Here is a 113,875-nt window from a genome sequence, read left to right on the forward strand (position 1 = left end):
CATGTAAGCTCGGTCGCCGCATCCATGCGGCTCACGCCCCCGCAACCGGACCCACCCCGCCTTCGACAGTTTCCTGCGAACTGTCGGATTGCTCATGGGGTCAGATCCGTTTTCCTGCGGAAAACGGATCTGACCCCGGATTCAATTCGATAGCTGACAGATCTGATCCACGCATGGCGTGGACGGTCCAACCGTCACCAGAAAACTCTCGGGGGTGGGGCGGTGTGGGTGGGCAGGACCGTTGGCGCCATGGATGGCGCCATCGAGCCCCCAAGGACGGGTTTACGGCGTGTCCTGACCAACCACACCGCCCCGCCCAACCAACAGAAATCCAGAGCCGTTTGGCTGTTGCTGTTGCTCTGGCTTGTAGCAGGTGCAGGGCGCAGCCCTGCCGAAACCCTACTTCACCCGGCGGCCCGAGCGGTCGATGCGGAACCGCTCTCCGCCTTCCATCGGCGTGTGGCCATCGGCATCCGGCGTGCCGCGACGGCAGCCGTTGCAGACCTCGGCCACGCCGTCCTGGAACGGCCACCCGAAATCGAAGGTGCCGGGCACCACCTGGCGGAACTTCAGGTCGAAGTAGCCCACGCGGTGGCCGACGCGTGCGCGCAGCAGGCCTTCCTGCGGAGTTTCCGGGCCGTTGTCCCAGGTAAGCACCGGCAGGCTGTGGCCCGTGCGGTCGACGTAGTGGAAGCCCTGGTCGGCATACACCACGGCCAGGCCGTGGTCGTCGTAGTTCAGGTCCTTCAGCGTATCGGCGCTGATCTTCAGCCGGTGATCGACCACCTCGCAGTTGGGGAGCGGCCACAACCCGTGTTCGTCGGTCAGCAGCTTGCATGCCGGTGCCTGTGCCTGTGCATTGGCACTGACCAGCACGCCAAGCATTGCCAGCGACCGCGCAAAGCGGCCGCTGGCAGGGGCAGGGCGGGCCTGCCGCGCGATCACTTGGCCTCGGCCTTGCGTTCGAAGGCCGTCGGTGCCGGCAACTGCACAGGGACGCCCTTGTCATCGCAGGTGCCGGCCTGGCACAGGCGCTCGCGCAGGGCTGGGGTGGCCTGCACGATCATGTGGTAGATCGCGTTCTGTTCCAGCGTGCCGCGGATCGCCTTGCTGCCCGGGCCACGTGCCCAGATGCCGACGTCCTCACCACCATGCGATTCGGACTTCATCGGCACCAGCGCTTCCTGCATGTAGTCCGGATGCTCGGTGTCGACCTCGCGCAGGTTCGGGCGACCGTTGGCCGGTTCGAAGCTGCTTGGGTTGTGCGGGTAGCGCTTCGGCCCGGCCGGCTGCTGGTTGCTGCTGCCGGTGTGGCCTGGGCCGTTGGCGTAGCTCAGCGTGGTGTACGGCTGGCCGGTGCCGTCCAGGGCGTAGTCCAGCTTGCCGGCGCCGTCTTCGCCGCCCTTGTCCTTCACCTTGCCCAGGATCGGGTTGCCGCGTGCCGGGTAGCCGACGAAGTTCAGCGTGTGCGAGTGGTCGGCGGTGACGATGATCAGGGTGTCGTCGGCCGAGGTCAGCTCGTTGGCCACGCGCACCGCATCGGACAGCGCCACGGTCTCGGTCAGTGCACGGTAGGCATTGCCGCTGTGGTTGGCGTGGTCGATACGCGCGCCTTCGATCATCAGCACGTAGCCTTCCGGGTGCCTGGAAAGGTTCTTGATCGCTGCAGCCGTCAGTTCGGCCAGGCTCGGCTCACCGCCCGGATCCTGCGGGCGCTCGTACTCGTAGCGCATGTGGTCCGGTTCGAACAGGCCAAGGATGGACGGCGCATTGGCGGCCGCGGCCAGCTGCTTGCTGTTCCAGACATAGGCACCCTGCGGATGCGCCTCCTGCCATTCCTGGACCAGGCTGCGGCCGTCCAGGCGCTGGCCGACCTTGTCGTCGTATTCCGGGTCGCGCTCTTCCACGGTGGTGAACTCACCACGGCCGCCACCAAGGGCGACAAGCGGGCCGCGCCCATAGCGCGAGGTCGACAGCAGCTGCTGGGCGATGTCCTTGCAGCCGGCCGCCTTGGCCGCTTCAGTCAGGTCGGTGTCGTTTTCCCAGTTGCGCTCGGGCGAGTGCGCGTAGGTGGCAGCCGGGGTGGCATGGGTCAGGCGTGCGGTGGAGACCACGCCGGTGGCCAGGCCGGCGCTGTCGGCCAGCTGCAGCCAGGTCAGCAGGCCCTTGGACAGGCTGTCGGCACAGTCGGTGCGGCTTCCGGCACTGACGCCGATCGCGCCCATGTGGGTCTTCACGCCGGTGGTGATGGCGGTCATGGTGCCGGCCGAATCAGGCGTCTGCGAATCGGTGTTGTAGGTCTTGCTGAACGCCGTGGCCGGGAAGCGTTCCCAAGACAGCAGGTTCTCCTCGCCGGAGCCGCCCTTGCGCTGGCCCTCGTAGATGCGCGAGGCGGCCACAGTGGTCAGGCTCATGCCGTCACCGAGGAACAGGATGACGTTCTTGGCCTTGCCGGACATCGCACCATTGGCCGCAGCCTGGGCGGCCCCGCTGCGGTACCACCACTGCGGGGTCTCGCCGGCCGGATGGGCGACGGGATCGACGGCGACCTTCAGGCCGGCCGGGGCGGACGCGGGGGCGGAGCTGGCGCAGGCGCCCAGCAGAAGGGTGGTGGCGCAGGCGGCCAACAGGGAGACGGAACGACGCATGGACGCTGGGATCTCACAAACTGTAACGGGACATTCATTATGCCCGCCCCAGCAAGGCACGCCGATGACACACTGATTTGCCGGCCGGGCGGTCGTTCTGCGGGCTGCCTTGGGCTATCGTGCCAGCATCCCTTCCTTCCCCTCTGGATTGCCTATGAAGCTGGTCTCTGCCTGGCTGCGGATTCCGTTCTGGCAGCGCGTGGTCGGTGGCTTCGTGCTCGGCGCGCTGGCCGGCTGGGCGCTCGGCCCGGCCGCGGAAACGTGGTTTGGCCCGCTCGGTGAGCTGTACGTCACCCTGATCAAGATGATCGCCGTGCCGCTGGTGTTCTTCGCGGTCATCAACGCGATCTCGTCGCTGCACGGGCAGAAGTCCGTGGCCGCGCTCAGTGGGCGCACCTTCCTGTGGTTCGTGATTACCGCTGCGCTGGCAGTGTGTGTCGGCCTGGCCGTGGGTACGGTGCTGCAGCCCGGCGCGGGTGGCCTGCAGTTGTCGATGGCCAGCAACTACGTGCCGCGCGAAGTGCCCAGCGTGGTGCAGGTGCTGCTGGACGTGGTGCCTGCCAATGTCTTCTATGCGCTGTCCGGCATCGGCACCAAGGTCAACGCGGCCGGTGAGACCGTGCTGGCTGCGGGTCGCGGCTCGATCCTGCCGGTGATCTTCTTCGCCGGCCTGGTGGGCTTTGCCATCGTCAAGCTGGGCGAGAAGGTGACCGAGGCGCGCAAGCTGGTCGGCCAGATGAGCGACATCATGATCCAGGTGACCCGCTTCGTGCTGGAAGTCACCCCGATCGGCACCTTCGGCCTGATCGCAGGCCTGGTCGGCAGCTATGGGTTCGAGAAGCTGCTGCCGCTGGGCCATTTCGTGCTGGCGTTGTACGTGGCCTGTGCGCTGCACATCGTGGTGGTCTACAGCGCGCTGCTGCTGGCGCACGGCCTGAACCCGCTGAAGTTCTTCCGTGGCGCCGCACCGGGCATGCAGGTTGCGTTCGTCAGCTCGTCCAGCTTTGCTGCGATGCCGGTGGCGCTGCGTTCGATCACCCACAACCTGGGCGTGAACAAGGACTACGGTTCGTTCGCGGTGCCGCTGGGCGCCAGCATCAAGATGGACGGCTGCGGCGCGATCTATCCGGCGCTGTGCGCGGTGTTCATTTCGCAGTACAGCGGCGTGCCGCTGACCCCGGAGCAGTACGTGGTGGTGCTGATCGCCTCGGTGCTGGGCAGCTTCGGCACCGCCGGCGTGCCGGGTACTGCGGTGATCATGGCCACGGTGGTGCTGAGCGCAGCCAATCTGCCGCTGGAGACCATCGGCTACCTGTATGCCATCGACCGCATCCTGGACATGATGCGCACGATGACGAATGTGACCGGCCAGATGCTGGTGCCGGTGCTCGTGGCCAAGGAGACCGGGTTGCTCGACCAGGCGGTGTATGACAATCCGTCCAGCAATGTGGGCGTGGACGATCCTGACCCGACACCGCCACGCGCCTAAGGTCGCGTGGAGATGAAAGGCCCGCCCTGACCCGGCGGGCCTTTTGTTTGGGAGCTGGTTGGCGCGGTGGCGGCCAAGGCGGGTCCTGGTAGATCCACGCCATGCGTGGATGGAGGCAGTGCCGACCAACGGTCGGCACCCACCAGGGCAGGCGGCGCGATGCCGACCAAGGTCGGCACCTACCGGGGGCGCAAACAAAAAAGCCGCTGCAGGGCAGCGGCTTCTCGCATCAGGCGGCGCCGTAGCGCCAGCGGGTCAGAGGTCGACCCGGCGGGCCTGCATGAACTTGTTGCCCCAGTAGCCACTGAGCAGGGTGTCCACGCGCACGTCCTTGCCGGAGCTCGGTGCGTGCAGGAAGCGGCCGTCGCCGACATAGATGCCGACGTGGTCGACGCGGCCCTTGCGGCCGAAGAACACCAGGTCACCTGCGGCCAGCGCGGTGCGGTCGTTGATCAGTTCGGCGTTGTCATCGTGGGCCATCTCGCGCGAGACGCGCGGCAGCTCGATGCCCAGGGCCGAACGGAACACATAACCGACCAGGCCGCTGCAGTCGAAACCGCTGTCCGGGTTGCTGCCACCCCAACGGTACGGGGTGCCCAGCAGGGTCATCGCGCGGCGCAGCAGCGACTGCACCTTGCCGTTGTCGGCGGCGGTACCGACAACGCTGCCATTGGCGGCGCTGCTGGTGTCGTAATTGGCGAGCAGGCGGCTGAGGTCGCCGGCCACCACGGCCGAGCGGTCCATCAGCGGAATGGTGTCGTTGGCGGCCAGGTGCGGCAGCAGGGCGGCCAGCGTGGCGCTGGCGGCGGCATCGACGCGGCTGCGCTGCGGAGCGGCAGCCTCGGCCTTGGCGGCCGGTCGAGCGACGCTCTCGGCCACCGGGGCCGGGGGCACATCGGAACGGTTCGGAGCGGTCTGCGACCAGGCCGGAAGGCTGGTCAGGCACAGTGCCAGGCCAAGCAACAACGGGCGGGCACTGCGTGAAGATACGGAAGTCTGGCCTTCGCTTTTCAGGTCGTCAGTCGTCACGCGTCGGTCACAGGAAAAAAACGATGGGGCATCATGCCCTGTAAAAGCGCCGATAAGTTAAAAATTCCGTTAGTAAAGCGTTATTGCGGTAGTGATTTTCGTCACAGTTTTGAACATATCGCCTGTTCATTTTAGCGAAGGACGCGTTTCGCCCCCGTGTAGTGGTCTTTCCAGTAGGGGCCGCTGAGCGAGTCGAGGCGTACCGTTCCGCCGGTACTCGGCGCGTGCACGAAACGCCCCTCACCTACATAGATGCCGACATGGGTGACGCTGCCTCGGCTGCCAAAGAACACCAGATCGCCGGTGGCCAGGCGCTGCGGATCGATCTTCGGGCCCTGTACCGCGGCCAGGTCGCGCGAGGTGCGCGGCAGTCGCAGGTCCAGCATTTCCCGATAGACATAGGCGACCAGGCCGCTGCAGTCGAAGCCCGAATCCGGGGTATTGCCGCCATAGCGGTAGGGCGTGCCGACCAGGCTGATGGCCCGCATCAGCACCGAGTTGGCGGCCTCGGGGTTGTCCGGCATGGTCTTCGGCCAGTTCGCCGTCGGCGGCGGCGGCGCCGGGCGGGTGGCCTTGCCGCCTCCACAGGCGGTCATCAACACGGGCAGGGCCAGCAACAGGGCCGGGGCGAGGAACCGGCGCGGGCCGGACGAAACTGGCGTGATGTGCATGATCTCCGGATAATGCGCCACCTTGGATTGGCCGTCATGATGGCGGCGTCCCCGCCGGGCGACAACCCGCCCCAACCCGCCTGCCTCCGGCAGATCCAGACAGAGTTGCGCATGAAGATCGAAAAAGACCGCGTTGTCCGCTTCCACTACACCGTTTCCGAAGTCGGCCAGGAGCCGATCGAGTCGTCCAAGGACCGCGGCGAGCCGCTGGCGATCCTGATCGGCCACGGCAACATCATCCCGGGCCTGGAAAACGCCATGATGGACAAGGAAGCCGGCGCGACCTTCAACGTCGACGTCAAGGCGGCCGATGCCTACGGCGAGCGTCGTGAAGGCCTGTCCCAGCGCGTGCCGAAGAAGCACTTCGGCAACACCAAGCTGGCCCCGGGCCAGCAGGTCGTGCTGCAGACCAACTTCGGCCCGCGTGCGGTGACCGTGCAGAAGGTCGGCATGAGCGTCGTCGACGTCGACCTGAACCACCCGATGGCCGGCAAGGACCTGCACTTCGACGTCGAGATCGTCGACGTGCGCGAAGCCGGCAAGGAAGAGATCGACCACGGCCACGTCCACGGCGACGGTGGTCACCAGCACTGATCGCAGCGCGATCGTGATGGATGCAGCGGCCCGCTTCGGCGGGCCGTTGCGCTTCTGGAACACGGCGCGGCCATCCATGGCGTACGGGCCGGCGGCATAATGGCGGACCTGCCTGACGGACGCCCCGTGAACGCCGCTTCTCCTTCCCTGCAGCCGGTCGCTTCCGGCGAACGCATCGCCGTGCTGGACGTGCTGCGCGGTGCCGCGCTGCTGGGCATCCTGCTGATGAACATCGAGGCCTTCAGCGGACCGCTGGACCTGGCCTTCACCGGCATCGACGTGCATTGGCACGGCATCGACTACTGGGCCGATGCCTTTGTGTACGTGTTCGTGCAGGGCAAGTTCTTCACCCTGTTCTCGCTGCTGTTCGGCGCCGGCTTCGCGGTGATGGCGCAGCGCGCTGAGGCCGCCGGGCGCGACTTCACCCCGTTCTATCTGCGCCGCAGCGCTGGCTTGCTGCTGATCGGCCTGTGCCACGCGCTGCTGGTCTGGTCCGGCGACATCCTGGTGATGTACGCGTTGGTCTCGTTGCCGTTGCTGGCCTGCCGGGAGGCGCCGCGCAGCTGGCTGCCGTGGATGGGCGTGACCGTCTATCTGGGCGGCGTTGCGCTGATGCTGCTGGTGGGCGCGATGGTGTCGATGGCTTCGACCGAAGAGGTGCGGGGCATGCTTGCCGAGGCGCAGCAGAGCATCGACCTGCAGCGGCAGGTGTACGGGCAGGGCAGCTGGGCGCAGGCCACTGTGCAGCGCCTGAGCGAGTTCGGCACCTCGATGGGCGCGCTGCTGATCACCGGCCCGGAAGTGCTGGGCATGTTCCTGATCGGCAGCTGGTTCGCCGGCAGCGGCGCGTTGGCGACGCCGGAGCGCTTTCCGCGGCTGTACGCGGTGCTGCGTTGGGGGGCACTGCCGCTGGGCCTTGTGGTCACGCTGCTGGGTGTTGCCTGGAAGCCCTATCTGGCGCCGGGTGCCTACGGCCTGCCGGCGACGGCGGCGATGGCGCTGGTGACGATCGGTGGCCTGCCGATGTGCCTGGGTTACCTCGCGTGGATCGCGCATTGGCGTGCGCGGTTGGCCTGGCTGGCACCGGTCGGGCGCATGGCGCTGACCCACTATCTTGGCCAGTCGCTGCTGTGTACCTGGACCTTCTACCAGTATGGCCTGGGCAGGTTCGAGACGATGCCGCGCAGCGTGCAGCTGTTGTTCGCGCTGCTGCTGTTTGCCGCGCAGGTGGTCTTCTCGCACCTGTGGCTGCGCCATTTCCGCTTCGGCCCGATCGAGTGGATATGGCGTGCGATGACCTATCGGCAGTGGCCATCGATGCGGCGCAGCACGGAGCAGGGGTGAGCGATGGGCACGCATGCGCTGTGCCGATCGGCCGCGCGCCCGCGCATCCTCACGTCTGGCTTGCAGCGGGGCATGGCATGCTCGGCATCAGCATGAGCGCCGGCACCGGCCAGCTGATCGCCGATCTCGTCTGCGGCCGCACGCCAGCGATCGATCCTGCCCCTTACCGACCCGAGCGATTCCGATGAGCACTGCACCTTATGATTACGACCTGATCGTCCTTGGCGGCGGCTCCGCCGGCCTGGCCGGCGCCATCCGCGCAGCACAGCATGGCAAGCGCGTGGCGATGCTGGAACCGGGCGAACTGGGCGGAACCTGTGTCAATGTTGGCTGCGTGCCGAAGAAGGCGATGTGGCTGGCGGCCGACCTGCACGAGCGCATCGGCCTGGCCAATGCGATGGGCTTCGATGTCGAGGCACGCCCGGCGCTGTCGTGGAAGGAGCTGGTGATCCATCGCCAGGCCTACATCACCAACATCCACACCAGCTACCGCAAGCGCCTGGATGAAACCGGCGTGGTGCGCATCCCTGCGCGCGGCCGTCTGCTCGATGCGCATACCGTGGCCTGCAGTGACGGCGTGCATTACAGCGCCGAGCACATCCTGATCGCCACCGGCGCGCATCCGCTGCGCCCGGATATTCCCGGCGCTGAACTGGGCCTGGTTTCCGATGACTTCTTCGATCTGCGTGCGGCACCGGCCGAGGTGGCGATCATCGGTGGCGGTTACATCGCGGTGGAGCTGGCCGGCCTGCTGCAGGCACTGGGCAGCAAGGTCAGCCTGCTGGTGCGCGGCCAGCGGCTGCTGGATCGCTTCGATTACGAGCTGACCGATCAGCTGGCCGAGAACCTGAAGCAGCAGGGCGTGCGCATCCATTTCGGCTATCGCCTGCGCGAACTGCAGCGCGATGGCGAACGCGTACGTGCGTTCGGTCATGATGGCCCGCTCGACAGCGTGTTCGATGCAGTGTTCTTCGCCACCGGCCGGCGCGGCAACAGCCGTGATCTGGGCCTGGAAGCGCTGGGCATCGGCATCGGCGAGCACCAGCAGGTGGAGGTGGACGAATGGCAGACCACCTCTGTGCCGAGCGTGCACGCGGTGGGCGACATCGCTGGCAAGGTCGGCCTGACGCCGGTGGCGGTGGCCGCTTCACGGCGGCTGATGGACCGCCTGTTCGGTGGACGGCCGCAATCGAAGATGGATTACGAGAACGTGGCCAGCGTGGTGTTCTCGCACCCGCCGCTGGGTGCTGTGGGCATGAGCGAAGAAGAAGCGCGCGCGCGTTTTGACCAGGTGAGCGTTTACCACAGCCGTTTCCGCCCGATGCTGCAGGCGCTGGCCAACGGCACCCAGCGCAGCCTGTTCAAGATGGTGTGCGCGGGCCCGGAGGAGCGCGTGGTGGGTATCCACCTGCTGGGCGAAGCGGCCGACGAGATCCTGCAGGGCTTCGCGGTGGCGGTGAAGATGGGCGCGACCAAGGCCCAGTTCGACGACACCGTGGCGATCCACCCGACCTCGGCCGAGGAAGTGGTGCTGATGCGCTGACCTGGGCGGTTGTAGCGCCGAGCCTATGCTCGGCTGCTTTTCGCCCCGCCTTGGCGGAGTCTGGCGCGGGCTCGACGCTACAGGACAGCAGGCGCCCCCATGCGACAATGGGCGCCCCCACGTCTTACCGGGCCGCTCTGCGCGGCCCGCCGTCGTCCTGATGTCCACTCCCGCTTCCCGCATCGCTACGGCTTCCCCGCGCATTGCGCTGGGGGGTATCGGCCTGGCCGCGATCGGCGCCATCGCCGCCTCCGGCAAGGCCATCATCGTCAAGCTCGGCCTGCGTCATGGCGTCGATGCCACCTCGCTGCTCGCCCTGCGCATGCTGATGGCGCTGCCGCTGTTCGTGCTGATGGCACTGTGGGCTGCGCGCCGGGCAGAGCCGCTGTCCTGGGCCGACCGCGCACGCGTGCTGTGGCTGGGCTTCACCGGCTACTACCTGTCCAGCCTGCTCGATTTCCAGGGCCTGCAGTACATCAGCGTGACCCTGGAGCGGCTGATTCTTTACTTGAACCCGACCCTGGTGTTGCTGATCAACGTGCTGCTGGCACGGCAGCGGCCGGGCCGCTGGCAGATCGGCGCGCTGGTGCTGAGCTATCTGGGCGTGCTGCTGGCCTTTGGCCACGATCTGCAGCGCGAAGGTGGGCAGATCATCGTCGGCAGCCTGCTGGTGCTGGGCAGTGCGCTCAGCTACGCGCTGTACCTGTTCGGCAGCGGGCAGGTGGTGGCACGCATCGGCGCGGTGCGGTTGACCGCCTACGCCAGCTGCGTGGCCAGCGTGCTGGTGCTGCTGCACTTCGCGGTGACCCATCCGCTGCCGCTGCTGTGGCAGGCACCGGCGCCGGTGCAGTGGCTGTCGTTGGTCAATGCCACCGTGTGCACGGTGCTGCCGGTGCTGGCGATCATGCTGGCGGTGCAGCGCGTGGGTTCGTCGCTGGCCGCGCAGGTCGGTATGCTGGGCCCTGTTTCCACCATCGTGATGAGCCTATGGCTGCTCGACGAACCGATGGGGCCGGCACAGATCGCCGGCACCGTGCTGGTGCTGATCGGCGTTCTGCTGGTGACCCGCCTGCGGCGCTGACGCCGGAGCAGGCGCGTGCGCGCATCCTGGCGGTGATCCGCGCGATCCCGGCGGGGCAGGTGATGGGCTACGGCCAGGTGGCGATGCGCGCGGGCCTGCCCGGGCGTGCGCGCCTGACCGCGCGCATCCTGGGCCAGAACGACGACCCGGACCTGCCCTGGCACCGCGTGCTGCGCTCGGATGGGCGCATCGCCATGGAAGAAGGGTCGGCGGGCTGGCGCGAGCAGTCGCAGCGGCTGCGTGCCGAGGGCGTGGTGGTTGAGAACGGCCGGGTGCGGATGCCCACGACCGATCCGGCGGTTGTGCTGGATGCTGCCGTTTGGGGCCCGGGCTGAGCATCGCTGGCGACTGAACAGGCCGGACCTGCCGGTCGCCAACAAGGCGCGGTGCTGCGGCTATGATGGAGGCCGTTCCATGCCGGTGCTCCCATGTTCCCGCGTCTGCCAACCGTCACCAAGGCCCTGCTGATCGCCAACGCGATCCTGTTCCTGCTGCAGCAGCCGTTCCTGCTTGGCATGCAGACCTTCGAGCCGTTCATGCTGCAACCGCTGCAGCAAGGCTTCGATGCGTTCTCGCCGGGCGGCAACTTCCAGCCGTGGCAGCTGCTGACCTATGGCTTCCTGCATGGCAGCTTCGGCCACCTGTTCTTCAACATGCTGGCGGTCTTCATGTTCGGTGCGCCACTGGAGCAGACCTGGGGCGAGAAGCGCTTCCTGCTGTACTACCTGGTCTGCGTGGCCGGTGCCGGTGTCTGCCAGCTGCTGGTGGGTACGCTGCTGGAGAACCCGGCCACGGTGCTGGGTGCCTCTGGCGGCGTGTTCGGCCTGCTGCTGGCCTACGGCATGCTGTTCCCGAACCAGCGGGTGATGCTGCTGTTCCCACCGATCCCGATGAAGGCGCGCACCTTCGTGATCCTGTTCGGCGTGGGCGAACTGGTGCTGGGCATGACCGGCTGGCAGCCGGGCGTGGCCCACTTCGCGCACCTCGGCGGCATGCTGTTCGGCTGGTTGCTGATCCGCTACTGGCGAGGGCAGCCGCCGTTCAACAAGCGCCGACCGCCCGGCCCACCGAAGCGCCCGAACCATCTGCGCAGCGTCAAATGATCCGAAGGATCATTTGACGCTGTAGGTGCCGACCGTTGGTCGGCACGCCTTCTCCCACGCGGGTAGGTGCCAACCTTGGGTGGCACGCCTTCAGAGATCCTGCAACACCACCTGCGCCGCATTGTGACCTGGCGCGCCGGTCACGCCGCCCCCGGGATGTGTTCCCGACCCGCACAGATACAGGCCGGGCAGGGCACCACGATAGCCAGCCTGGCCAACCATCGGCCGTGCCGAGAACAACTGGTTGGCACTGAGCGCTCCGTGGAAGATGTCGCCGCCGATCAAGCCGAAGGTGCGCTCCAGATCCAGCGGTGACAGCACCTGGCGGCCCAGTACGCTGCCAGCGAAACCCGGCGCATACCGTTCAACGGTGGCGATCATCAGATCGGCCACCGTTTCACGATGATCATCCCAGTGACGCCCACCGGGCAGCACGGGCGCCACGTGCTGGCAGAACAGGCTGGCCACATGCTGCCCGGGCGGCGCCAGCGAATCGTCCAGCGTGCTGGGAATGAGCATTTCCACGATCGGTTCGCGTGACCAGCCATTGCGACGCGCATCCAGCCAGGCACGGTCCATGTAATCCAGGCTGGGGGCCATGATGATCCCGGCGCTGAGGTGATCGCCGGGACCGGGCAGAGCGCGGAAGTCCGGCAGCTGCGACAGCGCGACATTCATCCGGAACGTGCCCGAACCGCAGCGCCAGTTCGCCATGCGTTCGCGCGTTGCGTCCGGTACCTGCTCCGGTGCCAGCATCTGCTCATACAGCAGCTTTGGATTGACGTTGGCGATCATCGCGCGTGCGCGCAGGATTTCGCCGTTGGCCAGCGCCACGCCCACGACACGACCCTGCTCGATCAGCAGGCGTTGCACACCGGCATCCACGCGCAGCTCAGCCCCGGCCTCCCGCGCGGCAGTGGCGATGGCCTGGCTGATCGCGCCCATGCCACCGATCGCATGGCCCCACGCACCTTTCATGCCATTGCACTGGCCGAACACGTGGTGCAGCAGTACGTAGGCACTGCCCGGTGTATACGGGCTTGCGTAGTTGCCGACGATGCCATCGAAGCCGAACAGCGCCTTGATCGGCTCGCTTTCGAACCAGCGGTCCAGGTACTCGGCGGCCGACAGCGTGAACAGGTCCAGCAGTTCCTGGCGAAGCGGCGCGTCCAGCGTTGCCAGTTCGCGGCCGAGCTTCCCCATCTGCCATAGTTCGGGCAGCGCACGCCAACCACCCGCCACGCCCAAGTCCGGGGGCGCGCGCAGGGCCCAGGCGCGCAGCACATCAGCGAAGATCTCCAGGCGCGCTTCGTATTCGGGTAGCCGCTGTGCATCCCGCTCGGAAAACTTCGCGACCTCGGCCTGGGTGTGGCCCGGTGCGGACAGCAGGTAGCGGCCGTCCGGCAATGGCAGGAAGTTGTTGGCCGGGCGATTGATGATGCGCAGCCCATGCGCATGCAGCTGCAGGTCGTCGATCACCTTCGGCTGCAGCAATGACACCGTGTAGGACGCCACCGAGTTGCGGAACCCGGGGTGGAATTCCTCGGTGACCGCCGCGCCGCCGAGAACGCCACGACGTTCCAGCACCAGCACCTTCTTGCCAGCGCGTGCGAGATAGGCCGCGCAGACCAGGCCGTTGTGGCCGCCACCGATGATGATCGCATCCCAGGACATCAGCACCTCGGAAAAAAGGGGACGGAGGGAATTAAGTCGCAATCCGCATCTGCGCACAGGGGGGAAGAAACGACTTAATCCCCTCCGTCCCCTTTTTTGATTGCCGCTTCGATGGTGGCGATGTCGATCTTCTTCATCGGCATCATCGCATTGAAGGCGCGCTTGGCCAGTGCCTTGTCCTGGCTGGTCACCGCTTCGATCAACATGCGTGGGCTGATCTGCCAGGAAATGCCCCATCGGTCCTTGCACCAACCGCACTGGCTCTCCTGTCCGCCGTTGCTGACGATGGCGTCCCACAAGCGGTCAGTCTCGGCCTGGTCCTCGGTCTGGATCTGGAAGGAGAAGGCTTCGCTGTGCTTGAACGCGGTGCCGCCGTTGAGGCCGACGCAGGGGATGCCGCAGACCGTGAATTCGACCGTCAGTACGTTGCCTTCCTTGCCGTCGGGGTAGTCGCCGGGTGCGTGATGCACCGCAGTCACCGCACTGTCGGGCAGGAGGCTGGCATAGAAGGTGGCGGCCTCGAGCGCGCCGTTGTCGTACCAGATACAGATCGTGTTCTTGTGTGCCATGTCCGGCTCCACGTTGGACGAAGCCGCAGCGATAGCACGCCCGGTGTTAACCCCGGATCGTGCTGCACCCGCAAAAAAAGGGCGCCCGAAGGCGCCCTTTGCACTACCAGTGCGGCAGCGGGCTCAGCGCCAGACCTTGATCTGGTCGGCTTCGCTGCGCTGCATCGGCTGCCCGGCCTTGCAACTGAAGGTGGCACCGAACGCCGGCAGGTTGGCCAGCGTGCCGTTGCTGCGCCACAGGCCCGGTGCGCGGATGTCGGCGGTCAGGCGGCGTGCGGCCTCGTTCGGCGACAGCTGCTGTGCCCACAGCGTCGACCAGGCGCGGAAGAAGCCCTGCTGCTGTGCCTGCTTGGCCTTGGGCTCCTGCGCGGCATACGCCGCCCATGCCAGTTCCAGGCCGGCGATGTCGGCCAGGTTTTCTTCCTGGGTGAGCGTGCCGTTGACCTTGGCACCCTTTACGCCCGGGAAGTCGTAGGCACTGTACTGCGCGGCCACGCGATTGCCGAGCAGGGTCCAGGCGGTCTTGTCGGCCGGTGTCCACCAGCTGCGCAGCTCACCCTTGGCATCGACCAGCGCGCCCTTGGCATCGATCGCACGGGTCAGCTCATGGCCGACCAGGCCACCGAAGCTGCCGAACTTGTCGGCGGCGTCGGCCTTGGCGTTGAACACCGGGCCCTGCAGGATCGCGGCGGTGACGATCAGGCGGTTCTGCGCCAGGTCGTAGGCCAGCGACGGCTGCTGCGGCAGCACGTCCCAGCGGCGGTCGGCATTGCCCTTGCCGATGCGCTTCATTTCCTCGCGGTGGCGCCAGGTCGAAGCAATCAGCATGTTGCCACCAAACGAGCCGCGCCCCATCGGCTGCACGCTGTAGTCCAGGTCGCGCAGCGGCGTGCCGATCTCGATCTTCAGCGCAGCCAGCTTGGCTTGCGCTTCAGCCTTGGCTTCGGCGCTCATCCAGCTGTTGTTCTTGACCGCTTCGATCTGCACTTCGCGCAGCTTGTCGACGATCCACGCCGCCTGGCGACGATCTTCGGCGGACAGGTAGCGCGCGGCATATTCGCGGCCGACCATCGGGCCGGCGGCCACGTTGATCGCATCGAGCACGCTTTCCCAGCGCTGCGGTGGCAGGGTTTCGCCGCGCAGCACGCGGCCACGGAACTCGAACTCGGCGTCGCGGTAGGCCTTGGACAGGTACGGCGCCATCGAATCGCCCACGCGCCAGCGCAGGTAGGCCTTCCACTGGTCCGGCTTGAGCTTGGTGACCATGCCATCGAGCTGCTTGAACAGCCCCGGATCGGCCAGCGAGACCAGGTCGTCATCCACGCCCTGTGCCTTCAGGAAAGCGTCCAGCTGCAGATTGCGGTAGCGGCTGTTGAGCTCCTTGGTGGAGATCGGCGCGTAGTTGTTGAACGGGTTGTTGATGCCGGCCAGCGACTGCGCGTTGCGCGCCAGCTCGGTCTCCAGCGCGATTACCGCCTGCGATTCGGCATCCAGCTTGGCCGCCGGGGTGCCGGTCAGCGCCAGGATCTGCTTGACGTAGTTGCGGTAGCGGCCCATCAGCGCCACGGTGTCGGCGTCGGTGCGGGTATAGAACGCAGGATCCGGCAGGCCCATGCCGCCCTGCATGAAGTAACCGATGTGGCGGTCCAGTGCCTTCAGGTCGACGTCGGGGCCGAAGTTGAAGGCGACCGGGATGCCCACCTGGTGCAGCGCGGCGATCGACGCCGGCACATCCTTGGCCTTCTTGATGGCGTTGATGCGGGTCAGCAGCGGGGCGATCGGATTGGAACCGTCCGCCTCCACGGCGGCTTCGTCAAGGCCACTGGCCCAGAAGTCACCCAGCAGCTTCTGCACATTGCCCTGCGGCGACTTCATCGCGGCGTCGAGCAGGTCGCGCTGCTGCTGGCGGCTGCGGTCGACCAGCTGGCCGAGCGCGGTAGTGGCACCGGTCTGCGGCACCGGGTTGGCCTTCAGCCAGCCTGCATTGGTGGCGTCGTAGAAGTCGCTGCACTGGGCGCTGACGGCCGGGGCGCGTGCGGCCTTCTTCTTGGCGGCGGCAAACGCATCGTGGGTCGGGACCAGAGTCGCCAGGCTGATGCCCAGGGCGATGGCAAGCGGACGGAAGTTGGGCATGTGGAACGAATCCGTGATGGATTGAGGGCGCGCGCACTATAGCAAGCCGGGCATGGGCGCGGCATGCACGCATCACGGTGGCTCCGCCGAGCCGTGCGCCGACCAAGGTCGGCATCTACCAACGGCGTGGGCCATGCGTGGATGACGGGCGCTGTGAACAACAAAGGCCCGGGAATTCCCGGGCCTCTGCAGGTACGCCGCAACGTCAGCCGTGGGTTACCAGATCACCACCTGCTGCTCGCCGCTGCGGGCCATCGGCGAACCGGCCTTGCACTGGAACGCGGCGGCGAAGGTCGGCAGGTTCGACGGCGCACCCATGGCGCGGAACTGCGCCGGGGCGTGCGGGTCGGTGGCCAGGCGGACCTTGGCGTTTTCCGGGGTGTACTTGGTGCGCCACACGGTGGCCCAGTTGAAGAAGAAGCGCTGGTCTCGGGTGAAGCCATCGACCTTCGCATCTTCCTTGCCGGCGGTGGCCTTCTGCAGCGCGTCGTAGGCGGTGGCCAGGCCGCCCAGGTCGGCGATGTTCTCGCCCAGGGTCAGGTGGCCGTTCACCGCCTGGCCGTCGACCTTGTACTGGTCGAACTGCTTGACCAGCTTGCCGGTGAGGCCTTCGAAGTTCTTCTTGTCGGCCGGGGTCCACCAGTCTTCCATGTTGCCGGTCGGCCCGAAGCGTGCACCCTGGTCGTCGTAACCGTGGGTCATTTCATGGCCGATCACCGCACCGATGCCGCCGTAGTTCAGCGCATCGTCGGCCTTCGGATCGAAGAACGGCGGCTGCAGGATGGCGGCCGGGAACACGATCTCGTTCTGCAGCGGGTTGTAGTAGGCGTTGACGGTCTGCGGGGTCATGCCCCACTCGGTCTTGTCCACCGGCTTGCCGATCTTGGACAGGTTGAACTTGTAGTTGAACTCGTTGGCCGCGCGCACGTTGCCCAGGAAGCTGTCGCGCTGGGTCTGCAGGCCCGACCAGTCGCGCCACTTGTCCGGGTAACCGATCTTCGGGGTGAAGGTCTCCCACTTGGCGATGGCCTTGGCCTTGGTTTCCTCGCTCATCCAGCTCAGGCCCTGGATGCGTTCCTTCAGCGCGGCGGCCAGGTTCTTCACCAGCTCTTCCATCTTCGCCTTGGCTTCCGGCGAGAAGGCAACCTTCACGTACAGCTGGCCGAAGGCTTCACCGGCATCGTTCTCGATGGTGCCCAGCACGCGCTTCCAGCGCGGCTTCTGTTCCTTCTGGCCGTTGAGGGTCTTGCCGTAGAACTCGTAGTTCTCCTGCACGAAGGCGTCAGCCAGGTACGGCGAGGCGCTGTCCACGGTGTGGAAGCGCAGGTAGGCGCGCCACACCGACGGGTCGGTATCGCCCAGCGCCTTGCTCACTTCTTCATGGAAGGCCGGCATGGCCAGCGAGAACTTCTCCGGCGCGGCCACGCCCTGCGACTTGAAGAACTCGGTCCAGCTGAAGTTCGGAGTCAGCTTGTCGGCGTCGGCCAGGGTGACCGGGTTGTAGTACAGCTCGACGTTGCGCGACAGCTCGACGCGCGACTTGGAGGCCTTGGCCAGGCGGGTTTCGAACTTGACCACGTCTTCGGCCTGCTTGGCCGCGTCGGCCGCGGCGACGCCGGACAGCTCCAGCACCTTGGCCACGTGCGCCTGGTAGGCCTTCAGCTTGTCGGCGTTCTTGGCATCGGTGTAATAGGTGGTATCCGGCAGGCCCAGGCCGCCCTGGCTGGCGTAGGCCATGTTCATGGCCGAGTTCTTGAAGTCGGCTTCGGCACCGAAGCCGAACAGGACGTTGTCACCCTTGGCGGCGCTGGTGCGCAGGTAGTTGGCGATCGCCGCCTTGTCCTGCAGGCCGTCGATCGCCGCCAGGTCGGCCTTCAGCGGCTCGATGCCCTGTGCGTTGATCTTGGCTTCGTCCATGCCGGTCGCCCACAGGTCGCCGACGATCTTCTCGATGTGGTTCGGATTCTTGACCTGCGCGACCTGTTCGGCCAGCTGGTGCTGCACGGCCACCGAACGCTCGTCGAGGATGGTGAACGCGCCCCAGCTGGTGCGGTCGCCCGGGATTTCGTTGGCGGCCAGCCACTTGCTGTTGACGTAGTCGCCAAAGGCGGTGCAGGCGTCCTTGGTAGTGTCCAGGTCGCTCGGCTGGAAGGCGTTGTAGGCCGGCAGCTTGCTCTCGTCCAGCTTATAGGTGGTGGCTTCGGCGGTGGCCGGGGCGGAGGCGGCGGCATCCTTGGCCGGGGTTTCAGTCTTGCCGCAGCCAACCAGCGCGGCCGAAACGGCCAGGGTCAGCAGCACGATCTTGGGAGTACGGGTCACTTGAATGGCCTCCGGGCCGAGTGAGTCAGGGAGTGGCCGCAGGTGCGACCGTGGGCCGAACGATACGCCGCCGGCCAGACCTGCAAGGGTGTCGAAGGTCATGTCCCCGCGCAAGGGGCGTGCACGCGCCAGGAGGCGTCCCAGGAAGGCACATCGGGCGTCGCCGCAGCGCCGAGCGAGGGCTGTCCGTATGCCTGCCCTGCGGGTGAATTGATGATGAACGCGTGCTCGCGGTTGCCCGCAGGTACGGGTTGCGCGCCTGCCGGGACATGACGTGTCCAGGGCCCTGGACACGAGCGCCATGGCCGCGACAGACGGGGCGTAATGTCGGCTCAAGCCTTTGATTTGAAATGATTCTTTGAACAATGCCGGCGTAGGTTTACGCGCTCATGCTCCATTTCTCTACGTGTCATATCAAATTGAACTTTTGCTGAATGTTGCCGTTTCGTGTCTTTATGTGTATGAATCCCGTTATCGGCACGTGAACAGTTGCTGACTACATTTCCTCTGCCTTGCCGATGCAGAGCTTTTTGTGCCCTCACTTTTTCAGAGAGAGAGACATGCAGAAGACTCGCCCACTACCCCGTAATCCGTTGAGTCTCGCGCTCACCTCGGCCATTCTGCTTGCCGTCGCCCTGCCTGCCTTCGCGCAGGAGGGAGAAACTGCAAAGGACACCGCTGAGAGCGCGAAGAAGGCTTCCAATGAAGCCGCGGCCACCCAGCTGGACCGCATCACGGTAACGGGCTCGCACATCTACCGCGCCGGCTATGACACCCTGGAACCAGCCGCTGTGGTGTCCCGCCAGGATATCGATGCGTACGGACACACCAACCTGATCGATGCGTTGACCAAGATTCCCGGTGTGTCTGCCGGCGTGTCCTCACGCGGTGACCAGGCCGGCTTCGGTGCGGGCGTGAACTTCGCCAGTCGCTTCGGCCTGGGCAGCAACCGCCTGCTGACCCTGGTCAACGGTCGCCGCTTCGTGACCTCGGCTCCGCCAACCGTATTCGGCGCCGGCGGCGGCTCGGGCATCCAGGTCGACATGAACGCGATTCCGACCGTGATGGTCGAGCGCGTGGAAAGCCTGAGCATCGGTGGTGCGCCCACGTATGGTTCCGACGCCATCTCAGGCGTGAACAACATCATCCTGCGTGACAAGTTCGAGGGCGCCGAGGTCGAGCTGGGTTTTGGCAGGACCACCAAGAACGACAACGACCGCTACTCCTGGTCTGCCATCTTCGGCAGCGGTTTCGCCGACGGACGTGGCCACTTCACCATTGCTGCCGAACTGGACAACAGCGAAGGCGTGAACGCGCTCCAGCGCGACTTCTACCGCAACGGCTACAGCCTGCAGACCAATCCGACGGCAGCCAACGTGGCGCGCTTCCAGCCGTGGCGCACGCCGGGCAACGACGGTCGCATCGACCCCAGCATCCCGTTCAACACCGGGCCGGCCGACGGCATCTCCGACCAGGTCTGGATCCGCAACCGGCGCATCTCCAGCATGACCTTCGGTGGCCTGATCATGCCGTCGGACATCCAGGTGCGGCGCAGCTACCAGCGCAATGCCACGGGTGAACTGAACGGCTTTGGTCCGAACAACAAGCTCTGGCACTTCAACGACAAGGGCGATCTGGTTGCCTACGATCCGGGCATCTCCTATCCCAGCGGCAACGCGTCCGGTGGCGATGGCCTCAACCTCAACGAGACCGTCCCACTGATCGCCGACCTCGAACGCCGTACGGTCTATTCGACCGGCAGCTTCGACTTCAACGACAACGTGCGCGGCTTCTTCGAACTGTCGCACTACAGCGCCACCGCGCGCGAGACGCTGGACCAGAACGTCTACAACGCTGCCGGTTTCGGTGCCGCAAACCCCGATGGCAGTGGCGACCAGAGTGGCGCGATGCTGTTCAGCGCGAACAATCCGTTCCTCAGCGCGGAGTCCCGTCGCATCCTGGCCGAGAACGGCATCACCTCGTTCCGCCTGTCGCGCTCTTCGCGCGACCTGAGCATGAACAACGCCAGTACCGATACGCGCCTCAGCCGCATCGTGCTCGGCCTGGACGGCTTCTTCGATATCGGCGAGCGCCGCTTCAACTGGGAAACCAGTGTGACCCACGGCCGGGGCGACTTCGACTACAAGGGCACCGGCCTGATCCAGCAGAACTTCATCAATGCGCTCAACGTGAAGCGCGATGCCAGCGGCAACATTGTCTGTGATGCATCCGCCCGCGGCACCACTGCGGATCCGAACTGCCGTCCACTGAATCTGTTCGGCGAGAACCAGGCATCGCCTGAAGCACTGGCCTATGTGTCGACGCCGACCCTGGCCAAGGCGCGCACGCGCCAGACCGTGTTCAACGCGTCGGTGACCGGTGGCCTGTTCGACCTGCCGGGCGGCGAGTTCTCCTTCGCCGCAGGCGTGGAGCATCGCCGCGAAGAAGGCTCGTTCACCCCGAGCGAGTACCAGCGCCTGGGGCAGGGCCGTTCGGTGCCGATCCAGGGCGCCAAGGGCGACTATCACACCAATGAAATCTTCGCCGAGTTCCTGGCACCGCTGTTCAACCCCGACTGGGATCTGCCTGGCCTGCATCGCCTGGACGTGACCCTGAAGGGCCGCCGCGTGGTCAACTCGGTGGCTGGTGGCTTCAACGCGTACACCTATGGCATCCAGTACGAGCCGTTCGCGGGAATCCAGCTGCGCGGCAGCAAGACCCAGTCGCTGCGTGCCCCGTCGATTGCCGAGCTCTATACCTCGCTGCAGCCGGCGTACTACAACATCCCGGAAGTCTGCTCGGTGTCGGCCATCAACGGCGGCACCAATCCCGCGATTCGCCGCCGCAACTGCGAGGCCTTCTTCCAGGCCTACCCGGGCGCGGACCCGGCGACCTTCCAGGCGTCGCCGACCAACACCCTCGGCTCGGTCAACGGCTATACCGGCCTGAAGAACGAGAAGGCCAAATCCTGGACAGCAGGCATCGTGTTCGCACCGGACTGGGCGAAGGGCCTGCGCGTCGCCGCCGATTGGTATGACATCAAGATCACCGATGTGATCACCAGCCTGAGCCCGACCGACATCATCACCGGCTGCTTCGACAACCCGGATTTCAATGCGTCCGACGTGCCCAACGCCAACCGCTTCTGCAGCCTGGTCACGCGCAATCCGTTGACGGGTGCGGCCACCGATATCCGCACCGAGTACGGCAATGGCCCGGTGCTGATGTTCCGCGGCTGGACGGCCGAGGTGGACTACAACTGGGACATGGGCCGGTTCGGCCAGGTGGCACTGGGCTTCTACGGCTACATGCCGAAGAACCGTGGCCAGGCCGCCAACGCGGATGTGCCGTTCGTGGAGCGCGTGGGTACGTTCGATGAGCCCAAGCGCCAGTTCCGCTGGACGGCGCAGCATGCCATCGGCAAGTGGAGCTATGGCGTGACGTCCAACTACACGAGCGGCTCGCAGTTCAGCCTGACCGCAACCCCGGAAAGCCGGCAGTACTTCAAGCGCGACAGCTGGACGACCTGGGATGCCAATGTCAGCTACCACCTGACCGACAATGCGCGCCTGAACCTGTCGGTGCTGAACCTGTCCGACGACATCGGTCCGTTCCCGTACGTACTGGACGCGCTGGGTCGCCGCTACATGGCCAGCCTCCGCTACAGCTTCCGCTGAGCGGGCGGACCGGACGGCAGGCCCTGTTCCACCAGGGCCTGTTCTTCCATCCGCTCAGGCCGGACACGAAAAAGCCCCGCCATGGCGGGGCTTTTCCGTTGCTGCGGTTGCGGGATTACTTCACGCCGAACGCGTACTTGGCCTGCACGTAGATCGCGCGCCCGTAGGCGTTGTACAGGTAGTTGTTGTACGGCTGGCCGCTGGTGCCGGCGAAGCTGTAGCGCTGGTTGTCCGGCATCTTGTTGAACACGTTGTTGACCATCAGCGACAGGGTCAGGTTCTCCATCGCGCGGTAGTTCACGCTCAGGTTGTAGGTGGTGTAGGAACCCCACTTGCCTGCCTTGTAGCCGGAGCTGTGGACGTAGTCATAGCCGTTGCCCACGTAAGCCATGTAGTTCGGCGTCTTGCCGATGTAGTTGGCATACAGGGTGGTGGTCCAGTTGTCCTTGGCCCAGCCGATCGAGCCGTCCGCGCGTACCTTGGCGTACGAGTCATACACCCACATCGCATACGGGTCGTGCAGCAGGTCCAGGAACTCGTCACCCGGCTGCGGCTGCAGCTTGCGCTTGAGCATGTCGGTGTAGTTGGCCGAGAACTGCAGCGAACCGAAGCGACCGATGTCCTGCACGTACTTGAAGCTGGCGGTCAGTGCTTCCAGGTTCTGGCGGGCGACGTTCATCTTCGGCGTGTAGATCTCGTCGAGCACGCCCGATGCATCACGGGTGATCCAGTCATTGACGTTCTGGCAGCTGGCCGAGGTGTTGTTGGACTGGCCGTTGCGGCAGTAGTACTCGGCCAGCAGCAGCTGGTCGGAGCTGAGCGTATCGACCTCGTTCTTGATCTTCCAGTTGTAGTAGTCGACCGACAGCGACAGGTTGTTGATCGGTGCCCACACGACGCCTGCATTCCAGACGTCGGCGGTGATCGGCTCCAGGTCGGGGTTGCCCGAGCGGGTGCCGAACACCGAGACGCTGTCGTACGGGCAGCCAGTGGTGTTGGCCGGGTCGTAGCCCAGCTGGCCGCAGCGATAGTAGTCGGTGGAGCCGTTGGCGTAGTAACCACTGCGGCCCTGGAAGGCATCGGACAGGGTCGGTGCGCGGAACGCCGTACCGTACTTGCCACGGAACAACAGGCTTTCGATCGGGCGGAACTCGATGCCGACGCTGTAGGTGGCCTTGTCCACGGTGTTGCTGCCGATCTTGAAGGCGTCATAGCGGCCGGAGCCGGTGACGGTCAGCGTTTCCAGCAGCGGCATGCGCAGTTCGGTGGTCACCGCGTAGTTGCTGCGATGGCCGGCACCGGATACGGCGGTGGTCCCCCACACGCTGCCGTCCATCAGGCCCGGGTCGGGCGTGTAATCCCAGCCTTCACTGCCGCCTTCCAGAACCACGGCGAAGCCGGCATCGCCACCCGGCAGCTTGAACAGCGAGCCATTGGTGACCTGGGCGCGGGCCAGGTTCTGCCAGGTGCGGCTTTCGCTGTAGCTGTAGCCGGTGAAGCTCTGGAAGTCACCAGCGGGCAGCGGTGCGTAGAACGCTTCCCAGTTCGGGCTGTAGATGTTGTAGCCGGTGCTGGTGGTACCCAGCACCGGGCCCAGCACGCGCTGCTCGAAGTAGTCGTTGATCGGGTCGTTCCAGCGCACGAAATTGCGCTCGGTCAGCTTGTACTCGCCACGGGTGAAGCTGAGGCTGTAGTCCCAGTTGCCTGCGGTGCCGCGGCCGCCAAGGGTGACCTGGTAGGCCTTGTTGCGGTCGGTGTTCATGATGTCGCGGTAACCGCCGCCGCCGATGTCCTCCGGCGCAAACACGCGCTGCAGGTTCATGTACTGGCCGCTGGCCTGGTCGTAGAAGCGGCCCCAGCCCGAGGAGGTGCCCCACCAGGTGTAGCCGGAACCGGTGGCGTACTTGACTTCCTCCAGGCTGTACAGCGCGTCGCCGAACAGCTGGAAATTGTCGTTCACGTCGAAGGTGGCCGAGCTGTAGATCTGCCCGCTTTCCTTGCCGTTCTTGATGGTCTTGTAACCGGTGCCGTAGACCGAGCCGCAGGCCTGGCCGGTCGGACGGGTACCGAGCACGGTGGTGCCGTCGAACTGGCCCGCCACATTGGCGCATCGGTTCGGGTCCATCATCGCGTAACGGTTGTTGGCGGCCGGCAGCAGCACCAGGAAATCGTTGGAGACGTACTGCGGGCTGTAACCGTCGGGGTTGTTGACCTTGGTCAGGTCGCGCTGGTAACCCCAGATCGGGCTGGTCTTCTCGTACTGCACGTTGACCAGTGCATGGAAGCGGTCATCCTTGGAGTTGAAACCGCGTGCGCCGCTGAAGCGGAAGCTGTTGCCGCCACCTTCGCTGTAGGCACCGCCGCGCACATTGAGCACACCGCCATCCATGCGCTCCTTGAGGATGATGTTGACCACGCCGGCGATCGCGTCCGAGCCGTACAGCGACGACTGGCCACCCGGAAGGATCTCGATGCGCTCGACGATGTCGATCGGGATGCCGCTGATGTTGTTGAAGGTATCGCCGCCGTTGTACAGCGCCGGATACGAGAGCATCGGGCGGCCGTTGATCAGGTACTTGGTATAGCCGGGGCTGAGGCCGAACATGCCCGCCGCTTCGGCGCCCTGGGTGAAGGATGCGGAGGTCTGGCCACCCTGCAGGCCGCCCGTGGACAGCGAGGACTGCTGCAGGACATCGGCGACGCTGGTGAAACCGCGGGTCTGGATATCCTCGGCGGTGACGGTCAGGACGGGCGTGTGGTTCTCGATCTCGGTCTGCGGAATCAGCGACCCGGTGACGGTCACACGATCAAGCTGGGTCGGCGCGTTGCCGTCCTGGGCCAGGGCGGTGCCGGAGGCCAGGAGGGTGCCGAGCAGGGCGAGGGTCAAAGGGTGGCGCGAGAGCGTGGAACGTTGGCGAGACATGGTGGATCCCCGTAGTGAGCAATGTCTTGGCGGCGCATTCCCTGCGCATTAACAATTCGTTCAGTGTGACTCCATTCAGGTCGACCGTAACACGTCCTTAACGCTGCCAACACAGGTCTGTCACATCAAGGTGCCGTTGGGAGATGAAAAAAAGCTTCAGAATCAATGGATAAGGCGATTTGTTTTGGCATGTTTCAAAAGTTGGCGGCGTGCAAGGGAACATGTCGGCATTGCGGATATGCCTTGTAGATCAATGCGTTGCCTTGGATCAGCGCTGCCGGGAACCCGGATGTTTGTGCGTTGTGGATCACACTTTCTGCTACAGGCCGGACAGGGGGCGGGGCTCAGTGCTGAAAAAAAAAGGCCCCGCCGAAGCGGGGCCTGGTCCAGACACGCGGTCCGGAATACGACGGGATTAGAAGTCGTACTTGACCTGGGCCGAGATCTGACGGCCGTAGACGCTGTAGAAGCCGTCGTTGAACGGGGTCGATTCGTTGCCCGGGTAGTTGTAGCGCTGGCCTTCCGGCAGCTTGTTGAACACGTTGTTGACCATCAGCGACAGGGTCAGATCGTCCTGTGCCTGGTAGTTCAGGCTCATGTTGTACGTGGTGTACGAGCCCCACTTGCCGGCCTTGGCGCCGGAGGAGTGGACGTAGTCGTAGCTGCGGCCGGTGTAGGCCAGGTAGTTCGGGGTGCTGCCGACGTAGTTGGCGTACACGGTGGTGGTGAACTTGGAGATGGCCCAGCCCACCGACACGTCGCCGCGTACCTTGGCGAAGTTGTCGTAGTACCACATGTTGTACGGATCGCTCAGCAGGTCCAGCTTCTGCGCACCCGGCAGGGCCACCACTTCACGCTTGAGCATGTTGGTGTAGTTGCCGGAGAACATCAGCGAACCGAAGCGGCCCAGGTCCTGCTGGTACTTGGCACCGACGGTCACCGCTTCCAGGTTCTGGCTGGCCACGTTGAGCTTCGGGGTGTAAACGCGGGTCAGGTTGCCACCGGCGTCGCGGGTCACCCAGTCGGTCACGTTCTGGCAGCTGGCCGAGGTGTTGTTCGGCAGGCCGTTGTGGCACTGGTACTCGGCCAGCAGCAGCTGGTCGGTGCTCAGGGTCTTGACCTCGTTCTTGATCTTCCAGTTGTAGTAGTCGACCGACAGCGAGAAGTTGCTCACCGGGGCCCACACCACGCCTGCGCTCCACACGTCGGCGGTGATCGGCTTCAGGTCCGGGTTGCCGGACTTTTCGCTGTACACCGAGGTGGTCTTGTAGAACGAGCAGGCTTCGTCACGCAGCGCGTAACCCATCTGGCTGCAGCGGTAGTAGTCGTTCTGGCCGGAGGCGAACGAGCCGCTCATGCCCTGGAAGGCATCGGACAGGGTCGGCGCGCGGAACGCCGTGCCGTACTTGCCGCGCAGCAGCAGGCTTTCCACCGGACGGTATTCCAGGCCGATGCTGTAGGTGGCCTTGTCGACGGTCTTGTCGGCGATCTTGAAGGCGTCATAGCGGCCCGAGGCGCTGATGGTCAGCGACTCGAACACCGGCATGCGCAGTTCGCTGGTCACCGCGTAGTTGCTGCGGTGGCCGGCACCGGCCACGGCGCTGGCGCCCCACGCGTTGCCATCGACGAAGGCCTGGTCGGGCGAGTAGTCCCAGCCCTCGCTGCCGCCTTCCAGCACGACGGCCAGGCCGGCGTCGCCGCCCGGCAGGGAGAACAGCGAACCGTTGGTCACCTGCACGCGACCCAGGTTCTGCCAGGTCTTGCTGCGGTGGGTGCCATAGCCGGTGAAGCTGGCGAACTGGTCCGGGGTGATCGGCGAGTAGAACGCGGTGTAGTTCGGGTTGTAGATGCCGAAGCCATCAGCGGTGGTGCCCAGGCGCGGGCCCAGCACGGTGTCGCCGAAGAAGCCTTCGATCTTGTCCTTCCAGCGCGCGAAGCGGTTCTGGTCCAGACGGTATTCGCCGCGGGTGAAGCTGGCGCTGTAGTCCCAGTCGCCGACCATGCCCTTGCCGCCCAGGGTGACCTGGTAGGAACGGCTCTCATCGGAGTTCAGGATGTTGTTGTAGTGGCCCGGGCCGATTTCTTCCGGTGCGAAGGCGCGCTGCAGGTTCACGACCTTGCCCAGGCCCTGGTCGTAGAAGCCGCCCATCACCGACTTGGTGCCCCACCACAGGGCGCTGGAGCCGGAGGTGAACTCGGTCTTCTCCTTGCTGTACAGCACATCGGCGAACAGCTGGAAGTTGTCGTTCACGTCGAAGGTCATCGACGAGTAGAACTGGCCGCTGTTCTTGCCGTTCTTCAGGGTCTTGTAGCCGGCGCTGTACACCGAGCCGCAGGATTCGCCCGATGCACGCTTGCCGACGGTGGTGGTGCCGTCGTACAGGCCTGCCACGTTGCCGCAGCGGGTCGGGTCCATCATGTACAGCTTGTTGTCGGCGTTGCCGATGACGGCAAAGTCGTTCGACGGCAGCTGCGCGGTGTAACCGACCGGGTTGTTCTGCTTGGTGATGTCACGCTGGTAGCCCCAGATCGGGCTGCCGTTTTCGATCTGCACGTTGACCAGCGCGTGGAAGCGGTCGTCGAACGCGTTGAAGCCCTTGGCGGCGCTGAAGCGGATGTTGCTGCCACCACCTTCGGTGTAGGTGCCGCCACGGATCGACATCGTGCCGCCGTCCATGCGTTCCTTCAGGATGATGTTGACCACGCCGGCGATCGCGTCCGAGCCGTACAGCGACGACTGGCCGCCCGGCAGGACTTCGATGCGCTCGACGATGTCGATCGGAATGCCGCTGATGTTGTTGAACGACTCGCTGCCGTTGTACAGCGCCGGATACGAGAGCATCGGGCGGCCGTTGATCAGGTACTTGGTGTAGCCCGGATTCAGGCCGAACATGCCGGCGGCTTCGGCGCCCTGGGTGAACGCACCCGAGGTCTGGCCACCCTGCAGGCCGCCGGTGGTCAGCGATGACTGCTGCAGCACTTCAGCCACACTGCTGAAGCCGCGGGTCTGGATGTCTTCGGCGGTGATGGACATCACCGGGGTCTGGGTTTCGACCTGGGTCTGCGGGATCAGCGAACCGGTGACGGTGATCTTGTCCAGGTTGGTCGCCTTGTCCTGGGCCATTGCCGGGGCGGCGGCCATCAGAGCGGAAATCAGGGCGACGGCGAGCGTGTTGCGACGTGCGGTATTGCTGACGTGTTTCATGTAGTTCCAATGGAGAGCAAAAAACAAAAACGGCACTGCGCATGCGCCATCGCGCGGGCCGGAACAGCGGGCTCCGCAGCTCAAAACAGTGCTGATCGAACGTAACATGAACTTAACAATCTGTGCACGAATCCGTCGCAATCCTGAATTTCAGTCAGGTTACGTCCAGCTTGTATGATGTTGGGTTATCCCCCTGACTCCGCCGGTGCTCGTTGTGAACAGTTCTCCCCGCCGTCCCCATGCCAGCCAGGTCCAGAAGGGACTTACGCCGCATGCCCGCATCCGCAATGTCATCGCGGTCGGTTCCGGCAAGGGCGGCGTCGGCAAGTCCACCACCTCGGTGAACCTGGCCGTGGCGCTGCAGCAGCTCGGTGCGCGGGTGGGCGTGCTCGACGCCGACATCTACGGCCCCAGCGTGCCGGCCATGCTGGGGCTGTCCGGCCGCCCGGAAAGCCCGGACAACAAGAGCATCGAGCCGCTGCGTGCGTTCGGCGTGGACACCATGTCGATCGGCTACCTGATCGAAGAAGACACCCCGATGATCTGGCGCGGCCCGATGGCCACCTCGGCGATGACCCAGCTGTTCAACGATACCCTGTGGGACGACCTGGATTTCCTGCTGATCGACCTGCCGCCCGGCACGGGTGACATCCAGCTGACCCTGACCCAGAAGATTCCGCTGGCCGGTGCAGTGATCGTCACCACGCCGCAGGACATCGCCACGCTGGATGCGAAGAAGGCGCTGAAGATGTTCGAGAAGGTCGAGGTGCCGGTGCTGGGCATCGTCGAGAACATGGCGGTGCACACGTGCAGCAGCTGCGGGCACATCGAGCACCTGTTCGGCGAGGGTGGCGGCGAGCGCATGGCCGCGCAGTACGGCGTGCCGCTGCTGGGGTCGCTGCCGCTGCAGATCGGCATCCGCGAGCAGGGCGATGCAGGCACGCCGATCACCGTGGCCCAGCCGGAATCGGCACCGGCCCAGGCCTACCGCCATGCCGCGCAGCGCCTGATCGAGGAAGTCGGCAAGCGCCCGCGGGCCTCGATCCCGATCCTGTCCTCGCTGCTGTAAGTGCCGGGGCAGGGGCCGCCGGCGCAGGCCGGCCCCCTGCTAGAATCCTCGCGCCCCCTCGTACCCCCAGGACAAAGCATGAGCATCAAGAGTGACCGTTGGATCCGCCGCATGTCCGAGCAGCACGGCATGATCGAGCCGTTCGAGGCCGGGCAGGTCAAGCAGGCCAACGGCCAGCGCATCGTCAGCTATGGCACGTCCAGCTATGGCTATGACGTGCGCTGCTCGCGCGAGTTCAAGGTGTTCACCAACATCAACTCGACGATCGTCGATCCCAAGCACTTCGACTCGGGCAGCTTCGTGGATATCGTCGGCGATGAGTGCATCATCCCGCCCAACAGCTTCGCGCTGGCGCGTACCGTGGAGTATTTCCGCATTCCGCGCGATACCCTGGTGGTGTGCCTGGGCAAGAGCACCTACGCGCGCTGCGGCATCATCGTCAACGTGACGCCGCTGGAGCCGGAATGGGAAGGCCACGTCACCCTGGAATTCAGCAACACCACGCCGCTGCCGGCGCGCATCTACGCCAACGAAGGCGTGGCGCAGATGCTGTTCTTCCAGGCGGCCGCCGATGACATCTGCGAGACGTCGTACCGCGACCGTGGCGGCAAGTACCAGGGCCAGACCGGCGTGACCCTGCCGCGGACCTGAAGATTGCAGGCGATCTGTAGCGCCGAGCCATGCTCGGCTTCAAGGCAGGGCAGCCGAGCATGGCCCGGCTCCACATGAAGGAAGGCGGCGCAATGCGCCGCCTTTCTTATTTGCCGCGACCGAACAGCATCGCGATGCCGACACCCACCAGGGCCACCGGCCACCAGGTCAGCAGCAGCTTGGACAGGTTCAGGTGCGTCCAGCCGAGATTGCTGGCGAGCATGAACAGGCCGATCAGGATCAGCAGGACGGCGGCAACGAGGTTGAATCGCATCGGGTCGGCGAAGGCTCAGGACAGGGCCGGATATCCTAGCCGTTCCTTCCAGTAGGCGACATGCTGGTCCAGCGCCGCCGGCTCGTAGCGGTGCGCCGGGCCGCTGCCCCAGACCGGGCCCGGCCAGGCCGGATCACCGTCATGGCGGCCGATCACATGGAAGTGCAGCTGGCGCACGATATTGCCCAGCGCCCCGATGTTGATCTTTTCCACCCCGTCGGAGCCCTTCAGGGCCTTGCAGGCGCGGTTGAGCTCGGTGCGCAGCTTGTCCTGCTGCTCGCCGTCCAGCTCGATCCACTCGGTGACCCCGGCCAGGCGCGGTACCAGCACCAGCCAGGGGAATCGTTCGTCGTTCATCAGCCGCACTTGCGACAACGGTCCTTCCGCCACCAGCACGCTATCGGTGGCCAGGCGTGAATCGAGTTCGAATTCGCTCATCCAAGATGCTCCGAGAAGAAGTCCAGGGTGCGTTGCAGCGCCAGGGCGGCGCTGTCTGGATCATACGCATGTCCGACCTCCCGGTTGAAGGCATGATCGGCCGGATAGACGTAGGTGGCCATCTGCGGCAGCTTCTCGCGGTGGGCCTGCACGGCTTCCGGTGGGATGCTGCGGTCCTGGGCGCCGAAATGGAAGATCACCGGCGCCTTGGGTGTCTCATCGAGGAACTGGACGTTGCGGGCGCCGTAGTAGCTGACCGACGGCAGCCCCAGGCGCACTGCGGCCAGCATCGCCACCGTACCGCCCCAGCAGTAGCCGACGGTGCCGACCTTGCCGTAGGGGGCCAGCCGGGTCGCCGCCGCGCGGACCACTTCCAGCGCACGCTCCATGCCCAGCGCGCCGACCCGTTCCAGGCCCTGCTTCACGCCTTCGGCGTCGTAGGGCAGCGCGTCCGGATCGGCGTCGGGGCCATCGAGCAGGTCAAAGAACGAGGGCGCCAGCACCGCGTAGCCTTCCGCCGCGAAGCGTTCGGCCACGCTGCGGATATGCGGATTGGCGCCGAAGATTTCCTGCACCACCACCAGGCCGCCGCGCGCGGTACCCTCCGGCAGGGCCTGCCAGGCCCGTACCGGGCCGTGATGCGTATCCAGGGTGATCCACTCGGCCATCGTTTCCATCTCGTTGTGGGGAACAGAACGGCATTGTCGGTGCTGCATGGGTTAGCGCGATGTCAGCGGCTGTGCGGGATCGGGCGGCTGGCCATACAGAGCGCGGCCGCCAACCCCGGTATACTGGCGCCCTTTCAGGCCCCGGCCCCCAGGAACCCCTGCCACGACGGCAGGGGCCCAGGCCCCCAGAGTCCCGCGATTTCCATGTCCCAGCTGAACCCCAAAGTCGGCTTCGTCAGCCTTGGCTGCCCGAAGGCCCTCGTCGATTCCGAGCGCATCCTCACCCAGCTCCGCTCGGAAGGCTACGACATCGTCCCGTCCTACGATTCGGCCGACGTGGTGGTGGTCAACACCTGTGGCTTCATCGATTCTGCGGTGACCGAGTCGCTGGACGCGATTGGCGAAGCGATGAACCAGAACGGCAAGGTCATCGTCACCGGCTGCCTGGGCAAGCGCCCGGAGCAGATCCGCGAGGCGTACCCCAACGTGCTGGCGGTGTCCGGCCCGCAGGATTACCAGAGCGTGATGGAAGCGGTGCATGAAGCACTGCCGCCCAAGCACGATCCGTTCGTGGACCTGGTGCCCGACTACGGTATCAAGCTGACCCCGCGCCACTACGCGTACCTGAAGATTTCCGAAGGCTGCAACCACAAATGCAGCTTCTGCATCATTCCGTCGATGCGCGGCAAGCTGGTTTCGCGCCCGGTCGACGAGGTGCTGCGTGAAGCCGAGCGCCTGGTGCGTGGCGGCGTGCGCGAGCTGCTGGTGGTTTCGCAGGACACCTCGGCCTACGGCGTGGACGTGAAGTACGCCGAAAAGATGTGGCGCGACAAGGCCTACCAGACCCGTTTGAAGGCGCTGTGCGAAGGCCTGTCGGAGCTGGATGCATGGGTGCGCATGCACTACGTGTACCCGTATCCGCACGTGGACGAAGTGGTGCCGTTGATGGCCGAGAATCGCATCCTGCCGTACCTGGATATCCCGTTCCAGCACGCCAGCCCGCGCATCCTGCGCCTGATGAAGCGCCCCGGCGCGGTGGAGAAGACCCTGGAGCGCGTGCAGAACTGGCGCCGTATCGCGCCGGACATCACTGTGCGTTCGACCTTCATCGTCGGCTTCCCGGGCGAGACCGAAGCCGAGTTCGAGGAACTGCTGTCGTTCCTTGACGAAGCGCAGCTGGATCGCGTGGGTGCGTTCGCCTATTCGCCGGTTGAAGGGGCGACCGCCAACGATCTGCCCGATGCTGTGCCGGAGGAAGTGAAGCAGGAGCGTCTGGCCCGCTTCATGGAGAAGCAGGCGCAGATTTCCGCTGCACGCCTTGAGGCCAAGATCGGCACCGTGCAGCAGTGCCTGGTCGACGCCATCGAAGGCGACATCGCCGTGGCCCGTTCCAAGGCCGATGCCCCGGAGATCGACGGCCTGGTGCACATCCAGAATGCCGACCAGGTGCCGCTGCGCGTGGGCGAATTCGTCGAGGTGGAGATCACCGAGAGCGACGAGCACGACCTGTATGGTGACGCGCTGACGGCCGCCCCCCGTCCGGCGTTCGACCTCAAGGTGCTGTGACCGCAGCGACGGCCGCCACCGGCAACGGCGGCGGTTCACGACGCTTCGTACCGCCGCCACGTGCGGCGGTAGCTGCACGGCAGTTCGAGCATCCGCTGTTTGCCGGACTTCAGGACTTCCGTGACCTGCTGGACGGCACCGCGTGGCCGTCCATCGCGGCGCTCGATGCACGTCTGGCCGTGCCTGGCAAGCGCCTGGTTGAACAGGACGCCGCGTTGCTGGCCGATGGCCTGCATTATGAGGCGCGTATCGCGCAGGGACGCATCGCCACCCGTGCCGGCAACTGGCACGACCTGTTCAATGCGCTGGTGTGGGCCTCACAGCCGCAGCTGAAGCGCGCGCTCAACGTGCGGCAGTGCCTGCATATCGAGGCGATGCCACCCGGCCAGCGCAACCGCGCGCAGGCCGCCTTGACCCAGTTCGACGAAACCGGCGTGATCGTGCGTGTGCGCGATGACTCACTGCGGGCTGCCTGGGATGCACACGACTGGCCCGCGTTGTTTGACCCGGTGAACTGGCAGAGCGGTGACATCGCCATCACTGTGGTATTCGGGCATGCGCTGATGGAACAGGCACTGCTGCCGGGGCGATTGCTGGTCGGCAAGTGCGTGGTGGTGCAGGGCGATGCCGATGGTGCCTGTGTCGACGTGGTGAGCGCTGCCATTGCCGAGGGCAGGGCGGTGACCGATCCGCTGCAGCTGCGTCCGCTGCCGTTGGCTGGAATCCCAGGCTGGCACGACGTGCAGGATTCTACCTTCTACCGCAATGCCGACTATTTCCGCCCGCTGCGTGCAGGGCGCACGTACCCGCCACCGTTGTAGAGCCGAGCCCATGCTCGGCTCTACATGGACAGCGAGGTCGGGCATGGCTCGACGCTACACAGGCTCGTACTCCACGCCGATCACTGCAAAGGTGAACTGCCCGCCGGGCAGCTCCACCGAGAACTCATCATCCAGCCGCTTCTTCAGCAGCGCACGCGCCAGGGGGGAATCGATGCTGATCCAGCCCAGGCCCGCATCGGTCTCATCCGGGCCGACAATGCGATAGCGGCTGGTGTCGCCGCTGTCCACGTTCTCCAGTTCCACCCACGCGCCGAAGAACACTGCGAGCGGATCGGTTGGCGTCGTATCGACCACGCGCAGCGATTCCAGCCGCTTGGTCAGGTAGCGCACGCGGCGGTCGATCTCGCCCAGTTGCTTCTTGCGGTAGGTGTACTCGGCGTTTTCGGAACGGTCGCCTTCTGCTGCAGCGGCGGCGAGCGCTTTCACCACTTCCGGGCGGCGCACGCGCCATAGCTCATCCAGTTCGGCCTTCAGTCGCGCATGCCCGGAAGCGGTGATCAGGGCGGTGCTTTTTTCTGCGGGGGGACGCCAACGGGACATGCAATACGACTTCTTTTCTGGATGACGAATGAGAGAGCAGGGTCAGATCCCTTTCCAGCGGAAAGGGCTCTGACCCCAGCAGGGGCAGCTAGCGCTTGCCGCCGAAGATGCCACCGAGGATGCCGCGCACGATCTGGTTGCCCAGCTTGGTGCCGACGGTGCGCGTGGTCTGCTTGGCCATGGTCTCGATCATGCCCTGGCGGCGCTTGGTGCCGAAGATCGCATCCTTGATGGCCTGGCCGAAACCACCTTCCTGAGCTTCGTCCTGCTCGCGGCTGCGCGCGGCCGGCGCCTGTGCCTGCTCGATGCTCTTCTGCGCGCGCTGGGCCAGCAGTTCGGCGGCCGATTCGCGGTTGATCGCGGTGTCGTAGCGGCTGCCGACCGGGCTGCCGGCGCGTACCTGTGCACGCTCGGCCTCGGTGATCGGTCCCATCCGGCAGCGCGGCGGCGCGATCAACGTCTGCTGCACGGGCATCGGCACGCCCTTGTCCTGCAGCGTGGATACCAGTGCCTCGCCGGTGCCGAGCTGGCTCAGCACCTTGGCCACGTCCAGCTTCGGATTCGGCACGAACGTCTCGGCCGCGGTTTTCACCGCCTTCTGGTCGCGCGGGGTGAACGCACGCAGTGCGTGCTGAACGCGATTGCCCAGCTGGCCGAGAATGTTGCCCGGCACGTCGTCGGGGAACTGCGAGCAGAAGTACACGCCCACGCCCTTGGAACGGATCAGGCGCACCACCTGCTCGATGCGCTGCACCAGCGACGGCGGTGCATCATCGAACAGCAGGTGCGCCTCGTCGAAGATGAAGACCAGCTTCGGCTTGTCCAGGTCGCCCACTTCCGGCAGCTGCTCGAACAGTTCCGACAGCAGCCACAGCAGGAAGGTGGAATAGAGCTTGGGCTTGAGCACCAGCTGGTCGGCGGCGAGGATGCCGATCATGCCGCGGCCGTCGTGGTTGACCCGCATGATGTCGGCCAGTTCAAGCGCCGGTTCGCCGAAGAAATTCTCGCCACCGTCCTGCGCCAGGCGCAGCACCGAACGCTGGATCGCCGCGATCGACTGCGCACTGACCAGGCCGTACTCGGTGGAAATGTCCTTGCGCTCCTCGGCAACCAGGCCGAGCAGGGCGCGCAGGTCGTCCATGTCCAGCAGCAGCAGGCCGCGGTCGTCGGCCAGCTTGAATACGATGTCGAGTACCCCGGCCTGGGTGTCGTTCAATTCGAGGATGCGCGACAGCAGGGTCGGGCCCATCTCGCTGACCGTGGTGCGCACCGGGTGGCCCAGCTTGCCGTACAGGTCCCAGAAGATGGTGGGGCTGGCGGCCGGCGCATAGTCGGCCACGCCGATCTCGGCGGCACGCTGGAGCAGGTTTTCTGCGCCGGTGCCGGGCACGGCCAGGCCGGAGACATCGCCCTTCACATCGGCCAGGAACACCGGCACGCCCCGTCGCGAGAAGCCCTCGGCCAAGGTCATCAGGGTCACGGTCTTGCCGGTACCGGTGGCGCCGGCCACCAGGCCGTGGCGGTTGCCGAGTTTCGGCAGCAGGGTGACGGCAACATCGTCGGTAATGCCTTTGCCGAGCAGAATCGGATCCATGGTCCAGCCCTTGTGATGAATAGCCCAATGTTAACCGCCGGCAGTGACGGTCCGAAGGTCGGCTTGCCCGGACCTTGGCGGCGCCGCTACTCTGCCTGCCTGTTTCGCACACAGTGCCATCAATGCCCGTTCCTGTCCTGATTTCCCGCGGTTGGCCGCTGCTGGCCCTGGCCGGCCTGGTTTCCCTGGCGCCCGACGCCCACGCACAGCGGGTTTCGGCCCGGGACAAGGTGAAGGTGGATGCGCTGCAGCAGCGCATGACCGCCGCCGAAAAGCGCTACGGCGATGCCCTGCTGCTGGTCGCCAACGCCGATCCCAAGGGCAGCAACGAAGCCGATGCCGCGCTGGAGGACATGGAAGATGTCCTCAACGACTGCGTCAAGCAGAAGGGCTGCCAGATGGGGACCCTGCTGGCCAGCTACAAGCGCCTGCTCAAGCACGACGCCGATGCCGCCGCCAGCGATGACGTGGCCGATGAGGGCGGTGACCGTCTGGAAGCCGACCCGGACCACATCGGCCCCCTCACCGCCGACGTGCCCGAGGCCGCGCGCGCTGCCGCGCTGTTAAACGACAAACGGCACGCCTTCGACAGCATGGTCGAGTACAACCCGGCGGTGCAGGCCGGCATCCGCCGCTGGCTGACCGACATGCGCCCGGCCCTGCTGACCAGCTACGAGAACTACCAGAACCTGCGCGCGGTGATGTGGCCGGAGTGGGAAAAGCGCGGGCTGCCCGAGGCGCTGCTGTTCGGGATCATGGCCAAGGAATCCAACGGCCGTGTGCATGCCTCCTCGCGTGCCGGTGCCGCCGGCCTGATGCAGTTCATGCCGGCCACCGGCCGCCGTTTCGGCCTGGGCCCGGACGGCACCGGCTTCGATACCCGCTTCGACGCGCGCAGCGCCGCCGAGGCCAGCGCCAGCTACCTCAACGAACGCCTGCGCGAACTGAACAACAACGTGGAAATGTCGGTGGCCGCCTACAACGGTGGTGAAGGCCGTGCCGCACGCGTGTTCAAGCAGAGCGGTGGGCAGAGCTTCTGGACCGACAGCGTCTACAACCAGTTCCCGGGCGAGACCAAGGACTACGTGCCGATGGTGATCGCCGCGGCCTGGATCTTCCTGCACCCGCAGCAGTACGGCGTGGAGTTCCCGAAGATCAGCGCGCAGCCGGCCACGCTGCGGCTGGCAAAGTCCACCACCATCTATGAATTGACCATCTGCCTGGGCAGCCACGGTACCCGCGATGGCTACATGCGTGCGCTGCGCAACCTCAACCCGCGCTATGAGGCCGATGGCTGGATTCCGGCCGGTACGCTGATCAACGCCACCACCCGCATCGCCGGCCTGTACCAGCGCAACTGTGTCAGTGGTCCGCGTGCCGACCTCGCCCGCACGCTGATCACCGCCGATCTGAACGCGGCGATCAAGCGCCCGACCGCGGCCAGCTACACCGGCAGCGTCGCCGTGGGCGGCGTGGTGCCGGTGGCCGACGCTGCGGCCTCCACCAGTGTGCCGACCACGCCGGTGGCGGCGGTGGCGACGCCGCGCCCGGCGCCGGCCGCCCGGCCGAAGCCGGTGCGCAGCCACAAGGTGGGCAAGGGCGAGACCCTGGGCGCCATCGCGGCGAAGTTCCAGTGCGACCTGTCGACCCTGGCCCGCGCCAACGGCCTGAAGGCACCGGCCTACAGCCTGCGCCACGGCCAGACGCTGAAGCTGCAGGGCTGCGACAAGTAATTCCCCCGACCCCTGGAACCCGCATGGATCTCGAAGACACCCGCAACCTGTTCGCCAACCTCCGCGAAAACACCGACTGGGACATCAACGGCCCGTTGCTGTGGGGGTATTTCTTCGTCCACGCCAGTGCCGAGCCGCTGCAGGCGCTGGCCCAGCACCTGCAGGCGCAGGGCTACACGTTCGTGGAACTCTTCGAGCAGGAACCGGAAGAGGGCGACGCCTCGTTCCACGTGCTGCACGTGGAGCGGGTGGAAATCCACGACGAAGCCTCGCTGGACCGCCGCAACCAGGAATTCGCGGCGCTGGCGGCGGAGCACGGCGTGGAAGACTACGACGGCATGGACGTCGGACCGGCCCCGGTCCTGCAGTAACGCGCGTACCGGTAGTGCCGGCCGCTGGCCGGCATCCCCTTTTTTGTCAGCGCAGCTTTGCCAGGGCCTGGCCCAGCTGCACAGGGCTCTCGGCGCCCAGCTGCGGGGCGAATTCGGCTACGCCCGGCGGCAGCAGCACCACCACGGTCGAGCCGTAATTGAAGCGTGCCATCTCGGCGAACCGCTCCAGCTTGATGCCCTGGCCGCGGTAGTCCTTGCGGGTGATGCGATCGCCGTAGGCCGGGATCTCCTCGCCGCTCCACACGGTTTCCACGCCGGATACCAGCAGCGCGCCGACCATCACGCTGACCATCGGGCCGAAGCTGGTGTCGAAGTGGCAGACCAGGCGCTCGTTGCGGGCGAACAGGCGCGGCACCCCGTTGACGGCCGCAGGACCGACACTGAACAGGCGTCCTGGCACGTGCACGGTTTCACGTAGGGTGCCGGTCCACGGCATGTGCACGCGGTGGTAGTCGCGCGGCGACAGGTACACGGTGGCGTACAGACCGTCGTTGTACGGCTTGGCATCCTCGTCGCTGCCCAGCAGCTCGGCGGCGGTGAACGACTGGCCCTTGGCCTGGAAGATGCGGCCGGCCTCGATCTTCCCCAGCTGGCTGATGCGGCCGTCGGCCGGCATCACCAGGCTGCGCGGATCGGCATCGGCCACGCGCGCGCCCGGCTTCAGCGCACGCGTGAAGAACTGGTTGAAGGTGGCGTAGCTGCGCGGGTCCGGGTTGGCCGCTTCGTCCAGGTTGACGTTGAACTTGCGGGTGACGGTGTCGATCAGCCAGCGCGACACGCGCGGATCGTCCGAGTACGCCAGCGAGCGTGCCATCGAGGACAGCAGGCGATGGGGCAGGGCGTACGTCAGGGCGGTGGTGAGGCTCATGGGGCGGTTTTCTCGGTCAGCTTGTGCAGGTCGCGGGCGATCGCCGGCGCATTGAACGGGGGGCGCACCAGGCCGGCAAGGCGGCCCTGCGGGTCGAGCACGGCCAGGCTGGCCGAATGCTCGACGGTGTAATCCTCGGGGTTCTCGTCGAAATGCTTGCCCGGCACTTTCTGGAACACGAAACCCAGCGAGGTGGCGAAGCGCTCCAGCGAGGGGATATCGGCGGTGGCGGCCAGGGTGTCCTTGTGGAAGCCGTGCACGTACTCGCCCAGGCGGGTGGCGCTGTCGCGGTCCGGGTCGACCGAGATGAACAGCACGCGCGGGCGCAGGCCATCGGGCAGGGCCTCCCACTGGTTCTGCGCGCCGGCCAGCTCGGCCAGGGTGGTCGGGCAGACGTCCGGGCAGAAGGTGAAGCCCAGGAACACCAGGGTCCAGTGGCCCTTCAGTTCGCCCGGGATCAGGCGGGTGCCGTCGGACTGGGCCAGGTTGAAGTCGGGCAGTTCACGCGGCTGCGGGTACAGGGTGATCGCTTCGGTGGCCGGGGCGTTGGCCGGCGGCTTCGGCGCGATCACCTGCTGGGCGGCGAGCAGGCCAAGCCCCGCCGCCAGGGCGATCAGCAGGATGATGCCGGCATTGCGATTGAACATGGGGGCTCCCACGCGAAATGGGCTCCATCATACCGGCTGCGGCCCGATCGTTTCCGCCGCAACGGATGCTGCCGCGGGCGCCAGCCCCTATAATCGGGGGCCACTTTGCCCGCAGTACCGCCATGACCGCTGAAACGGCCGCCGAACTCCACACGATCATCGATCTGATCCGCTACGGCACCAGCCGTTTCAACGAAGCCGGGCTGACCTTCGGGCACAGCTACGACAATGCGCTGGACGAGGCCACCCAACTGGTGCTGCACAGCCTGCACCTGCCGCACGACCTCGGCCCGGCCTACGGCCAGGCACGCCTGCTGCAGGCCGAAAAGCTGCGCGTGCTGGAACTGTTCCAGCGCCGCATCGACGAACGCATCCCCGCTGCCTACCTGACCGGTGAGGCCTGGTTCGCCGGCCTGAGCTTCAAGAGTGACACGCGCGCGCTGGTGCCGCGCTCGCCGATCGCCGAACTGATCGAATGTGGTTTCGAACCGTGGCTGGCCGGCCGCGATGTCAGCCGCGCGCTGGATCTTTGCACCGGTTCGGGCTGCATCGCCATCGCGATGGGCCACTACTACCCGAACTGGGAAGTGGACGGCGTCGACCTGAGTGACGACGCACTGTCGCTGGCCGAGGAGAACAAGGAGCGCCTGCAGGCGCACAACGTCACCCTGATCAAGTCGGACCTGTTCAATGGCCTGACCGGCCGCCACTACGACCTGATCGTCACCAACCCGCCGTACGTCACCAACGACGAGACTGATGCCCTCCCGCAGGAGTATTCCTACGAGCCGGAAATGGGCCTGCGTGCCGGTGACGATGGCCTGGACCTGGTGCTGAAGATCCTGCGCGATGCCCCGCTGCACCTGAGCGAAGACGGTCTGCTGATCTGTGAAGTGGGTGAGTCCGAACAGCATCTGGTCAAGCTGCTGCCGGAAGTCGATTTTTCCTGGATCGAGTTCAAGGTCGGCCAGATGGGCATCTTCGCGGTCGAATGCCGCGAGCTGATCGCCCACAGCGCACGCATCACCGAACTGGCGGCGCAGCGCCCGTGAGCTCCAATTCGTTCGGCAAGCTGTTCACCGTCACCACGTTCGGCGAGTCGCACGGGCCGGCCATCGGCTGCGTGATTGATGGCTGCCCTCCGGGGCTGGCGCTGGACGCGACCGAATTCGCCCACGACCTGCAGCGCCGTGCGACTGGCAAGAGCCGGCACACTTCCGCGCGGCGCGAGGCCGACGAGGTCGAGATCCTGTCCGGCGTATACGAGGGCCTGACCACCGGCACCCCGATCGCGCTGCTGATCCGCAACACCGACCAGCGCAGCAAGGATTACGCCAATATCGGCCAGCAGTTCCGCCCGGGCCATGCTGACTACAGTTACTGGCACAAGTACGGCGTCCGCGATCCGCGTGGCGGTGGCCGTTCCTCGGCACGCGAGACCACCATGCGCGTGGCCGCCGGCGTGGTCGCCAAGAAGTGGCTGGCCGAGCGTTTCGGCGTTACCGTGCGTGGCTACCTGTCGCAGCTGGGCGACATCACCCCGGCCGGTTTCGACTGGTCGGCGGTGGAAGACAATCCGTTCTTCTGGCCGCACGCCGCACAGGTGCCGGAGCTGGAGGCGTACATGGATGCGCTGCGCAAGTCTGGCGACTCGGTCGGTGCGCGCGTGGACGTGGTCGCCGACAACGTGCCGCCGGGCTGGGGCGAGCCGATCTACGGCAAGCTTGACGGCGAACTGGCCGCTGCGCTGATGAGCATCAATGCGGTGAAGGGCGTGGAGATCGGCGACGGATTCGCCAGCGCCGCGCAGAAGGGCACCGAGCACCGTGACCTGCTGACGCCGCAGGGCTTCGCCAGCAACCATGCCGGCGGCATCCTCGGTGGCATCTCCACCGGTCAGCCGGTCGTCGCGTCGATCGCCCTGAAGCCGACGTCCAGCCTGCGCCTGCCGGGCCCGTCGCTGGATACGGCCGGCAACGTGGTCGAGGTGGTCACCACCGGCCGCCACGATCCCTGCGTCGGCATCCGCGCCACGCCCATCGCCGAGGCGATGGTGGCGCTGGTGCTGATGGATCAGGCGCTGCGTCATCGCGCGCAGTGCGGCGATGTCGGCACGATCACCCCGCGCATTCCCGGGCAGATCGATGGCTGACACGCGGCCGACCGTGTGGGTGAGCCAGCCGCTGATCGAGGCGGCCATCGCGCCGCTGCGCGATCGCGTGCAGCTGCGCAGCACCGACACCGTCACCGCCTGGTCGCCGGACCAGATCGCTGCACAGCTGGCCAGCGCCGACGGCGCGATCATCACCCTCAACGAGCGCATCGGTGCGGCGCAGGTGGCCGATGCCACGCAGCTGCAGGTGATCGCCAATGTCGGCGTCGGCTACAACAACCTGGATGTCGACGCGCTCAGCGCGGCCGGCATCCTGGCCAGCAACACGCCGGACGTGTTGACCGAAACCACCGCCGATCTCGGTTTCGCGCTGCTGATGGCAACCGCGCGCCGGATCACCGAGTCCGAGCGCTGGCTGCGTGAAGGGCAGTGGCAGCAGTGGTCGTTCCAGACCATGCTGGGCGCGGATGTCCATGGCAGCACGCTGGGCATCCTTGGCATGGGCCGCATCGGCCAGGGCATCGCCCGCCGCGGCGCGCACGGTTTCGGCATGAAGGTGCTGTACCACAACCGTTCACGGTTGCCGGCCGACACCGAGGCGTCGCTCCGCGCGACCTACGTGGACCTGGATACACTGCTGGCACAGTCCGACCATCTGGTAACGGTGCTGCCCTACACGCCGGCCTCGCATCACATCATCGACGCAGCTGCGCTGGCGAAGATGAAGCCGACGGCAACCCTGGTGAACATCGCCCGCGGCGGCATCGTCGACGAACTGGCGCTGGCCGACGCACTGGCCAACGGCCACCTGGCGGCCGCTGGCCTGGATGTGTACGAGGGCGAGCCGAAGGTGCGCCCGGAGCTGCTGGCGCTGCGCAACGTGGTGCTCACGCCGCATATCGGCAGCGCCTCGCTGGCCACGCGCACGGCGATGGTACAGCTGGCCGTGGATAATCTGGCTGCCGGGCTCGGCCTGGACGGCGGCCCGTCGCGCATGCCGAGCGCGATCAACGCTGACGCGGCGATGGCCGCGCGCGTGATGCTGGGCAAAAAAACCGGGAAACGATAGGGAACCTCCGCGCGCCCCGCTTGAGGAGGTTCCCCGAACCCAGCTGTCGTGCGTGTTTTCCCCCATTCCCGTTTTCGTGAGAGTTCCCCATGAGCAATGCACAGCGCAGTTTCCACGTCGCCGTCGTCGGTGCCACCGGCGCCGTTGGCGAGACCATGTTGTCGATCCTGGCCGAGCGTGATTTCCCGGTCGGCACCCTGAGCGTCCTCGCCTCCGAGCGTTCGGCCGGTGGCGAGATTGAATTCAACGGCCAGAAGGTCAAGGTCCAGGACCTGGCCACCTTCGATCCGACCGGTGTCGAGATCGCGCTGTTCTCGGCTGGCGGCAGCGTGTCCAAGGAATACGCACCGAGGTTCGCCGCCGCCGGTGCGGTGGTGATCGACAACTCCTCGGCCTTCCGTTACGACGATGACGTGCCGCTGGTGGTGTCCGAGGTCAACCCGGAACAGGTCGCCAACCGTCCGCGCGGCATCATCGCCAACCCGAACTGCTCGACCATGCAGATGCTGGTGGCGCTGGCGCCGCTGCACCGCAAGTACGGTATCGAGCGCATCAATGTGTCCACCTACCAGTCGGTGTCCGGCGGTGGCCGCTCGGCGATGGAGGAACTGGGCAAGCAGACCGGCCAGCTGCTCAGCTTCCAGGAGATCGATCCGCAGCGCTTCCCGGTGCAGATCGCCTTCAACCTGATCCCGCACATCGATGACTTCCAGGACAATGGCTTCACCAAGGAAGAGATGAAGCTGATCTGGGAGACCCGCAAGATCCTCGGTGACGACAGCATCCTGGTGAACCCGACCGCGGTGCGCGTGCCGGTGTTCTACGGCCACTCCGAGTCGGTGGCGATCGAGACCCGCGACAAGGTCACCGTCGCTGAAGCGCGCGCGCTGCTGGAGCAGTCGCCGGGCATCGAAGTGGTGGATCGTCACGAGGCCGGTGGTTACCCAACCCCGGTCACCCACGCCTCGGGCACGGACGCGGTCTACGTCGGCCGCATCCGCGAGGACCTGTCGCACCCGCGTGGCCTGAACCTGTGGATCGTGTCGGACAACGTGCGCAAGGGCGCTGCCCTGAACGCCGTGCAGCTGGCCGAGCTGGTCGCCGCCGAACAGCGTTGATCACCGTGGTTGCCTGACCGGTAGTGCCGGCCGCTGGCCGACATTGCCGTGATGGGCATGTGGTGCTGCCGGCCAGTGGCCGGCGCTACCGAAGGTCCCCTCGGTGGGTGCGGACCCCGGTGCGCACGCTTTATAGTGTCGCCCATGAATAAACGGGCCAGGGGCGCAAAGCGCCCGCTTCTCTATCTTTCCACCGCGCTGCTGGCCCTGGCCAGCAGTTCGGCGCTTGCCCTGGGCTTGGGTGACATCCGTGTCCTGTCCAAGCCGGGCCAGCCCCTGCTGGCCGAAATCCCGGTAGTCTCGGCCGATCCATCCGAACTGGAGAACCTGCGCGTCGCGCTGGCCTCTGCGGTCACCTTCGAACGCGTTGGCCTGCAGCGGCCGGCCGGGCTGGTCAGCGAGCTGCAGTTCGAACTGACCCGCAATGCGCAGGGCAGGGCGGTGGTGCGGGTGACCTCGCAGACGCCGGTCGAAACCCCGTCGCTGAGCTTCCTGATCGAGGCCGACTGGGGCCAGGGCCGCCTGGTGCGCGAATACTCGGCACTGGTTGATGCGCCCTCCAGCGCACTGGCGGTGGCCGAACCGGAAATCGTCGCGCCGGCCGGTACCCTCTCCAACACCATCGTCCGTGATGTTGCACCGGCACCGGCCGCTGCGGAGAACGCAAGCGCACCTGCGCCGTCCACTGCGGCAGCGCCGGCACCTGCATCGGCTCGCCCGCGTGCAGGGGCTGCACCCGCTGCCGCGCAGGCAGCCGATGGCAGCGTCATCGTCCAGCGTGGGCAGACCCTGTCGCAGATCGCCAGCGCGGTGGCCCGCGGCAACCAGGTCAGCCGCGACCGCGCGATGATCGCCCTGCTGCGGGCCAACCCGGAGGCCTTCATCCGCGGCAACGTCAACCTGCTCAAGCAAGGCGCCGTACTGCGCATGCCAGACAGCGATGCACTGGCGGCGGTCGATGCCGCCGAGGCCGCAGTGCTGGTGCGCGAGCATGCCGCGCAGTGGCGGCAGGCGCGCACCGTGCCGCAACCGGCGGGTACCGTCGCCCCGGTGGCTGCGGCGGCAACCACGAACGCTTCTTCCCCGGCCGCGGCCAATGGGGCACGACTTGAAATCGCCCCGGCGCTGGCTTCCGACGCCGCGCGCGCGGGCACAACCACCGGCACTGGAGCCGGCAGCGAGGGTGACATGCTGGGCAACGAACAACTGCGCCAGGCACGCGAGGACATCGCGACCCGCGATGCCGAGATTGGCGAGCTGAAGCAGCGCGTCGCCGACCTGGAAAAACTCAAGGAACAGCAGCAGTCGCTGATCGCGATGAAGGACAACGACCTGGCCGCCGCGCAGCAGCGCCTGGCGCAGGTACCGGATACCCGCGATGTGGCAACGCCGTGGTACTGGCTGGGGCTGCCGGTGCTGCTGCTGGCGGCCGGTGCAGCCTGGCTGCTGCGTCGTCGCAAGCCATCGCCGCTGCCGCCGCTGCGCGACGAAGACGATGCCGCCGGTCTGACCGCTGCGGTACCGGCGGGCGCGGCGCTGGATACCCTGGCCGAGCAGTCCTCGTGGTCGTCGGTGGGGCCCGAAGCGGGCCGCCAGGAGCCGGCGATGCCGGCTTGGGCGAGCGAAACCGGGGGGCAGGATGACGTGGCTGCCGAACCGGTCGCCGACGTCGCCGCCCAGGCTGACTGGCAGGCGCAGACGCTGCGCGATGACGAAGTAGTGGAGCTGCCCGAGGCAGTGACCGACCTGCCGCGCTGGGACGAGCCGGTGCCCACGCAGGAGGATGATCCCACGCCGGCCGCCGCAGCGCAGGATGAGCCGCTCGCGCAGGCGGCCCCCGGCGAGGTGGCAGTGCCGGACTACGCGCTGCATGCCGAACAGCAGCCGCAGTTCCGCGGCGTGTTCGACCTGCCGGCCGAGCACCCTGACGGCGAGGCTTCAGGCGCAGCGCCGCACGACGCGCTGGCCGCAGCGCCGCATGAAGACGGTACTGCGGCGCCGGCCGGCGATGCCGGCTGGGCGCCGCGCGCCGGGCAGGAGCGCCTTGAGCTGGCCATCGCCTACCTCGACCTGGGCGATGCCCAGACCGCGCGTACGTTGCTGCAGGAAGTGGCCGAGGGCGGCGACCTGCACTGCCAGGCCCAGGCCCGCGAACTGCTGGCCCGCCTGCCGTGATCGACCCTGCCGACAAGGACCCCGTCATGAGCCGCGAGCGCCGCATCGACTACGTTGAATTCGCTTCCACGGACCCTGCGGCCAGCCGCGCCTTCTTCGAGAAGGCGTTCGGCTGGTCGTTCGTAGACTATGGCAGCGACTACACCGCGTTCGACGACGGCCGCCTGCAGGGCGGCTTCTTCCGCGGCCAGCCGCTGCGGGCCAGCGATGCCGGTGCGCCACTGCTGGTGCTGTACGCTGACCAGCTGGCACCGATCGAAACGGCGGTGCTTGACGCTGGCGGTGAGATCGTGCGGCCGGTGTTTTCCTTCCCCGGCGGCAGCCGTTTCCAGTTCGTCGAGCCCGGTGGCAACGAACTGGCGGTGTGGTCCGAACGCGATCCGGCCTGAGCGCCGCCCCTCCCGCAATATCTGAGGTAGCACATGCGTTACGCGCTTGGCGTCGAGTACGACGGCAGCGATTTCAGGGGCTGGCAGAACCTGGGCGAGGGCGGCCCGAGCGTGCAGGCCAGCCTTGAGCAGGCCCTGTCGTCGGTGGCCGATTCGCCGCTGCAGGTGGTCTGTGCCGGCCGCACCGATGCCGGCGTGCACGGCCAGTGCCAGGTCGTGCATTTCGATACCGACGTGGTGCGCGATCCGCGCGCGTGGATGCTGGGCACTACCACCCGCCTGCCGCGCTCGATCGCAGTGCGCTGGTGCGTGCCGGTGGCCGGGGATTTCCACGCGCGTTTCTCCGCGCGCGCACGCCGCTACCGCTACCGCCTGCTCAACCGCGAAGTGCGGCCCGCGCTGGACCGGCAGACCTTGAGCTGGGAGCGCCGCGCGCTGGACGAGACCCTGATGCATGCCGCCGGGCAGGCCCTGCTCGGTGAGAACGACTTCAGTGCGTTCCGTTCGGTGCAGTGCCAGGCGCTGCACGCCCGGCGTGAGCTGCAGTCACTGCAGGTCAGCCGCCAGGGCGAGGTGATCGAGGTCGCCGTGCAGGGCAATGCATTCCTTCATCACATGGTCCGCAATATCGTCGGATCGCTGATCCTGGTGGGCAGTGGCGAGAAGCCGGTGGAATGGATCGCCGAACTGCTGGCCGGGCGCGATCGCACCGTAGCCGGTCCCACCGCACCGCCGCAGGGCCTGGTGTTCCTTGGGCCCCTGTACCCCGACAACTGGCACCTGCCCGCCGAGGTCACGCTATGAGCCGCTCCTACTACCGCACACGCATCAAGTTCTGTGGCATGACCCGGGCCGGCGATGTCCGCCTGGCCGGTGAGCTGGGCGTGGACGCGGTGGGTTTCATCTTTGCCCGTGAAAGCAGCCGCCGGGTCGCTCCGGCCGAAGCGCGCGCGATGCGCCAGGCGATCGCGCCCATGGTCGACGTGGTGGCGCTGTTCCGCAACAACAGCAAGGAAGAGGTGCGCGAGGTGCTGCGCACGGTACGACCGACCCTGCTGCAGTTCCACGGCGAGGAAGACGAGGGCTTCTGCCGCAGCTTCAACATGCCCTACCTGAAGGCGATCGCCATGGGCGGGCGTGAAGAGATCAACGCCCGCACCCTGCAGCTGCGCTATCCCAGCGCCGCCGGTTTCCTGTTCGACAGCCATGCCCCGGGCGGCGGTGGCGGCACCGGCGTGGCCTTCGACTGGGGCCGGATCCCGACCGGCCTGCATCGCCCGTTCCTGCTCGCCGGCGGCCTGAACCCGGAAAACGTCTACGACGCGGTGCTGGCCACCCTGCCGTGGGGCGTGGATGTCTCCAGCGGCATCGAACTGGAGCCGGGCATCAAGGACGGCTACAGGATGCGTACTTTCGTCGAGGAAGTGCGCCGCGCCGATTGCACGGTTCTTGAGTGATTGTCGTCACTATTTGCCGTGATCTGGACCTGGATTTGAGCCTGCACGCATTCTTCACATAGGATGGTCCCAAGCGCGCCTGCCATGAGGGCCGGCGCGGGGATCGACGGGGCGCGTCCGGCGCGTCCCGAACGGGCGGCCGCCGCCCACAGCCCAGGAAGGCAAGCGATGCAGGAGTTCCTCACCGTCGTGTTCGGTTTCCCGACCCTGCCGTACAGCATCGTGCTGGCGGTGGCGGTGCTGTATTGGGCACTGGCGGCCTTCGGCCTGGTCGACGACGGGTTTGGCGATGCCGGCGCCGATGGGGCGCTGCATGGCGACCCACATGAGCTGCAGGGACTGTCCGCGCTGCTGGCGCGCTGGGGCCTGGGTGGGGTTCCCCTCATGCTTGTGGTGACGCTGCTGGGTTTCTTCGCCTGGATCGTCACCTATTTCGTCCATCTGTTCGTGCTGTTGCCACTGCCGGACCTGCTGCGCTGGGCCATCGGTGCGGTCGTGGCCCTTCTGGCGCCGTTGCCGGCGGTGCCGTTCACCGCGCTGCTGCTGCGCCCCGTCCGCAGGTTCCTGCTGCGCCTGCGCCCGGTGGCGCAGGCCTCGCTGCTGGGGCGTACCGGCGTGGTTGCCTCGCCGAAGGTGGATGCCCGCAGCGGTCACGCCACCTTCGACGATGGCGGCGCCGGACTGGTGCTGCAGGTGCGCAGCGAGATCGAACTGCAGCGCGGCGAGCGCATCGTGCTGGTCGAACACGTGGCTGATCAACACCATTACCGGGTGGTCCGCGCCGACGCGGTCGCCCTCGACTTCCAGGACAACCTGCTTCCGGGCAACAAGGAGAATCACTGATGACGTTGGCAACCATGGCCCCCTTCCTGATCGGCGTAGCCGTGCTGCTGGTCGCACTGCTCGGCCTGGCCGGCCTGTTCAAGGCCTTCTACCGCAAGGTCGACCAGGGCGTGGCCCTGATCGTCAACGACATGAGCTCCACGCCCAAGGTGCACTTCACCGGTGCGCTGATCATCCCGGTGCTGTACCGCGCCGAGCTGATGCGGATCAGCCTGATCACGCTGCAGATCGACCGCCGCGGCAAGGAAGGCCTGATCTGCCGCGACAACATGCGTGCCGATATCGCCGTGGCGTTCTACCTGCGGGTCAACGAGACCCAGGCCGACGTCCTGCGCGTGGCCAAGGCCATCGGTGCCGACCGTGCATCGGACAAGCATGCCGTCGACGAGCTGTTCAACGCCAAGTTCTCCGAAGCGCTGAAGACGGTCGGCAAGAAGTTCGACTTCACCGAACTGTTCGAGAAGCGCCAGGAGTTCCGCGACGAGATCATCGCGGTGATCGGCAATGATCTGAACGGCTACGTCCTTGAGGACGTGGCGATCGACTACCTGGAGCAGACCCCGAAGTCGCTGCTGGACCAGTTCAACATTCTCGATGCGCAGGGCATCCGCAAGATCACCGAATTGACGGCCGCGCAGAACGTGGTGACCAACGAGCTGGAGCAGAACGAGAAGCTCGCCATCACCAAGAAGAACGTGGAAGCGCGCGAAGCGCTGCTGGCCCTGGAACGCCAGCAGGCCGAAGCCGAAGCACGGCAGAAGCGTGAGATCGAGACCATCCGCGCACGCGAGGAGGCCGAGACCGCCAAGGTGCAGGAGGAGCAGCGCCAGTTGGCCGAGAACGCCCGCATCGAAGCGCAGCAGCTGATCGAGATCCGCGACCAGAACCGCCTGCGCGAAGTGGAAGTGGCCGAGCAGAACCGCCAGCGTGCCGTGGCCATCGAGGCCGAGCGCGTGGAGCGCGCACGCCAGCTGGAGCAGGTCACCACCGATCGTGAAGTGCAGCTGCAGGGCGTGGAGCGTGACAAGGTGGTCGAGCAGGGCAAGATGGACGTGGCCAACATCACCCGTGAACGCATCTCCATCGACAAGACCGTGGCGCAGGAAGAGGAGCGCATCAAGGAAGTGCGCGAAGTCTCCGAGGCCGACCGCCAGAAGCAGGTGCTGATCCTGGAAGCCGAGGCCAAGGCGCAGGAAGCGCTGGTGCGCGAAGTCAAGGAAGCGCAGGCGCGCGAGACCGCTTCAAAGCATCGCGCGGTGGAACTGACCACGCTGGCCCAGGCCGAGCATGAAGCGGCCGGTAAGCAGGCCGAAGCCAAGCGCCTGTTGGCCGATGCCCTGCGTGCCGAACAGGCAGCGCCGGGCCTGGCCGAAGCGCAGGTGCGTGAAGCTTCGGCGCTGGCCATCGAGAAGGTCGGCATTGCCGAGGCCCGCGTGATCGAAGCCAAGGCCGAAGCCAGCCTGAAGCAGGGCAGCAACGAAGCCCGCGTGCTGGCCGAGACCCTGCAGGCGCAGGCACAGGGCGAGGAAAAGATGGGCCTGGCCCGTGCCACCGCCACCGAGTCGCTGGGCAATGCCGAAGCCGGCGTGGTGCAGAAGAAGCTGCTGGCCGAGGCCGAGGGCCTGGTGCGCAAGTTCGAAGCCATCGCCTCGCTGAGTGACCAGGCACGTGGCCATGAAGAGTTCCGCATGATGCTGGACAACAGCCTGAAGCAGGCGCTGGCCTCGATCGAAGCCGGCAAGGAAGTCTCGCGCGAGAACGCCAATGTCATCGCCAGCGCGCTGCGCAACGCCGATATCGACCTGGTCGGCGGCGACGGCGGCATGTTCGAGAACCTGGTCAAGGCGGTGTCGCTGGGCAAGTCGATCGAAGGCTTCGCCGGCAAGAGCCCGATCGTGCAGGAGCTGATGCAGCGCTACCTGGGCGTGGCCGTGGCCGAACCGGCGCCGCGCCAGATCGCCGAGGATGCCGAAGCGGTACCGACCGTGTCGGCTACCGTGGTCGACAGCGCCCGTTGATGCATCGGGCGATGGCCGCCGCCATCGCCCGCCCGCGCCGGCCGCAACCGCGGCCGTCCGCCCGTGAGCCGGAAACCTGCTGATGTCTGAAACCCATCCGTCCGCCGAATCCACTGCGCCGGAGGCCGGCGGTAGCACCGTCGACCAGGCTGTCGCCCAGGGCGGTGCCTACGAAGTCCTGCGTCGCCGCCTGGCCGAGCAGGGCCAGCGCCTGCAGGGCCTGGCCGAAACGCTCAACCGCCAGCGCCTGGCCGAGTTCGGCGACAGCCGCCTGGAGGTGGTCGGGCGTTTCCGCATCCGCAGCGAGAACAACTGCGTCGGCCGTGACATCGTGCAGGTGGGTCCGGACCGCCTGCTGTTCGGCTACAACGTATTCATCGGGCTGAAGACCCAGACCCGCATCGAAGATGTGTTCGGCCTGTACCGGCTGGTGCAGGGCAACGACGGCTACGACGTCGCTGCGCTCGAGCTGAAGGGCAGCTTCCTCGACCAGCCCGGCTTCGTGCACGATTTCAACGAGCTGTATGCCTACTACAAGCACGCGCGCCTGCTGCAGCTGATCGTGGTCGGCGACAAGCTGCTGGCCTCGTTCCAGATCGGCGAGCGCAGCAGCGACGTGCGCGTGTTCCGCTGGGCGCTGTCGCGCGAGGGCGAGCTGACCTACCTGGATGCGCGCGGTGAGCGCGATATCGCACTGCCGCCGCCGTTCGACTTCGAATGGACCCGGGCGACCCGCGACCTCGCGGTCAACGGCCGCCACTCGCACCTGAACATCCTCGACACCCTGTTCGTTGAGACCACCGGTGGCGACCTCACCATCAAGGTCGAAAACAACACCGAAACCGGACAGGGCATCTACAGTGAACCCGTGGAGGACAGCACGCAGTCGCTGGACGACGCCCAGTTCGAGTTCGCCCGGGTCGGCTCGCTGGTATTGCTGAAGGTGCTGCCGTACCGCGAGACCGAATGGCGCGGCCTGATCTACAACACGCTGACCGGCGGCATCGTGCGCAATGATGCGATCGTGCAGGCCTGCGTGCAGCTGCCCGAAGACCATGGCGTGATCTTCCCGGGTGGCTATTACCTGCAGGGCGGCGAGCACAAGGCATTTGATGCCTCGATGGCCGGCATGCAGTTCAAGCGCAGCATCCGTTCGCCAAACGGCGAGGACGTGCTGTACATCTTCTACGAGCGCGAAGGCGGGCGCTCGGCGCTGTTCGTCTACAACACCATCCAGCGCGTGCTGCAGAACCCGGTGTTCGGCCATGGCTACGCCTTGATGCAGGACGGGCGCATGGTGCTGTTCCATGCCGAGGGCAGCGAACCGACCCGCATCCATCCGATGCAGGTCTGGCAGACGCCGTTCAGCAGTGACGAGTTCGCCGCCAACCGGCCGCCCGGCAACACGTTCATGGGCCGCATCGGCAACGCCGAGCTGGTGCGCGGCATTTCCAACCTGTTCAACCTGGCGCGCGAGATCGATGGCCAGGACGTGTCGGTACAGCGCTACCAGCGCTTGGTGGCCGATACGCGGCGCCTCTTTGATGCACACCACTGGCTGGGTGACGCGGCCTGCGATGGCGCCGAGGCGCTGCTGCGGCAGATCAGCGCGACCGGCGAATCGGTGCTGGACGAGTACGAGAAGGTGCAGTCGATCCGTCAGCAATCGGCGCAGGCGATGGTGGAGGCAGAGGCCGCGCACAAGGCGCTGCTGAGCCGGCTGCAACCGCAGAACTGGAGCGAGGTGCAGGCCTTCGTCGAGGCCCTCAACGCGATCACCGCATTGCGCGGGCGGCTGCTGACCCTCCGCGAGCTGCGCTACATCGACACCGCGCGCATCGAGGCGATGACCGTCGAACTGGTGGAGGCACAGGACCGTGTTGGCGCCGCCACCGGTGACTTCCTCGCCGGCGAGGAGGCGCTGGCGCCGCTGGCCACGCGCCTGCAGGCGCTGGACGATGCCGCGCAGCAGGCACAGACGGCGCGCCAGCTGGACGAGCAGTTGGAAGGCCTGCGTGGCATGGCGTCCGACCTGGACATGCTGTCCGAGCTGATGGCCGGCCTGAAGGTGGACGATGCCACTGCCCGCACCCGCGTGGTCGAGTCGATCTCGGTGCTGTACGGTCGCCTCAACCAGGCGCGCGCGCGTGCTGACCAGCGCCGCAGGTCACTCGGTTCGGCCGAGGCCGTGGCGCAGTTCGCCGCCCAGTTCGCGCTGTTCTCGCAGTCGATCACCAGCGCGCTGGCGCTGGCCACCGACCCCGAACGTGCCGACGAGCAGTTGTCGCGCCTGCTGGTCCAGCTGGAAGATCTGGAGAGCCAGTTCGGCGAACACGAGCAGTTCCTCGGCGACATCCTGAGCAAGCGCGAAGAGCTGGTCGAGGCCTTCGAAACGCACAAGCAGGCCTTGCTGGATGACCGCCAGCGCAAGGCGCGTTCGGTACTGGATGCGGCCAATCGGATCCTCGACGGCCTGGCCAGGCGCACCGAGCGCTTCGCCACCGCCGATGAGCTCAACGCGTTCTTTGCCGGCGATCCTCTGATCCTCAAGCTGCGTGAGCTGGCCGAGCGCCTGCGCACGCTGCACGACAACGTCAAGGCCGACGACATCGAGGCGCGGCTGAAGGGCGTGCGTGACCAGGCGGTGCGCCAGCTGCGCGACCGCAGTGACCTGTACGAAGCCGGCGGCAACGTGGTGCGGCTGGGCCCGCGCCATCGCTTCAGCGTCAATACGCAGGCACTGGACCTGACCCTGTTGCCGCGTGGCGATACGTTGGCCATCCATCTGACCGGCACCGACTTCCTGGAGACCCTGCACGACCCGGAGCTGGACGCACTCAAGCCGTTCTGGCCGGTCACCCTCGACTCGGAATCGCCCACGCTGTATCGCGGCGAGTACCTGGCCGGCAGCCTGCTGCTGGCCGCGCAGGAGGGGCGCGACGGCCTCGATCTGGCTGCGCTGCAGCACGACGTCGCGAACCCGGAAGCGCTGGATCAGCGCGTGCGTGCGTTTGCCGCACCACGCTATCGCGAAGGCTACGAGCGCGGCATCCATGACCACGATGCGGCACTGATCCTGCGTGCGCTACTGCCTTTGCAGCAGGCGGCCGGCAGCCTGCGCCATGCACCGCGGGTGCGTGCGCTGGCGTTGCTGTTCTGGGCCGCCGAGCAGCGGCGCGAAGCGGTGGCGCAATGGCCGGCGCGGCAGGTGGGCGCCGAGGCGCTGGCACGCCTGCTGGGGTCCGACGAAGGGCGTCTGGCGTTGCGCACAGAAATGGCCGAGGCGCTGCTGGCGTATGCGCAGTCCCACGCGTTGCCGTTCGATGCCGATGCCGCGGAGGCTGCATCCGCCTATCTGGGCGAAGAACTGGCGGCGGGCGATCCGGTGTTCAGCAGCAGCCGCCATGCGGTGGCGCTGCTGGAGGCATTGGCCCAGCAGCTGGAGCAGGCGGGGCAGCGTGAGGCGGTCGAGCGTGCCCTGCAGCGCGGCCAGGATCCACTGGCTACGCGTTGGTCATTGGCTGGGCAGTGGCTGCGCGCAGTGGCGCGGATGCCGGCGCATGCCCAGCATGCCGGCTATGTCGACGAAGCCGCCGCGTTGCTGCTGGTGCAGCGCCAGTTGCGCACCCGTACCAGCGATGCCGCACTGCAGGCGGAGGTCAATGGCCTGCTGGGTGAACACGCACGCATCAGCAATGGCACGCTGGTGGTATCGCTGGATGATTTCCTGGCGCGCCTGCAGCGGCACCTGCGTCATTTCCTGCCAGCGTTCCATGCCTACCAGGCGCTGCGCCAGGGCATCATCGGTCGCGAGCGCGAGACCCTGCGGCTTTCCGAGTTCAAGGCGCGGCCGCTGTCCTCGTTCGTACGCAACAAGCTGATCAACGATGTCTACCTGGGCGTGATCGGTGACAACCTGGCCAAGCAGATGGGCACGGTCGGCGAGAACAAGCGCAGCGATCTGATGGGCCTGCTGATGATGATTTCGCCCCCGGGCTATGGCAAGACCACGCTGATGGAATACGTGGCGCACCGGCTGGGCCTGGTCTTCATGAAGATCAACGGCCCGGCGCTGGGCCACGAGGTGCGCTCGCTGGACCCGGCCCAGGCACCGGACGCGACCTCGCGGCAGGAGCTGGAGAAGCTCAACCTGGCGCTGGAAATGGGCAACAACACCATGCTGTATGTGGACGACATCCAGCACACCCATCCCGAGTTCCTGCAGAAGTTCATCTCGCTGTGCGATGGCACCCGCCGTATCGAGGGTGTGTGGCGCGGTCGCACACGCACCTACGACATGCGCGGCAAGAAGTTCTGCGTGGTGATGGCCGGCAACCCGTACACCGAGTCCGGCGAGGTGTTCAAGATTCCGGACATGCTGGCCAACCGTGCCGACATCTACAACCTCGGTGACGTGCTCGGTGGCATGGAGGCCGCCTTCACCCTCAGCTACATCGAGAACAGCCTGACCTCCAATCCGGTGCTGGCGCCGCTGGCCACGCGCGACATGGCCGACCTGTATGTGCTGGTCGACCGCGCGATGGGCAAGGAGGTCTCCACCAACAGCCTCAGCCACGCCTACAGCAGCGCGGAGATCAACGAGATCACCGCCACCCTGCAGCGCATGCTGCGTGTGCGCGACGTGGTCTACCGGGTCAACCAGCAGTACATCGCCAGCGCCGCACAGGACGACCGCTACCGCACCGAGCCGCCGTTCCGCCTGCAGGGCAGCTACCGCAACATGAACAAGCTGGCCGAGAAGATCTCCCCGGTGATGAACGAGGACGAACTGCAGCAGTTGATCTCCGACCACTACCTGGGCGAGGCGCAGCTGCTGACCACCGGCGCCGAAGAGAACCTGTTGAAGCTGGCCGAACTGCGCGGCGTACTGGATGACACGCAGGCGCAGCGCTGGGCGCAGATCAAGCGCGACTTCCTGCGCAACAAGGCCATGGGTGCCGACGACAGCGATGTCGGCGGGCGCGTGGTGGCGCAGCTGGCCGATATCGCCACCGCGCTGCAGCTGCCATCGCCCGCGCCGGAAGCGATCCCCGTTGCGGACCCGGCGCCGTGGCCGGCGCTGCTGGAGGCCCTGCATCGGCTTTCAGAGGCGCGTCCGGCCGCTGCGCCGGCGCCGGTCGCGGCAGCCCCCGGCGTGCCGGCCACGGCCTTGGCCGAAGACCTGCAGGCGGGCCTGGCGCCGCTGGTGGAGCTGCTGGCGGCATCGCAGGCGCAGCAGGTGCAGGTGTCGCAGACCCTGGCCGCGTTCGCCGGCTGGGCGCGACAGCAGGTCGAGCGGGGCACGCCGAGCGCTGGGGTGGCGCAGCGCGCGCGCGTGCGCCGCGCCGCGACGCCGGAGGAGCGGGCGCTGGATGAGGCGCTGATGCGCCACTTCTACGGCGAGTCATTGCCACCGGAAGACGGCGATGGCATGCCGGCATCCACGCCGAAGCCGCCGCCGCTGCCGTGACCACGCGCGTGCCACTGCCGCCACCGATGCTGCCGGATACGGTCGATGTCGCTGCGCTGGCCGACTATGGTGCGCCGTTGCTGCAGGCGCTGGCGCGGCGCGAAACGCCGTTGCCACCGGATGCGGGCGAGCGCTTGGTGGCTGCGCTTGCGCGCATCGCGCTGGCCCTGCAGGCCGGCAACCCGGCGCAGATCCGGCAGCAGGAAGGCTGGTGGGGACGGCTGCTGGGGCGCGATGTCGCTCGCGAAGCAGAAGGGCACGCGCTGCAGTCGCAGCTGGGCGTACTGGCCCTGCAGGCGCGTGAGCAGGCCCAGCACCTGCAGCAGCACATGCAGCTGCGGGCCATGGCCATCGTTGAGCATTCCGCGGCGGCCGCGGCGCTGGACGGCTGGGCCGAACTGGCTGCGTCGCGGCTGACGACGCTGGATAGCGCCGGTCAGGCCGCGCTGTCGCATCGGCTGGACCATCTTCGCCGGCTGGCCTCGCTGCGCCGCCTGGAAGCCGGTCAATGGCAGCTGCTGCAGGACCAGGACAACATGCTGCTGCAACGCTTCGCGCGCATCCATGACGTGCTGCTGCCGGCCTGGCGGCAGGCTGTACTGGCGGGCCAGGCCGCTGCGGGCGCTGCGTTGGCTGGCAAGGCTGCCACGTTGCACGCACAGATCGATGACGAGGTGGCCGCGGCTCAGGCTAGACTGCCTTGAGCCGGCCGCCGCTGCCGCTTACCCAACTGCAAGGAGACTGCCCGATGACCCAGGACAGCCAGACCCCCGGTGCCCTCGTACCCGGCACGACCACCGCCACTGCGCTCGATGAAGGTGCACTGCAGGCGCTTGGGCTGGTCCGCGAGGATCTGCCGCGCATCGCCGAGATCCGTCTGGAACTGGACGATCTGCGCCCGGGCAACCTGCAGGTGTTCGGCCGCGAAGCGGCCACGCGCACCGCAGCGTTCTCCAGCCAGTTGCTGGACCAGGTGCGCAATCGTGACCTGGATGCCAGTGGCGAGAAGCTGGGCGAAGTGGTGCGCATCGCGCGCAGCCTGAAGCTGGATGGCTTCGCGCAGCGATCGAAGGTGCCGGTGATCGGTGGCCTGATTGATCGCATGCGCGCCTCCAAGGACGAGCTGGTGCAGAAGTTCAGCGACACCAATGCGCAGATCGAACAGCTGCTGGCCGACGTCGGCGTGCAGCAGGCGTTGATGGGCAAGCGCGTGGGGGAGTTCGACCGCATGCACGATATCGTCCGCGAAGAACGTCGTGCGCTCGGACTGTATGCGGCAGCGGGCAAGCAGCGGCTGGCCGAACTGCAGGCCGAACAGCTGGCCGGGCAGGGCAGTGAGGACCCCCAGCAGCGCATCCGCCAGGGCGAGATCGACAATGCGATCCGGTTGATCGAGAAGCGCGTGTCCGACCTGCAGCTGATGCAGCACGCCGCCGACCAGTCGCTGCCGATGATCCGCCTGATCCAGGCCAACGCACTGCAGCTGATCGAGAAGTTCAACACCGTCCGCGACATCACCATTCCGTCGTGGAAGCGCCAGTTCGCCATCCAGCTCTCGCTGGGCGAACAGAAGGCTGCGGTCGAACTGTCCACGGCCATCGATGACGCCACCAACGAACTGATGCGTCGCAATGCCGACCTGCTGCGTCAGGCCTCGGTGGATACCGCGCGCAGCAACCAGCGCGGCGTGATCGACGTGGCCACGCTGCGCCATGTGCACGACCAGCTGATCGCCACAGTGGAAGAAGTGCGCAGCATCCATCGCGAAGGGATGCAGCAGCGGCAGCAGGCCGAAGTCGAGCTGTCGCGCCTGCGCGAAGACCTGCAGCAGCGCCTGGCCACACCGACCGCCAGCTGAAAAAAGGGGACGGAGGGAATTAAGTCGTTTGTGCCACTTGCGACTTAATCCCCTCCGTCCCCTTTTTGTTGTCAGCGGAGTTGCTGGCCCAGCCAGTCGGCGAGCGCATCCACGCGCGCATCAGGTGGTCCGTCCGGTCGCGCCAGCACCCAGAAACCACCGGTGGCGGCAAACCCCCACGGCGCGACCAGTCGCCCGGCGGCCAGGTCCTCGGCCACCAGTGGCTCGGGTGCGATCGCCGGACCCAGCCCGGCCACCGCTGCCTCCAGCAGGTAGTACAGATGCTCGAAGGCCGTACCCAGCTGCAGCTTCGCGGGGTCCAGAGCGTGCGCCTGCGCCCACGCCGGCCACGCCTGCGGCCGTGAGCTGGTGTGCAGCAGCGTTTCCTGCAGCAGCGCCGAGGGCGGTACATGCCGCAGGCGCTGCGCGGCCGGATGCGAGGGGGCCACCACCACGCCGACCCGTTCCGGGGCCAGCTCACGCACCTGCCAGCCGCGGGGCCACGGCCCCTGCGCCAGCAGCAATACCGCATCCAGTGCCGCCTGTGCCTCGGTGAAGCTGCCATCCAGCGCTGACCATTGCAGGCGCACGCCGGGCAGGGCGGCCTGCAGCACGGGCAGGCGCGGAATCATCCAGCGTGCCAGTACGCTGCCGCTGCAGCCCAGTACCAGTGCTGGGGAGGCCGCGGGCCGCCGCAGCTCGCGCACGCAGCCTTCGATCCCGGCGAAGGCCTCGCTGCACGCTGCCTGCAGGCGCGTGCCCGCAGCGGTCAGGCGCAGGCCGCGACCGGCACGCTGGAACAGCGCCAGGCCGAGGTGATCCTCCAGCAGCTTCAGTTGTCGGCTGACCGCGCCGTGGGTGACGTGCAGGTCCTGTGCGGCGCGCCCGACGCCGCCAAGGCGGGCAGTGGCTTCGAACGCGCGCAGCGCATTGAGGGGAGGCAGCAGGGAGCGGCTCACGTGAGATTTCCTGACGATATGTGCCAGATAATATCCATTTTCCGGTCATGACCCGTGCGCTAGAGTATCCACCTGTCTGAACCACCGGTCGTATCCATGTTTGCCTCCCCCATTGCCGACTACCACGCCTTCCCGGATGCCCAGGGCCACTTCGGCCGCTACGGTGGCAGCTTCGTTGCCGAAACCCTGGTCGGCCCGCTGCAGGAACTGGCCCAGGCCTATGACCAGGCCCGCCAGGACCCCGCGTTCCAGGCGGCCTATGACCGCGACCTGGCGCACTACGTGGGCCGGCCGAGCCCGATCTATCACGCCCAGCGCCTGAGCGATCACGTCGGCGGCGCGCAGATCCTGCTCAAGCGCGAGGACCTGAACCACACCGGTGCGCACAAGATCAACAACACCATCGGCCAGGCACTGCTGGCCGCACGCATGGGCAAGAAGCGCATCATCGCTGAGACCGGTGCCGGCCAGCATGGCGTGGCCAGTGCCACCGTTGCCGCGCGTCTGGGCCTGGAATGCGTGGTCTACATGGGCGCCACCGACATCGAGCGGCAGAAGATCAACGTCTACCGCATGAAGCTGCTCGGTGCGACGGTGGTGCCGGTCACCTCCGGTTCGGCCACTTTGAAGGACGCGCTCAACGAAGCGATGCGCGACTGGGTGACCAATGTGCAGGACACCTTCTACATCATCGGTACGGTCGCCGGTCCGGATCCCTACCCGCGCATGGTGCGCGACTTCAATGCCATCGTCGGCCGCGAAGCGCGTGAGCAGATGCTGGCCGAGTACGGCCGCCTGCCCGATGCGATCACCGCCTGCGTCGGCGGCGGCAGCAACGCCATCGGCCTGTTCCACGCCTTCCTCAACGATCGCCAGGTCGAGATCGTCGGCGCCGAAGCCGCCGGTGATGGCATCAGTACCGGTCGCCATGCCGCCTCCATCGCGGCAGGCCGCCCCGGCGTGCTGCACGGCAACCGCACGTACGTGCTGTGCGACGATGACGGCCAGATCATCGAGACCCATTCGGTGTCGGCCGGCCTGGACTATCCGGGCGTCGGCCCGGAGCACGCGTTCCTGGCCGATACCGGCCGCGCGCGCTACCTCGGCATCACCGACGAGGAAGCGCTGCAGGCCTTCCATCTGCTGGCGCATACCGAGGGCATCCTGCCCGCGCTGGAATCCAGCCATGCGCTGGCACAGGCAATCAAGCTGGCGCGTGAGCGTCCGCGTGACCAGATCGTGCTGTGCAACCTGTCCGGCCGCGGCGACAAGGACGTGCACACCATCGCCGCGCGCGAAGGGCTTGTGCTGTGAATCACGTGCTGCGCCACGGCGGGGCGCTGGTGCTGGTGATCGGCATGGGCGGCTGCACGCCGCCCGATCCACCGGTGCTTGCCCCGGCGCCGGCCGCCCCCGCGGCGATCGCCCCGGCACGCGAACCGGCCAGCAACGACGATGAGGCCGCACATCGCCCGATCGAGGGCGCGGCGATGTTCACGGCAGGCGATGGCGGCGAGGACCAGGCGGCCCGGGCGGTGGTGTCGGTGGCCCTGGACCATGCCGGTGAGGTGCTGATCGGCCAGCCCTTCAGCGAACTGCAGGGCGAGGCGCAGTGGCACTCGGCCGGGCTGGGCGAGTCGACCGCTGGGCGTTGCGAGTACTACGAGCGCGGCACGCTGCCCGAGGGCGTGGCGATGATGGTGCAGGACGGCGACGTGGTGCGCTTCGACCTGGCCCCCATCGACGATTCCGGCCAGGTGGTGCTGCAGCCGGGGCCGTTCGGCCTTCATCTGGGCATGCCACGCGCGCAGGCACTCCAGCAGTTGCCCAAGGGCGTTTCCACGCAACCCTATGGTGATGATGCGGAGGCCGGCGAGAGCCTGCTCTGGCAGGACCCCGGTTCCGACCTGGCGATCCGTGTGGAGATCGTCGACGGCACCATCTCCCGAATGTACTGGGGCGCCAGCGGCGCCGTTGACCTGATCGAAGGATGTACCTGACATGTCCGTATCCCGACTCGATGCCTGCTTCCAGCGCCTGCGCGAACAGCAGCGCAAGGCGCTGATTCCCTTCATCACCGCAGGTGATCCCTCGCTGGAAGCCACCGTGCCGGTCATGCACGCGCTGGTCGATGCTGGTGCCGACGTGATTGAACTGGGCGTGCCGTTCTCCGATCCGATGGCCGATGGCCCGACCATCCAGCGTAGTTCCGAACGCGCGCTGGCGCGGGGAGCCGGCAGCCGCTATGTGCTGCAGGCGGTGGCGCAGTTCCGGGAGCGTGATGCGCACACCCCGGTGGTGCTGATGGGCTACCTGAACCCGGTGGAGATCCACGGCTACGCTGCCTTCGCCGGGGCGGCCGTGCAGGCTGGCGTGGACGGGGTGCTGCTGGTCGACCTTCCGCCGGAAGAAGCCGTTGAAGCGCAGCAGGCCTTCGATGCAGCGGGCCTGGCGCTGGTCCTGCTGGCGTCGCCGACCACCAGCCAGGCGCGTGCCGACAAGCTGCTGGCCCTGGCCCGTGGTTACCTTTATTACGTCAGCTTTGCCGGCGTGACCGGCGCCTCCGAGCGCCTGGACAGCGACGCCGCCAGCGCCCGCCTGCAGGCGTTGCGCGCGCGCGCCTCGGTGCCGGTGGTGGCGGGCTTCGGCATCAAGGACGCCGGCAGTGCCGCAGCCATGGCCCGCCAGGCGGATGGCGTGGTGGTCGGAAGTGCGCTGGTGGCGGCGCTGGCCGAAGCGGGCTCGGCTGAAGACGCGGCCCAGCGTGCGCGGGCGTTCCTCGCCCCGCTGCGGCAGGCGCTGGACGCGTAGCGGTAATGCTGGCCGCTGGCCGGCATCGTCCGTACCCACCCGCGTGCAGGGCCGCCGGCCAGCGGCCGGCACCGCGCAGCACCTAAACGTACGTCCCAGCATGGTTTTTCCGGCTGCCCCGTAGCTGGCAAGGGGGTGCACGGCCGGGGAAAGCGGAGCTAGACTGTCCGCCTTTGCGGCCCATGGGCCGCCCTGAACGGAAGTGTCCTCCCGCATGAGTTGGCTCAGCAAGTTGATGCCGTCCGGCATCCGCACCGACAACACCCCCAGCAAGAAGCGCAGTGTCCCCGAGGGCCTGTGGGAAAAGTGCAGCAACTGCGGCAGCGCGTTGTACCGTCCGGAACTGGAAGAGAACCTGGAGGTCTGCCCGAAGTGCGGCCACCACATGGCGATCCGCGCGCGTGCGCGCCTGGCGGCCCTGTTCGACGCCGACAGCACCACCGAGATCGGTGCGCGCCTGGGACCGACCGACCTGCTCAAGTTCAAGGATCAGAAGAAGTACAGCGAGCGCATCAAGATCGCGCAGAAGAACACCGGCGAATACGACGCGCTGATCGCCATGCGCGGCCTGCTCAAGGGCCGTGCGCTGGTCGCCTCGTCGTTCGACTTCGCCTTCATGGGGGGCTCGATGGGCTCGGTGGTGGGCGAGCGTTTCGCGCTGGCCGCAGAAACCGCGGTCGAGATCGGTGCGCCTTACGTGTGCTTCTCGCAGAGTGGCGGCGCGCGCATGCAGGAAGGCCTGTTCTCGCTGATGCAGATGGCCAAGACCTCCGCTTCGCTGGGTAAGCTGCGTGAAGCCGGGCTGCCGTACATCTCGGTGCTGACTCATCCGACCACCGGCGGCGTTTCGGCGTCGTTCGCGATGCTGGGCGACATCAACATCGCCGAACCGCAGGCACTGATCGGCTTCGCCGGCCCGCGCGTGATCGAGCAGACCGTGCGCGAGAAGCTGCCGGAAGGTTTCCAGCGTTCGGAGTTCCTGCTGGAGCACGGTGCCATCGACCAGATCTGCGATCGCCGCGAACTGCGCGACCGCCTGTCCGATCTGCTCGCCATGCTGGGTCGGCAGCCCGCGCCGCAGGTAGCCTGATGGGTGCCCGCAAGTACTTCGGCACGGACGGCATCCGTGGCCGGGTCGGGCAGGGCGTGATCTCGGCCGACTTCGTGCTGCGCCTGGGCAATGCGCTGGGCCGTGTCCTGCTCGCCCAGCGTGGCCAGGACGGACGCCGGCCGATCGTGGTGATCGGCAAGGACACCCGCATTTCCGGCTACATGTTCGAGGCGGCGCTGGAGGCCGGCCTGGTCGCCGCCGGTGCCGACGTGCAGCTGCTGGGTCCGATGCCGACCCCGGCGGTGGCGTTCCTGACCCGCACGCTGGGCGTGGACGCCGGCATCGTCATCAGCGCCTCGCACAACCCGCATTACGACAACGGCATCAAGTTCTTCTCGGCCCAGGGCGAGAAGCTCGACGATGCCACCGAGCTGGCCCTGGAGGCGGCGCTGGACGTTCCGTTCACCACCGCCGAATCGGAAAAGCTGGGCAAGGCATTCCGTGCACGCGAAGCGGTCGGCCGCTACATCGAATTCTGCAAGGCCAGCGTGCCGCGCACATTCGATCTGCGTGGCCTGCGCCTGGTGCTGGATTGCGCGCATGGTGCCACCTACCAGATCGCGCCGCTGCTGTTCCGCGAACTGGGTGCCGAGGTGATCGGCATCGGCGCCGAGCCCAATGGCATCAACATCAACGCCGGCGTGGGCTCCACCCATATCGACAACCTTGCGGCCAAGGTCCGCGAGACCGGCGCCGATCTCGGTATCGCCTTCGATGGTGATGGCGACCGCGTGCTGATGGCCGACGACCAGGGCAACCCGGTCGATGGCGACGACCTGCTGTACATCCTGGCCCGTGCCTGGAAGGCCGAAGGCCGCCTGCGCGGCCCGGTGGTCGGCACGCTGATGAGCAACTATGGCATCGAGAAGGCCCTCGCCGACCTGCAGATTCCATTCGTGCGCAGCAATGTCGGCGATCGCTACGTGCACCAGGCGCTGATCGAAGGCGGTGGTGTGCTCGGCGGTGAAGCCTCCGGCCACCTGCTGTGCCTGGACCGCGCCACCACGGGGGACGGCATCGTCAGCGCCCTGCAGGTGCTGGTCGCGCTGCGCAACAGTGGGCAGACCCTGCGCCAGGCGCTGAAGGGCCTTGTGCGGGTACCGCAGAAGACCGTGAACGTGCGTCTGGGCAATGTCCCGGCCAAGACTGCGGTGCAGTCTGAAAGCGTGCAGTCCGCGCTGGCTGTGGCGCAGCAGGCTGTCGCCGGCCGTGGCCGCGCGTTCCTGCGCCCGTCCGGTACCGAGCCGGTGGTGCGGGTCACGGTCGAGGCCGATGACGCCACGCTGATGCAGGACACGCTGGACCGCCTGTCCGCAGCGGTGCGTGAAGCCGCTGCCTGAAGCGCGTGCACATTCGCACCAACGAAAAACGCCCCGCAAAGCCGGGGCGTTTTTCATTCAACCGGCAGGGGCGTGGTGCTTATGGCCCCGGCACCATCTTCTTCTGGCGCGCTTTGAAGCCATTGAACAGTGGCGCGATCAGCGGGTTGTAGCTCTGCGCGATGCGCTTGCGCAGCCAGCTGGCCGGGCGGTTGCGGATCGCGAAGCGGTAGATCCGCTCCGGATCACCGCCGACCACGTTGCGGCCGAACGGGTGGGTGGTGTGCAGGTAGCGGAAGCCCTGCTCGCGTGCCACCTCGATGTGGTCCTGGTCGAAATCGCCGTAGGGCCAGCACAGCGTATCGGACACCTCGCCGAGCTTGTCCTGCAGGACGTCGCGCGAGATCGCCAGATCCCGGCTGAGGCCCGCACGGCGCTGCGCACGGTCCAGATCGTCGCGGCGCAGCCAGCGGGTGTGGGTGTGGGTATGGCAATGCACTTCGAAGGTGCCGGCGGCAATGGCTGCGCGTGCTTCGCTCCAGCGCATCATCACGTCGTCGCTGCGGTCCTGCTCGTAGATCGCCGCTTCGCAGCCACGATGGTCCGGCGTCGACGGCAGTGCCGCGCCGGCAATGCCGGCGTGCGGACGTTCCGGGCCTTCGCCCATCCAGCCGGTGACCACGAACACCACCGCGTGCATGCCGTACTTCTGCAGGATCGGGTGCGCATACACCCAGTTGTCGAGATAGCCATCGTCGAAGGTGATGACGATCGACTTGCGCGGCACCGGCTTGCCGGCCAGGAAGCCGGCGTACTGCTCCAGCGTCAGTGAGGTCCAGCCATTGGCTGCCAGCCACGCAATCTGGCTTTCGAAGTTCTCCGGCGACACGGTGATCATGCCCGGCGAAGGGCTGACGTGGTGGTGCATCAGCACCGGAACGGTTCGTGCATCAGCCATGTCCCAGCTCCTTCAGCCACTGGTGGTAGTAGTGTTCGGTCGCTTCACCGTGGCCGTCCGGCGTGAAGCGATGTGCGCCGTGCATCCACTCCCAGCCAGCGCGCCCCATCTGCCGTCGCCGTTCCGGGTCGTCCACCAGCAGGCGCAATGCACCTGTCAGGGCGGCATTGTCACCCAAACGGGTGAGAATCGCATTGCTGCCATCGATCACCATTTCCGGCACGCCGCCCACCCGCGTGGCGACGATCGGTACGCCCACGTAGGCCGCTTCCAGGAATACGGTGCCGGCCGCTTCCTTGTGCGAAGCCAGTGCGAAGATGTCGAAGCCGGCCATCAGCCTGCAGGCTCCATCGCGGTAGCCGAGCAGGTGGACCTGGCGCTGCAGCCCGTGCTCGGCGCACATCGCCTGCAGTCGTTCCGTCACGGCCTGGCCATCACCGACAATCACCAGGTGAAGGTCCGGGTTGGCTTTGCACAGCGGCACCATCGCCTGCAGCAGGTCGGCATGGCCTTTGGGCTCACGCAGCACGGCCACGCAGCCGACCACGATGTCCTGCTCGCCGAAGCCAAGCTCGGCACGCACTTCCGCGCGTACGTCCTGCAGGCACTGCCAAGGATCGGCCTTGCGGATATCACTCCAGCGTGGAGGCACCGCGATCGGCGGCACGATACCAATGCGCTCGGCTGGAATGCCGCGGTCGACCAGCAGTTGCTTGACGAAGCTGCTGACGGTCAGCACCCGGTGTGGAAGCTTGGTATAGGTCAGCAACGAGTTGACCGGGCTCATCAGATGGCGCGAGCGCACCACCAGCGGCGTGCCGCCCAGGCGTGCACCGGCGGCGGCGATCAGCGCATCGCGGCGGCTGGTGGTATTGACCACGTCGAAGCGTTCGCGGCGCACCAGCCGCGATACCGACCACATGCCGCGCAGCAGGCGTGCCAGGCCGCCCATGCGCAGCGTATGCACGGTGAATCCGTCCTCGCGTGCCAGTGTGGCCAGGCGTGCATCGGGCTGGCACAGCAATGACACCTCATGGCCACGCGCGCGCATCACCTGCATGTGCCGGAAGATGTAGATCTCCTGCCCGCCCATTCCCTTGGCGGCTTCGGTATGCAGGATGCGCAGAGGACGGTTCATGCAGGATCGGTCCTTGAAGATCAGCGGTTGCGGAAGCGGGTCAGCGCTTCCCATGCAGAGCGGATGGCTGTTGCGTCCGGAGCCTGCTGCGGCAGCGGGCGGTAGTGCCGGTCGAGCGCGGTCGCGTTGCCGAACTTGTCGAATACGTAGATGGCATCGCCATGGCGTACAGCGCGTTGCGACCAGCTCTCCACCACCAGTGCACGTTCGCTGGCGGCGGGCGTGGCCAGCAGGTCCTGGCCGGTACTGAAGTCCGTCAATGCGTTCTCGCAGCCCAGCGCATGGCGCATCAGCGTCGGTACCCAGTCTTCGTGCGAGCTGGTGCGGACGTCGCGGCCAGCGGCCCTGCCTGGCCAATGCAGCACGAACGGGACCTGCAGCTGGTAATCGGAGAAGTTGCCGTTGTGGCCCCAGTAGTTCAGCTTGAGGTCGTTGAACTCTTCGGCATGGTCACCGGTGACCAGCACGATGGTGTCCTCGGCCAGGCCCTGCGCGCGCAGGTCGTCCAGCAGCGAACCGATCAGGCTGTCGGCATAGTGCACGGCAGTGCGGTAGCGGTTGAGTTCCGGCGTCGGGTCGTGGTCCGGGCCGAAGGACAGGAAGTCGATCTCCTTGGCCATCGGCGTGGCTACTGGTGGGTAGCTGGCGGGCAGGTGGTAGCCGGCGTGGGTGGAGTCGAGGAACACGAAGCCGAACCATGGGTGCTGCGCCGCCTGGCTGCTGCGGATGTCATTCCGCAGCGCGGCGACGATGGCTGCGTCGCGCTTGTCGGGGGTCAGGGCGGAAGGGCCCTGGTGCAGCCGGTCGCGCACATCGGCAAATGCCGTGCGATCGAATTCCGGGCTGTACAACGGCGCGCTGCCGTACAGGTGCAGGTCGTAGCCCTGCTGGCCCAGCACCTGGAACAGCTGCGAGCCGCGCTGTTCGTCCAGCATGCTCTGCCAGTAGCCGCCGGGCAGGCCGTAGAGCAGGCCGAACAGGCCGTAGCGGGTGGCATTGCCGGTGCTGAAATGGCGATCGAACACGCGCGCGTCCTGCGCCAGCGCCGACGTGTTGGGCATCAGCTGCGGCGTCAGCACGTCCTGGCGCAGCGATTCCAGCACCACCATCAGCACATTGGGGCGGTGTGGGTTCTGGCAACGCAGGGGCTGGAGCGGATACAGCAGCTGCGCATGGCGCGGGTCGGGCAGGCCCGCCTGCTGTTCGCTTATGACCCCGAGCCTGCGCATGAAGCTCTTGGCGGTGATCGGCTGTGCCCAGGGCAGGTAATTCCACTGCGCGATGACGGCACGGTCGCCGCGGGCATCGTAATAGGCCGTGGCGGCTTGGCCGCCGGCCATCAGCAGCGCAACGATGGCCCACCCCTGCAGGACCCGGCGGCGGCGCGGCCGGGCGGGCAGCAGCTTCCAGCATGCCCAGGCCAACAGTCCTTCAGCCGTGAAGATGGCGGCCACCAGCAGTCCGGCCTGCAGCCAGGTCTTCCACGACAACGCGACCTGGTCCTGCAGCGCACCGCCGAACACCATGTTCACCACCATGGCATTGAGGTGAAACCGATACAGAGTGAAAACCTTTGCATCAACCAGCAACAGGCACAGCCACAGGCCCTGCAGCAGCACGGCGCTGAGGCTCAGGGGGCGTGCGCTGCGCGGCCAAAGGCCCATCAGCAGCGGCAGCAGGCCGGCGAGGGCGCCGAATGCCAGCAGGTGACCGGGCAGGGCAACGGCCAGATAGGCCAGGCCCACGCTGCCCCCCGGGTTGTCTGCCAGCGGTACGTTGCCGAGCGTGATCGCCATGGCCAGCAGCGCGTTGCCGGCCACGAACAGCGACCACCACGCCAGGCGGCGCCAGTGGCGTGCGGGGCCGGAGGGCAGGGCGGTGTCGGCAGAGGGAGCAGCAGGGCGCATGAGGGACTGGGGCGGCGGGTGATGCAGGCGGCGGGATCCCCGGGGTGACGGAATCGTGGGGCCGCGCGCGGGTCGCGCATTGTATCTGTTTGTTTCTTCGTATCGGGTGGCGTCCCCCGGGCGATCTGTCACAATGTTCAGGTGGGCCATGAATGCGCTGGCCCCCCAGACCCAATGACAAGCCAGGAACCGCTGTGAGCCAGATCCCCACCCTCGACATCACCCGTTTCGACAGCGACCGCGAGGCCTTCGTGGCCGAGCTGGGCGCGGCCTACCGCCAATGGGGATTCGCGGGCATCCGCAACCACGGCATTCCGCAGGCCGACATCGATGCGGCCTACGATGCCTTCAAGGCCTTCTTCGCCCTGCCCGAAGAGGTCAAGCGCAAGTACCACGTGGCCGGCAGCGGCGGCGCCCGCGGCTACACCCCGTTCGGGGTGGAGACGGCCAAGGGCTCCAAGCACTTCGACCTGAAGGAGTTCTGGCACATCGGCCGCGAGATCGCCGACGACTCCAAGTACCGCGATGTGATGGCGCCGAACCTGTGGCCGACCGAGGTCGAGGGCTTCCGTGAGCGCGGCTATGGCCTGTACCAGGCACTGGACAACCTGGGGTCGCGCGTCCTGTCGGCGCTGGCCCTGCATATCGGCCTGCCGGCAGACTTCTTCGCCGACAAGACCAACTTCGGCAACTCGATCCTGCGCCCGATCCACTACCCGCCAATCACCACCGACGACATCCCGAACGTGCGTGCTGGTGCCCATGGCGACATCAACTTCATCACCCTGCTGGTCGGTGCCAGTGCCGCAGGCCTGGAAGTGCAGTCGCATGATGGCGAGTGGGTGCCGTTCACGTCAGACGCGGACACCATTGTGGTCAACATCGGCGACATGCTGCAGCGCCTGACCAACCACGTGTATCCGTCGACCATCCACCGCGTGGTCAATCCCCCGGGCGAGCTGGCGCGCCAGCCGCGCTACTCGGTGCCGTTCTTCCTGCACCCGAACCCGGACTTCCTGATCGACGTGCTGCCCTCGTGCATCACCCCGGAGAACCCGAGCCGGTACCCGGAGCCGATCACCGCCCACGGCTTCCTCGAAGAACGCCTGCGCGAGATCAAGCTGAAATAAAGAGAAGCGAGGCCGCCGAAAGGCGGCCTTTTTCTTTGCAGGGTTGCACCCTGCACCCGCGGTAGTGCCGGCCGCTGGCCGGCAAACCCAAAGCCAAAGCGGCTCTGGGTTTCTGCGTGTTGGGCGGGGCGGCGTGGGTTGGCAGGACACGCCGTGAACCCCCAGACCGGCCCAGCCGCTGGCGGCTGTGCGTTCGGGCGCTTGCGAAGCAGTGCTTCGCAAGCAAAGCGACCTCACCCCTGGGGGCTCGATGGCGCCTTGCTCGTGTGCGCTGTCCTGCGCACACGGCAAGACCGGGGTTGGGCGTCCTGCCCAACCCGCCCGAGGCATGCCTCGGGCCCATGGCGCCAACGGTCCTGCCAACCCACACCGCCCCGTTCCCGACAGCTTCCCGGTGACGGTGGGTAAATCGCGATTCCCGGTGGGTGTCGACCTTGGTCGACGCGGTAGATCCACGCCATGCGTGGATGAGATATCTCTGTTCGAAGTGGGGTAGGGGGTTGGTCCAGCCAGCATCAACCCGGGATGCAGCTTTTGCCTTTGCTCTTGCTCTTCTTTTTTTCTTTCCGTGGCGGGCGGAACCGCCGGAATGTGTCAAAGGCCGGGCGGGTGGGGCTGCGCAGGGGCGTGAGCCGCATGGATGCGGCGATCGAGCTTACATGGACGTACTTGCAGCGCCCCCTGCGCAGTCCCACCCGCCCGGCCAGGCCCCAGATCTAGCCGGGCTCTCCGCGACCAACCAAACCCCGCCCCCCCCCTCCGCCACGAGGGGCTGCGCCGTTGGCTGAAAATCCATGTAACCGCTTACAAGGAAACGGATTTTTGCCGCAGCGGGTATCATGCTCGGCTGACTTCACACAGGAGCCACCCGCTCATGCGCCGCAAGATCGTCGCCGGAAACTGGAAGCTGCATGGCAGCCGTCAATTCGCCAATGAACTGCTGGGGCAGGTGGCTGCCGGGCTGCCGCTGGAGGGGGTGGACGTGGTGATCCTGCCGCCGCTGCCCTACCTGGGGGAGCTGGTCGAGGACTTCGCCGAGACCGGCCTGGCCTTCGGCGCGCAGGACGTGAGCAGCAACGAGAAGGGCGCCTACACCGGCGAGGTCTGCGCGGCCATGCTGGTCGAGGTTGGGGCCCGCTATGGCCTGGTCGGCCATTCCGAGCGCCGCCAGTACCACCATGAGAGCAGCGAGCTGGTCGCGCGCAAGTTCGCCGCCGCCCAGCACGCCGGCCTGGTGCCGGTGCTGTGCGTGGGCGAGACCCTGGAACAGCGCGAGGCCGGGCAGACCGAAGCGGTCATCGCCAGCCAGCTGGCGCCGGTGCTGGAGCTGGTGGGCGCGGCAGGTTTCGCCAATGCTGTGGTCGCCTACGAGCCGGTCTGGGCCATCGGTACCGGCCGTACCGCCAGCAAGGAACAGGCACAGCAGGTGCACGCGTTCATCCGTGGCGAAGTCGCGCGCATCGATGCTAGAATCGCTGATTCACTGCCCATTGTTTACGGCGGTAGCGTGAAGCCCGACAATGCCGGGGAACTGTTCGCGCAGCCGGATGTCGATGGTGGGCTGGTCGGCGGCGCCTCCCTGGTGGCCGCGGACTTCCTGGCCATCGCACGGGCGGCGGCCGCGAACTAATCCTAGAAGTATTGTCCGAGGGCGGTTTCCAATGCTGATGTTGATCCTCAATGTCGTCTACGTGCTGGTCGCTGTGGCCATGATCGCGCTGATCCTGATGCAGCGTGGCTCGGGTGCGGCGGCAGGTTCGGGCTTTGGTGCTGGTGCCTCGGGCACGGTGTTCGGTGCGCGCGGCGCCTCGAACTTCCTGTCCAAGTCGACCAAGTGGCTGGCCGTGGTGTTCTTCGGCATCAGTCTCTTCATGGCCTGGTATGCCGGTCACGGCAGCCGCCCGGCGGCCGACCAGGATCTGGGCCTGATGTCCGCCCCGGCGGCCAGCGCGCCGGCGGCTCCGGCGGACGAACTGCCGGCCGTTCCGAAGGCCGATGCGGTCCCGGCCGCCCCGGTTCCGGCGGCGAATGTGCCGGCTCAGGCGGAATCTTCGGTTTCTGGTGAAGAAAAGCCTTCGGAAGGCTCCCAGAAACACTGAAGCCGGTTACAATATGCGGCGCATCGGGAAGATAGTCTGATGTGATCGTTTGCCCAGGTGGCGGAATTGGTAGACGCACTACCTTGAGGTGGTAGCGACGCAAGTCGTAGGGGTTCGAGTCCCCTCTTGGGCACCATTTGTAAGTAAAGCGGGTTCGTCTGGCGCGCAAGGCGCCAGGCAGATTCCCGTCCACTCCCCCATGCCAAAGCGCCTGCAGGCGCGGCGGCAGAGGCAAGAGAGAATCGCTGTGCTGGCCGAATATTTGCCGTCTCTGCTGTTTCTGATCGTTGCCACCGGTATCGGCGTTACGCTGATGCTGGTTGGTCGATTCCTCGGTCCCCGCCGCCCCGATCTGGAAAAGCTCTCGCCGTACGAGTGCGGCTTCGAGGCCTTCGAAGACGCGCGCATGAAGTTCGATGTGCGCTACTACCTGATCGCGATCCAGTTCATCGTCTTCGACCTGGAAATCATCTTCATCGTGCCGTGGACCCAGGTCTTCATGGAACTGGGCGCCCGCTCGCTCATCACCATGGGCCTGTTCGTCGGCATGCTGTTCCTCGGTTTCATTTACGTCTGGAAGAAGGGAGCGCTGGAATGGGAGTGATTCAGACTCTCGATGGCCTCATGAACAACCCCACGCCGGAAGGCCGGGTTGATGACATCCTGCGGCCGGAAGGCGACAACCCGCTGCTGGAGAAGGGCTTCGTCACTACCAGCGTCGATGCACTGCTGAACTGGGCGCGCACCGGCTCGATGTGGCCGATGACCTTCGGCCTGGCCTGCTGCGCCGTCGAGATGATGCACGCCGGTGCCGCGCGCCTGGACCTCGACCGCTACGGCGTGGTGTTCCGCCCGTCGCCGCGTCAGTCCGACGTGATGATCGTGGCCGGCACCCTGGTCAACAAGATGGCCCCGGCGCTGCGCAAGGTCTACGACCAGATGCCGGACCCGAAGTGGGTCATCTCGATGGGTAGCTGCGCCAACGGTGGCGGCTACTACCACTACTCCTATTCTGTGGTGCGCGGCTGTGATCGCGTGGTGCCGGTGGACGTCTACGTCCCGGGCTGCCCGCCGACCGCCGAGGCGCTGGTGTACGGGATCCTGCAGCTGCAGAAGAAGATCTGGCGTACACAGACCATCGCCCGCTGACCCCTTCACCTGACAAGAGCGCGCCAAGCCCCCATGGCAGAGCAAGCATCCTTCATCGACCGACTGTCCGCACGTTTCGCTGGTGCGAAGGTCATCGTGGTCGAACCCCGCGGCGAAGTGACGCTGGAAGTGCCTGCCGCCGAGTGGCACGCCACCGCCCTGGCGCTGCGTGACGAGTTTGGTTTCGAGCAGGCCGTGGATCTGTGCGGCGTCGACTACCTCGGCTACGGCTCCGACGAGTGGGACACCGCCGATGTGTCCTCGCAGGGCTTCAGCCGTGGCGTCGAAGGCAAGGCCCAGGGCCGCTTCGCGTGGGGCGAGTTCCCCACCGAGGAAAACGGTGCCGACGGTGCCCGCCCGCAGCACATGCCGACCCAGCGCTTCGCCGTGGTCGCCCAGCTGCGTTCGTACCAGCACAACCTGATGATGCACCTGCGCTGCTTCGCCCCTGACGAAGCGCTGCCGGTGGTGTCCTCGCTGACCGGCATCTGGCCGGGCCTGAACTGGTTCGAGCGCGAAGCGTTCGATCTGTACGGCGTGATCTTCGAAGGCCACCCGGACCTGCGCCGGATCCTGACCGACTACGGTTTCGTCGGCCATCCGTTCCGCAAGGATTTCCCGCTGATCGGCAATGTCGAAGTCCGCTACGACGAAGAAAAGAAGCGCGTGATCTACGAACCGGTCACCTCGGTGGAGCCGCGTGTCGGCGTGCCGCGCGTGATCCGCGACGACGCCCGTCTGCAGACCGCAGAAGGTGAGCGCGCGCAGGAGGCAGTGAAGTGAGCCACGTACACCAGGCTGGCGAAGCGTTCGCCAGCAACGCCGCCGAAAGCCGGCAGGAAATCCGCAACTACACCATGAACTTCGGCCCGCAGCATCCGGCCGCTCACGGTGTGCTGCGCCTGATCCTGGAAATGGACGGTGAAACCATCATGCGCGCCGACCCGCACGTGGGTCTGCTGCACCGTGGTACCGAAAAGCTGGCCGAGTCCAAGCCGTTCAACCAGTCGATCGGCTACATGGATCGCCTGGATTACGTGTCGATGATGTGCAACGAGCACGCCTACGTGCGCGCGATCGAGACCCTGATGGGCATCGAGGCGCCGGAGCGTGCCCAGTACATCCGCACCATGTACGATGAAATCACCCGCATCCTCAACCACCTGATGTGGCTGGGCTCCAACGCGCTCGACCTGGGCGCGATGGCGGTGATGCTGTACGCCTTCCGCGAACGCGAAGAGCTGATGGACTGCTACGAAGCGGTTTCCGGCGCGCGCATGCACGCGGCGTACTACCGTCCGGGCGGTGTCTACCGCGACCTGCCGGACCACATGCCGAAGTACAAGGAATCGCGCTGGCACAAGGGCAAGGCGCTGAAGCAGCTCAATGCTTCGCGCGAAGGCTCGCTGCTGGACTTCCTGGAGAACTTCACCGTCGAGTTCCCCAAGCGCATCGACGAATACGAAACCCTGCTGACCGACAACCGTATCTGGAAGCAGCGTACCGTCGGCATCGGCGTGGTCACTCCCGAGCTGGCCCATCAGTGGGGCATGACCGGCGTGATGCTGCGCGGCTCGGGCATTGCCTGGGACCTGCGCAAGAAGCGTCCGTACGCCAAGTACGATGCCGTCGATTTCGACATCCCGCTGGGCAAGGAAGGTGACTGCTACGACCGCTACCTGGTCCGCGTTGCCGAAATGCGCGAATCCAACCGCATCATCAAGCAGTGCGTGGCGTGGCTGAAGGCCAACCCGGGCCCGGTGATGGTGAAGAACTTCAAGGTCGCTCCGCCCAGGCGCGAGGACATGAAGGACGACATGGAAGCGCTGATCCACCACTTCAAGCTGTTCAGCGAAGGCTACTGCGTACCGGCCGGCGAGACCTACTCGGCGGTGGAGGCCCCGAAGGGCGAGTTCGGCTGCTACCTGGTCTCCGATGGCGCCAACAAGCCGTTCCGCGTGCACCTGCGCGCGCCGGGCTTCGCCCACCTGTCCTCGATCGATTCGGTCGTGCGCGGCCACATGCTGGCCGACGTGGTGGCGATGATCGGTACCTACGACCTGGTGTTCGGCGAGGTTGACCGGTAATGCCGTCCGCTACGCCAACGCCCGCTGCAGGCAGCCGGCGCAAGCCGGCGCCGCAGTTTCTGGAATTTCACGTTATGCATTTCGCTGAGGTCGGCCGATGAAGGCGACAGGTAATTTCGAGGCGGCGCGCGACGTCGACCCGATGGTGGTGCTGAGCGACAAGACCCGCGCTCACATCGATCACTGGCTGTCCAAGTTCCCGCCGGATCGCAAGCGCTCTGCCGTGCTGCAGGGCCTGCATGCGGCCCAGGAGCAGAACCAGGGCTGGCTGACCGACGAGCTGATCGCCGCCGTGGCCAAGTACCTGGACCTGCCGCCGGTCTGGGCCTACGAGGTCGCCAGCTTCTACTCGATGTTCGAGACCGAGAAGGTGGGCCGCAACAACGTGGCCATCTGCACCAACATCAGCTGCTGGCTCAATGGCGCCGAAGACATCGTGCGCCACTGCGAGAAGAAACTGGGCATCAAGCACGGTGAATCGACCCCGGATGGCCGCGTCTACCTCAAGCGCGAGGAAGAGTGCCTGGCCGGCTGCGGCGGCGCACCGATGATGGTCATCAACGGTCACTACCATGAGCGTCTGACCCTGGAAAAGGTCGACGAGCTGCTGGACGGGCTGGAGTAAGGGCATGGCACATCACCACGAATCCAAGGGTCCGGTCGGCCCCGCGCCGCTGCCGCACCAGGTGGTCTATACCACCCTGCATTACGACACCCCGTGGTCGTACGAAAGCTACCTGAAGACCGGTGGCTACGCTGCCCTGCGCAAGATCCTCGAAGAGAAGATCCCGCCGGAGCAGGTCATCGAGATGGTCAAGGCCTCGGGCCTGCGCGGCCGCGGTGGCGCAGGCTTCCCGACCGGCCTGAAGTGGTCGTTCATGCCCAAGGGCAACATGCAGAAGTACATCCTCTGCAACTCGGACGAATCCGAGCCGGGCACCTGCAAGGATCGCGACATCCTGCGCTACAACCCGCATTCGGTCGTGGAAGGCATGGCGATCGCCTGCTACGCCACCGGTTCGACCGTGGGCTACAACTACCTGCGCGGTGAATTCCACCACGAGCCGTTCGAGCACTTCGAGCAGGCCCTGGCCGACGCCTATGCGAACGGCTGGCTGGGCAAGAACATCCTCGGCAGCGGCGTGGACATCGACATCTACGGCGCGCTGGGCGCCGGCGCGTACATCTGCGGCGAAGAAACCGCGCTGATGGAATCGCTGGAAGGCAAGAAGGGCCAGCCGCGCTACAAGCCGCCGTTCCCGGCCAACTTCGGCCTGTACGGCAAGCCGTCAACGATCAACAACACCGAAACCTATGGTTCGGTGCCGGCGATCATCCGCAACGGCCCGGAGTGGTTCAAGGGCCTGAGCCTGACCGCCAACGGCGGCCCGAAGTGCTTCTCGGTGTCCGGCTGCGTGCAGAACGGCGGCAACTTCGAAGTGCCGCTGGGCACCACCTTCGATGACCTGCTGGAGATGGCCGGTGGCCTGCGTCCGGGCCGCAAGCTCAAGGGCGCGATCCCGGGCGGCGTGTCGATGCCGGTGCTGACCGCGGCCGAGCTGAAGGGCCTGCCGATGGACTACGACACCATCCGTGCGCTGGGCTCCGGCCTGGGTTCGGGAGCCATCGTGGTGCTCGACGACAGCGTCTGCTGCGTCAAGTTCGCCTGCCGCATCAGCCAGTTTTTCCACAAGGAATCGTGCGGCCAGTGCACGCCGTGCCGTGAAGGTACCGGCTGGATGCACCGCGTGCTGGAGCGCATCGTCGCCGGCAAGGCCACGATGGAAGACCTGCACCAGCTGAAGGCGGTGGCCGGCCAGATCGAAGGCCACACCATCTGTGCGTTCGGTGAAGCGGCTGCATGGCCCATCCAGGGCTTCCTGCGCCAGTTCTGGGACGAATTCGAGTACTACATCGTCAACGGTCATTCGATGGTTGACGGCAAGAAGGTGGAGGCAGCCGCCGCATGAGCGCGCAACCCGTAAACCCGAACGTGCCACCAGACCACGTGACCATCGAGATCGATGGCAAGTCGCTGGTCGTGCCCAAGGGTTCGATGATCATCCAGGCGGCCGACAAGGCCGGCATTCCGATTCCGCGCTTCTGCTACCACGAGAAGCTGCCGATCGCCGCCAACTGCCGCATGTGCCTGGTGGACGTGGAGAAGTCGCCGAAGCCGGCGCCGGCCTGCGCTACCCCGGTGATGGACGGCATGAAGGTCGCCACCCGCAGTGAGAAGGCACTGAAGTTCCAGCGCTCGGTGATGGAGTTCCTGCTCATCAACCATCCGCTGGACTGCCCGATCTGCGATCAGGGCGGCGAGTGCGAGCTGCAGGACGTATCGCTGGGCTATGGCCGTTCGGTGAGCCGTTTCAACGAGCGCAAGCGCGTGGTGCCGGACGAGGACATGGGGCCGCTGGTGGCCACCGAGATGACCCGTTGCATCCAGTGCACCCGCTGCGTCCGCTTCACCGCCGACGTTGCCGGTACCTACGAACTGGGTGGCATGTACCGCGGTGAGAACCTGCAGATCGGCACCTTCGACGGCAAGCCGCTGACCACCGAGCTGTCGGGCAACGTCGTCGACGTCTGCCCGGTCGGCGCGCTGACCAACAAGGTGTTCCAGTTCCGCGCCCGCCCGTGGGAGCTGACCGCGCGCGAGTCGCTGGGCTACCACGACGCGATGGGTTCGAACCTGTTCCTGCACATGCGTCGCGGCGAAGTGCTGCGCACCGTGCCGCGCGACAACGAAGCGGTGAACGAGTGCTGGCTGTCCGACCGCGACCGCTACTCGCACCAGGGCCTGTACAGCGAAGACCGCGCGGTCAAGCCGCTGCGCAAGGTCAATGGCGAGTGGAAGGAAGTGAGCTGGGCCGAAGGCCTGGCCGCAGCCGCCGAGATCCTCAAGGCGAACCAGGGCGACAACCTGGGCGTGCTGGTGCATCCGTCGACCTCGAACGAGGAGGGTGCGCTGCTGGCTCGCCTGGCCAAGGGCCTGGGCTCGGGCAACATCGACCACCGCATCAACAACCGCGATTTCTCCGACGCCGCAACCGCCGAAGTGTTCGGCCTGCCGCTGGCCGAGATCGAAGGCGCCGACCGCATCGTCGTCCTGGGCAGCAACATCCGCCACGAACTGCCGCTGCTGCACGCCCGCCTGCGCAAGGCGCAGACCACCAAGGGCGCGAAGATCCACGTCATCAATCCGGTGGACTTCGACTTTGCCTTCAGCATTGCCGGCAAGCAGATCGTCGCACCGTCCAAGTTCGTCGATGCGCTGGCCAGCAGCGAGCTGCGTTCGGCAGTGCAGGGCGGCAACAACACCGTACTGATCGTCGGTGGCATCGCCGAGAATCACCCGCAGGCTGCCGCGATCCGCGCCGCGGCGCGTGACTTCGCCGCAGCGACCGGTGCCAAGCTGTGCCGCATCCCGCAGGGCGCCAACGCCGTGGGCCTGACCCGCGCCGGCGTGCTGCCGGCCGGCAAGGACGTCGCCGCGATGCTGGCGCAGCCGCGCCAGGCCTACGTGGTGTACGGGCTGGAGCCGGGCCTGGACTTCGCCGATGCACCGGCCGCGCGCAAGGCGCTGGTGGGTGCCCAGGTGGTGGCGTTCAGCCACTTCGCCTGCGCCTCGACCCGCGACGTTGCAGACGTGATCCTGCCGATCGGTGCGCTGCCGGAAATCGATGCCACCCTTACCAACCTCGACGGTCGCGAGCAGTCGGCCCGTGCCGGCGGCAAGCTGCCGGGCGAGGCCCGTGAAGGCTGGCGCGTGCTGCGCGCCCTGGGCGGCGACATGGCGCTGGCCGGTTTCGACTTCACCGACCTGGCCGGACTGCGTGCCAGCCTGGCCCCTGTGTCGGTCAGTATTGCCGCTTCGGCACAGCCGGCGGTTGCCGGTGAAGGCCTGGAAGTGGCTTCGACCGCCGCGATCTACCGCACCGATGCGGTGGTCCGTCGCGCGCCGGCGCTGCAGTCGCATCCGCTCAGCAACGCCCCGCGCATCGTGCTGAACGCTGAAGATGCCGCTCGCCTGCAGCTGCAGGAAGGGCAGATGGCCAAGGTCGGCACCGATGCCGGCAAGGCCACCCTGCCGGTGGTGGTCGACGCCCGCGTCGCAGCGGGTTCGGTCTGGATTGAATCGGGCCACGGCGCGACCGCGCCGCTGGGTGCCGCTCGCGTATCGGTGGTGGCTGCATGAACGAATTGCTGTTGAACGCGGTCGACCCGCTGCACCAGTGGCTGCTGGGCCTCGGTGACATCGGCGCGCTGATCTGGATCATCCTGAAGATCCTGGTGATCGCCGTTCCGGTGATCATCTCGGTGGCCTTCTACGTGGTCTGGGAACGCAAGCTGATCGGCTGGATGCACGTCCGCCACGGCCCGATGTATGTGGGCATGGGCATCTTCCAGGCCTTCGCCGACGTCTTCAAGCTGCTGTTCAAGGAAGTGGTCCAGCCGAGCAGCGCCAACAAGGCGATCTACCTGCTGGCCCCGCTGATCACCCTGGCCCCGGCCTTCGCGGCCTGGTCGGTGGTCCCCTTCGATTCGCAGATCGTGCTGTCCAACGCCAACGCCGGCCTGCTGTACCTGCTGGCGATGACCTCGCTGGGCATCTACGGCATCATCCTGGCCGGCTGGGCGTCCAACTCGAAGTACGCGTTCCTGGGTGCGATGCGCGCCTCGGCACAGATGATCAGCTACGAAATCGCCATGGGCTTTGCCCTGGTCGGCGTGATGATCGCCTCGGGCAGCCTGAACCTGAGCAACATCGTGATGGCGCAGGCCGGCAGTTCCGGCTTCTTCGACTGGTTCCTGTTGCCTTTGTTCCCGCTATTCGTCATCTACTGGGTGTCGGGCGTGGCTGAAACCAACCGCGCGCCGTTCGACGTGGTGGAAGGCGAATCGGAAATCGTCGCCGGCCACATGGTCGAGTACTCCGGCGGCGCGTTCGCCCTGTTCTTCCTGGCCGAATACGCGAACATGATCCTGATCAGCTTCCTGATCTCGATCTTCTTCCTCGGCGGCTGGCTGAGCCCGGTCCAGGGCTGGGTCAACTTCGGCGATGTCTCGCCGCTGGTCGACTGGGTCTGGAAGGGCGGCGCGCCGTGGCTGTTCGTCAAGGTGTTCTTCTTCGCCAGTGCCTACATCTGGTTCCGTGCCAGCTTCCCGCGCTTCCGCTACGACCAGATCATGCGCCTGGGCTGGAAGGTCTTCATCCCGCTGGCCATTCTGTGGATCGCGGTTACCGCCGTCATGGTGTTCTTCGGCGTGATTCAAAAGGGCGTCTAAAGTGATGAACAGGATTACCCATTACTTCAAGAGCCTGCTGCTGCTCGAACTGCTGGCGGGCCTCTGGCTGACGCTGAAGTACAGCTTCAAGCCGAAGTACACGATGATGTACCCGATGGAGAAGTTCCCGCAGTCGCCGCGCTTCCGTGGCCTGCACGCGCTGCGCCGTTACCCCAACGGCGAAGAGCGCTGCATTGCCTGCAAGCTGTGCGAAGCGGTGTGCCCGGCGCTGGCCATCACCATCGACTCGGCCAAGCGCGAGGACGGAACCCGCCGCACCACGCGCTACGACATCGACCTGTTCAAGTGCATCTTCTGCGGCTTCTGCGAGGAAAGCTGCCCGGTGGACTCGATCGTCGAAACCCACATCCTCGAGTACCACTTCGAGAATCGTGGCGAAAACATCGTTACCAAGCCGCAGCTGCTGGCCCTGGGCGACCGTCTCGAAAACGAGATCGCCGAGCGTCGTGCCGCCGATGCCGCTTACCGCTGAGGTCGAGAGATGGATTGGGTAAATATCGCTTTCTGGGTGTTCGCCATCGCGGCAACGGTTTCGGCCGGTGCGGTGATCAGCGTGCGCAACCCGGTTCACGCCGTGCTCTGCCTGGTGCTGACCTTCTTCTCCATTGCCTGCGTGTGGCTGCTGGTGGGCGCCGAGTTCCTCGGTGTGGCGCTGGTGCTGGTCTACGTCGGCGCGGTGATGGTGCTGTTCCTGTTCGTGGTGATGATGCTGGACATCGACCCCACCAAGCTGCGTGAGGGCTGGGTGCGCTACCTGCCGGTCGGCCTCATCGTCGCCGTCGCGATGCTGGTGCAGATGCTGATCCTGATCGGCGTCAAGGCGCGTTCGGCCACGCCGTTCCCGGCCGACAACGCCGCTGCGGTCGCCGCCGACACGTCCAACATCACCTGGCTGGCGCGCACGTTGTTCACCGAGTACCTGCTTCCGTTCGAGTTCGCCGCCGTCATCCTGACCGTGGCCGTGGTTGCTGCCGTGATGCTGACCCTGCGTCGCCGCACCGGCGTCAAGAGCCAGAACCCGGGTGAGCAGACCATGGTCAAGGCCGGCCAGCGTCTGCGCATGGTCAAGATGGGTGCCGAGGCCCCGGTCGTGCACAGCAACAGCAAGCCGGCCACCGGCGAGGAGACCCAGCCGTGATTACCCTTGGCCACATCCTTGCGCTTGGCGCGGTGCTGTTCGCCATCAGCCTGGCCGGCATCTTCCTCAACCGGAAGAACGTCATCGTCCTGCTGATGTCGATCGAACTGATGCTGCTGTCGGTGAACATCAACTTCGTCGGCTTCTCGCGCCAGCTGGGCGATCCGTCCGGCCAGCTGTTCGTGTTCTTCATCCTGACCGTCGCCGCCGCGGAAGCCGCCATCGGCCTGGCGATCCTGGTGACCCTGTTCCGTACCCGCCGCACGATCAATGTCGGCGAAGTCGATTCGTTGAAGGGCTGATCCACAGATGGAAATCACTCTCTCCAAGAGTCTGTTGATCGCAGTGGTGCTCGCACCGCTGTTCGGCAGCATCATCGCCGGCCTGTTCGGTCGCCAGGTCAAGCGCTTCGGCGCGCAGACCATCACCATCCTCGGCGTCGCGGTGGCCTGCGGCCTGTCGATGTACACGTTCTACCAGTTGGTGTGGGGCGGCGCGCAGCCGTTCAACCAGAACATCTACACGTTCTTTGAAGTCGGCCAGTATTCGGCGCACGTCGGCTTCATGGTCGACAAGCTGACCGCGATGATGATGGTGGTGGTGACCTTCGTGTCGCTGCTGGTCCACATCTACACGATCGGCTACATGCAGGACGACCCGGGCTACCAGCGGTTCTTCAGCTACATCTCGCTGTTCACCTTCTCGATGCTCACCCTGGTGATGAGCAACAATTTCCTGCAGCTGTTCTTCGGCTGGGAAGCGGTGGGCCTGGTGTCGTACCTGCTGATCGGCTTCTGGTTCAAGCGCCCGACCGCGATCTTCGCCAACATGAAGGCGTTCCTGGTCAACCGCGTCGGTGACTTCGGCTTCCTGCTGGGCATCGCCGGCGTGCTGTGGGTGTTCGGCACCCTGGACTACTCGCAGGTGTTCTCGCAGGCCGGCATGCTGGCTGACCCGCGCGCCCAGCTGCAGATCTGGGACGGCACCATCCTGGGCATGCAGCTGCTGAACGAGCCGGTGATCTGGTCGATCGCCACCGTCATCTGCATCTGCCTGTTCATTGGTGCCATGGGCAAGTCGGCCCAGGTCCCGCTGCATGTGTGGCTGCCGGACTCGATGGAAGGCCCGACCCCGATCTCGGCACTGATCCACGCCGCGACGATGGTGACAGCCGGTATCTTCATGGTCACCCGCATGTCACCGCTGTTCGAGCTGTCGCAGACCGCGCTGAACTTCGTGCTGTTCATCGGTGCCACCACCGCGTTCTTCACCGGCCTGATCGGCATCGTGCAGAACGACATCAAGCGCGTCGTCGCGTATTCCACGCTGTCCCAGCTGGGCTACATGACGGTTGCACTGGGCGTGTCGGCCTATTCGGCCGCCGTGTTCCACCTGATGACCCACGCCTTCTTCAAGGCCCTGCTGTTCCTGGGCGCCGGCTCGGTCATCATCGCGATGCACCACGAGCAGGACATGCGCAAGATGGGCGGCCTGCGCAAGTACATGCCGATCACCTTCATCACCATGTGGATCGGTACCCTGGCGCTGGTGGGTACGCCGTTCTTCTCCGGCTTCTACTCGAAGGACACCATCATCGAGGCGGCCGAGCTGCACGCGCACCTGTCCAACAACTGGGTGGCCACCTACGGCTACTGGGCCGTACTGGGCGGCGTGATCGTCACCAGCTTCTACAGCTTCCGCCTGCTGTTCCTGACCTTCCATGGCAAGGAACGATTCCGCGACACGCATGATGACCACGCGCATGGCCATGGCCATGACGAGCACCATGCCGCCGATGCCCACCACGGCGATGCGCATCACGACGACCACGGCCATGGCCACGGTCCTCATGAGCCGCACGAAACCCCGTGGGTGGTGACCCTGCCGCTGATCCTGCTGGCCATCCCTTCGATCGCCATCGGCTTCTTCAGCATCGGTCCGATGCTGTATGGCACCGACTGGGCCGGCCACCACGCGCACGACGCCATCAAGGGACAGGCGCATACGTTCTTCACCGGCATCGTCGACTTCTACGATCCGGCCAAGAACACCATCGGCTTCCTGGGCGAGGAGTTCCATGGCCCGGTCGCGTTCGCGCTGCACGGCATGATGGCGCCGGCGTTCGTGCTGACCGTTGCGGGCTTCCTGCTGGCCGCACTGTTCTACCTGTGGAAGCCAGACCTGTCGGGCAAGGCCCGCAAGACCTTCGCTCCGCTGGTTTCGGTGCTGGAAAACAAGTACGGCTTCGACAAGCTGTGGATCGATGGCTTTGCCGGTGGCAGCGTCAAGCTGGGCAAGGTCTCGCGCTGGATCGACAGCAACATCGTCGACGGCGTGGTCAATCTCTCGGCACGTGTTGTGGACGTCGCAGCCGGCGTGCTGCGTCGTACCCAATCCGGTTTCCTCTATCACTACGCCTTCGCGATGATCATCGGCCTGATTGCCCTGCTGGGCGTGCTGATGCATTACCTGCGTTGATGACCTGTACGGAATAAGAAGACGTGTCGAACTGGCCTCTACTCAGTGTCCTCATCTGGCTGCCGATCATCGGTGGTGCCCTGATTCTTGCGATCCGTGATGCGCAGACCGCCCGCTGGGCGTCGCTGGGCGTAGCGGTGCTGACGTTCGTGGCGAGCCTCTCGCTGCTGAGCGGCTACAACGCGGGCGTCGACGCTCTGCAGTTCGTCGAGACCCACGCCTGGATCCCGGCGTACAAGATCGGCTACAACCTGGGCGTGGACGGCATTGCCGTGGCGCTGATCCTGCTGACCACCCTGGTCAGCGTGCTTGCCCTGATCGGCGCCTGGAGCGCCATCGACAAGCGCGTGAACCAGTACGTGGCGGCCTTCCTTATCCTGGAAGGCGTCACCGTGGGCATCTTTGCTGCGACGGACGCGATGCTGTTCTACGTGTTCTTCGAAGCGATGCTGATCCCGATGTTCCTGATCATCGGTGTCTGGGGCGGCCCGCGCCGCATCTACGCCGCGCTGAAGTTCTTCCTGTACACCTTCCTCGGCTCGGTGCTGATGCTGGTGGCGCTGATCTACCTGTACATGAAGGGCGGCAGCTTCCAGCTGGCCGACCTGTACGCACTGCCGCTGTCGGCCAAGGAACAGACCTGGATCTTCTTCGCCTTCCTGATCGCCTTCGCGGTCAAGGTGCCGATGTTCCCGGTCCACACCTGGCTGCCGGATGCCCACGTGGAAGCGCCGACCGCCGGTTCGGTGATCCTGGCCGCGATCGCCCTGAAGATCGGTGGCTACGGCTTCCTGCGCTTCAACCTGCCGATCGTTCCGGACGCGTCGCAGGAATGGGCCTGGCTGGTGATCGCGTTGTCGCTGATCGCAGTGATCTATGTCGGCCTGGTCGCCCTGGTGCAGGACGACATGAAGAAGCTGATCGCCTACTCGTCGATCGCGCACATGGGCTTTGTCACCCTCGGCACCTTCATCGCCCTGTGGCTGGTGCGTGAAGCCGGCAACGCCGATGCCGCCCGCCTGGGCCTGCAGGGCGCCATGGTGCAGATGATCTCGCACGGCTTCGTGTCCGGCGCCATGTTCTCCTGCGTCGGCGTGCTGTACGACCGCATGCACAGCCGCCGCATCGCCGATTACGGCGGCGTGGTCAACGTGATGCCGTGGTTCGCCACCTTCGCCATGCTGTTCTTCATGGCCAATGCTGGCCTGCCGGGTACCAGCGGTTTCGTCGGCGAGTTCATGGTCATCCTCTCGGCCTTCCAGCGTAATCCGTGGATCGCCCTGGGCGCGGCCACCACCCTGATCATCGGCGCCGCCTACACCCTGTGGCTGTACAAGCGCATCTTCTTCGGCGAAGTGGCCAACAGCCATGTGGCCGAACTGAAGGACATCAACGGCCGCGAATGGCTGGTGCTGGGCGTGTTCGCCATCGGCGTGCTGGCCCTGGGCATCTACCCCAAGCCGCTGACCGACCTGATGGAGCCCTCGATCGCGAAGCTGGCGATGCAGATCGCATCCAGCAAGCTGCTGTAATTCCAGGATTTGATGATGACCACCTCGCCGCTGCTGCCATTGACCGCCGCTGACCTGCCACCGCTCGCTCCCGAGCTGGTGCTGATCGGCAGCGCCTTCGCCCTGATGATCCTCGACCTGTTCGTCAGCAACCGGAACAAGATCGTCACCCACCTGTTCGCGCTCGCTGCGCTGGCCGTGGTGCTGTTCATGCTGGCCACCGGCGTGGGCGGGCAGGGGGAGGTCTTCCATGGCATGTTCGTGCGCGATACCGCCGCGGACGTGATGAAGACCGGGATCGTGCTGCTCAGCGGCCTGACCCTGATCTACGGCTGGCGCTACCTGCGTGACCGCAACCTGTTCCAGGGCGAGATCCCGGTGCTGATCCTGTTCGGTACCGCCGGCATGATGATCCTGGTCTCGGCCGGCAGCCTGCTGATGGTCTACCTGGGCCTGGAGCTGCTGGCGCTGTGCTCCTACGCCCTGGTCGCCAGCAACCGTGAAAACGGCCTGGCCTCGGAAGCGGCGATGAAGTACATCGTGCTGGGCTCGCTGGCCTCGGGCCTGCTGCTGTACGGCATGTCGCTGATCTACGGCGCCACCGGCAGCCTGCACCTGGACGTCATCCGCGATGCCATCCCGCACTCGGAAGAGCGCGTGCTGCTGATCACCGGTGCGGTGTTCATGATCGCCGGCGTCGCCTTCAAGCTGGGCGCCGCGCCGTTCCACATGTGGCTGCCGGACGTCTACCAGGGTGCCCCGGCACCGATCGCGCTGTTCATCAGCTCGGCGCCGAAGCTGGCGGCCTTCGGCATGGCCTACCGCCTGCTGGAAATGGGCGTGGGGCCGCTGTCGACCGAGCTGCAGCTGCTCATTGCCGGCCTGGCCGCAGTCTCGCTGGTCATCGGCAACCTGATGGCCATCGCGCAGAGCAACCTCAAGCGAATGCTGGCGTTCTCCACCGTCTCGCACATCGGCTTCCTGCTGATGGGCATCGCCGGTGGCGGCGCGCAGGGCTATGCCGCCGCGCTGTTCTACGCACTGGCCTACGCCATCATGTCGACCGCTGCCTTCGGTGCGATCATCGCCCTGTCGCGCGCCGGTTTCGAAGCCGAGAACATCGAGGACTTCAAGGGGCTCAACGCCCGCAATCCGTGGATGGCCGGCCTGGTGCTGTGCATCATGGCGTCGCTGGCCGGCATCCCGCCGTTCCTGGGGTTCTGGACCAAGCTGGCGGTGCTGGGCGCGGCCGTCAACGGCGGCCTGCTGTGGCTGGCCATCCTTGGCGTGCTGTGCGCCGTGGTGGGCTGCTTCTACTACCTGCGCGTCATCAAGGTCATGTACTTCGATGAGCCGGTGGGCGAGGCCATGCCGCGCAGCAACGACCGCGTGCTGGGCCTGGTGCTGGGCGTGAACGCGCTGGCACTGCTGGCGCTGGGCCTTGCCTGGAACCCGATCATGGTCTGGTGCCAGCAGGCATTTGCGCATCTTGCATAAAAATTGACACAAAGCTGCGCGATTCGTGTAATATGCGCAGCCTGAGTTGTCACTGCAGCGGTTCAGCCAGAACATCGTTGCGGTAGCCGTCCTCGAAAGAGCGCGGCAGCAGTTCAAACACTTCCGGTGCGGGGTGGAGCAGTCTGGCAGCTCGTCGGGCTCATAACCCGAAGGTCGCAGGTTCAAATCCTGCCCCCGCTACCAACGTCGGATCGGCGCCAACCGATTTGATGAATGAGGGAAAGCTTGCATGTTTCGAAGCAATCGCTCATAATTCCGCTCCTGATGCGGGGTGGAGCAGTCTGGCAGCTCGTCGGGCTCATAACCCGAAGGTCGCAGGTTCAAATCCTGCCCCCGCTACCAAGTAAAGAGATCGCCTTCGAAGTCCTCCTTCGAAGGCGTTTTTCTTTGGGCTGGCCCGTTTCTGTAGAGTCGAGCCATGCCCGAACTGCCGGTGCGGAAAAGGGGCTGCCCCCAGGCCCGCACCTTGCACCAGCGCGGTGCAGCCGCTATCATCAGCGGCCTAGCAGTACCCCTGAAGGCGGCCTCCCAGCGGGAGTCCGGATCCGGAAGGAGGGCCGCGACCGGCAGGCAATGCAGGTTGCAACCGGAATCCAGTCACCGGAGTCTTTCCGGAAAAGGGGCCCAGCGGGCCCTTTGTCGTTTCCGGGGCGTCATGTTTTCACGCTGGCCAAGGCCGGCACCCAACCAAGAGATCAAGCCAGGCTGTGAGCGACAAGGCAACCGACATCGCGAATCTGCTCGCCCCGACCGTTGTGTCGCTGGGCCTGGAGCTGCTGGGCGTTGAGTATCTGCCGGCCCCCGGCGGTGCGACCCTGCGCCTTTACATCGACGTGCCACTGGCTGAACAGCCCGAGCGCATCATCAATGTCGACGACTGTGAGCGGGTCAGCCGCGAAGTGTCGGCGCAGCTGGACGTCGAAGACCCGATCAGCGGCAATTACACGCTGGAAGTGTCCTCGCCGGGCGTGGATCGCCCGTTGTTCAACCTGGAGCAGTTCGCTCGCCACCAGGGTGAATCGGCCAAGGTCACGCTGAAGCTGCCGCAGGACAACCGTCGTCGCCTGCAGGGGCGTATCGAGGCGACCGACGAGGCTGCGGGCACCATCACCTTCATCGTCGACAAGGCCGAAGTGGTGGTGTCGGCCGACAACATCGACAAGGCACGGATCATGCCCGACTGGGTGGCGCTGGGGCTGGCCCCGAGCAAGCCGACCGGTCCGGCACCGAAGCGTCCGAAGCCGAACACGAATTCTTCTTCCAACGAGCCGGCGGCAAAGAAGCCGCGCGCGGAGTGAGCCAATGAGCAAGGAACTGTTGCTGGTAGTCGACGCAGTCGCCAACGAGAAGGGCGTGCCGCGTGAAGTGATCTTCGATGCCATCGAGGCCGCTCTGGCCTCGGCAGCGAAGAAGCGCTATCCCGACGAGGAAGTGCTGACCCGCGTGGTCATCGACCACAAGGATGGCAGCTACGAAACCTTCCGCCGCTGGGAAGTGGTGGCCGATGATGTGGTCATGGAGTCGCCCGACCGCCAGATCCGCCTCATGGATGCCGTCGACGAAGCCGAAGGCGTCGAGGTCGGCGACTACATCGAAGAACAGATCGAGAACCCGGACTTCGGCCGCATTGCTGCCCAGGCCGCCAAGCAGGTCATCGTCCAGCGCGTGCGCGAAGCCGAGCGCCAGCAGGTCGTGGACGCGTGGAAGGATCGTGTCGGTGAGTTGATCACCGGCGTGGTCAAGCGCGCCGAGCGTGGCAACATCTATGTCGACCTTGGTGGCAACGCCGAAGGCTTCATTCCGAAGGACAAGGGCATCCCGCGCGACGTGCTGCGCGCCGGTGACCGCGTGCGCGGCTACCTGGCCGAGGTCCGTTCGGAACCGCGTGGTCCGCAGCTGTTCATCAGCCGCGCCGCCCCGGAATTCATGATCGAGCTGTTCAAGCTGGAAGTGCCGGAAGTCGGCCAGGGCCTGGTGGAAATCAAGGCCTGTGCGCGCGATCCGGGCGATCGCGCCAAGATCGCCGTGCTGGCCCACGACCATCGCACCGATCCGATCGGTGCCTGCATCGGCATGCGCGGTTCGCGCGTGCAGGCCGTGTCCAACGAGCTCAACGGCGAGCGCGTGGACATCGTGCTGTGGAACGACAATCCGGCCAACTTCGTCATCAATGCGATGGCGCCGGCCGAAGTCCAGTCGATCATCGTCGATGAAGACAAGCACTCGATGGACCTGGCCGTTGCCGAAGACCGTCTCGCCCAGGCGATCGGCAAGGGCGGCCAGAACGTGCGCCTGGCCAGCCGCCTGACCGGCTGGCAGCTCAACGTGATGACCCAGGACCAGGTCACCGCCAAGTCGGAGGCCGAGCAGGCCGCCGCACGCCAGCTGTTCATGGACAAGCTGGAAGTGGACGAAGAGATCGCCGGCATCCTGGTCAGCGAAGGCTTCGGCACCGTCGAGGAAATCGCATATGTCCCGGTCGGCGAACTGCTGGCCGTGGAAGGTTTCGACGAAGACATCGTCGAAGAGCTGCGCGCTCGTGCCCGCGATGCGCTGCTCAATGAGGCCCTGGCAGTCGAGGAAGGCCTTGAAGACGGCCAGCCGGCGCAGGACCTGCTGTCCCTGAAGGGCATGGACGAAGCCACCGCGTATGCGCTGGCCGGCCACGGCGTGCGTACCAGCGAGGACCTGTCCGACCTGGCCGCCGACGAGGTCATGGACTTCGGCATTGAAGGGCTGGACCAGGAGCGCGCTGCGGCGCTGATCCTGGCCGCGCGTGCCGAGGAGATCGCCCGACTGGAACGCGGCGAATGAGCCGGCAATGAACAGGGCCCTGAGCCGCTCAGGGCGTAGAATCCGCGCCACCTCCAGATGCGGGGGGGCGCCCACAAGATCATAGGATCCGAATGTCGCAGCAAACCACCATCCGCAAGCTTGCCGAACTGGTCAACACGCCGGTCGAAAAACTGCTGGAACAGCTGGCCGGTGCCGGCATGAAGTTCAGCGGTCCCGACCAGGTCGTGACCAGTACCGAGAAGGTGAAGCTCCTGGGCTTCCTTCGTCGTTCGCACGGCAAGCCCGAGCAGGCCCCGGAAGAGACGGATCAGTCTGCAAAGAAGATCACGCTCAACCGCCGGAAACAGCAGGAAGTGACGGTCAGTTCTGGTCGCAGCAAGACGACCGTGAATGTCGAGGTGCGCCAGAAGCGTACCTACGTCAAGGATGGTGCTCGCGCCATGACGCCGGACGAAGAGCGCGCCGACATCCTGCGCAAGCTGGAAGAGTCGCGTGCGCGCAACCTCGCCGAACAGCAGGCGCTGGCCGAAAAGGATCGTCTGCGCGACGAAGCCATCGTCCGTGCCCGCGAGGAAGAGGCCGCCGCCAAGGAACGCGCCGAGGCCGAGAAGAAGGCCGCCGAGGAAGCTGCGGCTGCCGCCAAGGCGGCCGAGACGCTGGCTGCCAGCAAGCCCAAGCGTGCTCCGATCGACGAAACCGCGCCGCGCCCGCCGCGCGCCCCGGCGACAGCCCCGGCTGCGCCGCGCAGTGCGCCGCCGCCGCGCAACGACGACCGCAACAACCGCAGCGCGCCGCGCAACGAGCGTGGCCCGGGTGATCGTTTCGCCGGCCAGATGCACCTGTCTGCGGCCGATCGTGCGCGTCGTGGCAACAGCAACAACAGCAACACCCGTGGTCGTCCGGGCGGCCGCAACCAGGCCGGTGGCCGTCGCGACATGTCGCGTGGTGGCAACAACGCCGGCCCGCACGCGTTCGAACGTCCGACCGCACCGGTGGTGCGTGAAGTGGCGATCGGCGACACCATTACCGTGGCCGACCTGGCGCAGAAGCTTGCGCTGAAGGGTGGCGAGGTGGTGAAGGCGCTGTTCAAGATGGGCGTGATGGCCACCATCACCCAGTCCATCGACCATGACACCGCCGCGCTGGTGACCGAAGAACTCGGCCACAAGGCGATCCGTGCCAACGACAACGACGCCGAAGACGCGCTGCTGGCCTCGGCCGGTGAAAACCAGGGCGAAGCCACCCAGCGTCCGCCGGTGGTCACCATCATGGGCCACGTCGACCACGGCAAGACCTCGCTGCTGGATTACATCCGCCGCACCAAGGTTGCCACCGGCGAAGCCGGCGGCATCACCCAGCACATCGGTGCCTACCACGTGGATACGCCCAAGGGCGTGATCAGCTTCCTGGATACCCCGGGCCACGCGGCGTTCACCTCGATGCGTGCCCGCGGTGCCAAGCTGACCGACATCGTGGTGCTGGTGGTTGCTGCCGACGACGGCGTCATGCCGCAGACCAAGGAAGCGATCCAGCACGCCCGTTCGGCGGGTGTGCCGCTGATCGTGGCGATCAACAAGATCGACAAGTCCGGTGCCGACCCGATGCGGGTCAAGAACGAGCTGCTCTCCGAGCAGGTCGTGGCCGAAGAGTTCGGTGGTGACATCCAGATGGTGGAGATCTCGGCCAAGACCGGCCTGGGCATCGACGACCTGCTGGACGCGGTGTCGGTGCAGGCCGAACTGCTGGAACTGAAGGCCGTCGACGAAGGTCGCGCCTCGGGCGTGGTGATCGAATCGTCGCTGGACAAGGGCCGCGGCCCGGTCGCTACGGTGCTGGTGCAGCAGGGCCGCCTGAAGAAGGGCGACTACCTGGTGTGCGGTATCCAGTACGGCCGCGTGCGTGCGCTTTTCGACGAAACCGGCAAGCAGCCGGAGTTCGCCGGCCCGTCGATCCCGGTGCAGGTCCTGGGCCTGTCCGGTGTGCCGGAAGCCGGAGACGACTTCGTGGTGGTCGAGGACGAGCGCCTGGCCAAGGATGTTGCCCAGCAGCGTGAGACCAAGCGCCGTGAATCGCGCCTGGTCGCCACCGCTGGCAGCCGCATGGAAGACATCATGGCGACCCTGGGCAAGGGCGAGGGCCAGCAGGTCCTCAACCTGGTCATCAAGGCCGACGTGCAGGGTTCGGTGCAGGCCCTGAGCCAGGCACTGGTCGCGCTGTCCAACGAAGACATCCGCATCAACGTGATCCACTCCGGCGTCGGCGGCATCACCGAATCGGATGCCAACTCGGCGGCTGCTTCGAAGGCCACCGTCATCGGCTTCAACGTGCGTGCGGATGCTTCGGCCCGTCGCATCATTGAATCCAACGGCGTCGACCTGCGTTACTTCTCGATCATCTATGACGTGATCGATCAGGTGAAGCAGGTGGCATCCGGTCTGCTGGGCGTGGAGATCCGCGAAGAGATCATCGGTATCGCCGAGGTCCGCGACGTCTTCCGCAGCTCCAAGCTGGGCGCCGTTGCCGGCTCGATGGTCATCGAGGGCGTGGTCAAGCGCAACAAGCCGATCCGCGTGCTGCGCGACAGCGTGGTGATCTTCGAGGGCGAGCTGGAATCGCTGCGTCGCTTCAAGGAGAACGTCGAGGAAGTCCGCAACGGTACCGAATGCGGTATCGCGGTGAAGGCCTACAACGACGTCAAGCCGGGCGACCAGATCGAGTGCTTCGAGCGTATCGAAGTGCCGCGCACCCTGTAATGCTGCAAGGTGGCCCGACCAACGGTCGGGCCCTACCATGTACCTGTAGCGCCCGACCGTTGGTCGGGCGACAATCGAATCAAAGGTAGCGCCCGACCGTTGGTCGGGCGACAACTGAACCAAGAGCTGCTCGTGCCCAAGACTTTCCATCGAACCGACCGTGTCTCCGCCCAGCTGCGCCGTGAACTCGGCACCCTGGTGCACAACGCCGTGCGCGAGCACGGGTTGCCCTCGGTGAGCGTGTCCGACGTGGAAATCACCCGCGACATGGCCCATGCCAAGGTGTTCGTCACCGCCCTGATGCCGGAACGCTCGGCTGAAGCCGTGGCCGGCCTGAAGGAGCTGGGCTACCGCCTGCGCATGGACCTGGCCCGCGCGATGAAGCTGCGCCACGTGCCGGAGCTGCATTTCCACTACGACGATTCGGTCGACCGTGGTGAGCACATCGACAACATCCTGCGCGACCTGCCCGATACGCTGGCCGCGGAGAAGCGTCGCGGGAGCGACGACGAATAACCGCGCGACGCCGGGCATGCCCGGCGTCGTTGCATTCCGGCTGTGCGACGTCTGACGCAGACCGCGCTGCGGCAGCCGAGCATGGCTCGGCCCTACACATTCCTGCCATGACCCGAATTCAGTTCCGCCGCCTGGATGGCATCCTGCTGCTCGACAAGTCGACCGGCATGAGCTCCAACGCCGCCCTGCAAGTGGCGCGCCGCCTGTTCCGTGCCGAGAAGGGTGGCCACACCGGCAGCCTCGACCCGTTGGCCACCGGCCTGCTGCCACTATGCTTCGGCGAGGCCACCAAGATCGCCGGCCTGCTGCTGGGTTCGGCCAAGGCGTACGATGCCGAGATCGTCCTCGGCCAGACCACGGATACCGATGATGCCGAGGGCCAGGTGCTGGTGCAGCGCCCGGTGCCGGCGATCAGCGCCGAGGCCCTGCAGGCTGCGCTGGCGCCATTGACGGGGAACATCCGTCAGCGGGCTCCGATCTATTCGGCGCTGAAGCAGGGCGGGGAGCCGCTGTATGTGAAGGCCCGCCGCGGCGAGGCCATCGAGGCTCCGGAGCGCGAGGTCCAGGTGCACGCGATCGAGGTGCTCGAACAGCTGGCCGGGCGCCTGCACCTGCGCGTGACCTGTGGGTCCGGCACCTATATCCGCAGCCTGGCCCGCGATCTCGGCGAACGCCTGGGCTGTGGCGCCCACATCAGCGCGCTGCGCCGGCTGTGGGTCGAACCGTTCCGCGCGCCGGCGATGGTCACCCTGGACCAGTTGCGGGCGATGGCCGAGGCCGGCGACGAGGCGGGCATGGACGCGCTGCTGCTGCCGCTGGCAGCCGGCCTGGCTGGATACCCGCGGGTCGACCTCGATGCCGGGCAGACCCACCGCTTCTGCGTCGGCCAGCGCCAGCGTGACGCGTCCTGGCCGCATGGCCTGGTGGCCGTGTTCGGTCCGGACGATGCTGTCCAGGGCCTGGGCCAGGTCGACGACAGTGGCCTGCTGGCCCCGCAGCGCCGTTTCAACCTCTGACCGGGGCAGGGTGGTTCAGCCCCGGTCCTTGTCCCGGAAGTCCCTGGCCGTTACAATTTCGCGGCCGTTTTCCGGCAACCTGCCTCGCGCAGGTTTCATCCTCGTAGTCCACGGCGAGCCTGGCGGTGCGCGAAGCGCGTTCCTGCCGGCCACGCATCACAGAGAAAAAAGAAATGTCGATCGACACCCAGAAGGTCATTGAAGACAACAAGCGCAGCGCCGCTGACACCGGCTCCCCGGAAGTCCAGGTTGCCCTGCTGACCGCCCGCATCGAACTGCTGACCGGCCACTTCAAGACCCACAAGAAGGATCACCACAGCCGCCGCGGCCTGCTGCAGATGGTCAACCGCCGTCGCAGCCTGCTCGACTACCTGAAGAAGAAGGACGTCGAGCGTTACAAGGCCCTGATCGAAAAGCTTGGCCTGCGTCGCTAAGCAACGAATCCCCCGCGGCGCAGCGATGCGCCGCGGTTTTGTTTTGTAGCACCGCAATCCCCGATTCAGGCCGGAACGATCCGGCCACCCGCTGGCGGCAAGGGTCGCCGACGGTCCAAATTCGCAGACAGCATCCCCAAGGACACCCTCCGTGGCAAAAATCACCAAAACCTTCCAGTACGGCAAGCACACCGTCACGCTTGAGACCGGCGAAGTCGCCCGCCAGGCCAGCGGCGCGGTCATCGTCAAGATGGACGACACCGTACTGCTGGTCACCGCCGTCGCTGCCAAGAGCGCGCGCGAAGGCCAGGACTTCTTCCCGCTGACCGTCGATTATCAGGAAAAGTTCTACGCCGGCGGCCGCATCCCGGGTGGTTTCTTCAAGCGTGAAGGCCGTGCGACCGAGAAGGAAACGCTGATCTCGCGTCTGATCGACCGTCCGATCCGTCCGCTGTTCCCGGAAGACTACAAGAACGAAGTGCAGATCATCGCCACGGTCATGTCGCTGAACCCGGACGTGGACGGCGACATCCCGGCCCTGATCGGCGCCTCGGCTGCCCTGGCCCTGGCCGGCACCCCGTTCATGGGCCCGATCGGCGCTGCCAAGGTCGGCTACAAGAACGGCGAGTACATCCTGAACCCGACCGTCAGCGAACTGGCTGACTCGCAGCTGGAACTGGTCGTTGCCGGTACCTCCAACGCCGTGCTGATGGTCGAATCCGAAGCCGCGCTGCTGTCCGAAGACGTGATGCTGGGCGCCGTGACTTTCGGTCACCGCGAAATGCAGAAGGTCATCAACGCGATCAACGAGCTGACCGTCGAAGCCGGCACCAAGCCGTCGACCTGGGAAGCCCCGGCCAAGAACGACGCGCTGATCTCCGCGCTGAAGGAAGCCATCGGCCCGCGCCTGGGCGAAGCCTTCCAGGTGCGCGACAAGCTGCAGCGCCGTGACGCCATCTCGGCGATCAAGAAGGACGTGTTCGAAGCCCTGGCGGGCCGCGTGGCCGCCGAAGGCTGGAACCCGGCTGAGCTGTCGAAGGAATTCGGCGAGCTGGAATACCGCACCATGCGTGACTCGGTGCTGGACACCAAGGTCCGTATCGACGGCCGTGCGCTGGACACCGTCCGCCCGATCGCCGTGAAGACTGGCGTGCTGCCGCGTACCCACGGTTCCTCGCTGTTCACCCGCGGCGAAACCCAGGCCATCGTGACCATCACCCTGGGCACCGCCCGTGATGGCCAGGTCATCGATGCCGTTGCCGGTGAGTACAAGGAAAACTTCCTGTTCCACTACAACTTCCCTCCGTTCTCGGTGGGCGAGTGCGGCCGCATGATGGGCCCGAAGCGCCGCGAAATCGGCCACGGTCGTCTGGCCAAGCGCGGCGTGCTGGCTGTCATGCCGTCGCTGGAAGCCTTCCCGTACACCATCCGCGTCGTTTCGGAAATCACCGAGTCGAACGGTTCCTCGTCGATGGCCTCGGTCTGCGGCTCGTCGCTGGCGCTGATGGACGCCGGCGTGCCGGTGAAGGCTCCGGTGGCAGGCATCGCCATGGGTCTGGTCAAGGAAGGCGACCGTTTCGTGGTCCTGTCCGACATCCTGGGTGACGAAGATCACCTGGGCGACATGGACTTCAAGGTGGCCGGTACCGCTGAGGGCATTTCCGCCCTGCAGATGGACATCAAGATCGAAGGCATCACCGAAGAGATCATGAAGCAGGCCCTGCAGCAGGCCAAGGCTGGCCGTCTGCACATCCTGGGTGAAATGGCCCACGGCCTGACCGCTCCGCGTGAGGAGCTGTCGGACTACGCGCCGCGCCTGCTGACCATCAAGATCCACCCGGACAAGATCCGCGAAGTGATCGGCAAGGGTGGCTCGACCATCCAGGCCATCACCAAGGAAACCGGCACCCAGATCGACATCCAGGACGACGGCACCATCGTCATCGCGTCGGTCAACGCCATCGCTGCCCAGGCCGCCAAGGCCCGCATCGAGCAGATCACCTCGGACGTCGAGCCGGGCCGCATCTACGAAGGCAAGGTCGCCAAGATCATGGACTTCGGTGCGTTCGTCACCATCCTGCCGGGCAAGGACGGCCTGGTCCACGTGTCGCAGATCTCCAGCGAGCGCGTCGAGAAGGTCGGCGACAAGCTGAAGGAAGGCGATGTGGTCAAGGTCAAGGTGCTGGAAGTCGACAAGCAGGGCCGTATCCGCCTGTCGATGAAGGCAGTCGAAGAGGGCGAAGGCGCCAGCGCCGAATAATCGGTACTGCTGATCGTGCGGTGGGTGAGGACCGTTGGTCCTCACGCTTTCGCAAATGAAAAAGCGGGCTTCGGCCCGCTTTTTCTTTGCCTCGATGTTGTGAAGAGAAGCTCATCCAGGTCGCTGCATGTCCTGCTGCAGTGCATGATCGCCGCCACGCGGCCATCGTTCTGTCACGGTTGCACGGATCGCACCTGTCCATGGGACGACATGCCGCGATATCCGCACCACAGCCCCATCGGTTTGCTAACGTGACGGCGCCTTTGAACCGGGAGATCCCATGTTCCGCCAGACCGTGGCCGTCCTTGCCGTGCTGATTGCCGGTGCCCTGCCCATTGCCGCGCACGCAGCGCCCGCACAGCCGCCGATCTTCGGCGCCTACTACCCTGGCGGATCGGCCGAGCGCTATCCGGTGTCGAGCATTCCGGCCGAGCGCCTGACCCACCTGTTCTACGCGTTCTCCACCATCGAGGACGGCCGCTGCACGGTCGGTGCGGAAGCGCCGAAGAATTTCGCCGCACTGGCCGAACTCAAGAAGGCGCATCCGCACCTGCGCACGCTGATTTCGATCGGTGGCTGGGGCGCGGGTGGGTTCTCCGATGCAGCGCTGACCGAGGCCAGCCGCAGGCGCCTGGTCGATTCGTGCATGGCGCTGTTCTTCGAACGCCACGCCGGCAGCTTCGATGGCGTGGACATCGACTGGGAATTCCCGGTCAGTGGCGGACCGAAGGAGCTGGCGCATCGCCCGCAGGATCGCGCCAACCTGACCCGGCTTGCGCAGTCCTTCCGCCAGGCACTCGATGCACGCGGTCGCAAGGTGGGCCAGCCGATGCTGCTGACCGCCGCGTTGGCCGCCGGCCGCCTGCAGACCGACGGTCCCTATGATCCAGCGGCGAGCTACGACCTGCCGGCGCTGGCCAGGGTGTTCGATTTCATCAACCTGATGAGCTACGACATGGGCACCGGCTTTTCGTCGGTGTCGACCTTCAATGCGCCCTTGCATGAAGTGCCGGCCGATCCGCTGGCGCCGGAGCTGCGCCGCTGGAACAACGTGGCCGGCGCCGTGCAGTACTACCGTGAACATGGCGTGCCGGCCGACAAGCTGGTGCTGGGCGTGCCGTTCTACGGGCGCGGCTTCAAGGTCACCGGCGATGCACCGGACGGCCTGTATCAGCCCTACAGTGCACCGGCCGATGCCGGCGACTGGCGGGTGATCAAGGCGCGCTATCTCGACCAGCCGGGTTGGACCAGGCACTGGCAGCCGCAGGCGCAGAGCCCGTGGCTGTACAACGCCGGGCAGAAAATCCTCATCAGCTATGAGGACCCGCGTTCGATCGGCCTGCGTGCGCAGTTCGCCCGCGAGCAGGGCCTGGCCGGAGTGTTCATGTGGGAGCTGACCGGTGACGACGATCAGGCCAGCCTGCTCAACGCCATGCTCGGCCCGTGGCAGAAGGCTCGCATCGGCGATTGAGCACCGGGTGGCGCCGGCCGATGCCCGGCGCCATGCTGCAACGCCAGCGACCCGACACCGCACAGTGCGATGACGCCGGCGGCGCTACGCTTTGCGCATGATCCATCTCGAACGCCTGGACCACCTGGTTCTCACCGTCGCCGACATCGAACGCAGCTGTGACTTCTACCAGCGCGTGCTCGGCATGCAGGTCGTACGCTTCGGCGCGGGACGTAGCGCGCTGCAGTTCGGCCAGCAGAAGATCAACCTGCATCCGGCCAATGCGCCACTGCAGCCGCATGCGCTGCGACCCACGCCGGGGAGTGCCGATCTGTGCCTGGTCACGCGCACAGTGATGGTCGATGTGCTGGCACACCTGCAGGCGCAGGCCATTGTGGTGGAGGAGGGGCCGGTCGCGCGTACCGGTGCGCTGGGACCGATCGAATCAGTGTACTTCCGCGACCCGGATGGCAACCTGATCGAAGTGAGTCGTTACCCGGGCGAAGAGCGCCCGCAGCGGTAGCGCCGGCCCGTGTCGGGCGACGCTTCAGTTCGCCCAGACGCTGTTCGGATCGCCGTTGCGGGCGCGGCGCTGGCTGGCGACGGCCAGGCGGGCGAAGCCGAAGGCCATGGCCAGCGCGATGGCATCGATCCAGAACAGCGGCCACTGGCCACGCGCGGCGGCGCGCCACAGCCAGTCACCATTGAGTGCACCGTGCAGGACCGGCACCAGTGCAGTGCTGATCGCTGCGGCCCACAGCAGTTCGCGCGCGGCCTGCGCGGGGCGGCGCAGTGCAGCCCACAGCGCACAGGCTGCCCAGCTGCCGAAGCAGGCCCAGCGGATGCCGTGGTCGACCGCCGACGGTGCCAGCCGCTCCAGCACCAGTGCGGTGACGAACGCGACCGAGATCGCCACGCACAGGCCGATGCACACCCCGACCGTGGCCCGCGCCATGTTCACACCGGCACGTGGCTGTTGTGGCTGGCGACGCTTGCGCCGCGACTCGATCCACAGCAGGTTGCCGGAGTAGAACAGGAACGCACCGCCGAGGCCGAGCAGGAAGTACAGCCAGACCACCACGCCGTTGCCGAACTCACCGAAGTGCAGCGCGTAGGCGGCGCTGAGCGTGGCGTGGTTGGCGTCGCGCTGGCCCGGCAGCTGCGACGCGAGCAGGTTGCCGGTGGCGACGTCCAATGCCACGGCACCAAGCGGGCCGAGGGTGCCACTGGCCTCGCCGGTGATCTCGATCGTGGCGTTGGCATCGCCGCCATTGGCCAGCTTCAGGTAGGCCGGTTCAAAGTTGGCCACGCCCTGCGCGCGGGCCACTTCAAGTGCGCGCGCATGCAGCACGCGCAGGCTGCCCGGTGGTGCCGGAATCCCGCTGGCATCGCGCACCGGCGCAGTGTCCATCGCGGTCGGTACCGCTTGCAGCGCCTTGCCGTCGTAGATCAGCGGATTGAGCAGGGCCATCTGCACGAACACCAGGCACAGCAGGGCGCCCGTGACTGCGAACATCAGGTGGAAAGGCAGGCTGAGCACGCCGATCACGTTGTGCGCGTCCTGCCACAGCTGCTTCAGGTTGCGGCCCGGGCGCAGCGCGAACAGGTCGCCGAACAGCCTCGGCAGGTGGATCACCAGGCCGCTCAGCAGCGCCATGCCATACAGCAGGCTGACGATGCCCATCACATAGATGCCGGCCACCGGCAGGCCGAGGCTGTAGTGCAGTTCGTTGACCAGTTCTGCCAGTCCGGTCTGCGGCGGCGAGGGGCTGCCGGCGATCTGGCCCGGCCAGGCGTAGCGCCAGCTGCCGTCATCGGCCTGCCAGTACGCCAGGGGCTGCGGGTGTTCGGTGCCCGGGAAGGTCATGCCAACGTGGCGGCGGGCCTCCGGGTGTGTCGCCAGTACGTCTTCCAGCAGGTACTGCGCATCGTCCAGGCCCGCCGGCAAGGCGGTGGCTGCGCCCGGGGTCTGCCACAGCGGCAAGTCGTGATGGAACAGGGTCAGCGCACCCGCATAGAAGGCCACGAAAAGGCCGAAGCCGGCGACCAGGCCGACCCAGGTGTGCAGGGTGGTGAACGTGCGCAGCGTCTGCGAACTGAACTTCATGGGGGAGCTCTCATTGCACCGCGCCGGTCAGGCGCAGCAGCCCGAGCACGGCGAAGCCGGCCGCGGCGCTGCCACCCAGAACCAGCCAGGCGCGCAGTGCGCTGCGGAAGCTGAACGCCCACAGGGCGGCCAGCATCCATAACGGGGTGAAGGCGATCAGGGTCGGCACCAGTGCGCGCTGCCACGGGCCGGGCGGCAGCCAGGCCAGCAGGCCGGTGGCGGCGGCCGCAAGCAGGAAGCCAGCGATGATGCCGGCGATGGCGCGCGACCACATCACGGCGACTCCGTGCCCGGGCGATGCCAGGCGGCCAGCGCCGGCAGCAGCATCGCGGCGAGCATCCAGGTGCACAGCATCGCCACCAGACCGGCAGCGAAGCCGAGTTCGGCCATCCACAACCACAGGGCAGCAGCGGCGGCGACCAGGCCGATCTGGCGGCCGAGGCGACCGGCGCGGCGCAGGCGGGGCCAACGGCAGTGCGGCGAGGCGGCGTAGAAGGCCAGTGCCGAAAACATCGCTGCCAGCACGCCCAGGCTGCAGAAGCCCAGGGTGGAAAGGCCGACGGTGATCATTGCGGGCGGGCGCCGCGGCAGTGGGCCGGCGAACGCGGGGCACGGGCGGGGCCGGCGGGAGCCGGTCGGAGCGGGTGGCGCATCACGAGGTCCTGGGGGAAGCGGGCAGGCTGGCACGGGGCGGGCTGCGCGGACATGGTAATCATTGCGTTTTCACGCCGCCAGCGCCGGCCATTCAGCGGACCGCACGGCAGCCCTTGGGCTTTCCGGTGCGCTGGTTTAAGATCGTCGCAGACTCCTGACTGGAACAAGGTGGCCCGCGCCCAGCGCCGGCCGAGCGTGCGACATGAGCACTACCACCGCCCACTGTTGACCTGCCCCCGAAGGCCCTGCGTTCCAGGCGCCCTCGCGGCGCTTTTTTATTGCCCGGGCAACGGCCCGGGAACGCTTTCCAGCCCGCCCCGCGGGCCCCGCACGAAGCCAATGCGATGATCAACATTACCCTTCCCGACGGCAGCCGCCGCGAGTTCGAAAATCCCGTCAGCGTCATGGACGTCGCCCAGTCGATCGGTGCCGGCCTGGCCAAGGCCACCATCGCCGGTTCCGTCGATGGCGTGCTGGTCGATGCCAGCGACGTCATCGACCACGATGCCAGCCTGCGCATCATCACCGCCAAGGACGAGGAGGGCGTGGAGATCATCCGCCACTCCTGCGCCCACCTGGTCGGCCACGCCGTCAAGCAGCTGTACCCGGACGTGAAGATGGTGATCGGCCCGGTGATCGCCGAGGGCTTCTACTACGACATCTATTCCGAGCGCCCGTTCACGCCGGACGACATGGCCGCGATCGAGAAGCGCATGGGTGAACTGATCGCCCAGGACTACGACGTCATCAAGAAGATGACGCCGCGCGCCGAGGTGATCGAGATCTTCAAGGCCCGTGGCGAGGACTACAAGCTGCGCCTGATCGAAGACATGTCCGACGACATCCAGGCGATGGGCATGTACTACCACCAGGAATACGTGGACATGTGCCGGGGCCCGCACGTGCCGAACACGCGCTTCCTGAAGGCCTTCAAGCTGACCCGCATCTCCGGCGCCTACTGGCGCGGCGACGCGCAGAACGAGCAGCTGCAGCGCATCTACGGCACCGCCTGGGCTGACAAGAAGCAGCTGGAGGCGTACATCAAGCGCATCGAGGAAGCCGAGATGCGCGACCACCGCCGCATCGGCAAGCAGCAGGACCTGTTCCACCTGCAGGAAGAAGCCCCGGGCCTGGTGTTCTGGCACCCGAAGGGCTGGGCACTGTGGCAGGTGGTCGAGCAGTACATGCGCAAGGTCTACCGCAGCAGCGGCTACGGCGAAGTGCGCTGCCCGCAGATCCTGGACGTGAGCCTGTGGAAGAAGTCCGGCCACTGGGACAACTACCAGGACAACATGTTCTTCACCGAATCGGAGAAGCGCACGTACGCGGTCAAGCCGATGAACTGCCCGGGCCACATCCAGGTGTTCAACCAGGGCCTGCACAGCTACCGCGACCTGCCGATCCGCTACGGTGAGTTCGGTTCCTGCCACCGCAACGAGCCGTCCGGCGCGCTGCACGGCATCCTGCGCGTGCGTGGTTTCACCCAGGACGACGGCCACGTGTTCTGCACGGAAAACCAGATCGAGTCGGAAGTGACGGCCTTCCACCAGCAGGCGCTGGCGGTTTACCGGCACTTCGGCTTCGACGAGATCCAGATCAAGATCGCGCTGCGTCCGGAGTCGCGCCTGGGTGACGACGCCACCTGGGACAAGGCCGAAGGCGCGCTGCGCTCGGCGCTGACCGCCTGTGGCGTGGAATGGCAGGAGCTGCCGGGCGAGGGTGCCTTCTACGGCCCGAAGATCGAGTACCACCTGAAGGACGCGATCGGCCGTACCTGGCAGCTGGGCACCATGCAGGTCGACTTCATGATGCCGGGCCGCCTGGGCGCCGAGTACGTGGACGAGAACAGCCAGAAGAAGCACCCGGTCATGCTGCACCGCGCCATCGTCGGCTCGATGGAGCGCTTCCTGGGCATCCTGATCGAGCACCATGCCGGCCAGTTCCCGGCCTGGCTGGCACCGACCCAGGTGGTGGTGGCCAACATCACCGACGCCCAGGCCGACTACGTCTCGGGCGTGACCAAAACCCTTGCGGAGCAAGGCTTCCGCGTCAGCTCGGATTTGCGTAACGAGAAGATCGGCTATAAAATCCGCGAGCATACGTTGCAGCGCGTGCCCTACCTGCTGGTCATCGGTGACCGCGAGAAGGAGAATGGGGCTGTGGCGGTGCGTACGCGTTCTGGCGAAGACCTGGGCAGCATGAGCCTGCAGGCCTTCATCGAGCGGCTCCAGGCCGAGGGCGCGTAAGCAAAGGTCCGGTCCGGGCGCACAGGCACCCGGACCGGTTCGATACCCTTGGGAGAACGTAATATCAGCACCCCTGACAACAAACAGAACCGCAAGAATCAGGAAATCCGTGTGCCGCGCGTCCGCGTGATCGGCAGTGACGGAGAAATGATCGGCGTGTTGTCGCGCGACGAAGCGCTGTCCATGGCCGAAGATGAAGGCCTGGACCTGGTCGAGATCCAGCCGCAGGCCGATCCGCCGGTCTGCAAGATCATGGACTTCGGCAAGTTCAAGTTCGAAGCGCAGAAGAAGGCCAGCGAGGCCAAGAAGAAGACCAAGCAGGTCGAGATCAAGGAAGTGAAGTTCCGTCCGGTCACGGACGAGGGCGACTACCAGATCAAGCTGCGCAAGATGCGCGGGTTCCTTGAAGAAGGCGACAAGATCAAGGTCAACATCCGCTTCCGTGGCCGTGAAATGAGCCACCAGGAACTGGGTCGTGAAATGGCCAACCGGATCGAGGCCGATCTGGGCGAGGACATCGTCATTGAATCCCGTCCGCGCCTGGAAGGGCGTCAGATGGTCATGATGATCGCGCCGAAGAAGAAGACCTGAGGCCGGACGGGCCGCCTTCCGGGGCGCCTGGCTGAATGGTTCAGGATAAAGGGACGCCGCTGGCGTCCCTTTGCTTTTGCAGGATGCCGGTGAAGTGCCGGCGAAAGGGCTGCAGGGGCTGGTGGCAGGGCGGTTTTGCCTGTATCATGCCCGGCTCGACCCACCCAGGACGGGTCGTACGCCGATCATGGCAGGACGGAAAGAGCGGCCCAGGCCGCCGCCAGATCAGTCAGAAACCAGGGTCATATCCCATCAAGGACATTGCAATGCCCAAGATCAAGACCAACCGGGCAGCGGCCAAGCGTTTCCGCAAGACCGCCTCGGGCAAGTACAAGTGCGGCCACGCCAACCGTAGCCACATCCTCACGAAGAAAGCGACCAAGCGTAAGCGTAATCTGCGTCAGACGGGCCATGTCCGTGCAGAAGACGCAGGCCGTCTGGACCGCATGCTCCCTTACCTCTGAGGAACTGAAAAATGGCACGAGTTAAGCGTGGCGTACAGGCGCGTCGCCGCCACAAGAAGATTCTGGATCTCGCCAAGGGCTATTACAACGCCCGTCGCAAGGTCTTCCGCGTCGCCAAGCAGGCGGTCATCAAGGCACAGCAGTACGCCTACATCGGCCGTAAGCAGAAGAAGCGCAACTTCCGTTCGCTGTGGATCACCCGTATCAATGCGGCTGCCCGCATCAACGGCCTGAGCTACAGCCGCTTCATGAACGGCCTGCTGAAGGCTGGCATCACCCTGGATCGCAAGGTCCTGGCTGACATCGCCGTGCACGACGCAGCCGGTTTTGCTGCGCTGGCCGAAAAGGCCAAGGGCGCGCTGGCGGCATAAGTCCTTCCCGATGCCGTAACCGTTCACTCGGAACGGTGTCAGGTCAAGGCAATGCATGGGGAAGGACGCAAGTCCTTCCCCATTCTTTTTTGGGTTCCGGCGAGGCCATGGCGGCAGCGCGGGGACGGCGGTGGCGACAGGGGTCGGCCCTTCGCGCATCGCGATGGCAGATCGACTGGAGTTCCGGCCCCCCATGAGCGACATCCAATCCCTCACCACCCAGGCGCTGGCCGATGTGGCCGCCGCACAGAGTCCCGACGTGCTGGAACAGCTGCGCGTGGCCCTGCTTGGCAAGAGTGGCAGCATCACCTCGCAGCTCAAGCAGCTCGGCGCCCTGCCGGCGGACGAGCGCAAGGCCGCTGGTGAAGCGATCAACCAGGCCCGCGACGCGCTGACCCGCGCGCTGGGCGAGCGCAAGGCGCTGCTGGAAGACGCAGCGCTGGATGCGCGCCTGGCCGCCGAAGCCATTGACATCACCCTGCCGGGCCGCAACGGCGACCGTGCCGGCCTGCACCCGATCACCCGCACCCTGGAGCGCATCACCGGCATCTTCGGCCGGCTGGGCTACGAGCTGTCGGAAGGGCCGGAGATCGAGGACGACTGGCACAATTTCGAGGCGCTGAACTTCCCGCCGCACCATCCGGCGCGCGCCATGCACGACACCTTCTACTTCGGCGACGGCCGCCTGCTGCGCACGCACACCTCCGGCGTGCAGGTGCGCTACATGGGCGACCACGCGCCGCCACTGCGCATGATCGCCGCCGGCAAGGTGTACCGCAGCGACAGCGACCAGACCCATTCGCCGATGTTCCACCAGGTGGAAGGCCTGCTGGTGGACGAGCATTCGACCTTCGCCGACCTGAAGGGCACGCTGGCCGAGTTCGTGCGCGCGTTCTTCGAGCGCGACTTCGAGATGCGCTTCCGCCCCAGCTATTTCCCGTTCGTGGAGCCGGGCGCGGAAGTGGACATTGCCTGGCAGCAGCCCGACGGCAGCACCCGCTGGCTGGAAGTGCTGGGCTGCGGCATGGTCCATCCGAACGTGCTGCGCAACGTCGGCATCGATCCGGAGCGCTACACCGGCTTCGCGTTCGGCATGGGCGTGGAGCGTTTCGCGATGCTTCGTTACGGCGTCAACGATCTGCGCGCGTTCTTCGAGAACGACGTGCGATTTCTGAAACAGTTCGCGTAAGCCGCAACCATGTAGAGCCGAGCCATGCTCGGCTGCTCCTAAATTCGCAGGCCCAGGCGCATGCGCCGGGCCCACCAGGGTGACACCATGAAATTCTCCGAAAACTGGCTGCGCAGCCATGTCCCGACCGGCGCCTCGCGCGATGAACTGAGTGCAGTGCTGACCGCCATCGGCCTGGAAGTGGAAGAAGTGACCGCGCTGGGCGAAGGCCTCGATCACGTGGTCGTGGCGCGCATCGTCGAGGCCGTGCGCCATCCCGAAGCTGATCGCCTGCAGGTGTGCAGGGTCGATGCCGGGCAGGGCGAACTGCTGCAGATCGTCTGCGGCGCACCGAACGCGCGCCCGGGCCTGGTCGCGCCGCTGGCCATGGTGGGTGCGCAGATCGGCGAGCTGAAGATCAAGCCGGCCAAGCTGCGCGGCGTCGAGTCCAACGGCATGCTGTGCTCGGCCAAGGAGCTGGGCCTGGACAACGATGCCTCCGGCCTGCTGGAGCTGCCCGATGACGCGCCGGTCGGCCAGGCCCTGGTCGACTACCTGCGCCTGCCGGACGCCAGCATCGAGATCAAGCTGACCCCGAACCGCGCCGACTGCTTCAGCCTGCGCGGCATCGCCTATGACGTCGCCGCCGCCACCCGCAGCGAAGTGCTGGACTTCGCTGCCGAGGCCATTCCGGCAGTCGGCAGCCGTGAGCTGAGCATCCAGCTCGACGCCGGCGCCGAAGCGCCGCGTTACCTGGGCCGTGTCATCGAGGGCGTCAACGCCGCCGCCAAGACTCCGTTGTGGATGGCCGAGCGCCTGCGCCGCAGTGGCGTGCGTCCGGTCTCGCTGCTGGTCGACATCACCCAGTATGTGATGCTGGAGCTGGGTCAGCCGATGCATGCCTACGACCTCGGCACCCTGCAGGGCAGCATTGCCGTGCGCCGTTCGCGCGCGGGCGAGACGCTGAAGCTGCTGGACGGCCGCGATGCGGCGCTGGACGACAGCTTCCTGGTGGTCACCGACGCCGATCGTGCTATCGGCCTGGCTGGCCTGATGGGCGGCTTCGACACCCGTGTCACCGACGCAACCACCGCCGTGTTCCTGGAAGCCGCGCACTTCGCGCCGGCTGCGATCATGGGCCGTGGCCGCAAGCTGGGCCTGCACACCGATGCCGGCCACCGCTTCGAGCGCGGCGTCGATCCGGCGCTGCCGCGCATCGCGATCGAGTACGCCACTCGCCTGGTGCTGGACCTGGCGGGCGGCACCCCGGCGCCGGTTACCGAGGCCGTGCGTGAAGCCGATCTGCCGCAGCCGGCAACCATCGTGCTGCGCCGTGCCCGCATCACCCGCGTGCTCGGCATCACCATCGACGATGCGGAAGTCGAGCGCATCCTGCGCGCGCTGGGCATGGACGTGGTTGCTGCTGCCGACGGCTGGCAGGTGGTCGCGCCGAGCCGCCGCTTCGACATCGCCATTGAAGAAGACCTGATCGAAGAGCTGGCCCGCATCCACGGTTACGAGCAGATCCCGACCACGCTGCCGGGCGGTGCCGCCCGCGTGGCGATGCCGAGCGAGACCCAGCTGGACGCGCTGAGCGTGCGCCGCCAGCTGATCGCCCGTGACCAGCAGGAAACCGTCAATTTCGCCTTCGTCGACGATGCACTGCTGGCCCAGTGGCAGCTGCGCGACGGCCTGGTGCCACTGGCCAATCCACTGTCGGCCGAACTGGCGGTAATGCGTCCGTCGCTGCTGCCGGGCCTGGTCGCCACACTGGGCCGCAACGCCGCCCGCCAGCTCGGCCGCGTGCGCCTGTTCGAGCTCGGCCGCGTGTTCGCCCAGCAGGCCGGAGATGGCCAACCGGCACCGCTGGAAACGCCGCGCGTGGCGGCAGCTGTCTGCGGTGACGCGCAGGCGGTGCAGTGGGGCCTGCCGACTCGCAAGGTCGACTTCCATGATCTGAAGGGCGACCTGGAATCGCTGGCGGCTGCCAGTGGTGCGGTACTGGAGTTCCGCCCGTCGGCCCGTGCCTACGGCCACCCGGCGCGGTCGGCCGAGGTGTACCGCGATGGCGTGGCGATCGGCTGGATCGGCCAGATCCACCCGCGTCTGGCCAAGGCGATGGATATCGAGGCCGATGTCTACGCCTTCGAGCTGGATCTGGAACCGCTGACCGCCCGTCGCCTGCCACGTGCCGGCGAGCTGTCGCGCTTCCCGGCGGTGCGTCGCGACCTGGCGTTCCTGGTGCCTGAACAGGTGGCCTGGGCCGATCTGGCGGCGACCGTGCGCCAGGCCGCCGGCCCGCTGCTGCGCGACCTGAACCTGTTCGACCGTTACGTCGGCCAGGGCGTCGAGCCGGGATTCAAGAGTCTCGCTATGGGCTTGATTTTGCAGGACAAGTCGCGCACTCTGACGGACCGCGACGTGGATGCGGTGGTGGCCGAGGCGGTCACTGCCATCGAGCGTGAACACCACGCCCGGATCCGCGGCTGAGCGGGCGGCACTCGGGGGTAGCAGGCAATGGCATTGACCAAGGCGGAGATGGCGGAAAAGCTGTTCGACGAAGTCGGTCTGAACAAGCGGGAAGCCAAGGAATTCGTCGACGCGTTTTTCGATGTGCTGCGTGAAGCATTGGAACAGGGACGTCAGGTGAAGCTGTCGGGCTTCGGCAATTTCGATCTGCGGCGCAAGAACCAGCGCCCGGGTCGCAACCCGAAGACCGGCGAGGAAATTCCGATTTCCGCCCGTACGGTGGTCACCTTCCGGCCGGGCCAGAAGCTCAAGGAGAGGGTGGAAGCTTATGCTGGATCCGGGCAGTAACCGCGAACTACCGCCGATCCCGGCCAAGCGCTACTTCACCATCGGTGAGGTCAGCGAGCTGTGCGACGTCAAGCCGCACGTCCTGCGCTACTGGGAAACCGAGTTTCCCAGCCTTGAGCCGGCCAAGCGCCGAGGCAACCGCCGCTACTACCAGCGCCATGACGTGCTGATGGTGCGGCAGATCCGCAGCCTGCTGTACGAACAGGGCTACACCATCGGTGGTGCACGCCTGCGTCTGGACGGCCCCGATGCCCGCGAGGAATCGGCGCTGAGCAACCAGATCATCAAGCAGGTACGCATGGAGCTGGAAGAAGTGCTGCAGTTGTTGCGCCGCTGATCCCATTTCCATCGTAATCCGCTATACTTCACGGCCCGCCGCACTGGCGGGCACATCGCAGCATCAGTCGGGGCGTAGCGCAGCCTGGTAGCGCATCTGCCTGGGGGGCAGAGGGTCGTCGGTTCGAATCCGGCCGTCCCGACCACTGTGATGAATCAAGAAGCCCGCGCAGCGATGCGTGGGCTTTTTTGTGCGTGCGGTGTATGCTGCGCGCTACTCGTACTACCGCGGCTGCTGAACCCGGTACTCACGAGAACACATCATGGAATCTGCAAGAAACCGTGCCTGGCGTCGCAGCCAGGCCCGCAATCGTGGTGGCGACCGCGCCACGACCGCCTACCGCTACAAGCCCGAGAAGAGCTGGAAGCTGTTGTATACGCGCGATGCCAAGCTCGCGCGTGCACGCCAGCTGGGCTTCACCTATCCGGTCCTCAGCGCCCGGCAACTGCAGGAACAGGAATGATCAACCTGCTGTTCGTCTGCAGCCGCAACCAGCTGCGGAGCCCGACCGCCGAAGCCATGTGGCGACGGCGGCCCGGCTTCAACGCGCTGTCGGCCGGCACCAGCCCGCATGCACGACGCCCCATCGGCCCGGCGGATATCCGCTGGGCCGATGTCATCTTCGTGATGGAGGCCAAGCACCAGCATCGCCTGCGGGCCGCATACGCGCGCCTGCTGGAACACAAGCGCCTGCATTGCCTGGACATCCCCGACGACTATCGCTGCATGGATCCGGTGTTGATGGACCTGCTGGACGCAAAGGTGACCACGTATCTCGATCAGCTGCCGGAAAAGCGGTAGATCAGCTCCGGATCGCCTTCGTCCAATCCATGCCCGATGCCGCTGTCGATGAAACCCGAGGCGGGCATCACCTCGCGGATATGCAGCATCGTCGAGGAAGGATCGGGTGGTGCCATCGCAGGCTCCTGGACTGGATGCGCCCAGTCCATCGATCACGTCGGCCGTGTCTGCGTATCCGCCAAAGCCAGCGTGTGGTCGGCAGTCAATACACGCGGAACTCGGCACGGCAGCCGTCGCTGACCCACACCCCGCGGCGGTCCCAGCCCCAGTTGCGGTCCTCGACGCACGGCGTCACCGACTTCTGCTTGACCAGGCGCACTTCATGGCGCACCCGGATGCGGCATTCCTTGTCCTTCTGCTCGTAGGACTCGCAGACCAGGCGCTCGCCGTCGTCATCCCGATCACGATCCCGGCCGCGCCCCGGCCAGCGGCCGCGTCCCTGTTCGTCTGCCACGAACTCAGCGCGGCAGCCTTCGGTGACCCAGAGCATGCGGCGGCTCTGGCCCCAGTTCTGGTCCTCGACGCAGCGGGTGACCGACAGCTGCCTGGCCATGCGCATGCGGCCTTCGATCGGGCACTGCTGGGTCTTGTTGAACTGCGACTCGCAACGCAGCGGCGGAATGTGATCGCTGTCGTAGTCCTGGGCGGCCACCGTGGTGGCCACCAGCAGCAGGGCCAGGGCGGAGGTGGCAATGGGCGGCAACAGGCGATGGGTCATGGAGAGCCTCGGCAGGGGGAATGGGCCGCAAGAATGGACCAGCCCGAGGCCGTCGGAACGGATCGTTCCGGCGCTGGCTCAGTGGGGATTTAGTAGTGCGCACCGGCCCATGCAGGGCCTTACATCCCTTATCATCGCGGCACATCCGATCGCATCGGCTTACACCTTCTTACATGTCTCCCACGCATGCCGGCGCAGCCTGTGGCTGCCGTCACTGGCGTGCAGCCGGCTTGCGGAGGAGGATGCGCGGACCACGACGACCACAGGGGGTTGCGTTGATCAGCAGTACCGTCATTCATCGCTCGGCTGGCGCAGAGGCCGGGCAGGTGCGTGTCCTGGACACCACGTTCAAGGGCAAGCATGTGTTCATTGCGTGGGGCCTGCGCGGGCCGGAACTGACCCGCAGCGCAGACCCGCCCGCCACCGTGGCTGCGCGCAAGGCGTTGCACGCCGTGGCCGGCCACAGCGAAGGGCCGCGCAGCCCGGAGGTGTTCATCGCCAACCAGTCGGCGGTGGCGATTACCGTCTATCGGCTGCTGACCGAAGCGCGTTCGGGCGATGCCATCTTCTTCCTGTGTGATTCGCAGGCTGTGGTCGACTGGCTGATCACCGCACTGGAAGTCCAGGGCCAAGGCTGACGCTGCGCGCGGTCAGGCCAGCGCAGCGTCCACCGCCGCAAGCGCGTGCAGGGTGGTCGTGTCGAACAACGGCACCGCACTGTCTTCGGGGCGCACCAGCAGCATGATCTCGGTACAGCCGAGGATGATCGCTTCGGCGCCGCGCGCGACCAACCGCGCAATCACGCCGGCGTACACCTGCCGCGAGTGCTCGCTGGCCACGCCGGCGATCAGCTCCTGGTAGATGATGTCGTGCACGCAGCGGCGATCATCAGCCTCCGGAACCAGTACCTGCAGCCCGAAGCGGTCCTGCAGCCGGTCGCGGTAGAACGCCTGCTCCATGGTGAAGGCGGTGCCGAGCAGACCCACCTTGCGGATGCCTGCCTGCAGGATCGCCGTGGCGGTCGGGTCGGCGATATGCAGCAGGGGCAGCGGGCATTCGGCTTCGATCCGGCCGGCCAGCATGTGCATGGTGTTGGTGCAGATCACCAGCAGCTCGGCGCCACCGGCCTGCAGTCGCCGCGCGGCATCGAGCATGTGGTTGCCCAGCACATCCCACTGACCGTCGTGCTGCAACTGCTTGATGCCGGCGAAATCCACCGACCACAGCAGCAGTTGCGCCGAATGGGCGCCACCGAGGCGGTTCCGCACCGCCTCGTTGATGAGACGGTAGTACTGCGCGGAGCTTTCCCAGCTCATGCCGCCGATCAGGCCAAGGGTCTTCATGCTCAGCTCCATGCCAGGGAGCCGTCATTGCAGCACAACCGATGCGGGACTTGCACGACACATTAGTGATCGCTAATGTATAGGCCATGATCGAGAACGCCCTGTTCAAGGCGCTGGCCGACCCCACCCGCCGCCATATCTTCGAAAAGCTGGCCGATGGCGGGCAACATGCCAGCGCGCTACGCGAGGGCATTGCGATCAGCCAGTCTGCGATGTCCCAGCACCTGGCAGTGCTGCGCGATGCAGGGCTGGTGCGTGAGCAGCGCCAGGGGCGCTTCGTCCACTATGAAGTCGATCCGCGCGGGCTGGCCCACATCGGACGCTGGCTGCAGCGATACCGGGCCTACTGGCCGGCGCGGATGTCCGCACTGCAGAACCTGCTGGAGGAGATGGACTGATGGACGATGTACTGAAGGAAGCGGCTCCCGCGCTGGTGATGGAGCAGCGGTTGCCTGCGCCGCCGGAACGGGTCTGGCGCGCACTGTTCGATCCGGCACTGCGTGAGCGCTGGTTGCCTGCCGCCGATCTTGCCGATCCAAAGCCCTGCCTGTGCGAGGAGGGGCGGGAGCTGGGATTCCGCTTGCGCGATGCACAGCCCCCACATCTGCACAGCCTTGTGTGTTTTCGGCTGCGCGCTGATGAGGATGGGGGAACGGTGCTGACCATCGTGCATCGGCTCACCGACCGGCGCGCGCTGATACCGCCGGCGTCCAACGATGACCATCGCACGGTGATGCGCGCGGCTTGAGCCGGCGCCTGGATCGAACGCTACAGGGAGCAGGCACATGCGGGACAGAATGCAGCTGGTACCGATGGTGGTGGAACGCAGCGAGCGCGGTGAGCGCTCCTATGACATCTACTCGCGGCTCCTGCGCGAGCGCATCATCTTTCTCAACGGCGAAGTCGATGACACCGTATCGGCGCTGGTCTGCGCGCAACTGCTGTTCCTTGAATCTGAAAATCCGGAGAAGCCGATCCATCTGTACATCAATTCGCCGGGTGGGGTGATCTCCAGCGGCCTGGCGATGTACGACACGATGCAATACATCTCGGCCCCGGTGCATACGCTGTGCATGGGCACCGCGCGGTCGATGGGTTCGTTCCTGCTGATGGCCGGCGAGCCGGGTCACCGCGCGGCGCTGGCCAATGCCAGCCTGCATGTGCACCAGCCGCTGGGCGGGGTGCAGGGCCAGGCTTCGGACATCTTCATCCATGCCGAGGAGATGCAGCGCACCAAGCAGCGCATCACCCAGCTGTATGCGCGGCATTGCGGACGCAGTTTCGAGGAGGTCGAACAGACCCTGGACCGCGATCGGTTCATGAGCGCCGAGCAGGCATGCGAATGGGGCCTGATCGACCAGGTACTGGTACGGCGCGACGCGCTCGCGGCCTGAGCCTGCCTCTGTAACCACCGCATCCATGCTGCACTGTGTGTGCCGCGCCAGGCCGGCGCACTCTATGCTGGTTGGATGTTCTGAAGTGGACGCCCGATATGGCCCTGCATACCTGGTGGTGGTTCCTGGCCACGGTCTTCGTGCTGTGCGGGACGCCTGGGCCCAACATGCTGCACATCCTTGGCCGCAGCGTCGGGCTGGGATTTCGCGGCAGCGTGCCGGCCATGGCCGGCTGCCTGCTGGCGATGCTGCTTGTGCTGGCGGCTTCCGCAGCGGGCCTGAGTGCGCTGCTGCATTCCTCGCCCATGCTGTTCGAGGTGCTGCGCTATCTCGGTGTGGCCTACCTGGCCTGGCTCGGCATCAAGGCCTGGCGCGACAGTTGCCGGCCCGCACCCGCGGTGGCCGATGCTGACGAGGTCACACTGGCGCCGGTACATGGCGCAGGAACGGTGTTCCGCGGCGGCCTGTGGGTCGGCCTGAGCAATCCCAAACTACTGCTGTTCGCCGCAGCGTTCCTGCCACAGTTCGTCGACCCGTCGCGCAGCCAGGCCGTGCAGTACAGCGTGCTGGTGGCGACCTTCGCGGCCTGCGAACTGTTCTGGTACGTGATGTATGCGGCCGGTGGTCACGGCCTGCGCCGTTGGCTCGCCAAGCCATTCGCACGGCGCTGGTTCGAGCGGCTGGTGGGAAGCGTGTTCCTGGCTTTCGCAGTGGCGTTGTTGCGCTTCCGGCCGCGTTGATTCACGCCGCACACGCGGCCCGTTCACGAGCGCCGCATCGGTGGCGGCCTAGCCTGATCGCACCGTTTGCATTCCCTGCAGGGAAAGGACTGACATGATCAAGTGGGCCATCATCTTCGCCATCATCGGCATCATCGCGGGCGTGCTGGGCTTCGGCGGCATCGCTGGCGCCGCCGTAGGCATCGCCAAGTTCCTGTTCTGGGCAGGCATCATCATCGCCGTGGTGCTGTTCCTGATCGGCATGAGCGTGGCGAAGAAGGTCAGCTGAGGAAGGTCAGCTAGCGCCGTTCGCGCAGCAGCGTCTTCAGTGCGCGCTGCTGCGCGAGAACAGATTGATCACCAGTACGCCGGCGCAGATCAGGCCGATCCCGATCAATGCCGGTGCATCCAGCCGCTGCTTGAAGACCACCAGGCCGATCAGCGAAATCAGCACGATGCCGACGCCGGACCAGATTGCATAGGCGATGCCAGTCGGCACC

At 66.2% G+C, this 113,875-nt stretch carries 101 protein-coding genes, 4 tRNA genes and 2 pseudogenes (1 of these 107 cut by a window edge); 79 read left to right on the forward strand and 28 right to left on the reverse strand.

Translation table 11 applies throughout. The features are described 5' to 3' along the window. Nucleotides 1-399: 399 nt before the first annotated feature. Complete coding sequence (locus AC10QF_RS13990) at nt 400-945, reverse strand: WG repeat-containing protein (RefSeq protein ID WP_111126972.1); 546 nt, start codon at nt 943-945, stop codon at nt 400-402. Then, nucleotides 942-2,648 (reverse strand): alkaline phosphatase, encoded by a 1,707-nt coding sequence (locus AC10QF_RS13995; RefSeq protein WP_494542396.1) that lies wholly within the window; start codon nt 2,646-2,648, stop codon nt 942-944. The genes AC10QF_RS13990 and AC10QF_RS13995 overlap by 4 nt, the downstream gene beginning before the upstream one ends. Before the next feature lie 154 nt (nt 2,649-2,802). Between AC10QF_RS13995 and AC10QF_RS14000 the strand changes: the two genes are divergently transcribed. After that, the gene (locus tag AC10QF_RS14000) at nt 2,803-4,137 is read left to right on the forward strand and encodes a dicarboxylate/amino acid:cation symporter (protein WP_005418056.1); all 1,335 of its coding nucleotides are present in this window, start codon (nt 2,803-2,805) and stop codon (nt 4,135-4,137) included. A 255-nt stretch (nt 4,138-4,392) separates the two neighbouring features. Here the strand turns inward: AC10QF_RS14000 and AC10QF_RS14005 are convergent, their stop codons facing one another. Together AC10QF_RS14005 and AC10QF_RS14010 are read right to left on the reverse strand one after the other, a co-directional pair. Beyond that, complete coding sequence (locus tag AC10QF_RS14005; RefSeq protein ID WP_061479643.1) at nt 4,393-5,166, reverse strand: C40 family peptidase; 774 nt, start codon at nt 5,164-5,166, stop codon at nt 4,393-4,395. A gap of 131 nt (nt 5,167-5,297) precedes the next feature. Then, a complete protein-coding gene (locus tag AC10QF_RS14010) occupies nt 5,298-5,837 on the reverse strand; it encodes a C40 family peptidase (protein WP_494542397.1) in 540 nt (179 codons plus the stop codon). A 111-nt stretch (nt 5,838-5,948) separates the two neighbouring features. Between AC10QF_RS14010 and AC10QF_RS14015 the strand changes: the two genes are divergently transcribed. The 7 genes and pseudogenes from AC10QF_RS14015 (at nt 5,949) to AC10QF_RS14045 (ending at nt 11,502) form a co-directional block, all read left to right on the forward strand. Continuing rightward, entirely contained in the window at nt 5,949-6,431 is a 483-nt protein-coding gene (locus AC10QF_RS14015; RefSeq protein WP_005418041.1) for an FKBP-type peptidyl-prolyl cis-trans isomerase, read from the forward strand. A gap of 99 nt (nt 6,432-6,530) precedes the next feature. Then, a complete protein-coding gene (locus tag AC10QF_RS14020; protein WP_494542398.1) occupies nt 6,531-7,775 on the forward strand; it encodes a DUF418 domain-containing protein in 1,245 nt (414 codons plus the stop codon). Between the two features lie 26 nt (nt 7,776-7,801). Beyond that, nucleotides 7,802-7,963: pseudogene (locus AC10QF_RS14025) on the forward strand (amino acid dehydrogenase); the annotation flags it as partial. After that, the gene (gene gorA, locus AC10QF_RS14030) at nt 7,960-9,318 is read left to right on the forward strand and encodes a glutathione-disulfide reductase (protein WP_005418027.1); all 1,359 of its coding nucleotides are present in this window, start codon (nt 7,960-7,962) and stop codon (nt 9,316-9,318) included. The pseudogene AC10QF_RS14025 and the gene gorA, both read left to right, overlap by 4 nt. A gap of 160 nt (nt 9,319-9,478) precedes the next feature. Beyond that, nucleotides 9,479-10,399, forward strand: a complete 921-nt coding sequence (locus AC10QF_RS14035) for a DMT family transporter (protein WP_005418025.1) — start codon at nt 9,479-9,481, stop codon at nt 10,397-10,399. Beyond that, on the forward strand, nt 10,306-10,734 hold the full coding sequence (locus AC10QF_RS14040) for an MGMT family protein (RefSeq protein ID WP_372484192.1): 429 nt from the start codon (nt 10,306-10,308) through the stop codon (nt 10,732-10,734). Before AC10QF_RS14035 ends, AC10QF_RS14040 begins: the two co-directional genes overlap by 94 nt. 93 nt (nt 10,735-10,827) lie before the next feature. Beyond that, nucleotides 10,828-11,502 (forward strand): rhomboid family intramembrane serine protease, encoded by a 675-nt coding sequence (locus AC10QF_RS14045; protein WP_005410509.1) that lies wholly within the window; start codon nt 10,828-10,830, stop codon nt 11,500-11,502. 90 nt (nt 11,503-11,592) lie between these two features. Here the strand turns inward: AC10QF_RS14045 and AC10QF_RS14050 are convergent, their stop codons facing one another. The 4 genes from AC10QF_RS14050 to AC10QF_RS14065 all read right to left on the reverse strand — a co-directional run bounded on the left by AC10QF_RS14050 (nt 11,593) and on the right by AC10QF_RS14065 (nt 18,197). Further along, on the reverse strand, nt 11,593-13,176 hold the full coding sequence (locus AC10QF_RS14050) for a phytoene desaturase family protein (RefSeq protein WP_494542399.1): 1,584 nt from the start codon (nt 13,174-13,176) through the stop codon (nt 11,593-11,595). A gap of 74 nt (nt 13,177-13,250) precedes the next feature. Then, entirely contained in the window at nt 13,251-13,745 is a 495-nt protein-coding gene (locus tag AC10QF_RS14055; protein ID WP_088497839.1) for a VOC family protein, read from the reverse strand. Nucleotides 13,746-13,868: 123 nt separating this feature from the next. Next, nucleotides 13,869-15,878, reverse strand: coding sequence for a M13 family metallopeptidase (locus tag AC10QF_RS14060; RefSeq protein WP_005418018.1), 2,010 nt, complete (start codon nt 15,876-15,878; stop codon nt 13,869-13,871). Between the two features lie 216 nt (nt 15,879-16,094). After that, on the reverse strand, nt 16,095-18,197 hold the full coding sequence (locus AC10QF_RS14065) for a M13 family metallopeptidase (protein WP_111127003.1): 2,103 nt from the start codon (nt 18,195-18,197) through the stop codon (nt 16,095-16,097). Between the two features lie 560 nt (nt 18,198-18,757). Between AC10QF_RS14065 and AC10QF_RS14070 the strand changes: the two genes are divergently transcribed. Continuing rightward, nucleotides 18,758-21,874 (forward strand): TonB-dependent receptor domain-containing protein, encoded by a 3,117-nt coding sequence (locus tag AC10QF_RS14070; RefSeq protein WP_111178030.1) that lies wholly within the window; start codon nt 18,758-18,760, stop codon nt 21,872-21,874. 115 nt (nt 21,875-21,989) lie between these two features. On the opposite strand, the gene AC10QF_RS14075 is transcribed toward AC10QF_RS14070, so the two are convergent. Then, entirely contained in the window at nt 21,990-24,797 is a 2,808-nt protein-coding gene (locus AC10QF_RS14075) for a TonB-dependent receptor domain-containing protein (protein WP_069139596.1), read from the reverse strand. 415 nt (nt 24,798-25,212) lie between these two features. Then, nucleotides 25,213-28,002: a TonB-dependent receptor plug domain-containing protein gene (locus tag AC10QF_RS14080; RefSeq protein WP_111178028.1), complete on the reverse strand. Its 2,790-nt coding sequence runs from the start codon at nt 28,000-28,002 to the stop codon at nt 25,213-25,215. Nucleotides 28,003-28,216: 214 nt separating this feature from the next. Here AC10QF_RS14080 and apbC point away from each other — a divergent pair, with 214 nt between their 5' ends. Continuing rightward, nucleotides 28,217-29,071 (forward strand): iron-sulfur cluster carrier protein ApbC, encoded by an 855-nt coding sequence (gene apbC, locus AC10QF_RS14085; protein ID WP_494542400.1) that lies wholly within the window; start codon nt 28,217-28,219, stop codon nt 29,069-29,071. A 78-nt stretch (nt 29,072-29,149) separates the two neighbouring features. Then, on the forward strand, nt 29,150-29,722 hold the full coding sequence (gene dcd, locus AC10QF_RS14090) for a dCTP deaminase (RefSeq protein WP_111178026.1): 573 nt from the start codon (nt 29,150-29,152) through the stop codon (nt 29,720-29,722). Between the two features lie 106 nt (nt 29,723-29,828). Here dcd and AC10QF_RS14095 read toward each other — a convergent pair whose 3' ends face one another. From AC10QF_RS14095 to AC10QF_RS14105, 3 genes are read right to left on the reverse strand one after another with little or no spacing between them, the layout of a single operon-like run. After that, on the reverse strand, nt 29,829-29,996 hold the full coding sequence (locus tag AC10QF_RS14095) for a LiaI-LiaF-like domain-containing protein (RefSeq protein WP_005418011.1): 168 nt from the start codon (nt 29,994-29,996) through the stop codon (nt 29,829-29,831). A gap of 15 nt (nt 29,997-30,011) precedes the next feature. After that, nucleotides 30,012-30,434 (reverse strand): HIT domain-containing protein, encoded by a 423-nt coding sequence (locus AC10QF_RS14100; protein ID WP_049414742.1) that lies wholly within the window; start codon nt 30,432-30,434, stop codon nt 30,012-30,014. Beyond that, nucleotides 30,431-31,102 carry a dienelactone hydrolase family protein gene (locus AC10QF_RS14105; RefSeq protein WP_111178038.1) on the reverse strand — a complete coding sequence of 224 codons (672 nt, stop codon included), beginning with the start codon at nt 31,100-31,102 and terminating at the stop codon, nt 30,431-30,433. The genes AC10QF_RS14100 and AC10QF_RS14105 overlap by 4 nt, the downstream gene beginning before the upstream one ends. Nucleotides 31,103-31,306: 204 nt before the next feature. Between AC10QF_RS14105 and rimO the strand changes: the two genes are divergently transcribed. Then, nucleotides 31,307-32,668 carry a 30S ribosomal protein S12 methylthiotransferase RimO gene (rimO, locus tag AC10QF_RS14110; RefSeq protein WP_005418008.1) on the forward strand — a complete coding sequence of 454 codons (1,362 nt, stop codon included), beginning with the start codon at nt 31,307-31,309 and terminating at the stop codon, nt 32,666-32,668. Further along, nucleotides 32,665-33,489: a DUF3025 domain-containing protein gene (locus AC10QF_RS14115; protein WP_111178024.1), complete on the forward strand. Its 825-nt coding sequence runs from the start codon at nt 32,665-32,667 to the stop codon at nt 33,487-33,489. The genes rimO and AC10QF_RS14115 overlap by 4 nt, the downstream gene beginning before the upstream one ends. Before the next feature lie 54 nt (nt 33,490-33,543). Here AC10QF_RS14115 and greB read toward each other — a convergent pair whose 3' ends face one another. Then, nucleotides 33,544-34,050: a transcription elongation factor GreB gene (greB, locus tag AC10QF_RS14120; RefSeq protein WP_005418006.1), complete on the reverse strand. Its 507-nt coding sequence runs from the start codon at nt 34,048-34,050 to the stop codon at nt 33,544-33,546. Between the two features lie 88 nt (nt 34,051-34,138). Next, nucleotides 34,139-35,644 carry a helicase HerA-like domain-containing protein gene (locus AC10QF_RS14125; RefSeq protein ID WP_005418005.1) on the reverse strand — a complete coding sequence of 502 codons (1,506 nt, stop codon included), beginning with the start codon at nt 35,642-35,644 and terminating at the stop codon, nt 34,139-34,141. A 122-nt stretch (nt 35,645-35,766) separates the two neighbouring features. On the opposite strand from AC10QF_RS14125, the gene AC10QF_RS14130 reads away from it, so the two are divergent. Next, nucleotides 35,767-37,377: a transglycosylase SLT domain-containing protein gene (locus tag AC10QF_RS14130; protein WP_494542401.1), complete on the forward strand. Its 1,611-nt coding sequence runs from the start codon at nt 35,767-35,769 to the stop codon at nt 37,375-37,377. Between the two features lie 23 nt (nt 37,378-37,400). Further along, nucleotides 37,401-37,748 (forward strand): ribonuclease E inhibitor RraB, encoded by a 348-nt coding sequence (locus AC10QF_RS14135; protein ID WP_139727428.1) that lies wholly within the window; start codon nt 37,401-37,403, stop codon nt 37,746-37,748. 46 nt (nt 37,749-37,794) lie between these two features. Here the strand turns inward: AC10QF_RS14135 and asd are convergent, their stop codons facing one another. Next, complete coding sequence (gene asd, locus AC10QF_RS14140; protein ID WP_053501139.1) at nt 37,795-38,637, reverse strand: archaetidylserine decarboxylase; 843 nt, start codon at nt 38,635-38,637, stop codon at nt 37,795-37,797. Further along, nucleotides 38,634-39,284 (reverse strand): SCO family protein, encoded by a 651-nt coding sequence (locus AC10QF_RS14145; protein WP_494542402.1) that lies wholly within the window; start codon nt 39,282-39,284, stop codon nt 38,634-38,636. The genes asd and AC10QF_RS14145 overlap by 4 nt, the downstream gene beginning before the upstream one ends. A 122-nt stretch (nt 39,285-39,406) precedes the next feature. On the opposite strand from AC10QF_RS14145, the gene prmB reads away from it, so the two are divergent. The 13 genes from prmB to AC10QF_RS14210 all read left to right on the forward strand — a co-directional run bounded on the left by prmB (nt 39,407) and on the right by AC10QF_RS14210 (nt 57,794). Continuing rightward, nucleotides 39,407-40,336: a 50S ribosomal protein L3 N(5)-glutamine methyltransferase gene (prmB, locus tag AC10QF_RS14150; protein WP_069139585.1), complete on the forward strand. Its 930-nt coding sequence runs from the start codon at nt 39,407-39,409 to the stop codon at nt 40,334-40,336. After that, nucleotides 40,333-41,436 carry a chorismate synthase gene (gene aroC, locus AC10QF_RS14155; RefSeq protein WP_494542403.1) on the forward strand — a complete coding sequence of 368 codons (1,104 nt, stop codon included), beginning with the start codon at nt 40,333-40,335 and terminating at the stop codon, nt 41,434-41,436. Before prmB ends, aroC begins: the two co-directional genes overlap by 4 nt. After that, nucleotides 41,429-42,466 carry a 2-hydroxyacid dehydrogenase gene (locus AC10QF_RS14160; RefSeq protein WP_072168507.1) on the forward strand — a complete coding sequence of 346 codons (1,038 nt, stop codon included), beginning with the start codon at nt 41,429-41,431 and terminating at the stop codon, nt 42,464-42,466. Before aroC ends, AC10QF_RS14160 begins: the two co-directional genes overlap by 8 nt. Before the next feature lie 89 nt (nt 42,467-42,555). Beyond that, nucleotides 42,556-43,584, forward strand: coding sequence for an aspartate-semialdehyde dehydrogenase (locus AC10QF_RS14165; RefSeq protein WP_005417977.1), 1,029 nt, complete (start codon nt 42,556-42,558; stop codon nt 43,582-43,584). A 144-nt stretch (nt 43,585-43,728) separates the two neighbouring features. Continuing rightward, nucleotides 43,729-45,759 carry a FimV/HubP family polar landmark protein gene (locus AC10QF_RS14170; RefSeq protein ID WP_111178016.1) on the forward strand — a complete coding sequence of 677 codons (2,031 nt, stop codon included), beginning with the start codon at nt 43,729-43,731 and terminating at the stop codon, nt 45,757-45,759. A gap of 26 nt (nt 45,760-45,785) precedes the next feature. Beyond that, nucleotides 45,786-46,148, forward strand: coding sequence for a VOC family protein (locus tag AC10QF_RS14175; RefSeq protein WP_005417973.1), 363 nt, complete (start codon nt 45,786-45,788; stop codon nt 46,146-46,148). Between the two features lie 33 nt (nt 46,149-46,181). Next, nucleotides 46,182-46,952, forward strand: a complete 771-nt coding sequence (gene truA / locus AC10QF_RS14180; RefSeq protein WP_053500246.1) for a tRNA pseudouridine(38-40) synthase TruA — start codon at nt 46,182-46,184, stop codon at nt 46,950-46,952. Continuing rightward, nucleotides 46,949-47,605 carry a phosphoribosylanthranilate isomerase gene (locus AC10QF_RS14185; RefSeq protein WP_053500245.1) on the forward strand — a complete coding sequence of 219 codons (657 nt, stop codon included), beginning with the start codon at nt 46,949-46,951 and terminating at the stop codon, nt 47,603-47,605. Before truA ends, AC10QF_RS14185 begins: the two co-directional genes overlap by 4 nt. A 168-nt stretch (nt 47,606-47,773) precedes the next feature. Continuing rightward, entirely contained in the window at nt 47,774-48,448 is a 675-nt protein-coding gene (locus AC10QF_RS14190) for an OB-fold-containig protein (protein WP_065179159.1), read from the forward strand. Beyond that, nucleotides 48,448-50,466, forward strand: a complete 2,019-nt coding sequence (locus tag AC10QF_RS14195) for a hypothetical protein (RefSeq protein ID WP_069139581.1) — start codon at nt 48,448-48,450, stop codon at nt 50,464-50,466. Before AC10QF_RS14190 ends, AC10QF_RS14195 begins: the two co-directional genes overlap by 1 nt. Nucleotides 50,467-50,548: 82 nt before the next feature. Next, entirely contained in the window at nt 50,549-55,936 is a 5,388-nt protein-coding gene (locus AC10QF_RS14200; protein ID WP_494542404.1) for a DNA repair ATPase, read from the forward strand. Beyond that, the gene (locus tag AC10QF_RS14205; protein ID WP_005417958.1) at nt 55,933-56,640 is read left to right on the forward strand and encodes a hypothetical protein; all 708 of its coding nucleotides are present in this window, start codon (nt 55,933-55,935) and stop codon (nt 56,638-56,640) included. The genes AC10QF_RS14200 and AC10QF_RS14205 overlap by 4 nt, the downstream gene beginning before the upstream one ends. 44 nt (nt 56,641-56,684) lie before the next feature. After that, complete coding sequence (locus AC10QF_RS14210; RefSeq protein WP_111178010.1) at nt 56,685-57,794, forward strand: toxic anion resistance protein; 1,110 nt, start codon at nt 56,685-56,687, stop codon at nt 57,792-57,794. A 71-nt stretch (nt 57,795-57,865) separates the two neighbouring features. Here the strand turns inward: AC10QF_RS14210 and AC10QF_RS14215 are convergent, their stop codons facing one another. Further along, nucleotides 57,866-58,753 (reverse strand): LysR family transcriptional regulator, encoded by an 888-nt coding sequence (locus tag AC10QF_RS14215; protein ID WP_494542405.1) that lies wholly within the window; start codon nt 58,751-58,753, stop codon nt 57,866-57,868. A 96-nt stretch (nt 58,754-58,849) separates the two neighbouring features. On the opposite strand from AC10QF_RS14215, the gene trpB reads away from it, so the two are divergent. From trpB to glmM, 5 genes are all read left to right on the forward strand, one after another. Beyond that, nucleotides 58,850-60,067, forward strand: a complete 1,218-nt coding sequence (gene trpB, locus AC10QF_RS14220; RefSeq protein ID WP_494542406.1) for a tryptophan synthase subunit beta — start codon at nt 58,850-58,852, stop codon at nt 60,065-60,067. Then, a complete protein-coding gene (locus AC10QF_RS14225) occupies nt 60,064-60,753 on the forward strand; it encodes a hypothetical protein (RefSeq protein ID WP_155029900.1) in 690 nt (229 codons plus the stop codon). Before trpB ends, AC10QF_RS14225 begins: the two co-directional genes overlap by 4 nt. Before the next feature lies 1 nt (nt 60,754). Further along, on the forward strand, nt 60,755-61,564 hold the full coding sequence (gene trpA / locus AC10QF_RS14230) for a tryptophan synthase subunit alpha (RefSeq protein WP_019660594.1): 810 nt from the start codon (nt 60,755-60,757) through the stop codon (nt 61,562-61,564). Between the two features lie 214 nt (nt 61,565-61,778). Beyond that, entirely contained in the window at nt 61,779-62,654 is an 876-nt protein-coding gene (accD, locus tag AC10QF_RS14235; RefSeq protein WP_155029899.1) for an acetyl-CoA carboxylase, carboxyltransferase subunit beta, read from the forward strand. Beyond that, complete coding sequence (gene glmM / locus AC10QF_RS14240) at nt 62,654-64,015, forward strand: phosphoglucosamine mutase (RefSeq protein WP_111102200.1); 1,362 nt, start codon at nt 62,654-62,656, stop codon at nt 64,013-64,015. Before accD ends, glmM begins: the two co-directional genes overlap by 1 nt. Nucleotides 64,016-64,094: 79 nt before the next feature. On the opposite strand, the gene AC10QF_RS14245 is transcribed toward glmM, so the two are convergent. Genes AC10QF_RS14245 through AC10QF_RS14255 form a run of 3 tightly spaced genes read right to left on the reverse strand, consistent with a single transcriptional unit; the run spans nt 64,095 to nt 67,997 of the window. Beyond that, on the reverse strand, nt 64,095-64,952 hold the full coding sequence (locus AC10QF_RS14245) for a polysaccharide deacetylase family protein (RefSeq protein ID WP_021203418.1): 858 nt from the start codon (nt 64,950-64,952) through the stop codon (nt 64,095-64,097). After that, nucleotides 64,945-66,090 carry a glycosyltransferase family 4 protein gene (locus tag AC10QF_RS14250; protein ID WP_058981121.1) on the reverse strand — a complete coding sequence of 382 codons (1,146 nt, stop codon included), beginning with the start codon at nt 66,088-66,090 and terminating at the stop codon, nt 64,945-64,947. The genes AC10QF_RS14245 and AC10QF_RS14250 overlap by 8 nt, the downstream gene beginning before the upstream one ends. Nucleotides 66,091-66,110: 20 nt before the next feature. Next, nucleotides 66,111-67,997, reverse strand: a complete 1,887-nt coding sequence (locus AC10QF_RS14255; RefSeq protein ID WP_494542407.1) for a DUF3413 domain-containing protein — start codon at nt 67,995-67,997, stop codon at nt 66,111-66,113. Nucleotides 67,998-68,149: 152 nt separating this feature from the next. Here AC10QF_RS14255 and AC10QF_RS14260 point away from each other — a divergent pair, with 152 nt between their 5' ends. The 29 genes from AC10QF_RS14260 (at nt 68,150) to AC10QF_RS14400 (ending at nt 98,168) form a co-directional block, all read left to right on the forward strand. Further along, the gene (locus tag AC10QF_RS14260; RefSeq protein WP_050563262.1) at nt 68,150-69,127 is read left to right on the forward strand and encodes an isopenicillin N synthase family dioxygenase; all 978 of its coding nucleotides are present in this window, start codon (nt 68,150-68,152) and stop codon (nt 69,125-69,127) included. An 874-nt stretch (nt 69,128-70,001) separates the two neighbouring features. Continuing rightward, a complete protein-coding gene (gene tpiA, locus AC10QF_RS14265; protein WP_494542408.1) occupies nt 70,002-70,757 on the forward strand; it encodes a triose-phosphate isomerase in 756 nt (251 codons plus the stop codon). Between the two features lie 31 nt (nt 70,758-70,788). After that, on the forward strand, nt 70,789-71,226 hold the full coding sequence (gene secG / locus AC10QF_RS14270; protein WP_494542409.1) for a preprotein translocase subunit SecG: 438 nt from the start codon (nt 70,789-70,791) through the stop codon (nt 71,224-71,226). 51 nt (nt 71,227-71,277) lie between these two features. Next, nucleotides 71,278-71,362 (forward strand) — tRNA-Leu (locus AC10QF_RS14275). A gap of 111 nt (nt 71,363-71,473) precedes the next feature. Continuing rightward, nucleotides 71,474-71,830 (forward strand): NADH-quinone oxidoreductase subunit A, encoded by a 357-nt coding sequence (locus tag AC10QF_RS14280; RefSeq protein WP_010486426.1) that lies wholly within the window; start codon nt 71,474-71,476, stop codon nt 71,828-71,830. Then, the gene (locus tag AC10QF_RS14285; protein ID WP_005410463.1) at nt 71,821-72,375 is read left to right on the forward strand and encodes a NuoB/complex I 20 kDa subunit family protein; all 555 of its coding nucleotides are present in this window, start codon (nt 71,821-71,823) and stop codon (nt 72,373-72,375) included. Before AC10QF_RS14280 ends, AC10QF_RS14285 begins: the two co-directional genes overlap by 10 nt. A 33-nt stretch (nt 72,376-72,408) precedes the next feature. Beyond that, complete coding sequence (locus tag AC10QF_RS14290; RefSeq protein ID WP_005410462.1) at nt 72,409-73,158, forward strand: NADH-quinone oxidoreductase subunit C; 750 nt, start codon at nt 72,409-72,411, stop codon at nt 73,156-73,158. Then, the gene (locus tag AC10QF_RS14295; RefSeq protein ID WP_005417935.1) at nt 73,155-74,462 is read left to right on the forward strand and encodes an NADH-quinone oxidoreductase subunit D; all 1,308 of its coding nucleotides are present in this window, start codon (nt 73,155-73,157) and stop codon (nt 74,460-74,462) included. The genes AC10QF_RS14290 and AC10QF_RS14295 overlap by 4 nt, the downstream gene beginning before the upstream one ends. A 97-nt stretch (nt 74,463-74,559) precedes the next feature. Beyond that, nucleotides 74,560-75,087: an NADH-quinone oxidoreductase subunit NuoE gene (gene nuoE, locus AC10QF_RS14300; RefSeq protein WP_014647867.1), complete on the forward strand. Its 528-nt coding sequence runs from the start codon at nt 74,560-74,562 to the stop codon at nt 75,085-75,087. Between the two features lie 4 nt (nt 75,088-75,091). Further along, nucleotides 75,092-76,432, forward strand: coding sequence for an NADH-quinone oxidoreductase subunit NuoF (gene nuoF, locus AC10QF_RS14305; RefSeq protein WP_005417934.1), 1,341 nt, complete (start codon nt 75,092-75,094; stop codon nt 76,430-76,432). Continuing rightward, entirely contained in the window at nt 76,429-78,663 is a 2,235-nt protein-coding gene (gene nuoG / locus AC10QF_RS14310) for an NADH-quinone oxidoreductase subunit NuoG (RefSeq protein ID WP_171952899.1), read from the forward strand. The genes nuoF and nuoG overlap by 4 nt, the downstream gene beginning before the upstream one ends. Continuing rightward, nucleotides 78,660-79,754, forward strand: coding sequence for an NADH-quinone oxidoreductase subunit NuoH (nuoH, locus tag AC10QF_RS14315; RefSeq protein ID WP_058982298.1), 1,095 nt, complete (start codon nt 78,660-78,662; stop codon nt 79,752-79,754). Before nuoG ends, nuoH begins: the two co-directional genes overlap by 4 nt. 4 nt (nt 79,755-79,758) lie before the next feature. Beyond that, complete coding sequence (gene nuoI, locus AC10QF_RS14320) at nt 79,759-80,247, forward strand: NADH-quinone oxidoreductase subunit NuoI (RefSeq protein ID WP_005410456.1); 489 nt, start codon at nt 79,759-79,761, stop codon at nt 80,245-80,247. 9 nt (nt 80,248-80,256) lie between these two features. Next, the gene (locus AC10QF_RS14325) at nt 80,257-80,913 is read left to right on the forward strand and encodes an NADH-quinone oxidoreductase subunit J (RefSeq protein ID WP_019660582.1); all 657 of its coding nucleotides are present in this window, start codon (nt 80,257-80,259) and stop codon (nt 80,911-80,913) included. Next, nucleotides 80,910-81,215, forward strand: a complete 306-nt coding sequence (nuoK, locus tag AC10QF_RS14330; protein ID WP_005417921.1) for an NADH-quinone oxidoreductase subunit NuoK — start codon at nt 80,910-80,912, stop codon at nt 81,213-81,215. The genes AC10QF_RS14325 and nuoK overlap by 4 nt, the downstream gene beginning before the upstream one ends. A 7-nt stretch (nt 81,216-81,222) precedes the next feature. Next, nucleotides 81,223-83,391, forward strand: coding sequence for an NADH-quinone oxidoreductase subunit L (gene nuoL / locus AC10QF_RS14335; RefSeq protein ID WP_155029897.1), 2,169 nt, complete (start codon nt 81,223-81,225; stop codon nt 83,389-83,391). A gap of 23 nt (nt 83,392-83,414) precedes the next feature. Beyond that, nucleotides 83,415-84,923 (forward strand): NADH-quinone oxidoreductase subunit M, encoded by a 1,509-nt coding sequence (locus AC10QF_RS14340; RefSeq protein WP_155029896.1) that lies wholly within the window; start codon nt 83,415-83,417, stop codon nt 84,921-84,923. A gap of 15 nt (nt 84,924-84,938) precedes the next feature. Further along, nucleotides 84,939-86,399, forward strand: coding sequence for an NADH-quinone oxidoreductase subunit NuoN (nuoN, locus tag AC10QF_RS14345; RefSeq protein WP_019660579.1), 1,461 nt, complete (start codon nt 84,939-84,941; stop codon nt 86,397-86,399). A 127-nt stretch (nt 86,400-86,526) separates the two neighbouring features. Beyond that, nucleotides 86,527-86,603 (forward strand) — tRNA-Met (locus AC10QF_RS14350). A gap of 82 nt (nt 86,604-86,685) precedes the next feature. Beyond that, nucleotides 86,686-86,762, forward strand: a tRNA-Met gene (locus AC10QF_RS14355). A gap of 365 nt (nt 86,763-87,127) precedes the next feature. Beyond that, nucleotides 87,128-87,718: a ribosome maturation factor RimP gene (gene rimP, locus AC10QF_RS14360; RefSeq protein ID WP_019660578.1), complete on the forward strand. Its 591-nt coding sequence runs from the start codon at nt 87,128-87,130 to the stop codon at nt 87,716-87,718. A 4-nt stretch (nt 87,719-87,722) separates the two neighbouring features. After that, entirely contained in the window at nt 87,723-89,234 is a 1,512-nt protein-coding gene (gene nusA / locus AC10QF_RS14365) for a transcription termination factor NusA (RefSeq protein ID WP_494542410.1), read from the forward strand. 92 nt (nt 89,235-89,326) lie between these two features. Beyond that, a complete protein-coding gene (infB, locus tag AC10QF_RS14370) occupies nt 89,327-91,969 on the forward strand; it encodes a translation initiation factor IF-2 (RefSeq protein ID WP_494542411.1) in 2,643 nt (880 codons plus the stop codon). Between the two features lie 132 nt (nt 91,970-92,101). Next, nucleotides 92,102-92,485, forward strand: a complete 384-nt coding sequence (gene rbfA, locus AC10QF_RS14375; protein ID WP_065179361.1) for a 30S ribosome-binding factor RbfA — start codon at nt 92,102-92,104, stop codon at nt 92,483-92,485. Nucleotides 92,486-92,592: 107 nt separating this feature from the next. Continuing rightward, complete coding sequence (gene truB / locus AC10QF_RS14380) at nt 92,593-93,501, forward strand: tRNA pseudouridine(55) synthase TruB (RefSeq protein WP_494542412.1); 909 nt, start codon at nt 92,593-92,595, stop codon at nt 93,499-93,501. A gap of 173 nt (nt 93,502-93,674) precedes the next feature. Further along, nucleotides 93,675-93,935: a 30S ribosomal protein S15 gene (gene rpsO, locus AC10QF_RS14385; protein WP_005417886.1), complete on the forward strand. Its 261-nt coding sequence runs from the start codon at nt 93,675-93,677 to the stop codon at nt 93,933-93,935. Nucleotides 93,936-94,086: 151 nt separating this feature from the next. Then, nucleotides 94,087-96,195 carry a polyribonucleotide nucleotidyltransferase gene (gene pnp, locus AC10QF_RS14390; protein WP_053499253.1) on the forward strand — a complete coding sequence of 703 codons (2,109 nt, stop codon included), beginning with the start codon at nt 94,087-94,089 and terminating at the stop codon, nt 96,193-96,195. A 280-nt stretch (nt 96,196-96,475) separates the two neighbouring features. Further along, on the forward strand, nt 96,476-97,666 hold the full coding sequence (locus AC10QF_RS14395; protein ID WP_005417882.1) for a glycoside hydrolase family 18 protein: 1,191 nt from the start codon (nt 96,476-96,478) through the stop codon (nt 97,664-97,666). A gap of 97 nt (nt 97,667-97,763) precedes the next feature. Beyond that, nucleotides 97,764-98,168: a VOC family protein gene (locus AC10QF_RS14400; protein WP_005417880.1), complete on the forward strand. Its 405-nt coding sequence runs from the start codon at nt 97,764-97,766 to the stop codon at nt 98,166-98,168. Nucleotides 98,169-98,192: 24 nt separating this feature from the next. On the opposite strand, the gene AC10QF_RS14405 is transcribed toward AC10QF_RS14400, so the two are convergent. From AC10QF_RS14405 to AC10QF_RS14415, 3 genes are read right to left on the reverse strand one after another with little or no spacing between them, the layout of a single operon-like run. After that, nucleotides 98,193-99,752 carry a PepSY-associated TM helix domain-containing protein gene (locus tag AC10QF_RS14405; protein WP_053499249.1) on the reverse strand — a complete coding sequence of 520 codons (1,560 nt, stop codon included), beginning with the start codon at nt 99,750-99,752 and terminating at the stop codon, nt 98,193-98,195. A gap of 10 nt (nt 99,753-99,762) precedes the next feature. After that, nucleotides 99,763-100,026: a hypothetical protein gene (locus AC10QF_RS14410; protein ID WP_005417876.1), complete on the reverse strand. Its 264-nt coding sequence runs from the start codon at nt 100,024-100,026 to the stop codon at nt 99,763-99,765. After that, the gene (locus tag AC10QF_RS14415; RefSeq protein ID WP_005417874.1) at nt 100,026-100,322 is read right to left on the reverse strand and encodes a hypothetical protein; all 297 of its coding nucleotides are present in this window, start codon (nt 100,320-100,322) and stop codon (nt 100,026-100,028) included. Before AC10QF_RS14415 ends, AC10QF_RS14410 begins: the two co-directional genes overlap by 1 nt. 428 nt (nt 100,323-100,750) lie before the next feature. Between AC10QF_RS14415 and thrS the strand changes: the two genes are divergently transcribed. The 11 genes from thrS to AC10QF_RS14470 all read left to right on the forward strand — a co-directional run bounded on the left by thrS (nt 100,751) and on the right by AC10QF_RS14470 (nt 109,201). After that, a complete protein-coding gene (gene thrS / locus AC10QF_RS14420; protein WP_005417872.1) occupies nt 100,751-102,652 on the forward strand; it encodes a threonine--tRNA ligase in 1,902 nt (633 codons plus the stop codon). A gap of 48 nt (nt 102,653-102,700) precedes the next feature. After that, nucleotides 102,701-103,243: a translation initiation factor IF-3 gene (infC, locus tag AC10QF_RS14425; RefSeq protein ID WP_080104334.1), complete on the forward strand. Its 543-nt coding sequence runs from the start codon at nt 102,701-102,703 to the stop codon at nt 103,241-103,243. A 266-nt stretch (nt 103,244-103,509) separates the two neighbouring features. Continuing rightward, on the forward strand, nt 103,510-103,707 hold the full coding sequence (gene rpmI / locus AC10QF_RS14430; protein ID WP_005410436.1) for a 50S ribosomal protein L35: 198 nt from the start codon (nt 103,510-103,512) through the stop codon (nt 103,705-103,707). Between the two features lie 11 nt (nt 103,708-103,718). Further along, the gene (gene rplT, locus AC10QF_RS14435) at nt 103,719-104,078 is read left to right on the forward strand and encodes a 50S ribosomal protein L20 (protein ID WP_005410435.1); all 360 of its coding nucleotides are present in this window, start codon (nt 103,719-103,721) and stop codon (nt 104,076-104,078) included. A gap of 193 nt (nt 104,079-104,271) precedes the next feature. Next, nucleotides 104,272-105,267, forward strand: a complete 996-nt coding sequence (locus AC10QF_RS14440; RefSeq protein WP_005417865.1) for a phenylalanine--tRNA ligase subunit alpha — start codon at nt 104,272-104,274, stop codon at nt 105,265-105,267. A gap of 87 nt (nt 105,268-105,354) precedes the next feature. Beyond that, nucleotides 105,355-107,736, forward strand: coding sequence for a phenylalanine--tRNA ligase subunit beta (gene pheT / locus AC10QF_RS14445; RefSeq protein ID WP_494542413.1), 2,382 nt, complete (start codon nt 105,355-105,357; stop codon nt 107,734-107,736). A gap of 27 nt (nt 107,737-107,763) precedes the next feature. Beyond that, nucleotides 107,764-108,063, forward strand: coding sequence for an integration host factor subunit alpha (locus tag AC10QF_RS14450; protein ID WP_005410432.1), 300 nt, complete (start codon nt 107,764-107,766; stop codon nt 108,061-108,063). Continuing rightward, nucleotides 108,044-108,400, forward strand: coding sequence for a MerR family transcriptional regulator (locus AC10QF_RS14455; protein ID WP_005410431.1), 357 nt, complete (start codon nt 108,044-108,046; stop codon nt 108,398-108,400). The genes AC10QF_RS14450 and AC10QF_RS14455 overlap by 20 nt, the downstream gene beginning before the upstream one ends. A gap of 68 nt (nt 108,401-108,468) precedes the next feature. Next, nucleotides 108,469-108,545 (forward strand) — tRNA-Pro (locus tag AC10QF_RS14460). Nucleotides 108,546-108,662: 117 nt separating this feature from the next. Continuing rightward, nucleotides 108,663-108,863 carry a hypothetical protein gene (locus AC10QF_RS14465; RefSeq protein WP_005417854.1) on the forward strand — a complete coding sequence of 67 codons (201 nt, stop codon included), beginning with the start codon at nt 108,663-108,665 and terminating at the stop codon, nt 108,861-108,863. Then, entirely contained in the window at nt 108,860-109,201 is a 342-nt protein-coding gene (locus AC10QF_RS14470; RefSeq protein WP_005417852.1) for a low molecular weight protein tyrosine phosphatase family protein, read from the forward strand. Before AC10QF_RS14465 ends, AC10QF_RS14470 begins: the two co-directional genes overlap by 4 nt. Here the strand turns inward: AC10QF_RS14470 and AC10QF_RS14475 are convergent. After that, nucleotides 109,180-109,266 (reverse strand): annotated as a pseudogene (locus tag AC10QF_RS14475) (GNAT family N-acetyltransferase); the annotation flags it as partial. The gene AC10QF_RS14470 and the pseudogene AC10QF_RS14475 overlap by 22 nt on opposite strands. A gap of 137 nt (nt 109,267-109,403) precedes the next feature. After that, nucleotides 109,404-109,919 (reverse strand): DUF3011 domain-containing protein, encoded by a 516-nt coding sequence (locus AC10QF_RS14480; RefSeq protein ID WP_005417847.1) that lies wholly within the window; start codon nt 109,917-109,919, stop codon nt 109,404-109,406. Between the two features lie 242 nt (nt 109,920-110,161). Between AC10QF_RS14480 and AC10QF_RS14485 the strand changes: the two genes are divergently transcribed. After that, entirely contained in the window at nt 110,162-110,557 is a 396-nt protein-coding gene (locus AC10QF_RS14485) for a hypothetical protein (protein ID WP_053499239.1), read from the forward strand. A 12-nt stretch (nt 110,558-110,569) separates the two neighbouring features. On the opposite strand, the gene AC10QF_RS14490 is transcribed toward AC10QF_RS14485, so the two are convergent. Next, nucleotides 110,570-111,262 carry an aspartate/glutamate racemase family protein gene (locus AC10QF_RS14490; protein WP_111127796.1) on the reverse strand — a complete coding sequence of 231 codons (693 nt, stop codon included), beginning with the start codon at nt 111,260-111,262 and terminating at the stop codon, nt 110,570-110,572. Between the two features lie 86 nt (nt 111,263-111,348). On the opposite strand from AC10QF_RS14490, the gene AC10QF_RS14495 reads away from it, so the two are divergent. The 5 genes from AC10QF_RS14495 to AC10QF_RS14515 all read left to right on the forward strand — a co-directional run bounded on the left by AC10QF_RS14495 (nt 111,349) and on the right by AC10QF_RS14515 (nt 113,664). Further along, nucleotides 111,349-111,660 (forward strand): ArsR/SmtB family transcription factor, encoded by a 312-nt coding sequence (locus tag AC10QF_RS14495; RefSeq protein ID WP_072169128.1) that lies wholly within the window; start codon nt 111,349-111,351, stop codon nt 111,658-111,660. After that, nucleotides 111,660-112,010 carry an SRPBCC family protein gene (locus AC10QF_RS14500; protein ID WP_005417841.1) on the forward strand — a complete coding sequence of 117 codons (351 nt, stop codon included), beginning with the start codon at nt 111,660-111,662 and terminating at the stop codon, nt 112,008-112,010. Before AC10QF_RS14495 ends, AC10QF_RS14500 begins: the two co-directional genes overlap by 1 nt. A gap of 37 nt (nt 112,011-112,047) precedes the next feature. Next, the gene (locus AC10QF_RS14505; RefSeq protein WP_005417839.1) at nt 112,048-112,656 is read left to right on the forward strand and encodes an ATP-dependent Clp protease proteolytic subunit; all 609 of its coding nucleotides are present in this window, start codon (nt 112,048-112,050) and stop codon (nt 112,654-112,656) included. Between the two features lie 98 nt (nt 112,657-112,754). Beyond that, nucleotides 112,755-113,396 carry a LysE family translocator gene (locus AC10QF_RS14510; RefSeq protein ID WP_005417837.1) on the forward strand — a complete coding sequence of 214 codons (642 nt, stop codon included), beginning with the start codon at nt 112,755-112,757 and terminating at the stop codon, nt 113,394-113,396. A 94-nt stretch (nt 113,397-113,490) separates the two neighbouring features. Further along, on the forward strand, nt 113,491-113,664 hold the full coding sequence (locus tag AC10QF_RS14515) for a DUF1328 domain-containing protein (protein ID WP_005417836.1): 174 nt from the start codon (nt 113,491-113,493) through the stop codon (nt 113,662-113,664). 36 nt (nt 113,665-113,700) lie between these two features. Here AC10QF_RS14515 and AC10QF_RS14520 read toward each other — a convergent pair whose 3' ends face one another. Then, nucleotides 113,701-113,875, reverse strand: the 3' portion of a protein-coding gene (locus AC10QF_RS14520) for an SMR family transporter (RefSeq protein WP_053499229.1). It continues 158 nt past the right edge of the window; only the last 175 of its 333 coding nucleotides appear in the window; its start codon lies off the right edge, out of view; the stop codon is at nt 113,701-113,703.

The sequence above is a fragment of the Stenotrophomonas maltophilia complex sp. Om-AH-Sm3 genome (genome assembly GCF_059337855.1).

Excerpts from the sequence above, each read along its gene's own strand:
- AC10QF_RS13995 (WP_494542396.1), bottom strand. The coding sequence starts at position 2,648 with ATGCGTCGTTCCGTCTCCCTGTTGGCCGCCTGCGCCACCACCCTTCTG.
- AC10QF_RS14000 (WP_005418056.1), top strand. The coding sequence starts at position 2,803 with ATGAAGCTGGTCTCTGCCTGGCTGCGGATTCCGTTCTGGCAGCGCGTG.
- AC10QF_RS14010 (WP_494542397.1), bottom strand. The coding sequence starts at position 5,837 with ATGCACATCACGCCAGTTTCGTCCGGCCCGCGCCGGTTCCTCGCCCCG.
- AC10QF_RS14015 (WP_005418041.1), top strand. The coding sequence starts at position 5,949 with ATGAAGATCGAAAAAGACCGCGTTGTCCGCTTCCACTACACCGTTTCC.
- AC10QF_RS14020 (WP_494542398.1), top strand. The coding sequence starts at position 6,531 with ATGGCGGACCTGCCTGACGGACGCCCCGTGAACGCCGCTTCTCCTTCC.
- gorA (WP_005418027.1), top strand. The coding sequence starts at position 7,960 with ATGAGCACTGCACCTTATGATTACGACCTGATCGTCCTTGGCGGCGGC.
- AC10QF_RS14035 (WP_005418025.1), top strand. The coding sequence starts at position 9,479 with ATGTCCACTCCCGCTTCCCGCATCGCTACGGCTTCCCCGCGCATTGCG.
- AC10QF_RS14040 (WP_372484192.1), top strand. The coding sequence starts at position 10,306 with ATGGCTGCTCGACGAACCGATGGGGCCGGCACAGATCGCCGGCACCGT.
- AC10QF_RS14045 (WP_005410509.1), top strand. The coding sequence starts at position 10,828 with ATGTTCCCGCGTCTGCCAACCGTCACCAAGGCCCTGCTGATCGCCAAC.
- AC10QF_RS14050 (WP_494542399.1), bottom strand. The coding sequence starts at position 13,176 with ATGTCCTGGGATGCGATCATCATCGGTGGCGGCCACAACGGCCTGGTC.
- AC10QF_RS14055 (WP_088497839.1), bottom strand. The coding sequence starts at position 13,745 with ATGGCACACAAGAACACGATCTGTATCTGGTACGACAACGGCGCGCTC.
- AC10QF_RS14060 (WP_005418018.1), bottom strand. The coding sequence starts at position 15,878 with ATGCCCAACTTCCGTCCGCTTGCCATCGCCCTGGGCATCAGCCTGGCG.
- AC10QF_RS14070 (WP_111178030.1), top strand. The coding sequence starts at position 18,758 with ATGCAGAAGACTCGCCCACTACCCCGTAATCCGTTGAGTCTCGCGCTC.
- AC10QF_RS14075 (WP_069139596.1), bottom strand. The coding sequence starts at position 24,797 with ATGTCTCGCCAACGTTCCACGCTCTCGCGCCACCCTTTGACCCTCGCC.
- AC10QF_RS14080 (WP_111178028.1), bottom strand. The coding sequence starts at position 28,002 with ATGAAACACGTCAGCAATACCGCACGTCGCAACACGCTCGCCGTCGCC.
- dcd (WP_111178026.1), top strand. The coding sequence starts at position 29,150 with ATGAGCATCAAGAGTGACCGTTGGATCCGCCGCATGTCCGAGCAGCAC.
- AC10QF_RS14095 (WP_005418011.1), bottom strand. The coding sequence starts at position 29,996 with ATGCGATTCAACCTCGTTGCCGCCGTCCTGCTGATCCTGATCGGCCTG.
- AC10QF_RS14100 (WP_049414742.1), bottom strand. The coding sequence starts at position 30,434 with ATGAGCGAATTCGAACTCGATTCACGCCTGGCCACCGATAGCGTGCTG.
- AC10QF_RS14105 (WP_111178038.1), bottom strand. The coding sequence starts at position 31,102 with ATGGCCGAGTGGATCACCCTGGATACGCATCACGGCCCGGTACGGGCC.
- rimO (WP_005418008.1), top strand. The coding sequence starts at position 31,307 with ATGTCCCAGCTGAACCCCAAAGTCGGCTTCGTCAGCCTTGGCTGCCCG.
- greB (WP_005418006.1), bottom strand. The coding sequence starts at position 34,050 with ATGTCCCGTTGGCGTCCCCCCGCAGAAAAAAGCACCGCCCTGATCACC.
- AC10QF_RS14125 (WP_005418005.1), bottom strand. The coding sequence starts at position 35,644 with ATGGATCCGATTCTGCTCGGCAAAGGCATTACCGACGATGTTGCCGTC.
- AC10QF_RS14130 (WP_494542401.1), top strand. The coding sequence starts at position 35,767 with ATGCCCGTTCCTGTCCTGATTTCCCGCGGTTGGCCGCTGCTGGCCCTG.
- AC10QF_RS14135 (WP_139727428.1), top strand. The coding sequence starts at position 37,401 with ATGGATCTCGAAGACACCCGCAACCTGTTCGCCAACCTCCGCGAAAAC.
- asd (WP_053501139.1), bottom strand. The coding sequence starts at position 38,637 with ATGAGCCTCACCACCGCCCTGACGTACGCCCTGCCCCATCGCCTGCTG.
- AC10QF_RS14145 (WP_494542402.1), bottom strand. The coding sequence starts at position 39,284 with ATGTTCAATCGCAATGCCGGCATCATCCTGCTGATCGCCCTGGCGGCG.
- prmB (WP_069139585.1), top strand. The coding sequence starts at position 39,407 with ATGACCGCTGAAACGGCCGCCGAACTCCACACGATCATCGATCTGATC.
- AC10QF_RS14160 (WP_072168507.1), top strand. The coding sequence starts at position 41,429 with ATGGCTGACACGCGGCCGACCGTGTGGGTGAGCCAGCCGCTGATCGAG.
- AC10QF_RS14165 (WP_005417977.1), top strand. The coding sequence starts at position 42,556 with ATGAGCAATGCACAGCGCAGTTTCCACGTCGCCGTCGTCGGTGCCACC.
- AC10QF_RS14170 (WP_111178016.1), top strand. The coding sequence starts at position 43,729 with ATGAATAAACGGGCCAGGGGCGCAAAGCGCCCGCTTCTCTATCTTTCC.
- AC10QF_RS14175 (WP_005417973.1), top strand. The coding sequence starts at position 45,786 with ATGAGCCGCGAGCGCCGCATCGACTACGTTGAATTCGCTTCCACGGAC.
- truA (WP_053500246.1), top strand. The coding sequence starts at position 46,182 with ATGCGTTACGCGCTTGGCGTCGAGTACGACGGCAGCGATTTCAGGGGC.
- AC10QF_RS14185 (WP_053500245.1), top strand. The coding sequence starts at position 46,949 with ATGAGCCGCTCCTACTACCGCACACGCATCAAGTTCTGTGGCATGACC.
- AC10QF_RS14190 (WP_065179159.1), top strand. The coding sequence starts at position 47,774 with ATGCAGGAGTTCCTCACCGTCGTGTTCGGTTTCCCGACCCTGCCGTAC.
- AC10QF_RS14195 (WP_069139581.1), top strand. The coding sequence starts at position 48,448 with ATGACGTTGGCAACCATGGCCCCCTTCCTGATCGGCGTAGCCGTGCTG.
- AC10QF_RS14200 (WP_494542404.1), top strand. The coding sequence starts at position 50,549 with ATGTCTGAAACCCATCCGTCCGCCGAATCCACTGCGCCGGAGGCCGGC.
- AC10QF_RS14210 (WP_111178010.1), top strand. The coding sequence starts at position 56,685 with ATGACCCAGGACAGCCAGACCCCCGGTGCCCTCGTACCCGGCACGACC.
- trpB (WP_494542406.1), top strand. The coding sequence starts at position 58,850 with ATGTTTGCCTCCCCCATTGCCGACTACCACGCCTTCCCGGATGCCCAG.
- trpA (WP_019660594.1), top strand. The coding sequence starts at position 60,755 with ATGTCCGTATCCCGACTCGATGCCTGCTTCCAGCGCCTGCGCGAACAG.
- accD (WP_155029899.1), top strand. The coding sequence starts at position 61,779 with ATGAGTTGGCTCAGCAAGTTGATGCCGTCCGGCATCCGCACCGACAAC.
- glmM (WP_111102200.1), top strand. The coding sequence starts at position 62,654 with ATGGGTGCCCGCAAGTACTTCGGCACGGACGGCATCCGTGGCCGGGTC.
- AC10QF_RS14245 (WP_021203418.1), bottom strand. The coding sequence starts at position 64,952 with ATGGCTGATGCACGAACCGTTCCGGTGCTGATGCACCACCACGTCAGC.
- AC10QF_RS14250 (WP_058981121.1), bottom strand. The coding sequence starts at position 66,090 with ATGAACCGTCCTCTGCGCATCCTGCATACCGAAGCCGCCAAGGGAATG.
- AC10QF_RS14255 (WP_494542407.1), bottom strand. The coding sequence starts at position 67,997 with ATGCGCCCTGCTGCTCCCTCTGCCGACACCGCCCTGCCCTCCGGCCCC.
- AC10QF_RS14260 (WP_050563262.1), top strand. The coding sequence starts at position 68,150 with ATGCGCTGGCCCCCCAGACCCAATGACAAGCCAGGAACCGCTGTGAGC.
- tpiA (WP_494542408.1), top strand. The coding sequence starts at position 70,002 with ATGCGCCGCAAGATCGTCGCCGGAAACTGGAAGCTGCATGGCAGCCGT.
- secG (WP_494542409.1), top strand. The coding sequence starts at position 70,789 with ATGCTGATGTTGATCCTCAATGTCGTCTACGTGCTGGTCGCTGTGGCC.
- AC10QF_RS14285 (WP_005410463.1), top strand. The coding sequence starts at position 71,821 with ATGGGAGTGATTCAGACTCTCGATGGCCTCATGAACAACCCCACGCCG.
- AC10QF_RS14290 (WP_005410462.1), top strand. The coding sequence starts at position 72,409 with ATGGCAGAGCAAGCATCCTTCATCGACCGACTGTCCGCACGTTTCGCT.
- nuoE (WP_014647867.1), top strand. The coding sequence starts at position 74,560 with ATGAAGGCGACAGGTAATTTCGAGGCGGCGCGCGACGTCGACCCGATG.
- nuoF (WP_005417934.1), top strand. The coding sequence starts at position 75,092 with ATGGCACATCACCACGAATCCAAGGGTCCGGTCGGCCCCGCGCCGCTG.
- nuoG (WP_171952899.1), top strand. The coding sequence starts at position 76,429 with ATGAGCGCGCAACCCGTAAACCCGAACGTGCCACCAGACCACGTGACC.
- nuoH (WP_058982298.1), top strand. The coding sequence starts at position 78,660 with ATGAACGAATTGCTGTTGAACGCGGTCGACCCGCTGCACCAGTGGCTG.
- nuoI (WP_005410456.1), top strand. The coding sequence starts at position 79,759 with ATGAACAGGATTACCCATTACTTCAAGAGCCTGCTGCTGCTCGAACTG.
- AC10QF_RS14325 (WP_019660582.1), top strand. The coding sequence starts at position 80,257 with ATGGATTGGGTAAATATCGCTTTCTGGGTGTTCGCCATCGCGGCAACG.
- nuoL (WP_155029897.1), top strand. The coding sequence starts at position 81,223 with ATGGAAATCACTCTCTCCAAGAGTCTGTTGATCGCAGTGGTGCTCGCA.
- nuoN (WP_019660579.1), top strand. The coding sequence starts at position 84,939 with ATGACCACCTCGCCGCTGCTGCCATTGACCGCCGCTGACCTGCCACCG.
- nusA (WP_494542410.1), top strand. The coding sequence starts at position 87,723 with ATGAGCAAGGAACTGTTGCTGGTAGTCGACGCAGTCGCCAACGAGAAG.
- infB (WP_494542411.1), top strand. The coding sequence starts at position 89,327 with ATGTCGCAGCAAACCACCATCCGCAAGCTTGCCGAACTGGTCAACACG.
- truB (WP_494542412.1), top strand. The coding sequence starts at position 92,593 with ATGACCCGAATTCAGTTCCGCCGCCTGGATGGCATCCTGCTGCTCGAC.
- rpsO (WP_005417886.1), top strand. The coding sequence starts at position 93,675 with ATGTCGATCGACACCCAGAAGGTCATTGAAGACAACAAGCGCAGCGCC.
- AC10QF_RS14395 (WP_005417882.1), top strand. The coding sequence starts at position 96,476 with ATGTTCCGCCAGACCGTGGCCGTCCTTGCCGTGCTGATTGCCGGTGCC.
- AC10QF_RS14400 (WP_005417880.1), top strand. The coding sequence starts at position 97,764 with ATGATCCATCTCGAACGCCTGGACCACCTGGTTCTCACCGTCGCCGAC.
- AC10QF_RS14405 (WP_053499249.1), bottom strand. The coding sequence starts at position 99,752 with ATGAAGTTCAGTTCGCAGACGCTGCGCACGTTCACCACCCTGCACACC.
- AC10QF_RS14410 (WP_005417876.1), bottom strand. The coding sequence starts at position 100,026 with ATGTGGTCGCGCGCCATCGCCGGCATCATCGCTGGCTTCCTGCTTGCG.
- AC10QF_RS14415 (WP_005417874.1), bottom strand. The coding sequence starts at position 100,322 with ATGATCACCGTCGGCCTTTCCACCCTGGGCTTCTGCAGCCTGGGCGTG.
- thrS (WP_005417872.1), top strand. The coding sequence starts at position 100,751 with ATGATCAACATTACCCTTCCCGACGGCAGCCGCCGCGAGTTCGAAAAT.
- rpmI (WP_005410436.1), top strand. The coding sequence starts at position 103,510 with ATGCCCAAGATCAAGACCAACCGGGCAGCGGCCAAGCGTTTCCGCAAG.
- rplT (WP_005410435.1), top strand. The coding sequence starts at position 103,719 with ATGGCACGAGTTAAGCGTGGCGTACAGGCGCGTCGCCGCCACAAGAAG.
- AC10QF_RS14440 (WP_005417865.1), top strand. The coding sequence starts at position 104,272 with ATGAGCGACATCCAATCCCTCACCACCCAGGCGCTGGCCGATGTGGCC.
- pheT (WP_494542413.1), top strand. The coding sequence starts at position 105,355 with ATGAAATTCTCCGAAAACTGGCTGCGCAGCCATGTCCCGACCGGCGCC.
- AC10QF_RS14450 (WP_005410432.1), top strand. The coding sequence starts at position 107,764 with ATGGCATTGACCAAGGCGGAGATGGCGGAAAAGCTGTTCGACGAAGTC.
- AC10QF_RS14455 (WP_005410431.1), top strand. The coding sequence starts at position 108,044 with ATGCTGGATCCGGGCAGTAACCGCGAACTACCGCCGATCCCGGCCAAG.
- AC10QF_RS14465 (WP_005417854.1), top strand. The coding sequence starts at position 108,663 with ATGGAATCTGCAAGAAACCGTGCCTGGCGTCGCAGCCAGGCCCGCAAT.
- AC10QF_RS14470 (WP_005417852.1), top strand. The coding sequence starts at position 108,860 with ATGATCAACCTGCTGTTCGTCTGCAGCCGCAACCAGCTGCGGAGCCCG.
- AC10QF_RS14480 (WP_005417847.1), bottom strand. The coding sequence starts at position 109,919 with ATGACCCATCGCCTGTTGCCGCCCATTGCCACCTCCGCCCTGGCCCTG.
- AC10QF_RS14485 (WP_053499239.1), top strand. The coding sequence starts at position 110,162 with ATGCGCGGACCACGACGACCACAGGGGGTTGCGTTGATCAGCAGTACC.
- AC10QF_RS14490 (WP_111127796.1), bottom strand. The coding sequence starts at position 111,262 with ATGAAGACCCTTGGCCTGATCGGCGGCATGAGCTGGGAAAGCTCCGCG.
- AC10QF_RS14495 (WP_072169128.1), top strand. The coding sequence starts at position 111,349 with ATGATCGAGAACGCCCTGTTCAAGGCGCTGGCCGACCCCACCCGCCGC.
- AC10QF_RS14500 (WP_005417841.1), top strand. The coding sequence starts at position 111,660 with ATGGACGATGTACTGAAGGAAGCGGCTCCCGCGCTGGTGATGGAGCAG.
- AC10QF_RS14505 (WP_005417839.1), top strand. The coding sequence starts at position 112,048 with ATGCGGGACAGAATGCAGCTGGTACCGATGGTGGTGGAACGCAGCGAG.
- AC10QF_RS14510 (WP_005417837.1), top strand. The coding sequence starts at position 112,755 with ATGGCCCTGCATACCTGGTGGTGGTTCCTGGCCACGGTCTTCGTGCTG.
- AC10QF_RS14515 (WP_005417836.1), top strand. The coding sequence starts at position 113,491 with ATGATCAAGTGGGCCATCATCTTCGCCATCATCGGCATCATCGCGGGC.